The organism is Mycobacterium sp. GA-2829 (assembly GCF_001499965.1).
Lineage (GTDB): Bacteria > Actinomycetota > Actinomycetes > Mycobacteriales > Mycobacteriaceae > Mycobacterium.
The window spans coordinates 114,169-202,024 of sequence record NZ_LQIT01000045.1; the positions used below are offsets into that span (position 1 = coordinate 114,169).

An 87,856-nucleotide genomic window follows, 5' to 3' on the forward strand; every position below is an offset into this window, starting at 1 on the left:
TTCGAACTGCTCGACCACGTCGGCTTCGACGCCATGGAACTGCCGCATCTGCGCTACGTGACCCAGGCCGGCGGCCGGTTGCCGCCCGAGCGGGTGCGCCGCTACGCCGACCTCGGCGCCGCGCGCGGCTGGCAGCTGTTCGTCATGTATGGCGCCACCGAGGCCACCGCCCGCATGGCGTATCTGCCGCCGGAGCTCGCTGCCGAGCACCCCGGCTGCATCGGAATCCCCATCCCCGGCGGGTCGTTCGCGATCGAACCGCTGGACGGCTGGCCGGCCGACGACGCCGCGGGTGAACTCGTCTACCGCGGACCCAACGTGATGATGGGGTACGCGTACGGTCCCGCCGACCTGTCCCGGGGCCCCGAACTCGACGCACTGCACACCGGCGACATCGCCCGCCGCCGACCCGACGGCCTGTACGAGGTGATCGGCCGCAGCAGCCGGTTCGTCAAGATGTACGGCCTGCGCATCGATCTGCAACGGCTCGAGTCCACGCTGCGCGGCCACGGCGTGGACGCACTGTGCACCGACGTCGACGACAAGCTGGTCGTCGCCGCCGCCGAACCGCACCGTCCTGAGGAGGTCGCGCAGTTGGCCGCCGAGGCCGCGGGCGTCCCGACGAGCGCGGTGCAGGCGGTCGCGGTGCCCGCACTGCCGATGCTGCCGACCGGCAAACCCGACTACCCCGCCGTGCGCGCACTGGCCGCCGGCATCGACACCGAACCCCCCGTGCCGGATCTGACGGCGGCGGTCGCCGAGGTGCTGCACCTCGACCGGGACCGCATCGACCCCGACGCCAGTTTCGTCGACCTCGGCGGGAATTCGCTGACCTACGTCGCGATGTCGGTCCGGCTGGAACGCGCCCTGGGCACGCTGCCCGCGGACTGGCAGCGGATCCCGTTGCGCGATCTGCAGGCCCGCGCGGCGCCCAGGCGCAGGCGCTGGACGGCCACGCTGGAGACCAGCGTCGCGCTGCGCGCCATCGCGATCGTGCTGATCGTCGGATCGCATGCGGAACTGTACGAGTTGTGGGGCGGCGCGCACGTGCTGCTCGGGATCGCCGGCTACAACTTCGGCAGGTTCTGCCTGACGCCGGCCGCCCGCACCGACCGAGTGCGCCACCTGCGCACCACGATCGGGTGGATCGCGGTTCCGGCGGTGGTGTGGGTGGCGTTCGCGTTGCTGGTGACCGACGACTATCACCTCTCGAACCTGGTGCTGGGCAACAAGTTCCTCGGTCCGGACGACAGTATGACCGCGGGCCGGTTGTGGTTCGTCGAAGTGCTGGTGTGGACGCTGGTGGCGCTGGCCGCGCTCATCGCCGTCCCCGCGGTCGACCGCGCCGAGCGGCGGCGGCCGTTCGCCTTCGCCGCGCTGTTCCTGGCAATCGGGCTGGCGCTGCGCTACGACGTCCTCGGCCTCGACTTCGGCCGCGACGCCTGGTTCACGATGCTGACGTTCTGGTTCTTCGCGGCGGGGTGGGCCGCGGCGAAGTCCTCCACGACGTGGCAGCGGGTCGCGGTGACGGTCGTGGTCGCGGTGGGCCTGCACGGCTACTTCGCCAACGGCAACCGAGAGGCGTTGGTGCTGGCGGGTTTCCTGCTGCTGATCTGGCTGCCCGCGCTGCGCTGCCCGGCGGGTCTCACGGTGGTGGCGGGGGTGGTCGCCGAGGCGTCGCTCTACACCTACCTGACGCACTTCCAGGTGTACGCGCTCTTCGAGGGGCACCCCGGGGTGGGGGTCGCGGCCTCGCTCGTCGTGGGAGTGGCGCTCACCCAGGCGATGACGCTGCTGCGGCGGCGGTTGCGGGAGCGGGTGTCAGCGCGGTTCCCGCTCCGCGATGAGCCCCTCCTGGACCAGGGTCGCCGCGACGGCCCCGTCGGCACGCACCAGGCTCGCGGTGATGACGCCGCGGCCGCGGGCGGCGGCCGGTGACGAGGACTCCAGCAGATTCCACTCGTCGGCGCGCACGGGCTGGTGGAACCACACCGACGAGTCGGTGGTACCGCTGCGGTGGGTCCGCGCCCGCATCGAGTGTCCGTGCACCTGCAGGGCGGGGTCGATCATGTACAGGTCGGTGACGTAGACCGCGATCAGCGTGTGCACCAGCGCGTCGTCGGGCAGCGCGACGGTGGCGCGCCACCACAGGCGCCGCACGAAGTGCTCCCCCGCGCCGGTGTCGGCGATGCGGATGTCGAGTTCGTCGAGCGGCAACGACGGCGCCGGTCCCGGCGGCCCGGTGCGCTCGAGTCGGTCCGGACCACCGGACGGCGACCGGTGGCCGTGTTCGGGCCCGGGCATCGGCGCAGCGAACGACACCGTCGCGGTGGTCAGCAGCCGCTCTCCCTGGCGCGAGTCGACGCGGCGGGCCGCGGTGGTCCGCCCGTCGTAGACCGCGGTGACGGTGTAGTCGACGGGGTCGCCGGCCTCCCCGCCGCGCAGGAACTGCAGATGCATGTTCGCCGGCGGCCGGTCGGCGCCGACGGTGCGCGCCGCGGCGGCGAGGCTCTGGGCGGCGAACTGGCCACCGTAGGCGCGCTTGCCGTCGGGGCCGCTCGCCCGCCCGACGAAGGTGTCCGCGCGGTCACCCGCGGCCATGTCGAGCAGGTCGAGGAGCCGGCTCACGCGTCGGAACCCGTTGCGACGGCGCCGGCCTGCGTCAGCCGGTCGATGTCGGCGGTGTCCATGCCGAGCCACTCGCCGAGGACGGCGGCGGTGTCGTCGCCGAGCGCCGGCGCGGGGACCGCAGGCGGGTAGACGCCGTCGACGGCGATCGGCAGCCCGGGTGCCAGATACGTGCCGATGCGGGGTTGGTCGAGTTCGGTGAACAGCGGGTTCGCGGTGACCCTGGCGTCGGCGGCGATCTCGGCGAAGCTGCGGTAGCGCTCCCACAGCACGGAGGTTCCCGACAGCGCGGCGCTCACCTCGTCGGCGGTGTGTCCGCTGAACCAGACGGTGAACAGGCCGGTCAAGGCGTCACGGTGCCGGTAGCGCTCCCCCTCGTCGGTGAAGTCGGCGCCGAGCGCCTCGCCGAGTGCGGCGACGGCGTCGGTGGTTCCGGTCATCGCGGCGAGGTCGCGGAAGTGCCGGTTCGTCAGCGCCACCACCATGAACGCCGCGCCGTCGCGGCTGCGGAAGTTCTGCCCATAGGTGCCGTAGAGCGAATTGCCCACGCGCGGACGGGTTTCCCCGGTCACCATCGCCTCGGTGAGGAACGCGAGGTTACCCGCGGTGGCCAGTGCCACGTTCTCCAGCGGGATGCTGATCCTGGCGCCCGCACCGGTGGTGTCGCGCTGCCGCAGCGCGGTGACGACGGCCAGGGCGGCGTAGAGCCCGCAGGAGACGTCCCAGGCGGGCAGCACGTGGTTGACCGGGGTGGCGATCTCGGTGGGCCCGGTCACCAGCGGGAAACCGGTCGCGGCGTTGACGGTGTAGTCCACCCCGGTGCCGCCGTCGGCGCGGCCCGACACCTCGACGTGGATCAGGTCGGGCCGGTGTTCGATCAGCGCGTCATAGGAATGCCATTGCCGCCCCGCCACATTGGTGATCAGGACACCGGCGTCGGCGATCAGCCGGGTCACCAGCTGCTGCCCCTCGGGTGAGCGCATGTCGACCGCGACCGACCGCTTGCCCTTGTTCAACCCGGCCCAGTAGATGCTGTCCCCGGCCTCGGTGACCGGCCAGCGCCGGTAGTCGGCGGCCCCGCCGATGGGGTCGACGCGGATGACCTCGGCGCCGAGCTGCGTCAACGTCATCCCCGCCAGCGGCACCGCGACGAAGCTGGAGATCTCGACGATGCGCACTCCGGCGAGCGGCCGGACCGGACCCGATACAGACATCCGATCAAGTTAGCAAGCGGTCACCCACGGCCCGTGCGGGCCAGCTTGATGGCGGCGGTCTCGACGGTCTCCTCGCTCAGCAGCACCTGCAGCGCCGCGTCGCCGAGCGGGATGAAGCTGTCGCGGCTGGCCACCCGGTCGACCCGGCCGGTATAGCCGTGGGCGATCAGCTCCGCGAGCACACCCTCTCCGACCCCGCCGGTCGCGCGGGTCTCGTCGACGATCAGCACGCGTCCGGTGGCCTGGGCCTCCCGCAGCATGTCCGCCACGGGCAGCGGCGCGAGCCAGCGCAGATCGACCACCCGGGCGGCGATGTGCATACCGGCCAGCCGGGCGGCGACCCGTAGGCTCATCCACAATCCGTTGCCCCACGTGAGGATCGTCAGGTCGGCGCCGTCGCCGTAGGTGCGCGCCCGGCCGATCGGGGCGCCGGCCTGCGGCAGCGGGGCGAGCCACTGCTCGTCGCCGTCGGTGTGCAGATCCTTGGTGTGGTACAACGCGATCGGCTCGAGGTAGAGACACACCGCCCCGGCGTCTTTCGCGGCGGATACGCACGCGTGCATCATCGCCGCGGCGTCGTCGGGCCGGGCCGGGGAGGCGATCACGACGCCAGGGATGTCGCGCATCGCCGCGATCGAGTTGTCGTTGTGGAAGTGTCCGCCGAACCCCTTCTGGTAGCCGTAGCCGGCGACCCGCACCACCATCGGGTTGCGGTACTGGCGGTCGGCGAAGAACTGCAGGGTGGCGGCCTCACCGCGGATCTGGTCCGCGGCGTTGTGGAAGTAGGCCAGGTACTGGATCTCGGGGATCGGCAGCAGACCCGACACGCCGGCGCCGAGCGCGAGCCCCAGGATGGCCTGTTCGTCGAGCAGCGTGTCGAAAACCCGTGCAAGACCGGCCTTCTGCTGCAGGCCGCGGGTGACGCCGTACACCCCGCCCTTGCGGGCGACGTCCTCGCCGAAGATGAGTGCCTCGGGGTGGCGGGCCAGGGTGTCGGCCAGTGCGCGGTTGATCGCCTGCGCGACGGTCATCGGCGTCGACGGCGCCTCGCGAGCGGGATACGGCTCCTGCGATGCGGCCACCGCCTCGGTGAGGCTGTCGCGCAGGGGACGCAGCACCGCGTCGGGGCTGTCGAGCTGGGGCAGGTCGGCGACGTCGCGGGCCATGTCGATGACCCGGCGGCGGGTGTCCTCGTAGCGGTCCAGCACCTCCGCGGGTGTCAGGACGCCCTCGGCGACAAGCATTTTCGCGGTGCACAGCAGCGGGTCGCGGTCGAAGTCGGCGATGATCTCGTCGGGTCGGCGGTAGGCGGGTTCGTAGTCGGAGCCGGCGTGGCCCATCAGCCGCACCGTGGACAGGTGCAGGAAGGCGGGGCGGCGCTGCGCGCGGACCCAGTCCGCGGCCGTGCGCGCCGTCTCGAGGCTGCCGACGAGGTCGGAGCCGTCGGCGGCGAAGTACCGCAGACCCTCGCGCGCGCCGTAGGTGCGGGCCACCCAGCCGCGCGGCGTCTTGGTCGAGATGCCGATGCCGTTGTCCTCGCAGACGAACAGCAGCGGCATGGGCATGCCCTGGTAGGCGGTGTGCATCGCGGTGTTGAGCGCCCCGACCGCGGTGGAGTGGTTGACCGAGGCGTCGCCGAAGCTGCAGACGGTGACCGCGTCGTCGGGCCAGCGGCACGCGACGTCGAGTTTGCGAGCGCGTGCCGTGGAGAACGCGACCCCCACCGCGCGCGGCAGATGTGAGGCGATGGTGCTGGTCTGCGGGATGATGTTGAGGTCCGCGCGGCCGAACACCTTGTGCCTGCCACCGGAGATCGGCTCCTCGGTGGCCGCGACGAGGCCGAGCAGCACATCGCGCAGCGCGGCGGACAGGCCGTCGTGTGTCGGACCATTGTCGACCTGTTGGGCGCGGGCGAGGAAGAACCCGCCCGAACGGTAGTGCAGCAGTGCGGGATCGGTGGGCCGCAGCGCCGCGGCGACCGCGGCGTTGGCCTCGTGGCCCGACGATCCGATCGTGTAGTAGCCGCGGCCGTGGGCGCGCAGCCAGCGCGCGGCGAGGTCGAGGTGTCGGCTGCCGAGCGCGGCGTCGAACAGCGTGAGCGCCTCGCGCACCGTGACCGTCGATCCGTCGCGCACCGGATCGTCGTCACCGCGGCGCGCCGCGGTGGTGCCGGACAGGTCCGAGATCGCCGTGACGAAGTGGTCGTCGACGGCTTCCCGTTTGGTGCTGGCCACCGGTCCTCCTGTACTAGCGCTCAGCGGAACGCGGACATCCCCGTCAACGCCTGGCCGATGATGAGAGTATGCATCTCGCTGGTGCCCTCGTAGGTGAGCACGGATTCGAGGTTGTTGGCATGACGCATCACCGGATACTCGGAGGTGATGCCGCTGGCGCCGAGGATCGTACGACTGGTGCGCGCGATGTCGAGTGCCTCGCGGACACTGTTGAGCTTGCCGAGGCTGACCTGGTGCCCGGCGATGTCGCCGGCATCCTTGCGCCGGCCCAGGTGCAGCGCGAGCAGCAGGCCCTTGCCGTACTCCAGCGTCGAATCGGTGAGTTTCTGTTGGGTGAGCTGGAATTCGGCGATCGCGCGGTCGAACTGCCGCCGTGAGCGCGCGTAGTCCAATGCGGTCTCCAGACAGTCGCGTGCGGCACCGAGCGCGCCGAAGACGATGCCGAAGCGGGCCTCGTTGAGGCAGCTCAGCGGGGCGCGCAGGCTGGTGGCGCCGGGCAGCCGCGCACTGTCGGGCAGCCGGACGTCGGTGAGGACCAGTTCGCTGGTGACCGACGCGCGCAGCGACATCTTCGATTTGATGGTGTGGGCGGTGAAGCCCGGCGTGTCGGTGGGGACGGCGAAGCCGCGGATGCCGTCGTCGCTGCGGGCCCAGACGACCGCGACGTCGGCGACCGAGCCGTTGGTGATCCACATCTTCGCGCCGTTGAGGATCCAGTCGTCACCGTCGCGGGTGGCGCGGGTGCGCATACCCGCCGGGTCCGAGCCGTGGTCGGGTTCGGTGAGGCCGAAGCAGCCGATCGCCTCGCCGGCCGCCATGCGGGGCAGCCACTGCTGCTTCTGGTCCTCGCTGCCGAAGGCGTGGATCGCGTACATCGCCAGCGAGCCCTGCACGCTGACCAGTGACCGGATGCCCGAGTCGCCCGCCTCGAGTTCCAGGCAGGCCAGACCGTACGCGACGGCCGAGGTGCCCGCGCAGCCGTAGCCCTGCAGGTGCATGCCGAGCAGGCCCAGTTCGCCGAGTTCGCGCGCCAGTTCGCGGGCGGGCAGCTCGCCGTTCTCGTACCAGGTGGCGATCTCCGGGCTGATGCGGCGCTTGACGAGTGCGCGCACGGTGTCGCGGATCTGGCGCTCCTCGTCGCTGAGCAGCGCATCGATCCCGACCAGCGCGTCGGGTGACATCGGTTCGGTCACGTTGCGGGACAACGGATCTCCTCAGAGGTCAGCAGCAGCCGGTGCTGCGGGTGGCGGGGGCGGTCAGGGGCGGCTGGTGCGCGGCGGCGCACTTCCAGGTGACCGAGCGACTCGGCGGCGGGGTCTGCTGGCTGCGTGTCTCGACCAGCGCGACACCGTCGACGAGAATGGTGGCGATCCCGGGCAGATCGCCGAGCGCGAAACACTCCAACGCGTCGGTGGCCGTCGACCCGGTGATCGGGCCCAGCACGATCAGGTCGGCCGGCCGTCCGACGTCCAGCACCCCGGTGTCGAGTCCGTGTGCGCGCGCGGTCTGACCGGTGGCGGCGGCCACCGCGGCGACGGGGTCGACCCCGCACACCGACGCCAGATAGCAGATGTTGCGCAGCATCCCGCGGGGGATGACGCCGGTCCCGCCCGGGGTGTCGGTGCCCAGGGTCAGACGGCGCACCTCGTCGCGCTCGAGGAGTCGTTCGGCGACGAATTTGGTGGCGCGGTAGTTGTTCGAGCTGCAGACCTCCACGTACGCCGACGGGAGGTCGGCGATGATCGCGGCGATGTCGGCGTCGGGCGCGGGGATCGGTCCGCCGGAGATGTGGCCGACGATGTCGGGCCGCACCGCGGTGACGACGTCGCTGCCGGCCACCCGGCTGGAACCGGACCGGGACACCCCGCCCGAGTGCATCTTGACGGTCATCGCGCGGTCGTGGGCCCACTGCATGTAGCGCTGGGCTTCGCCGTCCCCCAACCGGTTCCAGTCGTAGAAGATGAACTTGAGCTGATCGATGCCCTCGGCATGGGCGCGGTCGAAGTGCTCTTCGGTCATCCCCGGCACGAGCAGCACCGTGCCCGCGTTGACCTTGACCCCCGACGGCCGCATCCGGCCGGTGGTGTGCTTGCTGGTGATCGCGATCGAGAGCACCAGCTCCGGGGTGAGGGCGTCGAATGCCAGTCCGGGGATGTGCAATTCGCCCGCGGACACCATCGAGGTGGTCCCGCCGTGCAGGTAGTTGCCGATCCACCCGATCGCGTCCTGGGCCGGGGTCCACTCACCGAAGGTGGGATGGACGTGGCCGTCGACCAGACCCGGCATGACGGCGAGTCCACCCGCCGACAGCACCTGATCGGGTGCGGGATGGTCGGTGCCGATCCCGGCGATCACCCCGTCCTCGACGACGAGCGTGGTGTCGCGCACCGGGGCGACGTCGGGGTCGCCGTGGATGAGCAGCCCGATGTCCTCCACGAGCAGTGTCGTCACGGCACCTCCTTGTATTGGATTCTGTATACAGTATCGGATGTGTCTGGTTGACGGAAGACGGTCCACGCCTTGGGCGCCAGGAACATGACGGCCACGACGATCGCGGCGCCCAGTAGGTTCATCGCGAGCCGCACGCCGCCCTCGTACCAGGGGAACCAGTGCGGGTACTCGCTGATGACGAGCAGCACCGGCGGGCCGGTGATCGCCCACCAGGTGTAGTTCACCGGCCGCAGGGCGATCGCCAGCAGGAACAGCACCACCGTCACCGCGACCGCGACCGGTACCGCCGGTTGGGCGCCGAGCAGCGCCGCGGCGATCACGGCGCCCGCCGCGTTGCCGGACAGCCGCTGGACCAGCCGCACCCGGGTGGCGGGCCGGCCGGGCTGGATGGTCAGCAACACACTGGTCACCAGCCAGTGCCCGCCGACGAAACCGTCGGGCAGCCAGTCCGCCAGCGCCACCGCCGCCGCGACCGCAACGGCCACCCGCACCGCATGTGTCCGGTCGATCGTGCGCGCGGGCGCGGTGTCCGGTGGCGGCTTGTGCAGCAGGTTCGCGGCGAGCCGCCACACCGTCCAGGCCACGAACACCGTCGCGGCACCGATCGCGTAGGGCCACAGCGTCGCGGGCGACGCGTCGGATCCGGAGTCGATCGCGATCAACACCACCGAAAGGCCCGCCGTGGCTCCCAGCCGGTCGATCAGCGCACCGCACACCGCCGCACCCACGGTCACCACGGCCAGGCTGACCGGCCGGTCGGCGCAGACGACGACCAGGACGCCGCCGACCAGTACGGCCGCCGCGCGCGTCGCCATGGTCGCCAGCGCCGGACGCCCCGCGGTGGGCAGCGACGGCACCGCGGTCAGCACGAAGCCCAGCGCCAATGCGGAACCCAGCGACGGTCGGCCCTGCATCTGCGGCACGACCAGCAGCACGCCCAGCGTGCCCGCGAGCGCGGCGGCCATCCCCCACCTGCTGCGCCCCACCGGCTGCAGCAGTGCGGGCAGCGCGATGCGGGGTCCGGAGCCCATTACTCCGGCGGGCTCGCCGCGTCGAGCACCGCAGCCACGATGCCCTGATAGCCCGTGCACCGACAGATGTTGCCCGACAACGCCTCCCGCACGGTCTGCTCGGTCAGCGGTTTGTCGGCGTCGGTGTCGCGCAGCAATTCGACGGCCGTGACCAGGAATCCCGGTGTGCAGAATCCGCACTGCAGGCCGCCACGTTCGCAGAACGCCTCGCGCAGGCGGCCGGTCTCCTCGAAGACGTCGAGCCCCTCGACGGTGTCCACCCGCGCACCGTCGACCTGCACCGCCAGCATCAGGCAGGCGCGTGCGCTGCGGCCGTCGACGAACACCGTGCAGGCGCCGCACACCCCGTGTTCGCAGCCCAGATGTGTTCCCGTGAGGTTCAATTCGTCGCGCAGGAAGTCGGCCAGGGTGAGTCGCGGGGGTACCGACCGCGACACCGCCCTACCGTTCACGGTCACCGACACCGCGACGGCTGCGGGAGACTCAGACATGGGCGGACTCCTGTTCTCGCACGGCGCGGCCCGCCGCGGCGGTGAGCGCCTCGACGAGCGCTTCGGCGCACAGCCGCCGCGCGTAGTCGGTGTCCTCGGCTGCAGGTTCGGTGCGGGCGGCCCACGTCTGCGCGAGGTCGCGCCAGAGCGCCGGTGTGGGACGCACGCCGACGGCCTCGTCGCCGACGAACAGCAGCGGCCGGTCGGCGGCGCTCAGCACGGCCGCGCGCAACCCCGCCACGGTCCCGTCCTGGTCCAGCGTGAGCAGGCAACCCGCCCCGGCCAGTCCGTAATCCCCGTGCTGCGGCGCGTATTCCACGAAACCCCAGCCCTGATCGGGCCGGATGGCGGGCAGCGATATCCAGGTCAGCATTTCGTGCGGTTCCAGCCCGTTGGTGTAGAACGACACGAACATGTCCTCGGCGGCCACGGTCCGGCGTCCGGTCACCGCCGATTCGACGTGGAACGTCGCGTCCAGCGCCAGGGTGACCAGCGGCATCTCCGCGGCCGGGTCGGCGTGGGCGATCGACCCGCCGATCGTGCCCCGGTTGCGGATCCCGACGTGTCCGATGTGGCGGGCGGCGTCGGCCAGCAGCGGCGCCCGCGCGGCGATCAGCGGGTCGACCTCGACGGTGCGGTGGGTGACCAGCGCGCCGAGGATGAGATCGTCGGTGTCGTCGAAGATCCGGGTGAGCTCGGTGAGCCTGCCGATGTCGATGATCGCCGACGGCCGCGCCAACCGCAGGTTCATCAGCGTGAGCAGCGATTGTCCGCCGGCCAGCAGCTTGGCGTCCGGGTCGGCGGCCAGCAGCTCGAGCGCCTCGGCCACGGATCCCGGGCGGTGGTAGGCGAATTCGGCGGGCTTCACCGCGACTCCCCGGCCATCGCGCGGCACAGGTCGCCGGGGCGGATCGGGGTGCTGTCCACGTGGACGGCGCCGCCGAGCGCATCGTCGACCGCACCGGCCACCGCGGCGTACACCGCGATCGTGCCGCTCTCCCCCGCCCCGCGCACCCCGATGGGGTTGACCGGGGTGTCGACGTGCAGGTGCTCGATGTCGATGCGGGGCACGTCAGTGGACAGGGGCAGGTGATAGGCGGCGAACGTGGTCGAGAGTGGCTGTCCCGCATCGGAGTACCGCCACTGTTCGAACAGCGCGCCGCCGAGTCCCTGCGCGACACCGCCGATGATCTGACCCTCCACGATGCGCGGGTTGATCTCGCGGCCGCCCTCATGCGACACCGCGTACCGCAGCACGGTCACCAGACCGGTGCGCCGGTGCACGCCGACGATCGCGGCGTGCACACCCATCGTCCACGTGACGGTCTCGACCCGGAACACGGCGGTGACGTCGAGCGCCGCGCCGGTCTCGGCGTCGCCGCCGACGGCCTGGGCGCGGGCGATCTCGGGCCAGCTCATCGCGCGGCGACCGGCGCGGAACACGCCGTGGGCGTAGTCGATCGGGCCGTCGACGCCGAGCAGTCGCCGGACGTGCTCGACCGCGGCGCCGATCAGCTTCTTGGCCGCCTCGTGTACCGCGGAGCCGGCCAGGATCGCCGACCGGCTCGCGAAGGTGCCGACGCCCTCGGGCAGCCGCTCGGTGTCCGACGGCACGTAGCGCACACAGTGCATGGGTACGCCCAGCGCCTCGGCCGCCACCTGCGCGAAGACGGTCTCGTGGCCCTGTCCGGCGGCCGCGGCGCCGGCGGTGACCTCGAAGCCGCCGTCGGCGAGCAACCGGATGCGGGCGGTCTCGTGCGGACCGCGGCCGGTGGCCTCCAGATACGACGACAGTCCGTACCCGATGCGATGGTCCGGGTAGCCGGCGGCATACCGCTCGATCTCGCTGCGCGGCAACAGCTTCGACACCGACTCCAGGCAGGCACGGTAGTCGCCGCCGTCAAAGGAGATGGGGACCCCGTCGCGGTACGGCAGCGGACGCGCGTAGGGCAGGTCGGCGGCGGTGAGCAGGTTGCGCCGACGGATCTCCTCGGTGCTGATGCCCAGGCGGCGGGCCGCGGCGTCGAGGCTGCGTTCCAGCGCGAACGTGGCCTCGGGTCTGCCCGCCCCGCGGTACTGCGCGGTGAGGGTTTTGTTGGTCAGCGCCGCGCGTCCGGTGATGCGGGCGGCGGGCACCCGGTACGGGCCGAGCAGGTGGATCGCGGTGTTGGCGACGATCCCGGCGACCCACAGGCTGCCCGCGCCGATGTCGGCGACGAACGAGTCCTCCCACGCCAGGATGTGGCCGTCGGCGTCGACGGCGAGCCGGGTGTGGTGCACCTGATCGCGGGCCTGCGCGCTGGCGATCAGGTGTTCCTGCCGGTCCTCCACCCATACGACCGGGCCGCCGGTCTTTCGGGCCAGTACGGCGAGCGCGATCTCCTCGGCGTAGACGTTGGCCTTGGTGCCGAACCCTCCGCCGACGTCGGGCACCGCGACGGTGATGTCCTGTTGGCTCCACCCGGTCACCGCGCAGATCGCGTTGCGCACGGTGTGCGGGATCTGCGTGGAGGTCCACACCTCGACCCGCTGCCGCTGGGGGTCGAAGGCGGCGCGGACGCCGCGGCCCTCGAGCGGGATCGCGCCGTGGCGGTTCATCCGATAGGTGCCCTCGACGACGTGCGCGGCGCTGGCGATCGCTTTCTCGGGGTCGCCGAACGAGAACTCCAGTCGCGCCGCCTCATTGGAGCCCAGGTGCCCGAACAGCACCGCACTGTCCCGGCTGAGGGCGGCGACCGGGTCGGTGACCGCGGGCAGTGGGGTGTAGTGCACCTCGACGGCTTCGAGGGCGTCCTCGGCGCGGTAACGGTCCTCGGCGACCAGGACGGCGATCGGCTGGCCGATGTAGTGCACGGTGTCGTCGGCCAGCACTGGCAGGCGCTGGTCGGCCAGGAAGCAGTTCGTCGCTGCGGTGAACTCCGGGTTGGGCACGGTCAGTGCGGGGATCGCCGCACCGGTCAGTCCGAGGTCCGCCGCGGTGTACACCCCGAGGACTCCGGGCATGCGCGTCGCCGCGGTGGTGTCGATGTGGTCGATGCGGGCGTGCGCCTCACTGGAGCGGACGAAGACCGCGTGGTGCGCGCCGGCCGCGCGGTCGGCGAGGAACCGGCCGCGGCCCGCGAGCATCCTCTCGTCCTCGCGGCGCCGCACCGACGTGCCGATGTAGCTCAATGTAGCCGTTTCTCCCACTGCCACAACGCCACCGAGATCGCGAACGAGATGGTGATCAGCAGCATGATGGTCGCCACCATCGACGGGTAGTCGCCGTGGCTGTAGGACTGCAGCACGACCCGGCCGAGGCCGCGGCGGGTGGCGAAGAACTCCGAGAGCACCACGCCGACCACCGAGAGGCTGACCGCGAGCCGGATACCGGTCAGCAGCGGCCGTCGAATCGCCGGGAAGATGATGTGCGTCAACGTCTGCCACGCGTTGGCCCGCACCGAGCGTGCGAGTTTCCAGTACACCCGCGGGATCTCCTGCACACCGGTGGAGACGTTGATCAGCACCGGGAAGAGCGCGAACAGCACGCCCATCACCACTTTGGAGCCCGAGAGGCTGAAAATCGGCAGCAGCACCGGGTACAGCACGATCTTCGGGACCCCGTTGAGGATGATGAGCAGCGGCTCGAACAGTCGGCGCAGCAGCGGCGAGAGCCCCAGCAGCAGGCCGATACCGCCGCCGACGGCGGTTCCGATCACGAAGGCGAGCAGCACGGCCTGGGCGGTCACCCGCAGATCGAACAGATAGCTTGGCGTCGCGAGGTTCTCGACGAGCACGGTGAACGTCTGCACCGGGGAGGGAATCACGAACGTCAGGCTGGACATGATCTCCCAGCCGATCCCCACCAGGACGGCGAGTGCGACCGCGCCGACGAGCTGATTGCCCAGCAGCGTGCGGATGCGGTGCGCGGCGGGTGCGGCGGCACTGGTGCGCGGCAGTGTGGCGGTCATGCCTTCCTCCCCCGCAGCAGCACCCGTTCGACGAGTGCGAGCAGCACGGTCAGGATCATCGACAGCCCGAGCACCACGAGGATGTAGGCGAACATCAGGTCGTTGTCGAAGATCTCGTAGAGATAGCGGATCCGGTATCCGAGCCCGGCCTGGGCGGTGGTGAACTCCATCGCGATCGTGCCGATCAGCGCGTAGACCACTGCGAGGCGCAGCCCGGCGACGATGAACGGGCCCGCGGCGGGGATCGCGATCGCGAACAGGGTCTGGCGCGGTGAGGCCTTCAGTGAGCGAGCCAATTTCATGTACACCGGCGGCATGGTGTTCAGGCCGACCGCGGTGTTGAGCGCCATCGGGATGGCCGCCATGATCGTCGCGAGGATGATCACCGACGTCGCGTTGATGCCGACGAGCACGATCATCACCGGATAGAACAGCACGAGCGGCACCGCGTAGAACGAGACCAGGTAGGGCTCGAACACCCGGCCGACCGCAGGCAGCTTCCAGAACGTCAGCCCCGCCGCGAAACCGAGCAGGCTGCCCGCCACGATCGAGACGGCGACCTCCGTCCCGGTGCGGCGCGCGTCGAGCCAGAACTGCGGGTCGGCGAACAGGGCGGGCAGTTCCCCGAAGATGGTCGACGGTGCGGGCAGCACCCGCTCGGTCCACCACCCGGCCGCCGAACCGATCTCGGCGAACACGAGGAACAGGACGATCAACCCGAGGGTGGACAGGATGCTGACCAGCGCACCACCCGTCCTGCGGGGACGGCGGGCGGGGCTTGGCTCGCTCGGTTGCGGAGGCACGGTCTCGGTGGGTAGATCGTCTTCGGCCAGGTACGACGCCGTCATGTGGCCGCCGCCTCCTGCTGCTTGAACCCGCGCATGGACTCCGCCTGCAGCGATCCCCAGATGCGGTTGTGCAGTTCGTTGAAGCGCGGCGTCGACACCACCCCGGCGTCGCGGTCGGCGGGCAGGTCGATGTCGACGACGTCGATGATCGTCCCCGGCCGGTAGGACATCACCCACACCTGCTGGGACAGCAGGATCGCCTCGCTGATGTCGTGCGTGACGAAGACGATGGTCTGGTGGGTGCGGGCCCAGATCTGCCGGACCTCGGCGCCGAGGAAGAGCCGGGTCTGCTGGTCGAGCGCGGCGAACGGCTCGTCCATCAGCACCACCTCGGGTTGCACCGCCAGGGTGCGCGCGAGGGCGACGCGCTGCCGCATGCCGCCGGAGAGCTGCGACGGGTAGGACTTCTCGAACCCGCTGAGCCCGACGAGGTCGATCGCCTCCTTGGCCCGTTGGCGCCGTTCGGCTTTCGCGGTGCCGATCATCTCCATCGCGAAGCTGACGTTGTCCTCGACGGTGCGCCACGGCAGCGTCGAATCCTCTTGGAAGACAACGCCGATCTTCGGGTCCGGGCCCGTCACCTTCTTGCCGGCGACACTGACGTGACCGGTGGTGGCCTTCTGCAGGCCGGCGATGACGGCCAGCAGCGTCGACTTACCGCAGCCGCTGGGCCCGACGATGGACACGAAGCTGCTGTGCGGCACGTCCTGGTCGACGTCGGTGACGGCGGTGACCTTGCCTGCGGGGGCGTCGAACACCACGGACACGCCGCGCATCTCGATGCCCTGGGATGTCGCGTTCACGGGACTCCGATCGTGGTCAGGGGCGGGTGGACCGGCGCGCTCAGAACTCGGTGCGGGCGTCGTCCGGAAGGTACTGCTGATCGAGCACCGTGGCCCAGTCGACCGGCTCGGGAATCTGACCCGCGGCGACCATGAGTTCGGAGAGGTTCTTCAGACCGTCCGGGTCGACGGTCAGCGAGTAACCCTTCTCGATGTCGGGAGTGTTGCGCAGCGCCGCGGTCATCACCTGCGGGCTCACCTTCACCAGCGGGCCGAGTTCGGCGCCCGCTTCCTCCGGGTTCTCGACGACCCACTTGTTGAGGCGGTCGGCGACACGGAAGAAGGCCTTCAGGTTCTCGGCGTTGGCCTCGGCGTAGTCGGCGTTGACCGCCACCAGGTCGGCGGGCATGTCGCCGATGACCTCGCGCGAGTTCACCAGCACCTGCGCGTTGTCGGTGGCCTCTTTGTCCGCGATGAACGGCTGCATGGCCCAGCCGGCGGTGATCTGACCGGCCTTGGCGGCGGTCCAGTTGTCACCCATCGGCCCGACGGCCTGCGACTTGACGCCGAGCTTCTTCTCGAGCGCCTTGACGATCAGTTCGGTCGAGGAACCGGCCGAGCTGAAGCCGAGCGTGGCGCCCTCGAGCGTGCGTCCGGGCGGTGAGATCCAGGAGAAATCGTTGACCTGGAACCATGGGGCGATGACCTTGAGGTTGGAGTCGGGCTGGCGGGCGGCCAGCAGCACCGAGGTGTTGCCCGCGATCGCCATGTCGGCGTCCCCGCTGGTGACCACGCGCAGGGTGTTGCCGCCGCCGCCACCGGAGAACAGGTCGACCTTGAGACCCTCTTCCTCGAACCAGCCCTTGTTGATGCCGGCCTGCAGGATCGCCATGAACGGCAGACTGTCGACGCCGGTCGCCGAGATGCTCAGCTCGTCGGTGCCCTGCGCGGCGGGTTCGGCCGATTCGTCGGCGCAGGCGGTGGCTCCGAAGAGGAGCGCTCCTGCGGCGAAGAGGGCGGCAAAAGCTTTGGGGGACCAGATCATCGGACAACCTCCGGTAAACTGAATATTGGATACAGCATACGAATAGGTGTGATCTGCGTCAACATTTCACACCCCTGGACCGACGCGCCAACACCCCGGCGAGTTCGAGTCCGGCGGCGATACCGACCATGGCGGCCGCCGCCGTCAACCGCGGCGCACCACGGCCCCCCACACTGCTGCGCGAACCCCCCTGCGGAGGTCGCGACGGACGTCCGGCGTCCGGCGCCGGCGCCGGTGCCGCGGTGTCCACCACCGCCCCGTCGGCCGGCGTCAGCGGCCGCTGCAACGGCGGCGGGGCCCCCGCCACCGCACTCCCCGGCGCCGGGTAGCGCGGCCCCGCCTCGCCGGCCGACGTCACTGCCGAGGTCCGTCGACGATCTCGGCGAAGGTCCGGATGGTCGGCGCGCGGCTCTCGCCCGGCCGGACGAACGGGACGATGGAGACCTGATCGACGCCGAGGGCCTCGATCTCCTTGAGCCGCTGGGCGCATTCGTCGGGCGTGCCCGCCAGCGCGAACAGGTCGACGAGTTCGTCGGGGACCAGATCGGCGTGCGACGCCTCGGTGTTCATGTGCTCGTAGTAGTTGTAGGACTCGCGGATCCGGTCGATCGCCTTCTCGAGGGCTGGCTCCACCTTGGCGGGCAGCGGGCGGATCGCCACCCGCGACACGTGTGCACGCACGAGATCCCGCGCCAGCGTGCGGTCCTCGTCGATCGCGGTCGGCGTCCACAGCACGATGTGCAGATCGTCGAGCGATCGTCCGCTCTCGGCCGCACCGGCCTGGATCGTCTCGAGCGCCGCCTCGATGAAATGCGGTGCGGTGCCGACCAAGACGATGACGCCGTCGGCGATGCGCCCCGACATGCGCAGGATCTTGGGCGCCGACGCGGCGATGTAGACCGGGATGTCGAGCGGTTCGGTCAGGTAGTTGAGGTGGAAGTCGGCACCGCTGGTCGCCTCGACCACCTTCTCGCCACGGACCAGCGCGCGCAGCTGGCGGATCGACTCCTCCAGTTCGGCGAGCTTCTGCGGTTTGAGCCCCATCGTGCGCAGCGACGAGTCACCGGTACCGATGCCCAGCGCCACGCGGCCGCCGGTGAACTCGGCGAGCGTCGCCCACGTCGAGGCCAGCAGCGAGGGATGCCGCGTGACGGCGTTGGTGACGCCGGTGCCGAACACGATGCGCTCGGTGCCGACCGCTGCCGCGCCCATCACCGTCGACGATTCGCGCCAGATGTTCTGCGAGTCCCCGAACCAGACGTTGTCGTAGCCGAGCGATTCGCACAGCCGCACGTAGTCACACATGGCTCCGACGGGCTCGGTCGGGAAAAGACCGACTCCCTTGCTCAACACCTGCTCGACCTCCTACCGTTTGGATATCGTATCCAATCGTAGGGTGGTGTGCCCGGGACCACAACCGGAACGGACGAACTCGTCCGAGAAGAAGGAGATGCACATGCGACTCGTCAACGAGTTCTCGGTCGCCGCCCCGCTCGACACCGCATGGGCGGCGCTCACCGACATTCCGAAGGTGGTCGAATGCATCCCCGGCGCAAGTCTCGACCGCCGAGACGGCGACGACTACCACGCCAGCGTGGCGGTCAAGGTCGGCCCGGTCGGGTTGACGCTGGCCGGGACGGCGACGGTGGTCAGCCGCAGCGACGCCGGCCACGAGATGGTGGTGCGCGGACAGGCCCGCGACCGCAAGAGCAACGGGTCCGCCGAGGCGACGGTGACGATGACCGCTCGCGAATCGCTTGCCGCCACAGGACATTCCGATGTGACCGTGGTGACCGACCTGGAACTGGGCGGGCGTATCGCGCAGTTCGGCAGCGGAGTGATCTCGCAGGTGAGCAACCGGATCCTCGCGCAGTTCGTCAAACGGCTCAACACCGCGATCACCGGAGGCGGTCCGGCACCCGAACCCGTCACCGAGCCGGCGTACCCGTCCCGATATGCGCCGTCGGGCGATGACGTATCGCTGCTGCTGACCATGCTGGCCGGGGTGCTGCTGGGACTGGCGATCGGACGGACGGCACACCGGATGCGGTGACCTCAGCGGTCGATCGCGGCGACCAGTTCGAGCTCCACGCACGCGCCGCCGGGCAGCGAGGCGACGCCGATCGCCGTGCGGGCGTGGGCGCCGCGCTCATCCCCGAACACCTCGTGCAGCAAGCGCGACGCGCCGTCGATGACGGCCGGATGGGTGTCGAATTCCGCTGCGCCCCGGACGTATCCGCGCAGATGCACGAAGCCGCGTACGGCGTCCAGTCCCGCGGCGGCGTCGACCGCGGCGAGCAGGTTCAGCGCCGCGAGCCGCGCCTGCTCGGCGGCCTGCTCGACCGTGACGTCCACGCCGACGACACCGCGCAGGGCGGGCGCGTCGGGCCGTCGCGCAGTCGCGCCGGAGACCCACAGCTGGTCACCGCACCACCGGTACGGCTGGTAGGCGCCCTTCGGAGGTGGCGGCGCCGGTAGGTCCAACCCCAAGCCCGCCAACCGGTTCCGCACTGTCACGACTGGTGTCCGGCCTCTTCCCGCGCGAACACCTCGCGAAGGTGGCCGACCGCCTGGACCCGGTGCTGATGGTTGATCACCACCGCCTTCTCGACGTCGCGGGCCACCAGCGCCTCGACGAACAGCACATGTTCGCTGTTGACCTTGCTCAGGTCCATCAGATGGCCGTACAGCGGTCGGTAGGCGTCGGCGGTGTTCCACAGCTGCGTCACCAGCCGACGGGTGCGGGCCATCCGGCTCGCCTCGAACGGCAGGAAGTGGAACCGGCGGTTGGCCACGCCCACAGCGATGAGATCGTCGGCGGCCGCGGCCCGGTCCATCTCGGCCATCTCCGCGCGCATCGCGTCGATGGTCTCGTCGGTGAGCCGCGGCATCGCGTCGCGGATCAGCTCCTCTTCGAGGATGTCGCGCAGGCGGAAGACCTCCAGCAGGTCCTCGAGTCCGAGTTTGGCCACCCGGTATCCGCTGTGTGGGACATAGGTGACGTACTCCTCGGCCTCCAGGGTCTTGAGCGCCTCGCGGACCGGGATGCGAGACATGCCGAACTGTTCGGCGAGCGCCTCCTGCACGATCCAGCTGCCCGGTGCGAGCTTGCCGGTGGTGATGTCGCGCCGCAGCGCCTCGGCCACGGCCTGCTGCGCGGTCTTGGGCCGCACGAAATCCGCACGCGGCGCCGCATCCGCTTCGGCGCGGACGGCGGTGCGCTTGGTCGCTGCGCGTGGAGGCATAGGGCACCCTTTCGCCAATATTGGATACTCTATGCGAAACGGCCGCGCGGGGGCCAGTTTCGGACCGGTCAGACCAGGTCGATCGCCTCCGCGATGGACGGCAACACCCGGCTGGGCCGGAACGGGTACCTCTCGACGTCCTCGACGCTGGTTGATCCGGTCAGCACCAGGATGGTTTCCAGACCGGCCTCGATGCCGGCCACGACGTCGGTGTCCATGCGGTCGCCGACCATCACGGTGCCCTCCGAATGCGCCTCGATCCGGTTGAGCGCGCTGCGGAACATCATCGGATTCGGTTTGCCCACGAAATAGGGTTCGCGGCCGGTCGCCTTGGTGATCATCGCCGCCACCGATCCGGTGGCGGGTAGCGGTCCCTCCGCCGACGGACCGGTCACGTCGGGGTTGGTGGCGATGAAGCGCGCGCCCCCGAGGATCAACCGGACCGCCTTGGTGATCGCCTCGAACGAGTAGGTCCTGGTCTCGCCGAGGACGACGAAATCGGGTGCCACATCGGTGAGGGTGTAGCCGGCCTCGTGGAGCGCGGTGGTCAGCCCCGCCTCCCCGATGACGTAGGCCGAGCCGCCGGGGAGTTGGTCGCGCAGGAACGTCGCGGTGGCCAGCGCCGAGGTCCAGATCGAATCCTCGGGCACGACCAGCCCGGACCGCGCCAACCGCGCGGCCAGATCCCGTGGCGTGAAGATCGAGTTGTTCGTGAGCACCAGGAACGGCCGCTCGCGTTCGACGAGGCGGGCCAGGAACTCCGCCGCGCCGGGTAGCGCATGCTCCTCCCGCACGAGCACACCATCCATGTCGGTCAACCAGCATCTGGGTTTGTCGGCCACGCGCCCCAGTCTGTCATCGCGGAGCGACCACGCCCGGACATTCGGCGATGCGACGCTAGGGTCGGTCGTTGTGAGCGTCCCGCCCGAACTGACCCTGGCCAACTGGCAGACGGTCCCCCACCTGCACTGGGCTTTCCAGCACCTCGCCGAATTCCTCCCCACCGCGACCATCTCCCGCGGCTCCGGACCGGTCGCGGATCTGCCGCAGCGAGACGCCGATCTGTCGGCCATCGCGATGCCGGGCGGCGACACCGTCGGCCACGTGCTGGATTCCACCGCGACCGACGGCTGGATCGTCACCCGGCGCGGCGAGGTGCTCGAGGAGCGGTACCCGAGCGGGATGACCCCGGACACCCCGCACCTGCTGATGTCGGTGAGCAAGACGCTGGTCGCGACGGTGGCCGGGGCGCTGGTCGGCGAGGGTGCACTCTCCCCCGACGCGCTGCTGAGCCACTACGTGCCCGCACTGGATCAGTGCGGCTACGCCGGCGCCACCGTGCGTCACCTGCTCGACATGCGTTCGGGCATCGCGTTTTCCGAGGAGTACCTGGACCCGCTCGCCGAGGTGCGGTTACTCGAGCAGGCCATCGGCTGGGCCCCGCGCACCGTGGCGGATCTACCCGACACCATGTACGGCTTCCTGCTGACACTGCGTCAGAAGGGTCCGCACGGCGGGCCGTTCGACTACCGCTCGTGCGAGACCGACGTCCTGGGTTGGGTGTGCGAGGCCGCGGGCGGGATGCGGATGCCGGAGTTGATGTCGGCGCTGCTGTGGAGCCGCATCGGCGCGCAGGCCGACGCGGTCATCGGCGTGGACCGGGAAGGCACCGGCATGTTCGACGGTGGCATCAACGCCTGTCTGCGCGACCTCGTGCGGGTGGGCACGTTGTACCTCGACGACGGCGTCTCGCTGACCGGCCACCAGGTGGTGCCGGCCTCGTGGATCGCCGATACGCGGGCAGGCGGACCGGATTCGCGTGCGGCCTTCGCCGCGGGCCGCGACGCCGCCCGATTTCCCGGCGGTATGTACCGCAACAAGTGCTGGCTGCCTTATCCGGGCGACGATGTGTTGTTGTGCCTGGGCATTCACGGGCAGATGATCTACGTCAACCGGTCCGCGGGGATCGTCGCCGCCAAACTGTCGAGTTGGGCGCTGCCCGAGGAGGACGACAAACTTCGGGCCACGATCGCGGCGTTCGACGCGGTCGCCGCCGAATTCCGCTGAGGCAGCAGCGGACTCAGGCGGTGACAACCGGGAGCCGTGACCACCCGCGCACACTCGACGTCCGGGCCCGGATCGCGTTGGCGTGGTCGACGTCCCAGTCCGACCACCGCTTGAACACCTCCTCGAACGCGACACGGGCCTCCAGCCGCGCCAACGCCGAACCGAGGCAGAAGTGCAGACCCTGCCCGAAGCTCAGATGACCACCCTTGCGGTGGATGTCGAAGCGGTCCGGAACCTCGAAACGCGCGTCGTCGCGGTTCGCTGATCCGTTGAGCAACAACATGAACGAACCCTCCGACACCGTGCGCCCGTACAACTCGACGTCGTGCGCGACGTAGCGCGCCTGCACCGGCGACGGCGGCTCGTAACGCAGCGTCTCCTCCACCGCGGACGGGATCAGCGACGGGTCCGCGGCGAGTTCGCGGCGCTGGTCGGGATGCCCACCCAGTAGCTCCCCCATGAACCCGATGAGACGCGCGGTGGTCTCACCGCCCGCACCGGCGATCATCGCGGTGTAGGCCAGCACCTCGGTGCGTTCGAGTCTCCTTGTGCCGCCGTCGGGTTCCTCCACCTCGGCGTTGAGCAGTTCGGTCATCAGATCGTCGGACGGATGCGTCGACCGCCACTCGATGTACTCGGCGAACAGTGCCAGCGATTCCGCGAACACCGTCGCACTCACATCCCCGGCCGCGCCCTCGACGGCGATGCTGGTGTCCGTGCGGTCGCGGATCTGCTGCTGCCCCTCCTCCGGGATGCCGAGCAGGTAACCGATCGTCCGCATCGGCATGATCGCCCCGAGATCGGCGACGAAGTCGAATCCGGCACCGTCCACGAATGGATCCAGTGCGCGCGAACAGAATCCGCGCGCCAAGTCCTCCACCGCGAGCATCCGGCGCGGGGTGAACACCCGCGACAGCAACCGCCGGTGCAGATCGTGCAACGGCGGGTCCTCGAACAGCAGGATGCCCGGTGGCACCTCGATGTCGTTGAACAGGATGTCCGCGGTGGTCCCCTTACCCGACCGGTAGGTCTGCCAGTCCGGCAGCGCCCGTGCCACATCGGCGTAGCGGCTGAGCGCATAGAAACCGTACTTGTCGTTGTAGTACAGCGGCGCCTCCTCCCGCATCCGCCGCCACACCGGATACGGGTCGTCGTCGATCGCGTAATCGTAAGGGTCGTAATACAACTCGACTGCCGCGTTCACCATGGTCACCTACCTTGGCTGATTCTCGATGCCGGGGAACAGTTGCTCGGTCGGGCCGACGGTCACCCAGCCGCCGAGTTTCGTCGCCAGATGCGGCGCGAACACCGCGAGGTACATGGCGTGCCCGACGACCACCACCGCGACGATCGACAGCAGCGCGGAGCCGGCCTTGCCCGAGGCTCGCTTGTCCGACCAGATCTCGATGACGTTGCGGCCCTGTTCATCGGTGCGGCCGAGCAGATAGGTCAGCACCATCATCTGCAAGCCCATCGCGACCGCGTCGTAGACCGGGTACTGGAACCTGCTGCCCTCGAACAGCGCGAGACCATCGATCACGTAGCCGTAGTAGAAGATCCCGAACCGCGGACCGAAGAACCCGTTGAACAGCAGCGCCCAGCAGAAGCCGACCAGGAATCCGACGGCCAGCAGTGTCTGCGGCCTGCGCCAGCCGGACTTCCGGATCACCCGCCGGCCCAGCGCCGCACCGATCACCGCGGGCAGCACGAAGTACGCGATGTAGCCGAGCGGTACCGAGGACGGCAGGCCACCGCCCCAGGTGTAGTTCATCGGCCACCACGAGGGCATCCGCGGCAGCGCGGGCGGGAACTGGGCATAGACCGCCCAGTCGTAGGGCGCCTCGATCCACGAGAACGAGATCGCCGAGATCGACACCAGCAGCAGCGGATGCAACCGACCGCGGCGGATGCTCAGATACACGCCGAACGCCAGAAACAGGACGCCGCCGATGTAGGCGAAGGACAGCCCGACGATCAGCGGTGTGGTCAGTTCGGTGCTCACCGCCTCGACTCCGGGTCGAAGTACAACACCAGACCGACGATGAGGACCGCCAGACCGATGAGTGTGCCGAGCATGATCAGTTGCCCCAAGGTCGCGCTCCCTCCAGAAGGTCCGGCACGGCTTCCCGATCGGCTGTGGCGTCAGCCCCCGGGCCCGTTGGGCCACTTGAGAAGTGAACCCGCGTCCACCCGGATCTGCTGTCCGGTGATGTAACGGCTGTCGTCGCCGGCGAGGAACACCCCGAGCTTGGCCATGTCCTCGGGTTCGATGTACGGGATCGGCATGGCCTGGAAGAGCGAGAACAGCGGTTCGGCGTCCTCGCGGGTCGGCGCCTTCCCGTCGGCCTTCAGGTCCGGCCGGAACACCCCGTACATCCCCTCGTTCTGCAGCAGGTGGGTGTTGCAGTTCGTCGGGTGGATGGCGTTGACCCGGATCCTCCGCGGCGCGAGGTGCAGGCTCATCTCCTCGACGTAGGAGATGACGATCCGCTTGCTCCACCCGTATCCGGCGCCGCCCGGCCCCATGTCCGGGCTCGTGGTGGTACCGCGGATCATGCCCGCGGTCGACCCGGTGACGATGATCGAGGCGCCGTCGGGCAGATGCGGGATCGCGACCGCGACCGTGTTCATCACCCCGAGCAGATCGACGTCGGCGGCGTCGACGAAACCCATCGGGTCGAGGTTGCCCATCGCCATGGGCAGGATGCCCGCGTTGGCGACGACGATGTCGAGCCGCCCCAGATCGGCGACCCCCGCCTCGACCGCCTCGCGGAGTTCGTGCCGTTCCCGCACGTCGGCGATGCGCGCCACCACCCGGCACCCGAGTTCCTTGACCGACCGTTCGGTCTCGGCGAGGTCCTCCGGTGTCGCGAGCGGATACGGGTTGGACGGGATGTCCCGGCAGATGTCGACGGCGATGATGTCGGCACCCTCCTTGGCCATGGCGATCGCATGCGCCCGGCCCTGCCCCCGCGCCGCGCCGGTGATGAATGCGACCTTGCCGTCGAGCTTTCCGGTCACTGCTGCTCCTTCTTCGTGAACGTGATGTGCAGCTCGGAGAGCCCGCGCATGATGAACGTCGGCTCGTAGCTGTACCGGCGGTCGTCCGCGGTGCCGTGGTGCTCCTCGGCGATCGTGATGTCCTCGATCCGGTCGAGGATCCGTTCCAGCGAGATCCGCCCCTCGGCCCGTGCCAGCGGCGCGCCCGGGCAGGAGTGCGCGCCGCGGATGAACGCGATCTGTTCGCGGACATTCGGTCGGTCGTACCGGAACTGGTCGGGGTGCTCGAACTTGCGCGCGTCGCGGTTGCACGCCCCGGGCAGCAGCATCACGGTGGTCCCGGCCGGCACCGGCACGTCGCCGATCGTCGTCGACGTCCTGGCCATCCGGAAGTGCGATTTGACCGGGCTCTCCATCCGCAGCGTCTCCTCCAGGAACGCCGGGATCCTGCTGCGGTCCGCACGCAGCATCGTCTCGAAACCCGGGTTGTCACCGATGAACCGGACCGCCGAACTCACCAGCTTGGTGGTGGTCTCGGTCCCGGCGGCGAACAGGAAGGTCGACAGGTTCATGACGTCCTCTATGTCGGGCGTCGAACCGTCCTCGTGTTTGGCCCGCGCGAGTTCGGTCAGCACATCCTCACGCGGCGTGCGCCTGCGGTCCTCGATGTAGCCGTAGAACTTCTCGTTGAGCCACTGCAGCGGGTTGTGCGTCGTCGGCGCCTCCTTACCGAGTTCGCCGACCGTCTCCCCCGCGAACACCGCCTTGAACTGTTCGTGGTCCTCGGCCGGGACGCCGAGGAGGTCGGCGATCACCAACAGCGAGAACGGCTTCGCGTAATCGGCGAGGAACTCGCACGCCCCGCGGTCGATGAACGTGTCGAGCTGCCGATCGGCCAGCCGCCACATGAAGTCCTCGTTCTCCTTGAGGCGCTTCGGGGTGATCAACCGGCTCAGCAGACCGCGGGTGCGGGTGTGCAGCGGCGGGTCCTGCGAGGTGATGTGCTCGGCCATCGGCACCGCGGCCCGGTGCGTTTCGATCAGGTCGCTCACGTCGTCGCGCACCCCCGGCCCGAACGGCATCCCGGAGAACGGTCCGGCCACCGAGTTACAGGAGGAAAACGCCGGGTTCCGGTACACCGAGAGCGCCTCGGCGTAGCCGGTCACCGCCAGCACGTTGAACGGGGTGGCCTGGGTGACCGGACATCTCGACCGCAGATGGTCGAAGTACGGGTACGGATCCGGCACCAGGTCCGCATCGGTGAAGAAGTCCACCGCGTCGAAATCGGTCATCGGAGGCCTCCCGTCGGGTCGAACAGCACCGGCAGCGAGGTGGGCGACCGGAACACCTGCCCGCGGATGTGCGGATCGTCGCCGGCGGGGTCGAGCCGCAGGTGGGGCAGCCGGTCGAGCAGGAGGTTGACCGCCGTGCGCATCTCGAGGCGCGCCAGATGCATCCCGAGGCACACGTGCACCCCGTACCCCCACCCGAGGTTGGCCTTCGGGGTGCGGAAGATGTCGAAATCATCGGGACGGTCCCAGCGGTCCTCCTGCCGGTTCGTCGAGCCGAGCATCGGCAGCACCGAACACCCGGCGGGGATGGACACGCCACCCAGTTCGGTGTCGCAGGTGGTGGTGCGGGTGATGGTGAGCAGCGGCGGATTCCACCGCACCGCTTCCTCGATCGCCTGCGGGATCAGCGAGCGGTCCGCCCGCACGGCATTCAGTTGCGTTGTGTCGGAGAGCAATCCGAACAGCAGGTTACCCAGGGAGCGGTAGGTCGTCTCGACCCCGGCAGGCAGCAGCAACCGCAGGAACGAGAAGATCTCGTCGTCGGTGAGCTTGTGGCCGTCGATCTCGGCCTCGGCGAGCAGGCTGATCATGTCGTCGCGCGGTTCGGCCCTGCGGGCCTCGAGGATCGGTGCGAAGTAGTCGCACAGCGCCGCGGCGGCTGCCAGCCCCCGCTCGGGGTTGAGGATCCAGCTCAGCAGCGAGATGGACCAGCGCTGGAACTGCGGGTAGTCCTGTTCCGGCAGCCCGAGCAGACCGGCGATGATCCGGCTCGGATAGTCGAAGGTGAATTCCTTGACCAGGTCGGCCTTTCCGTTGGCCGCGAACCGGTCGATGAGCTCGTTGCCGACCCGGCCCACCAGCTCGTCCTGCCGGCGCGCCAACGCCTTCTGCGAGAACGCCTTGGACACCAGCGACCTCAGCCTGCCGTGTACGGGTTCGTCCATACCCAGCATGACCCGGTCACCCAGTACGGGCCCGAACGCGGCGATCACACCCGACGAGGAGAACGTGACGTTGTCGCGCAGCATCTGCTGGGCGTCCTCGTAGCGGTAGACGATGAAGACCGGTAAACCGGCCTGCCCGGGCATCGCGGACATGTCGATCCGCTGGACCGGTTCCTCGCGGCGCAGCCGGGCGAGCTCGGGATAGGGGTCACGGACGTCTCCGGACACGGCGTCGTCGAACGACCCGAAATCCTCGAGATCGTCGAATAGTTGGGGCAAGGCTTCCTCCTCGAGCGCTATTGGGCCGGGTAGGCGACGGATTTGATCTCGGTGTACTGGCGCAGACCCTCGACGCCGTTCTGCCGTCCCACACCGCTGGCCTTGTAGCCGCCGAACGGGGTGTCCGCGCCGTAGCCCGCGGTGCCGTTGAGTCCGATGAACCCGGCACGCAGCCGTCGGGCCACCCGCAGGGAGTTCTCCAGCGAGCTCGACATGACGTTGCCGGCCAGTCCGTAGGGGCTGTCGTTGGCGATGCGCACCGCGTCTTCCTCGTCCTCGTAAGGGATGACGGTGAGGACCGGACCGAAGATCTCCTCCTGCGCGATGGTCATGGAGTTGTCGACGTCGGTGAAAAGCGTTGGGTTGACCCAGAATCCCTTGTCGAACCGCTTCGGTGGCTCCGTGCTGCCGACCAGCAGCGTGGCGCCCTCGGCCACACCCTTGTCGATGTAGCCGAGGATCCGCGCCTGCTGTCTGGCGGAGATGACCGGTCCGCAGATGGTGCCCGGATCCTGCGGATCGCCGGCGGCGATGTTCTCGTAGAGGCCCTTGAGGATCGCCACACCCTCGTCGTAGCGGGATCGCGGGAGCAGCATCCGCGTCGGCGCCGCGCAACCCTGACCGGCATGCATGAGCGGTCCGATACCGAGCATGCACGCGAACCCGAAGTCGGCGTCCTCCAGGACGATCGTCGCCGACTTGCCGCCCAGTTCGAGGAACAGCCGCTTCATCGTCGCGGCGCCCTTCTCCATGATCCGCCTGCCGACGGAGGTGGAACCGGTGAACGAGATCATGTCGACCTTGGGCGACAGCGTGAGCTCCTCGCCGACGAAATGGTCCGATGCGGGAACGACATTGACGGCCCCGGCGGGGATGTCGGTCTGTTCCGCGATGAGCCGGCCGAGCCGGGTCGCGTTGAACGGGGTGTCGGGCGCCGGTTTGAGCACCACGGTGTTACCCGCGGCCAGCGCCTGCCCGAGTTTGTTGATCACGACCTCGAACGGAAAGTTCCACGGGGTGATGGCCCCGACCACGCCGACCGGTTCGTGCCACACCTTCCTGGTGGTGTTGACACCGGTGACCGAGACGACGGTGTCACCGAGATCGGTTTCCCACGGGAAGGTGTCGATCAGCCGGGCGGGATACCGCAGCGCGTCGGCGAACGGGGCGTCGAGCTGCGGGCCGTGGGTGACCGCACGCGGCGCGCCGACCTCGCGGATCAGCTCCTCGCGCAGGCCCTCCAGTTCGCCCGCGATGGCCTCGTGCAACTGTTCCAGGCACCGCTTGCGCAGCGCGCGATTCGTCGACCAGTCGGTCTCGTCGAACGAGCGCCTGGCCGCGTCGATGGCCCGGTGCATATCGGCCTTCGACGCGTCGGAGACCTCGCCGAGCACCTCCTCGGTGGCCGGGTTGATGTTGACGAACGTGCCGGCCTCACCGTCGACGAGCTTGCCGTCGATGAGCATCCGCGACTCGAACATGGGTGTTGTCGCCATCAGCCATCCCGATTCTCGGTCGCACACCGGTCACTGGTGGCGCCCAGCTCGACGTCGATGTCGCGGGCCGGCCCCTGCTGCCAGGTCGCCCACTTGCCCACGGAGTAGGGCCCCTCGGCTCCGTTCGCTCGGTAGAACCCTTGTGGGTCATAGACCTTGGCTTCCGGGTATGGCCACGGACAGGCGACCGAGGTGGCCAGCCCGCTGGCCTTGATCGCCCAGAACCAGGACCCGTAGGCGAAATACGACACGTTGATGATCGCGAACATCACCAGGAAGGTGCCGAGCACCGGCTTCTTGGGGAAGAGCCTCGCCTTGGCGGCGAGCTTCTCCGCCACCGACTTCCCGGTGTCATCGCGGTAGACGAGGATGGCGGCCGGGATCATCACGAACGTCACCGACAGCGATTCCCACAGCAGCGGGAACTGGAAAGTCGTGCCGGGGAACAGGGTTCCGAACGGGATGGCCTGCGAGTAGATGTAGAGCCCGGTGCGCACCAGGCTGATCTCCAGCATGGCGTCGAAGAGGAACCCGATGACCAGGACGAGCCCGCCCAGGGTCAGTAGCGGGTGCCTGCTGACGAACGCCTCCGGGCCGTGTTTGGCCTGCCACTTCCGCAGGATCCAGATCGCCGGAAAGTAGGGGCCGAAGTAGAAAGTCACGTAGCCGAAGACGATGAACGGTTCGACGGTGGGCGACATCATGATCAGCGGCCAGGACTCCGGCCAGTGCAGCAGCGCCGGGTTGTACACCGCGTACGGCGCCCAGTTCATGATCGGGTCCTGCCAGACGATCAGCGTCGTACACAGCATCATCAGCAGCACGGGGCTGCCCGGGTTGCGGCGCCAGCCGCGGATGAACACCACGGTCAGCACCACGACCATGGTGAGCGCGCCGAGCTGCGGGATGATCTGCCAGTGGTCGAACCCGGTCAAAAACCCGACCGGACGGGGCCGTCCCTCCACGTTGGGGTTCGCGACGCGCGGGTCGACGTCGGTGCGCATCACGGCCAGGAAGCAGCCGAGGAACCCCAGCCAGGCGAACAGCGATATCCACCGCCACCAGTTGGGCCCGGTGCGCGGTGTGGGTTCGACGAACGAGGAGTCCAACCTGTCCTGCGTCGTCATCCCCTCAGACCGCCCCGAACCGGTCGACCAGATGGGAGTTCACCCCGTCGGCATCCAACCGGCGGGCCACCAGGTAACCGGCGCCCATCCACGCGCGGCGGGTCCATTTGCCGAGGGAGACACGGGTTCCCGGCGCTCCGGACGCCGCGGGCATCATCTTGACCCGCTCCAATGCCTCCTTGACACCGCGCGGGCTCAGCGGGTGGGCGTCGGCGAAGGCCCGCACCAGGGTCGCGGCGACGTCGTGGTTGACCACCGACACGCAGTACTCCGGGCGGCTGCCGTCGTAGCGGGCGGCGTACCGATCCAGGAAGTCCTGACCGATCGGGTTGCCCTCGTCGTACTGGTCGACCCCGATCCAGCCCAGGAACGCCTGCCACATGATCGGATTGACCCAGGCGTTCTGGAATGCGGTGGTGGTGAACCGGGGCGGGTCCCAGTCGACGGCGTCGAGGGCCGGGTTGATGAACACGATGCCGAAGCCGAAACCCAGGTGCACGATCGCCTCGGCCTTGGCGTCGTGCAGGACGGCCACCGCGGCGTTGATGTCCTGGGCCGTCTGCGCGATCGACGCCTCGGCAACGATCCGGATGCCCTGGCGCGCACAGGCATTGCGCAGGTTGCGCAGGTAACTGTCCCCGATCAGGCTCTGCTCGACGAGCACCCCCACCTCGGTGAGGCCGCGTTTGGCGAGCAGGTCGGCCAGGAAGATCGGCTCGTCGGTCATCGAGCCCTGCGGGAACGCGAACGTCCACTCACCCAGCCAGTCGTCGGTGCCGGTGACGCTGACCGCGGGCACCTTGAAGCGCTCTTCGATCGCCTCCCGCATCGGTACGCAGTTGTCGGTGATGTTCGGTCCGAAGACCACGAGGCAACCCTCGTCGACGAGTTCACCGTAGGCGTCGATCACCGCCTTCACCGAACCCTTGGGCAGCCCTTCGACTTCCCGGTAGATCATCTGCACGGGCCGGTCCATCACCCCCTGCTCGACCGCCTCGGCGAAGACGAGGTCGAAGGTCTGGGTGAACGACGCCCGCAGATCGTCGGGAAAACCCGGCGGCAGCGTGAAGTCCATGAGATAGCCCACCTTGATGGGCTCCGCGGTGCTCTCGTACGACATCGGACCTCCTCGGCACCCCGCCGCGGCAGACAAAAACCTAATATTTGTTCAGACCCTAGCGGGCGCCCTCGAGTGGCGTCAATAACCCGACGGCGCAGCGAGGTACACGTCGATCATCTCGGCGAGCCCGCGGCCCACCGCGGCGTCGTCGCTGAGCGGGCCCGCGATCGCCGCGAGCGCCGCATCCCGCAGCGGCAACCCCTCGGCGGTCAGCCGGCCCGCCGCGATCAGCACGCGGGTGGACGCGACCTCGCGCAGTCCCCCGGTCTCCAACCGGCGGATCGCCTGGCCGAACCGCACCAGCGCGGCCGCCGTCACGGCGTCGACCCCCGCTTCGTGGGCGACGATCGACTCCTCGAGTTCTGGTGCCGGGAAACCGAATTCGATCGCCACCATGCGCTGGCGGGTCGAGTCCTTGAGATCCTTGAGCACGCTCTGGTAGCCGGGGTTGTAGGACACCACCAGCCCGAACCCGGGTGCGGCGTCGAGCGTGACGCCCAGCCGCTCGATCGGCAACTGGCGCCGGTAGTCGGCGAGGGGGTGCAACACCACGGTGGTGTCCTGCCGGGCCTCGACCACCTCGTCGAGGTAGCAGATCGCGCCCTCGCGGACGGCGCGGGTCAACGGTCCGTCGACCCAGACCGTCTCGTCTCCCTGCAGCAGGAACCTGCCGACCAGATCCGCGGTGGTCAGATCGTCGTGACAGGCGACCGTGATCAGCGGCCGACCGAGTTCGTGGGCCATCGCCTCGACGAACCGCGTCTTACCGCATCCGGTCGGGCCCTTGAGGACGATCGAGAGCCCCTGGCGGTAGGCGGCCTTGAACACTGCCACCTCGTTGCTCACCGGGGCGTAGTACGGGCGCGACACGTCGACCCGGCCGTTCACATTGACGAGTCCGGCTTCGCCGGTCATCACGCCCTCCTCGTCCGCTCCGTTGCGTTCTATGTGAGCCTAACCGGAACAGATGTTTGGTATCAAGAGCACGAGCACATCAATCCTGTTGTGTGGCAATGAATCAGAACCGTCATGCAATGCGCCGCCGAACCTCCGCGACACGCAGTGCCGACCGGAACAGCGGACCGACGACGCCTGCGAGCTGATCGGGGCGGCCTATCATCGCGTGCGCCGCGCTACCGAACACCCGGCGCAGCGACTCGACGTCGGTGCTGGCGCCCACCGTCAGGCAGACGCACCCGGTCCCGCGGCGGCGCGCCTCCGTCAGCGCCCGGCGCGCGTCGGCGGCACCGTAGGCGCGTTCGTACCCGTGGTCGTACGCCAGACCGTCCGACAGCACCACCAGGAGTCGCCGCGCCGTGCCCCCGCGCGCCTCCAGCACGGCCGAACCGTGCCGGATCGCCGCACCCAATCTCGAGTACGCGCCGGGCTCGAGGCTGTTCAGCCGCCGGATCACCCGCGCGTCGAGGTGGTCGTCGAAGCGTTTGACGGGCACCATCGTGACGTCTTTGCGCCCCTGCGAGTAGTACCCGTACAGCGCGACCCGGTCGCCGAGATCGTGCAGTGCGACAGTGAGGTCGGCGACAGCCTCGCGTTGTTGCTGGTGCACGGTGCGGCCGACGGTCCCCGCCTCCGCCGTCGACCCTGACACGTCGAGCAGCAGCAGCACCGACAGATCGCGCCGGCGCCGCAGACTGTCGAGGTAGACCGCCTCGTCGGGCACCGATCCGGCCCGCGCCTCGACCCGTGCCTCGATGACCGCGTCGATGTCCACGTCGTCGCCCTGGGACTGACGATGGCGCCGGTGCAGCCCCATCCCCAGCCGGGCCAACGGCCGCCGCACCGAGATGCTGCCTTCCAGATCCTGCCTCGCCGACGCCTTGATCGGCGGGGTCACCTCGCGCACCGTGCACCACTCCGGCCGATAGGCCCGACGCCCGACGTCCCACTCGGGATAGACGAAGTCCCCCACCGCGAACGCGTCGGTCTCCTCGCCCGGTGCCGCCGCAAGGGAGGACACCGCATGTCCACCGCGCCGGCCCGAGCTCACCCGGTGCGTAGGCGAATCCGCGCCCGGCGGTCCGCTCCCGTCGCCGGTCTTGCGCACTGACGACAACATCTTCTTCAACCACTTGCCGATCGGCCCTTCACCGCCCACCGGACTGCTGAACAGGTCCGGATCGTCGGTGTCGTCGACCTCACCGTCGTCGAGTTCCTCGAGCGCCTGCACGCTGTCCCGCCGGCGCGGGACATGGCCCGCGGCCTCGTGGTCGTCCTGGAAACCCCCGGCGCGGCGGGCGGCGAGCACCTGCTTCGGCCGCAGCACACCGAATGCGGCGGGCGCATCGCCGATCGGATCCCGGCCCGCCGCAAGCGCGAGTGAGGTGGCCGGGGAATCGCTGCGGGCGGCCAGCCGCGGGTCGGCGACCGCCCCCAGCGCCACCGGGAGCAACTCCGCGTTGGCCGCCAGCGCCCGGTGGCCCTCCACGGCGAGGTACCGCTGGGTCAGGCGGGAGTGGCGGACCAGCTTCTGCGCCACGTCCGGCGCCAGACTTTCCGCCGCTATCAACGACGCCTGCACCGCGATGGCTTCGAGTGTGGCGCGTTGCCCCGCAACCGGATCGACGAAGACGGTGACGCCGTCGGTCCACGGCGGCTCACCCGGTGGCACCGCGGCCACCGCGACCGCGCGTCCCGCCAACGCCGATGCCAGCATCCCGAGCGCGGTGAAACGCTCGTGACCGGTGTCGGCAGCCATCAGGACCCTTCCGCCATGTTGACCAAATATCTGTTCCACCGTAGGGTCGGCGGACGTTCGGAGTCAACGATGGCCGATCCGAGCCGGTGATCACCCGTGAAGCGCTCGACGGTCGGTAGGATCTGCGCAAAAGGCCGACAGTTGCGAAGCCGACGACGAAGGAGCACCGTGCGGGAACCGGCGAAGTTGCGTGGCTCGATCCGGCGGCCGAACCGGCCGACCGCGCGCGGCTGACGATGGCCCCCGCCGGCGCCGCTGGGCGCGACCCCCGCCGTGGCCGTCCCGCAAGCGCGAAGAAGACGGCCGCGCGGCTGACCGCGGTCCCCAAACCGTCCGCGGACGCGCCCCGGCGGACCGAGATCCTCAAGACGGCCAACTCCGTCTTCGCCACCTCCGGCCTGCGCAGTTCGCTGCAGCAGATCGCCGAGGCGGCGGGCATCCTCCCGGGCAGCCTGTACCACCACTTCGAGTCCAAAGAGGCCATCCTCGTCGAGCTGATCCGCCTCTACCACCGGGATCTCGACCGCATCGGTGAAGAGGCGCTGGCCCGGATCGACGACGATGATCCGCGCTCGGCCTCCGAACGGATCACCGCACTCGGGCGCGCCATCGCCCGCTGCGCCGTCGAACACCGTGCGGCCCTGCAGATGTCGTTCTTCGAAGGGCCCAGCAGCGATCCCGAACTGCGCGAACTGACCGCGCGCACCCCGTCCGCGATCCAGACCGCGATGCTGCAGATGCTGCGCGCAGGCCGGTGGAGTGGTGAGATCCGTTCCGACGTCGACCTTCCGACCCTCGCCGACCGGTTGTGCCAGAGCCTGCTGCACGTCGGTCTCGACGTGATCCGGCACAACGCCGCGACCGACGCCGTCGCCGCGCTGAAGTGCCGGATCGCCCTCAACGGCCTGGCCACCGTCGCTCCGTCGGACGCGGATCTCGATCGTTCGGAGGCGTTCAAGGCCGCTGCAGCAGTGATCGCCAGCTGGGACGAGACCGAGGACGACACGGATCTCAAGGCCGCGCACCTGCGCGCGGTGGCGCGGGCGGAGTTCGGCCGCCGCGGGTACGAGATGACCACGATCCGCGACATCGCGTCCGCGGCGGGCCTGGGGACCGGAACGGTGTACCGCATCATCGGGTCCAAGGACGAACTCCTGATGTCGATCATGCTCGACTTCGGCCGCAAGGTCGGCGGCGCATGGACCGACATCGTGCGGACGGACTCCGCGACGGTCGAGAAACTCGACGCGTTGAGTTGGTTGAACATCAACGCGCTCGACCAGTTCCCCGACGAGTTTCGCATCCAGCTCGCCTGGCTGCGCCACTCCCCTCCGGACTCGGCGAATCCGGCGTGGTCGTTCAGCACCCGTATCCGGCAGATGAAAAGGCTGCTGTCCGAAGGCATCCGCGCCGGGGAGATCCACATCGACAGTCCCACCGCGGACATGCTGGCCCGCTGCATCATCGGCGAGCAGTGGATACCGGAGAACATCCTTGCCGAGGTGGGTCCGCGCAACGCGCTGATCCTCGGCCGGGACACGGTGCTGCGGGGAATCACCGTCCGCGGCCGTTAGCGGACCTGCGCGACCGTCCGCATCGCACCGAACCGCGGGATGCCCATCATCAGCCTGATCATGTGGTGCAGCGCCGACGGCGGCAGGAACCGGCCGGCCACCATCAGCATCCGGGCATCCGGTCCCACCGCACGCCGATCGAAGGGTTTGGTGGACTGTAGCGCCGCGGCCAGCCCCACCGCGAACGCCTCCGGCGACCGTGCGGCCAGCCGCATCGCGGCGCGGCCCCGCCGGTCCATCGTCTGGTGGTGCCTGCCGTACGGTCCGTCGAGGACCCGGCAGTCCGACGTCCCCGCGTCGGTGATGATCTCGGTGTCATAGGTGCCGGTGATGAGCACACTGACCCCGATCCCGAACGGCGCCACCTCACCGGCCATCGACTCGCCCCAGCGCTCGAGTGCGCCCTTCACCGACGAGTACGGCGCCGTCGCGGGCATCCCGCGCACCCCACCCTGACTGGACACCAGCACGATCCGCCCACATCCGGCGTCGCGCATCGACGGCAACAGCGCCTTGGTGAGGGCGACCGGTCCGAGCAGGTTGGTGGTGAACATCCGCTCCCACAACGCAATCGGCGTCTCCTCGACCATACCGGCGGCCGAGATGCCGGCGTTGTGCACGAGCCCGAACGGCGCGCCGACCGACCCCTCGATCACCGTCGCCGCAGCCTCGATCGACTCCGGATCGGTCAGGTCCAGGCGCACGCCGATCAGCCGGGGGTCGTCCACCCCCGCGCCCGTCACCTGGCGCAGCCGTGCCATCCCGTCGTCGACCGAGCGCATGGCGGCCACGACCGTCCAGCCGGAACGGTAGAGGTGGGCGGCCGACGCCAGGCCGAGTCCCCGTGACGCGCCGGTGATCACCACGCTGCGCGAGACCATCGGCCACTCCTCGTCGAATCCGGGCGGTGCACTGCGCACTCTAACCTAATGTTTGTTCACGCCGACCGGAAGTTGGCCGAGGGCGTGGCGGGGCAACGTGTTCGGCAGATCGAGGGAACTGAGCAGCCCCGCCGGTGCGCGGACGACGTACGGGATCGCGTTCACCACCCGCATCGCGGTGGCCGCCATCGCCGCCCGCCCGGCGCCGTGGCCCTCGGCGTCGCCCAGGGTCATCTCGCAGTGGACGTCCGGATCGCCGTCGATGTCCACCCGGTAGGTCGCGTCGCAATCCGAGTTCCACCAGTCCGGCGCGACGTCGCGGGCCATCCGGATGATGTGTTCGACGACGATCGCCTCCCGCCCGTGCACCACCGCGGCCGCCCTGGTGCGGACCGCCCCGCAGGTGCCCGCCGGAATGGTGCCGAACGCCACCTCGATGTCGCGGTCGGTCAACTGCCGGTCCAGCGTTCCGGTCACCTCGGTGATCCGAACACCCAGGGCGTCGGCCATCAACTGAAGCGGAGCCCGCCAGGCCATCTCGATGAAACCCGGTGTCTGGAGCAGGGGTACGAAGTCCAATGGCCGCCCGAAACCCATCCCGTCCATCATGACGTCGGCGACCGGGTAGTGGTCGTTGAGGCTCACTTCGGTGACTGTGAGGACGTCGATCCGCTTGGACTGCGTCGCCAGCACCAGGGCCAGCTGGTCTGACCCGAACCCCGGGAACACACCCGGGGCGTAGAACGACGCACCGCCGGCGATCGCGGTCTCGTGCAAAGCGTCGCGCCACTGCGCCGAGTGGTAGGCGGGCGGATACACCAGACCGGTCGACGTGGTCGTGACGACGTTGATGCCCGCGCTCAACAGCCGCAGGTAGTCCGGGACCGCACCCGCATCGCGTTGCGGTCCGGACGCCGCGTACACCACGCAGTCCGGGCGCAGCGCGATCAGCGCCTCGGCGTCGGCGGTCGCGGCCAATCCGAGCGGCTCCCGGCCCGCCAGTTCCCCGGCATCGCGTCCGACCTTGTCCACGGAGTGCACCCACACCCCGACCAGTTCCAGGTCGGGCCGGCCTGCCACCGCGTCGATCGCGACCGAACGCACTCCGCCCGTCGACCAGACGACGGTTCGCAGCGTCCGTGCCTCCTCGTCCATCGCAATCCCTTTCGTGGCGTCATCCCACCGCGGCGGCGCATTCGAGATACGGCCACGCCACGTCCGGCGGGATGCCCCCGCACAGCGGTAGCAGCGGAAGCAGGCCGCCGGCTCGGGTGTGTTCGGCGGCCTCGGCCGGGGTGAGGATGCGATAGGGCCCGGCCTCGGCGCGCAACTCCGCCACGGTGCGGGCCCGGGAGATGCTGGCCACCCCGTCGTCGCCGTGCCGGTATGACGCGGCGGTGACGGCGTCGTGCAGCAGGTACGGGCCGAGCTCCGACCACGCCCGGTCCACGTCCTCGGCGACGAACACGGCGGTGGGCGCCCCGGGGACCGGGAACTGCGCGAATCCGGGCGGATGGCCGTGCCGACGGCATTCGGCGTCGAACAGGTCGCGCAGTTCGGGTGAGGCGGTCTGGCAGATCAGCCCGAGACCGTGGCGGGCGGCCCGCCGCACCGCGGGGGCGCTGCCGCCGGCGACCAGGATGCGAGGTCCGCCCGGCGTAGTGCACGGCGGGGTGACACGGACGGTGCGCCCATCGATGTCCGTGGCCTCACCCCGGACCAGACGCAACACCAGGTCCAGCCGCTGGTCGGCGAGCTGGCCGCGACGCGCTCGGTCGACACCGAAGTGGACGTATTCCTCGTCGCGGTGGCCGATTCCGAACGCGAACGACACCCTGCCGCGGCTGAGGATGTCCAGCGCGCAGATCTCCTCGGCCAACCGGACCGGATCCCAGAACGGCAGCGGCACGGCGGCGGCCAGGATCTGCAGCGTGCGGGTGCGGGCGGCGATCGCCGCCGCGAGCAGATGGGGTGCCGCGAGATGGCCGTCGTCGGTGCCGTGGTGTTCGGAGAGCACCGCGACCACCGCGCCGCGGGTCTCGGCCCACGCGCACATCTCCACCGCCGCGGCGTAGAGGTCGGGCTGCGGGGCACCACCGGTCGCCGAGCGCAGGTCGAACCGCAACGTGAACATCAACGCCGCCGGCTCCGGGTCACGGCCACGAACTCTAACCTAATATTTGTTCACACACCCGGGCTTCGTCTGCTCCGGCCACGACCCGACGATCCGGGGGCAGAGGTCAGGGTGGGGTGAGGCCGGACCTCACTCCGGCAGCCGCAGCTCCGGCTTCTCGACCTCTTCGATGTTGACGTCCTTGAACGTGATGACCCGGACCTGTTTGACGAACCGGGCGGGCCGGTACATGTCCCACACCCACGCGTCGGCCAACCGCAGCTCGAAGTACACCTCGCCGTTGGAGTTGCGGGGCACCATCTCGACGCTGTTGGCCAGGTAGAACCGGCGCTCGGTCTCCACCACGTAGCTGAACTGCCCGACGATGTCCTTGTACTCGCGGTAGAGCGAGAGTTCCATCTCGGTTTCGTACTTCTCGAGATCCTCGGCGCTCATCAGTACTGCTGTCCTTCGTGTCGGTGTGGCCTGGCCGTTCGCTCCGCACAGATGCGGCCCATCGCAATCCTCCCCCTAGCCGAGTTCACAGTGCTGCCCGGGTTCGGCGTCCAGCGACCCGCCGCTGATCTGCGGGGTACCCGCGGTGACCAGCCGACGCACGTTGATGAACGAATACCGGTGCGCGGGGCTGGGTCCCAATTCGGCGAGCGCGGCGGTGTGGGCCGGTGTGCTGTACCCCTTGTGCTCGGCGAAACCGTACCCGGGATGCTCACGCTCCATCGCCACCATCAGCCGGTCGCGGCTCACCTTCGCCAGCACGCTGGCCGCGGCGATACAGGCCGCCGCGGCGTCCCCGCCCACCACCGGCAGCGACGGCATCGGCAGCCCGGGCACCTGGAAACCGTCGGACAGCACGTATCCCGGCCGCACGGACAGCCCGGCCACCGCCCGCCGCATGCCCTCGATGTTCGCGACGTGCACCCCGCGCCGGTCCACCTCCTCGGACGGGATGAACACCACGTGGTAGGCCAGCGCGTAGCGGCGGATCAGCGGGAACAGCCGCTCACGTTCCTTCTCGCCCAGCTTCTTGGAGTCGTCGAGCGCGGCGAGGCTTTCCAGCCGGTTGGGCCCGAGCACACACGCCGCGACCACCAGCGGACCCGCGCAGGCCCCACGACCCACCTCGTCGACACCGGCCACCGGCCCGAGGCCGTTGCGGTACAGGGCGGATTCGAGGGTGCGCAGACCGGAGGCCTTGCGGATCACCGTGCGGGGCGGCCAGGATGCCGGCACGCTCAGGCCCTCGGCTCTTCCATCGCTGACACTCCTACGGGGCTGGTCGTCCTACTGCGACGCGTCGGCGGTCTGCGGGTTCACCGAGCTCACCCCACCCCAGCGTGACGGGGGCCAGGCGATGAACCGCGCCTTACCGATCACATTGTCCACCGGAATGGTGCCCGCTTCAGGGTCACCGGTGCACAGCAGCCCCCGCTGCGCGTCGCCGGGCAGGTTGGTGCAATGGGCGCGCGAGTCGGCCGAGTGGGTGCGGTTGTCGCCCATCACCCAGAGCTTGCCCTCCGGGACGGTGACGGGGCCGAACTCGTTACCCAGGCACGGATAGACGGCAGGATCGGCCATCATCGTCTGCGGATCCAGGTATGGCTCCTCGAGCCGTTTCCCGTCGACGGTCAGCCCGGTGGCCGCACGGCACTCGACGGTCTGCCCACCCACCGCGATGACGCGTTTCACCAGATCGTTCTCGTCGGGCGGGACGAAGCCCACGACCGACAGCGCGTTCTGTACGAACCGGATGGCGGGGTTGTCCGACCGGATCGACTTGTAGCCGATGTTCCAGTTCGGCGGGCCCTTGAACACGATCACGTCGCCGGGCCGGGGTTCGGTGAACCGGTAGCTGACCTTGTCGACCATGATCCGGTCGCCGACGCAGCCCGGGCAGCCGTGCAGCGTCGGCTCCATCGATTCCGACGGAATCAGGTACGGACGCGCGACGAACGTCAGCATCACGTAGTACAGGACGATCGCGATGGTGACCAGGATGGCCAGCTCGCGCAGCGCCGAGTGTTTGCGCTCGGGTTTCTCGTCCGGATCGGCGGCTTCGCTGTCGGCGGCGTCCCGATCGGCACGGCCGATGGTGTCCTCGGGCGACGGCTCGGGGCTCTCGGTCACGGCTTCAGACTAGTCAGCACACGGACCGACGCCGCGTCAGCGCCGTCGCGCGTCAGCGCTTCTCCTTGATCTTCGCCTTCTTGCCGCGCAGCTCGCGCAGGTAGTACAGCTTGGCGCGACGGACGTCACCGCGGGTGACGACGTCGATGTGGTCGATGTTGGGCGAATGCACGGGGAAGGTGCGCTCGACGCCGACGCCGTAGCTCTCCTTGCGGACCGTGAAGGTCTCCCGGATGCCCCCGCCCTGACGGCGGATGACGACACCCTTGAAGACCTGGATGCGTTCCTTGGAGCCCTCGATGACCTTCACGTGGACGTTGACGGTGTCGCCCGGGCCGAAGGCCGGGACATCGTCACGCAGCGACGACTGGTCGACGAAATCCAGCGTGTTCATCGGTGACACTTCCTTGTTGCTTGCGGCATGGGCATGCTGTGCAGGACAGCGTGCTCCTGGCCGGTGGGTACGGACGCTTTCGGGGCGTATCTCGCAGCGGACCGGGGATCTACCCCACGTCCTGCGCGGACAACTGCTCAATTGTGCCAGACGGGCACCCCTGCGGTGAAATCGCCACCGTCTCGCGCCCGATTCGCGACGGCCGCTGATCAGCGACGCTACCGGGTACCCGTTAGGCTTGGATCACCGATCCGACGCCCATCAGTTGCGCATCGATTCCGCCAAGAGGCGCCCACCGGATGCGAGAAGGAGACCTATGCAACGGCCGTCGGTGCTGGTGAAAGCCGCCGCCGTGAGCGTGGTCGCAGCGGTCGCCGTCTCCGGCTGTGAGGCGCAGGTGTACAGCACGCCGCCCGCGCCGGACGGCCCGCACCTGACGGTCGTCGTCCCTCAGGGTGACATGGCGCCGATCCCCGAGGCGGCGCCCGACGTTCCCGCCGCCTCCTGGCCGGGTCTCGACGAGCGGACGCGGCTGGCCACCGAGCAGGCCGCCGAGGCCGGCGCCGACCTCACCGTGCTCGTCAAGGACCGCAACACCGGCCAGCTCGTGTCCAACGGCAACGGCCGTGGCATCGCGATCGCGTCGGTGGTGAAGTTGTTCATCGCCGACGATCTGTTGTTCAGCGGTGCGCCGCTGTCCCCCGACGACGTCGAGTCGTTCCAGTCGATGCTGCGGTCCTCCGACGACAGCGCCGCCGAGGTGTTCTGGAACCGCCGCGGCGGTAGGGAGCTCGTCACCCGCGTCGCGGAGCGCTACGGGCTCACCGGCACCCGGCCACCCAACGACGGGCGGTGGTGGAACACGATCAGCACCGCCGAGGATCTGGTGCGCTACTACGACATGCTGCTCTCGGGTGCGGGCGGGCTGCCGCACGACAAGGCCGAGATGATCGTGACCAATCTCGCCGCCTCGACGCCGAACGGCATCGACGGCATGATGCCCGGCGGGATCTACCCGCAGCGCTTCGGAATCCCCGAGGGTCTGTACGCGGTGCCCGTGGCGGTCAAACAGGGCTGGATGTGCTGCGTCGGATCGGACTGGATGCACCTGTCGACCGGCATCATCGGCGCCGACCACCGCTACATCATGGTGATCGGGTCCGACCAGCCCGCCAGTGCCACCGCGGCCCGCGCCACCATCACCCAGGCCGTCAAGACGATGTTCCCGGACGGCCGGATCTAGCTGTCGGACAACAAATCCGGGCGTCTGTCCCGGGTCCGTTCCAGCGCCTGCTCGTGCCGCCAGGCCGCCACCTTGGCGTGGTCCCCGGACAGCAGCACCGGCGGTACGTCCAGACCGCGCCAGCTCGGGGGGCGGGTGTAACTCGGACCTTCGAGCAGACCAGCGGAATGCGAATCGTCGGCGTGTGACGCAGGGTTGCCGAGCACCTCGGGCAGCAGTCGCACGACGGCCTCGACCATCACCAGCGTGGCCGATTCGCCGCCGTTGAGGACGTAGTCGCCGATCGAGACCTCGGCCACCCGCATCCGGCGGGCGGCGTCGTCGACGACACGCTGATCGATGCCCTCGTAGCGTCCGCACGCGAACACCAGGTGTTTCTCGGTGCTCCACTGCCGCGCCGTGGCCTGATCGAACAGCCGCCCCGCCGGGGTGGGGACGACGAGCAGGGTGTCCTCGGTGCAGACATCGTCGAGCGCGGCACCCCACACCGGCGCCTTCATGACCATGCCCGGCCCCCCGCCGTAGGGCGAGTCGTCGACCGAACGGTGCACGTCGTGGGTCCACTCCCGCAGGTCGTGCACCCCGAGTTGGATCCGGCCGGCGTCGATCGCCTTGCCGGGCAACGACTCTCGCAGGGGGTCGAGGTAGCGCGGGAAGATCGTGATGACGTCTATGCGCATACCGGCTAGTCCAGGTCCAACAGACCCTCGGGTGGATCGATCTCCACCAGGGCGTCGGCGAGGGACACCCGCGGGACGATCTCGGTGACGAACGGCACGAGCACCTCCGCCCCCTCGGGTGTCTTCACCGACAGCAGTTCACCCGCCGCCGTGTGCAGCACCTCCGCGACGGTCCCGACGTCGACTCCCTCGACCGTCCGGACGCGCAGACCTTCGAGTTGATGGTCGTAGAACTCGTCGGGATCCTCGATCGGCGGGAGTTCGGAGGTGTCGACGATGAACAGGGTGCCGCGCAACGCGTCGGCGGCGTTGCGATCGGAGACACCGTCGAGACGCACGAGCAGCCGACCACCGTGCGGCCGAACGGATTCGACGACATAGCGACGCTCGGCGCCCCCCTTGGGGGCGCGCCCGCGCAGCTGGGCACCGGGCACGAACCGGGCGTCGGGGTCATCGGTGCGTACGTCGACCACCAGTTCGCCGGTGACCCCGTGCGCCTTGGCGACCCGTCCGACTACGAGGTCCATGACCGGTGTTCGCTACTGGTCGGTGTCCACCACGTCGACGCGGATGCCCCGGCCGCCGATCCCGGCGACCAGGGTGCGCAGCGCCGTCGCGGTGCGACCGCCGCGGCCGATCACCTTGCCGAGGTCGTCGGGGTGCACATGCACCTCGACCGTGCGACCGCGGCGATTGGTCACCATGTCCACCCGCACGTCGTCGGGGTTGTCGACGATTCCGCGGACGAGATGCTCGACAGCGTCGACGACGACTGAACTCACCGGGCTCAGCTCTCAGTGGCGCCGGCGACGGTGGCGTCCTCGCCCTCAGCGGCGGGCTCGGACTTGTCGGCCGAACCGGACGGATCCGCGGTGGCCTCGACGTCGGAAGCGGCCTTCTTGGCGGGCGCCTTCTTCTTCTTGAGCTGGGTGGCCTCGTTGCTCGGGCCGCCGTCGGCCTCGGCCAGCGCGGCGTTGAACAGGTCGAGCTTGCTGGGCCTGGGCTCCTTGACCTTCAGCGTGCCCTCCGCGCCCGGCAGACCCTTGAACTTCTGCCAGTCGCCGGTGATCTTGAGGAGCTGCAGGACGGGTTCGGTGGGCTGGGCGCCGACGCCGAGCCAGTACTGGGCGCGCTCGGAGTCCACCTCGATCAGGCTCGGCTCTTCCTTCGGGTGGTAGCGGCCGATGACCTCGATGGAACGGCCGTCGCGGCGGGTGCGCGCGTCGGCGACGACGATGCGGTACTGGGGGTTGCGGATCTTGCCCAGACGGGTCAGCTTGATCTTGACAGCCATGGGTGTTGCGTCTCCTCGAGAGTTGCCACGCTGCAATTCGGCGATGCGGGCGGAATTGCCCGATCCGGTTTTGCCTCACGTGTGTGACCACCGCGCAGCCGTAGTCGCGGGCGGACAGCCGACCATTGTGCCAGACCGGCACGTCGGGCCGGAAATCGTCGCACCGGGCACACTGGTGGCCATGTCCCTACGTCAGCGACTCCTCACCACTGTGGCAGGACAACTCGGCCGCCCGCACGGCCGACTCGGCGGAGTGGTCGCGGGTGCCCTCAACCGCGGCAACGGCCAGGCGATCGCGACGGCGGTGGCCGCCGCGCAGGTCCCCGCCGGTGGCGTGGCCGCCGACATCGGGTTCGGTGGCGGAGCGGGACTGCGCCTGCTCGTCGACGCGGTGGGCACCGGCGGCACCGTGCACGGAGTGGAAGTCTCCGGTGACATGCTCGAGCGGGCGCGGCGGCAGTTCCAGCGGGACCTCGAAAGCGGCAGGCTGCGGTTGGCCGAGGGGTCGCTGACGGCGCTGCCGGTGGACGACGCCACGCTCGACGCCGCGATCACGGTCAACACGGTGTACTTCGTCGACGACCTCGATGCCGTGTGCGCGGAGTTGGCCCGCACGCTGCGGCCCGGCGGCCGCGCGGTCATCGGCATCGGTGACCCGGAGGCCATGCGGAATCTGCCCGTCACCCCCTACGGGTTCCGGTTGCGCCCGGTGGCCGAGATCGTGGCGGCGTTGGAGCGTGCCGGGTTGACGGTGGACGTGCAGAGCCGCGCCGACGGCCGGCTGCCGCGGCACACCATCACCGCACAGCGCCCGGCCTGATGCCTCACACCAGCTTGTCGAAGCACTTCTCCTCGACGCGGCGGGTCATGCGCCACCCGTCGGCGGTGCGCAGGTAGGCGTCGACGTACCAGAGGCCGACGAAGTAGACCTGCTCCCCCATCACCATCGGGTTGAAGCAGATGGTCCGCGACGTCGCGGTGTCACCGTCGACGCGGACGTCGAAGTTGCCGAGCATGTGCGAATAGGCCGGAAAGTTGGGCAAGACCTCGGCCAGCCACTTCTTCACCTCGGGATACCTGCCGTCGACCCCGCCGGTCGCGCGGTAGTCGATGTAGGCGTCCGGGGTGAACACCCGGTCGAGGTCGTCGAACCGGCGCTGGTCGATCGCCGAGGAGTAGTCGACCATCAGCTGCTGGATCTCCAGCCGGTCCGAGATTTCCGCCAGGCTCAACATGGGACGATTGAACACGATTAGGCTCCACCGCCATGGGGAGGATCGCCACCGCGTTCGCCGTCGTGTTCACCGCGCTCGGGGTCGTCGCCGCGCCGGTCGCGGCCGCCGACATCGACATCCAGCCCGTCGGCTCGGTGCCGGTCCCGGCCGGTCCGGCCGAGGCGTGGATCGTCGCGGACATGGACACCGGCCAGGTACTGGCCGGGCACAACGACAACACCCGCTACGCGCCGGCGAGCACGATCAAGACGCTCTTGGCGCAGGTGGTGCTCGACGAGGTGCCGCTGGAGACCACGATCGTCGCCGACGAGGCCGACACCCGGGTGGAGTGCAACTGCGCCGGGGTGGCGCCGGGCCGCACGTACACCGCCCGCCAGCTGCTCGAGGCGCTGCTGCTGGCGTCGGGTAACGACGCCGCCAACACCCTGGCGCGGATGCTCGGCGGTATGGACGTCGCCGTGGCGAAGATGAACGGCAAGGCCGCCCGACTGGGCGCCCACGGCACCAACGTGGTGACGCCGTCCGGCCTGGACGGGCCCGGCATGCCGTTCTGGTCCACCCCCCACGATCTGGCGGTGATCTTCCGCGCGGGCATGGCCAACCCGGTGTTCGCGCAGATCGTGGCCATGCCGTCGACGGTCTTCCCGACCAAGACCGGCGACGCCGTGCTGGTCAATCAGAACGAACTGCTGTACCGCTACCCGGGGGCGCTCGGCGGCAAGACGGGGTTCACCGACATCGCCCGCAAGACCTACGTCGGAGCCGCCCAGCGCGACGGCAGGCGGCTGGTCGTGGTGTTGATGCACGGGCTGGTCACCGCGGGCGGCCCCACCTACTGGGACCAGGCCGCTGGGCTGCTCGACTGGGGGTTCGGACTGGACCGCGGTGCGAGCGTCGGCGTGCTGTAACGCGATGTCATTGAGCTGCAACGTCTTCGAGACCGAATCGAGGCGTAACCGCCCTTAGGCTCTGGCGCCGTGGCCGGTTCGCGTTCTTGGTGGTCGCGGACGTTCATCGCCGGATGCGCGCTCGCGCTGACGATGTCGTCGGCCGGCGTGGTCGCCGGGCGCACCCCGGCGCTCGCCCAACCCCAACCGGCCGGTGCGGTCACGCTGCCCGAGGGGCCGGCGCAGGCGTGGCTGGTCGCCGATCTGGACTCGGGGCGCGTCCTGGCCAGCCGCAACCCCTATGAGCCCCACGCCCCGGCCAGCACGATCAAGGTGCTGCTGGCCATGGTGGTGCTCGACCACCTGAATCCCGACAACTTCGCCAGGGCCAACGCATCGCACACCAAGGTCGAGTGCTCCTGCGTCGGCCTCGAACCCGGTCAGCCCTACACGGTTCGCGAACTGCTCTCGGCGCTGCTGATGGTGTCGGGCAACGATGCGGCCAACATGCTCGCCGACATGCTGGGCGGGCAGCGCGCCGAGGTCGCCGCGATGAACCGCAAGGCAGCACTCGTGGGCGCGAAGTCGACGAGGGCGTCGTCACCGTCGGGTCTCGACGGGCCGGGCTGGGAGTCGATCACCACACCGCACGATCTGGCCGTGATGCTGCGGGCCGCGCTGGGATATCCGTTGATCGCCCAGATCATGCGCTCACCCTCGGCGCCGTTCCCCGGTAAGACGCTGACCAACCAGAACGAGCTGCTGAGCCGCTATCCCGGTGACATCGCGGGCAAGACCGGATACACCAACCTCGCCCGCAAGACGTATGTCGGTGCGGCGCAACGCGGTAACCGCCGGCTGGTGGTGGTGCAGATGTACGGCACCGGCGACCTCTACAGCCAGGCGATCGGATTGTTCGACTACGGATTCAGCCAATAGCACCGACGGATTCGTAGCCGGCGTCGTCGACGCTCAGCGCGCGCACCGGCACCCCCGACAGCAAGTGGGTCAGGACATGGCCCGGCGGCATCTCGACGGCGGTGCGAACCCCGAACTCCGGCAGCACCGTCGCGATGTCGTACCACTGCACCGGCCGAGCCACCGACACCGCCAGATCGCGCAGGACGGCGTCCGGGTCGTCGATGATGCGCCGACCCCCGGCATTGGTCAGGTAGGCGGCCGTCTGCCTGCGCCGCGGGATGCCGGCGAGGTGAGCGGCCAGCCGCGTCGCGGTGTTCTCCTGCAGCGGACCGTGTGAGGCGACGGCGATGTCGAGCATCTCGAATCGCCTGGCACCGCAGCGTCGGGCGGCCTCGCGGGCGCGCTCGAGTGCGTCGCGCGTGCCCGCGAACACGATCTGGTCCGCGGCGTTGATGTTCGCGACCCACAGCGTGCCTGCCGGTACGGCCGCCGCGGTGATCACCTCATCGGCCCGTCGCCGCCCGATCCCCGTCGTCGGGGCCATCCCCCACACGTCGCCGGCGGACGCCGCCGACATCGCCTCGGCACGCTTTGCGACCGCCGCAACCGCCTCGGCCACCGTGAGCACCCCCGCGGTCACCGCGGCCGCGAACGCGCCGACCGAGTGGCCGGCCACCACGCCCGGGACGACACCGTGCTCCTCGGCGAGGTGACGTGCCGCGGCCACCCCGCAGATCAGCAGCGCCAGTTGGCAGTTGCGCGTCGCGGTGAGCGCCTCGGCGGTGTCGAGTCCGGTCAGACCGCCCAGGACGGCGGACGCCTCCTCCGTGACGGTCCGGGTGGCACAACTCGCCGGAAGGTCACCGAGCATGCCCGGGCGTTGCGAACCCTGACCCGGGAACAGAAACGCCACAGACGGATCGTGCACTTTCACAACGACTTTCGATCGATGAGGACCGGTCCGTCGACGGTGCGGAGCAACACCCGCTCGGCCTGCACCACGTCGGCCAGTGCCACCGCGCCCGCGGGTAGGTCGAGCTGACAGTCGACGCGAGCGGGGAACCGAGCGAATGCGCGGTGCCATGCGGTCAGGATCTGGTACGGCGGCAGCCGGTGCACCCGCACCACCAGGTCCAGGTCGCTGGTGTCGGTCACGGCGCGGACGCCGGTGGCCAGGGTGAACCCGGTGCTGCCGGCGGGCCCCCACCACAAACCCGTCGGCCCCAACAGGTTCCGCGCCGCGTCGAGCGCCGACGCGGCGGGTACGTCGGGCAGCCTGACCTCAGACTCCAGAAGGTCTGCCGGTGTGCGGGTTTCGAGGACCGACCTGGCGTCGATCTCGGTGGCGTACCGTTGCCCGCGACCGGCCCCGCGGACCCCGACCGGGATCCGTCCGGGCGCGTTGCTGCCCCGCGAGGCTGAAGCTACGCAGCAGTTGTGCGAGTGAGGCCCTGCGTGGCTTCCGTCTCGCGGATTTGTCTGGCCGGGCGCGCACCGCGCCCGGCGCACCACCACCCACGGCGCAGTCGCCAGCTCGGGTGCCACCCACGCCGGGGCATCTCGGGTGAGCTCCGGTGCGACGGCGATGCGCAGCAGATCGTGCGCCCGGAACGTCGTCACCGCCGCCACTGCGCCGTCATCGCCTCTCGCACCTGTCGCGACGCTGTCCGGACCCGGGTGGCATCCGGGGAGTCGAGCCGGGTGGACAGATCGCGCGGGCCGGTGCGGGCGGCGTGGATCTGCGCGTCGACCGCGCCGCGGACTACCTCGACGTCGTCCGCGGTCGGATCCTGCGCATCCGTCACGGGGAGCAGACCGTCGCAGAATCCGAGCCGGGCCCAGTCGCGAACGTCGAAACTCAACGGCAGCACCGTCTTCGCGAGCTCCTCGAGTTCCGCGACGGTCCGCAGCGTGATCCGGGCTGCCGCCGACTCGTGCATGGCGTGGATGCGGACGCCCGGATCGTCGAGGGCGAGAATCCGTTGTGCCTGCAGCCCGTGGGCGAGGAATCCACCGGAAAGCGCCGCCCCCACCACGAGTGCGACGATCGGATGGCCCGCGGTGCGGGCGCGGTGGTAGGCGTCGACGGTGACCGCGATGGCCTGGTGCAACCCGGCCATCTCCTCGAGTCGCCCGTAGGCCTGACTCGGCAGGTCCACCACGGCGACCACTGCACGTTTGACGGCCGCGTCGGCATCCGCCCGGATCACGTCGTCGAGCGCGTCGGCCAGTGCCCAGCATTCGACGAGCCCGACCTCGCCGTGGCGCGCCCGGGGATAGTGGCTGTCCGGATCGGGCACCACGGCCAGGTAGGTGCGATCGGTGGTGTCCGCGCGCAGCACGGAGGCCACCACGGGTTCCGGTGCCGTCGCGGCCAGTGCGGTCAGCCACGTGCGGCCGCGGCTGGGCGCGGTGGAGGACTCACCCCGCGGCAGCCGCATCGTCGGGGCCGCACCCCACAGGGTGCGCAGCTCCTCGGGTGTCGGCGGATGCCCGGGATCGATTGCCGCCACGCGGGTTTCGTAGTCGTCGACACGCTCGCTGCGGTGTTCGCCCCGGCGCAGCGGACCCGCGGCCAGCGCGGCGGAGACCGCGGCGCGCAACCGGTCGGCGTCGTCGGGCACGAGCACGTCGGCGAGTCCGGTCGCGCAGCGTTGTTCACCGCCGTCGATCCGCCAGATCAGCGCACGGTCGCCGGCGTCGAACTCCTCGACCCCGGCCTCCTGTTCGATGACCGCCGGCCCGTTCAACCCGATCCGGCCCTGCGGCGTGACGATCAGCGTGGTGCACAGCCCCGCGGCGATGCTCACCCCGCCGTAGGACCCCACTTCACCGGCCACCACACCGACGACCGGGGCCAGCGGGCGCAGATCCAGTATCGCCGAACAGATCTCGGCGACGGCGTTGAGACCGAGGTTGGCCTCCTGCAACCGGACGCCGCCGGTCTCCAACAGCAGCACCGCGGCCGTCGGCGTGCCGGCCCGGCAGTCCTCGGCGGCCAGCCGCAGCGCCTGGGTGATCTTCGCGCCCGACACCTCGCCGATGGCGCCGCCCTGGAAGCGCTGCTCGATCGACGCGACCACGACGGGGTTGCCGCCGATCGTGCCGCGGGCGATCACCACACCGTCGTCGGATTGGGGAACGATGCCCTGTACGGCGAGCCACGGGGATTCGATGCGGTCGAACGGTCCGCACAACACCCGCGCACTGTCGGGGTCGAGCAGGGCGGTGGCCCGGCCGAACGCATCGCCTTCGAGGAAGCTGCGGCGGTGCAGGATCGTCTGCCAGTCACCGGCGGTGGTGGTCATGACGTCGCCTCCGTCGCGGACTCGGCGGTCTGGCGAAGCCGCAGGGTCACCACGGCGGGGGTGGCGCCGAAGTCGTTGAGTTCCCACTGTCCGCCGAGCGGGGTGTGGGCGAAGAACCGGGCGAGCGTGTCGTGCCAGACGGTGTCGAACCCGTCGACGCTGGTGCGCACCCGCACCTCCGCAACTCCTGCGTCGGCGCCGCGATGGTCGAGCAGCACCTCGAGGTCACCGGAGGCGACGACACCGACGTGCACGGCGGTGCTCGGTGCGGTGGTGGCCGGGAAGCGGTACGTCAACGTCTGCACGGTCATGCTCCGTTCGTCAGCAGGTCGCAGAAGAGGGTGGCGGCGAGCAGGTCCGCGCTGCCGCCCATCGACAGATCCTGTAGTTCGGCGTCGCGGCAGAACCGCTCGAGACGCCGTCGGCCGACGGCGGTGGCGGCGCCTCCGGCGGCGAGAACCAGTGCGGCACTGCGGTGGACGAAATCGAGCGCGGAGGGACCGCCGCGGTGCAGGACGCAGGTGTCGTCGAGGCGCGACATGATCGCCAGCAGCGCGTTGAGCGCCGCATCGCGCGGATCGTCGCCGCGGCGCCTGCTCGCCACCAGTTCCGGCAGGCCGATGCGCACGACGTGCGGGAAGCCGGCCGCGGCCTCGGCACGCGCGCCGCCGGTGCCGTACCGCAGGTGGGCCCGTTGGCCATTCGAGACCGGGCGGTCGGGCGCGGCGACGTCGGGCAGCGCGGCCAGTCGCCCGGCGTACGCGGCGCCACCGGCGACGGTGTCGCAGACGGCTATCCCGGCCGCCAGCAGTCCGAGGGCCCACAGCGCGCCGCGGTGGGTGTTGACCCCGCCGGTGACGGCCAGCATGCGTTCTTCGCCGGCCCGGCCGACGGCCCCGAGCCGCGCCCGCAGGTCGAGCCCCACGGGCAGCTCACTGGCCGCAACGACGCAGTCCCGCAACGGTAGGGCCAACGCATCGGCCGACGCCAGCAACAGCGGGACCGTCATGTCCGGGTGGGAGGCGCTGCCGCGCAGGTCGACCAGACCGGGTTTCGGGGTCAGGACCGCCTCGATGCGCAGGGCCCGTACCGCGGCGGCGGCGATCCGCGCAGCGGACAGTCCGGTGTCGATGTCGAGAACCGTCATGGGATCACCAGTCCCGGAACCGCGCGGGCGGGTCGTAGAGGCCGCCCGACCAGGCCACCAGATCGGAGATGCTGCGGGCGGCGAGCAGCGACCGGTCGGCGTCGCGGGCGCTCACCTCGAGGTCCTCCGGATAGGCGACCAGTCCGTCGGCGCGCAGCTGTTCCACGCGGCGGGCATCGGCGGCGCGGCCGAGTTCGGTGACCCCGGCGACCGCGGCCAGGGCGTCGCGCCGGTCGGCCAGTGTCGGCGCCTTGTACAGGTAGGCGACGCCTTCCTCGGTCACCACGTGCGTGACGTCGTCGCCGTAGATCATCACCGGCGACACCGGCATCCCGGCGTGCCTCCCGACGTCGACGGCGTCGAGGGTCTCGACGAACGTCGGGATCCCGCCGTTGCGGAACGTCTGCGCGATCTGGACGACCAGTTTGCGTCCCCGCAGCGCCGCCCCCTCGCCGTGCACCATGCTGAGCCACGACGGTGTGGCGTGTCTGCGACCGTGCGGATCGTGCCCCATGTTGGGGGCGCCGCCGAACCCGGGCAGCCTGCCGTCGGTGACGGTGGACGAATTGGCGTCCCGGTCGATCTGCAGCGACGACCCGATGAACATGTCCACCGCGTACTGGCCGGCCAACTGGCACAGCACCCGGTTGGAGCGCAGGGAACCGTCACGGCCGGTGAAGAACACGTCGGGGCGGGCGGCGGTGTAGCGCTCCATCCCGGCCTCACCGCCGAAGCTGTGCACCGACTCCACCCAGCCGGACTCGATCGCCGGGATCAGCGTGGGGTGTGGGTTCAGCGTCCAGTGCCGGGCGATCCGACCCTTGAGCCCCAGCCGTTCACCGTACGTGGGGAGGATGAGTTCTATTGCGGCGGTGTCGAATCCGATGCCGTGGTTCAGCGAGACGACTTCGTGGCGTTCGTACACGCCGCGGATCGCGATCATCGCCTTGAGGATCTCGACGGGCCCGATCAGCCGCGGATCGCGGGTGAACAACGGTTCCAGCGCGTACGGCCGGTCGGCGGCGACCACCAGGTCGACCCAGTCGCCGGGGATGTCGACGCGCGGCAGGGCACCGGTCTCCACGATCCGGTCGGCCTGCACGATCACCACCCCGTCGTGGAAGGCCGCCGCCTCGGCGATGGTCGGCGTGTCCTCGGTGTTCGGTCCGGTGAACAGGTTGCCGTCGGCGTCGGCGGCGTTGGCGCACAACAGCACGACGTCGGGGGTGAGGTCGGTGAACATCCGCGCGTACAACTCGACGTAGGTGTGGATCGCCCCGATCCGCACGGTCCCGTCCTCCACCAGCTGCGCGATCCGCACACTCTGGGGTCCCGCATACGCCAGGTCGAGGCGGCTCGCCAGCCCGCGTTCGAACAGGTCGAGGTGTTCGGGGCGCGACACCGAGGAGATCAGCATGTGCAGATCGTTGATGCGGGCGGGATCGCAGCCGGCGAGGGCGCGGGACAGGAAGTCCGCCTGCTTCTGGTTGTCGCCCTCCAACGCCACCCGGTCCCCCGGGTGGATCACCGCGTGCAGCACCTCGGTCAACTGCGCCGGGTCGATCACCTTGCCGGTGCGGAACTCGGCGGCGGCCTCGAGCCTGCGGTGTTTGGCCTGTCGGCGTCGGTCCCAGGTGGTCATGCGACGGCGTTGAGTGCAGAGTCGATGACCGCGGTCACCGCGTCGGGGTGGCTGATCAGAGTCAGGTGCGAGCCGCCGGGATATTCGGTGACATGGCTGCCGGCCCGCTGCGCCATGGCGTGTTCGGCCTTCGGGGTGATGATCCGGTCGCCGCTGCTGATGAAGTACCAGGAGGGGATGGTGCGCCACGCCGCCTTGGTGGCCGGGGTGTCGAAGGCTGCGGTGGCGGCGGTCCGCTGCGTCGCCCACAACTCGGTGGCCTGATCGGCGGGGAGGTCGTTGGCGAAGTCGCGGACGAAGACGTCCTGGCGCAGGTAGAGGTCGGTCGCCCCGCCGGGGGCGGGCACCTTGTCGAACAACTGGTCCTCCGGCAGTCGGTTGAGCACCGAATCGTCCCCGGACAGCGAACCGTTGGTCTCCCCCACATCCGGCGCGGCGGCATCGACGTAGACCAGCGCGCGTACGTTCGGGCTGTCCGCGGCCGCCTCGGTGATGACCGCACCGCCGTAGGAGTGACCGACCAGCACCACAGGTCCGTCGACGGTCCGCAGGAAGGCGGCCACCTCGGCGGCGTCTGCCGTCAGCCCGCGCAACGGGTTTGAAATCGCCCGAACCGGATAGCCCTGGGCCCGAAGCGCTTTCACCTCGCCGTCCCAGCTGGACGTGTCTGCCCATGCTCCGTGCACGAGGACGACGGTGGGCCGTTCCCCCGCGGGTTGGGCCTCGGAGGTGGCGCCGTCGCCGAACAGGGTGATGGTGGCGATGAGCGCGGCTCCCGCCATCACGCTGAGCGCGGCCAGAAGCGGTTTGAACGTCGCGTACATGTGGGGCCTCCCTGGGAATCGCCTGGGCGCGATCACGGGAATGACATTGCTGCACCGGCCCGGTGAAGTCATTGCCGATGACGAGAAACCGGTATACCGGTTAACCGGTACTAGGGATAGACCCGGCCCCGCAGGATGACCAGGGCCGGCTCGTGGACGACGGCCGAACCGCCCCGGGGGTCGTCGGCGTAACAGACCAGATCGGCGGGCGCGCCGTCCTCCAGAGCGGGCCTGCCGAGCCACTTGCGGGCCGACCAGCACGCCGCGCCGAGCGCCTCGGTGGCGCTCATCCCGATGCCGCGCAGTGCGTCGATCTCGTCGCCGATGCGGCCGTGGGCGATCGAGCCGCCCGCGTCGGTGCCGGCGTAGATCGGCACCCCGGCCTCCCGTGCGGCCGCCACCCGCGCATAGCTGCGCTGGTAGAGGTCGCGCATGTGGGCGGCGTAGCTCGGGTACTTGGCCGCCTGGTCGGCGATGCCGGGGAAGTTCTCGATGTTGATCAGGGTCGGCACCAGCGCGGTGCCGTGGTCGACCATCTGCGCGATCGTGTCGTCGGTCAGCCCGGTGCCGTGTTCGATGCAGTCGATTCCCGCGCCGATCAGGCCGGGCAGCGCGTCCTCGCCGAAGACGTGCGCGGTGACCCGGGCCCCCTCGGCGTGCGCGGCCGCGATGGCTCGCGCGAGGATCGCGTCGTCCCACAGCGGGGCGAGATCGCCGACCGACCGGTCGATCCAGTCGCCGACCAGCTTCACCCAGCCGTCACCGCGGCGGGCCTGTTCGGCGACGATGGCGGGCAGCTGCGACTCGTCCTCGACGTCGACGGCGTACCCGGCGATGTAGCGCTTGGGTCTGGCCACGTGGCGCCCGGCCCGGATGATGCGGGGCAGGTCCTCGCGGTCGTCGAGGCTGCGGGTGTCGGTGGGCGACCCGCAGTCGCGCAGCAGCAGCGCGCCGACGTCGCGTTCGGTCTCGGCCTGCGCGGCGGCCTCCTCGATGCCGACCGTCCCGCCGGGCACCGGGCCGATACCGACGTGACAGTGCGCGTCGACCAGACCCGGCAGGATCCAGCCGCCGTCCCACACCGTCTCCGCGCCCGCGACGGGTTCGGCATGCAGCAGACCGTTGACGATCCACCACTCGACCTGTTCCTCGTCGGGTAGCCCGCGGCCCCGCACGTGCAGGGCGGACATCAGTTCTTGGGGAACTTCAGCTTGCTCAGATCGATGTCGGCCAGGCCCGGGGGCAGCTCGTCGAGGCCCTTGGGCATGTTCGAAAGGTCGGGGAAGCCCGCGGGCATCCCGCCCGGGAAACCGGCGCCCAGCGGGTTGCGGTTCTTCGGCGGCGTCGGGCCCCGGCCTTTCTTGCCTTTTTGCTTGTTCTTGCCCTTGGCGGCCTTACGAGTGTTCTTGCGCCCGAACGGCATTCCCATCTGGCCTGCCATCTGGGACATCATCTTGCGGGCCTCGAAGAACCGGTCGACGAGCTGGTTGACCTCGGCCACCGTGACGCCGGAGCCGTTGGCGATGCGCAGCCGCCGCGAGGCGTTGATGATCTTCGGATCGGCGCGTTCCTGCGGCGTCATACCGCGGATGATCGCCTGCACCCGGTCGAGCTGGCTGTCGTCGACGGCGGCCAGCGCATCCTTCATCTGGCCGGCGCCGGGCAGCATGCCCAGCAGGTTGCCGATCGGCCCCATCTTGCGGATCGCCAGCATCTGCTCGAGGAAGTCCTCGAGGGTCAATTCACCGCTGCCGATCTTGGCCGCGGTGGCCTCGGCCTGCGCGGCGTCGAAGTGCTGTTCGGCCTGTTCGATCAGGGTGAGCACATCGCCCATGCCCAGGATCCGGCTGGCCATCCGGTCGGGGTGGAAGACGTCGAAGTCCTCGAGCTTCTCACCGGCCGACGCGAACAGGATCGGCACGCCGGTGACCTCGCGCACCGACAGCGCGGCGCCACCGCGGGCGTCGCCGTCGAGCTTGGTCAGCACGACACCGGTGAACCCGACGCCCTCGCGGAACGCCTCGGCGGTGGTGACCGCGTCCTGACCGATCATCGCGTCGAGGACGAACAGCACCTCGTCGGGGTCGACGGCGGTGCGGATGGCGGCGGCCTGGGCCATCAGCTCCTCGTCGATGCCGAGCCGGCCCGCGGTGTCGACGATGACGACGTCGAACAGTTTGGCCCTGGCCTCGGCGAGGCCCGCCGCGGCGACCGCGACCGGGTCGGCGGTGCCCTTGACCTCGGGCGCGCCGGGCGCCGTGCCCGGATGCGGTGCGAACACCGACACCCCGGCGCGTTCGCCGACGATCTGGAGCTGGTTCACCGCACCGGGGCGCTGCAGGTCACAGGCCACGAGCAGCGGGGTGTGGCCCTTGCCCTTGAGCCATCGGGCGAGCTTGCCCGCCAGCGTCGTCTTACCGGAACCCTGCAGGCCGGCGAGCATGATGACCGTCGGCGGGGTCTTGGCGAACGCCAGTGGGCGGGTTTCCCCGCCGAGGATGCCGATGAGCTCCTCGTTGACGATCTTGACGACCTGCTGGGCCGGGTTGAGCGCGGCCGACACCTCCGCGCCCTTGGCGCGTTCCTTGATGCGGGCGACGAACGCGCGCACCACCGGCAGCGAGACGTCGGCCTCCAGCAGCGCCAACCGGATCTCCCGGGCGGTCGCGTCGATGTCGGCGTCGGTCAACCGGCCTTTGTTGCGCAGCCCCTGCAGGGCACCGGTCAACCGGTCGGACAAGGATTCGAACACGGTGTCCACCTTAACGGTCTGGCTCGACTCCCCCGTCGGGCGGCGCGGACCGCCCGGCCGGGGCTCAGCTGGCCTGTTCGGCAGGCTTGGGCGGCGGTGGCGGGGTCGGCAGCACCGCGTACAGGTCACGTTCGAGTTCGGCGCGGATCTCCTGGCGGTCGGCGTCGCCGCCGCCGGCCAGTGCGGGTACCGAGATCCCGAACACGTCGACCACCGACGAGCCCAGCGTGGTGACCTTCGCCCACGCGATGTCCACCCCGTCGCGCTCGAACACCGCGGTCAGCCGGGCCAGCAGGCCGGCGCGGTCGACGGTACGGATCTGCACCACGAACTCTCCGTCGGCGGCGCCTGTCGACCACAGCACCCGCGGCGGCGCGGGGACGTGGTTGGCGGGTACCGCGGCGAGAATCTCCCCGGCGCGTGCGGTGCCGTACTGGGCGGCCTCGCGCTCGCGGCGCTCCAGCGCGGTCAGGACGTCGAGTTCGCCGTCGAGGGCGAGGATGAACTGCTGGCGCAGCAGCCCCGCGGCGGGCGGTGCCCCGAAGTGCGGGGACACCACGAAGGTGTTGATCGCCGAGCCCTCGTGGCTGTTGACCGAGGCGGAGTGCACGCGCAGCGAGTTCAGCGCGAGCACCCCCGCGGCCCGGGACAGCAGGCCCCGCCGGTCGGGGGCGATCATCGTCACCCGGTGGATGTGCGGGCCGTCGCCGGGGGTGAGTTCGACGTGCACCCCCACCTGGGCGGCCATCTCGAGGTGCCGGGTCTCGATCGGATCGGGGGTGGGCAGCGGTTCGCCCGCCATCACCAGCCGGCAGCGGCGCACCAGATCGCCGATCAGCGAGGCCTTCCAGTCGCCCCACACCCCGGGCCCGGTGGCCAGCGAATCCGCCTCGGCCAGCGCGTGGAGCAGTTCCAGCAGCACCGGGTCGCCGCCCAGTTTCTGCACCACGCCGTCGATGGTCTTGGGGTCTTGGAGATCGCGGCGGGTCGCGGTCTCGGGGAGGAGCAGGTGGTAGCGCACCATCTTCGACAGCAGGCCGATGTCCGACGGCCACATCCCCAGCCGGCTGCCGATCTGGTCAGCGAGTTCGGCGCCGATGACACTGTGGTCCCCGCCCCGGCCCTTGCCGATGTCGTGGCAGAGCGCGCCGAGCACCAGCAGATCCGGGCGGGAGACGCGAGTGGTGAAAGCCGCTGCGCGCGAGACGGTTTCGACAGAGTGCCGGTCTACGGTCCAGATGTGCACGACGTCGCGCGGCGGCAGGTCGCGCACCGCACCCCATTCGGGGAACAGCCGCCCCCACAACCCGGTGCGGTCCAACGCCTCGATCGTGCTCACCACCGCCGGGCCGACGCCGAGCATCACGAGCAGATCCTTGAGCGCCTCCCGCGGCCACGGGGTGCGCAGTTCGGGGGCGGTCTCGGCGAGCCGGCTGAGCGTCGAGACCGCCATCGGCAGACCCGTGGTCGCCGACGCCGCGGCGACCCGCAGGATCAGGCCGGGGTCGCGTTCGGGCCGCGCGTCGCGGGCGAGGATGACCTCGCCCGCGTATTCGACGACACCCTCGTCCAGGGGGCGGCGCACCGGCCGCCGCAGCGCGGCGAAACCGCGCCGCGGCAACGCGTTCGCGGCGGTGCGCACTCCGGCGTCGACGTAATAGCTGATGGTGCGCGCCGCGTCGGAGAGCATGCGCGCCAGATCGAAACGGTCACCGATGCGCAGCGCGGCGCCGATCTCGTCGGCATACTGCGCCAGCAGCAGATCGCGGCCGCGGCCCGAGACGCGGTGCAGTTCGGTGCGCACGTTGAGCAGTGCCAGGTGCGCCCCGCCGAGGGTGCCCGTCGGGGACGCGAGCGCATGGCTGGGGTAGACGTCGGCCAGCTGGGCGATGGCAAGAGCGTTGAGCAGCTGGACGTCGCGCAGCCCGCCGCGGCCGGATTTCAGGTCCGGTTCGGCGCGGTGGGCGATCTCGCCGCTGCGCTGCCACCGCGCCCTGGTGTGCTCGACGAGGTCGCCGAACCGCGGCGCGATCCCCGTACGCCACTGCCTGCGGGCACCGCCGACGAGCAGATTCGACAGATCCGCGTCCCCGGCGATGTGGCGCACCTCCAGCATCGCCAGCCCCGCGGAGACGTCCTCACCGGCGACCTTCAGCGCCTCGGGCACGGTGCGCACACTGTGGTCGAGCCGAATGTTGGCGTCCCACAACGGATACCACAACAGTTCGGCGACCTGGCTGACCACGTCGGCAGGCATGTTGTCGTGCAACAGCATCAGATCGAGATCGGAGTACGGCAACAGTTCACCGCGCCCGAGTCCACCGGTGGCGACGATCGCGAAGCCACTGGTCTCGGTGATGCCGATCTCGTTCGCCTTTGTGGTGAGCCAGAATTCGTGCAGATCCAGCAGTGCGTCCCGCAGCGCGGCGGTGTCCAGCGGACGCGATCCGCCGTCGAGCAGCTGCTGGGTGGCCTTGACCAGATCGGTGGCCGGCCGCGACGATGCCGCCGCCGGCGCGCTCCAGCGGGGCGCGCCGGCGGCGGGATCTGGTCGGTGCTCTGTCATCTTCGGAAGTCCTCCCCCGGACCAGTGGACGCTGACGTGTTGACCCGGGAGACGACCCCCTCGTAGATCAGAGGGCGTCAGCCCCCCGCTCGCCGGTGCGCACGCGCACCACGGTCTCGACCGGGCTCACCCAGACCTTGCCGTCGCCGATCTTGCCGGTGCGGGCCGCCTGCACGATGACGTCGACGACCTTGTCGACCGCCGAGTCGTCGACGATCACCTCCACCCGTACCTTCGGCACGAAATCCACGGAGTACTCGGCGCCGCGGTAGACCTCGGTGTGGCCCTTCTGGCGTCCGTAGCCCTGGACCTCGCTGACGGTCATCCCGAGGATGCCCGTCTGCTCGAGCCCGGTCTTGACGTCTTCGAGCGTGAACGGCTTGACGATCGCAGTGATCAGCTTCATTTCGTCGGTCCCTTCCCAGAAAATTGTTGCCGATCAGACGAGTTCATAAGCCGTTTCCGCATGCTCGGTCTCATCGATGCCGGTGTCCTCGTCTTCCTTTGTCACACGCCAGCCCAGCGGCTTGACGATGAAGGCGATGATGGCTGTCATCACGCCAGTAAAGACCACTGCTACCAGAGCGATGACGATCTGCACCACCAGCTGCTGGATCCCGCCGCCGTAGAACAGGCCGGTCTCGGTCGCCAGGAAGCCGATGCCGACGGTGCCCCACAGGCCCGCGACCAGGTGCACGCCGACCACGTCGAGCGAATCGTCGTAGCCGAACTTGTACTTCAGGCCGATGGCCAGCGCCGAGAGCACACCGGCGATGGCGCCGAGGATGAGCGAACCGATCGGCGAGAGCGAACCGCAGGCCGGGGTGATCGCGACCAGGCCGGCCACGATGCCCGAGGCGGCGCCGACACTGGTGGCGTGGCCGTCCCGCAGCCGTTCGACCGCGAGCCAGCCGAGCATCGCGGCGGCGGTGGCGGCGGTGGTGTTCACCCAGACCAGACCGGCGAGCGCATCCGCGGCACCCTCGGAGCCCACGTTGAACCCGAACCAGCCGAACCACAGCAGCGCGGCGCCGAGCATGACGAACGGAATGTTGTGCGGACGGTAGGGGGTCCGGCCGAATCCGGCGCGCTTACCGATCAGCAGCGCGAGTACGAGCGCGGCCATACCGGCGTTGATGTGCACGACGGTGCCGCCCGCGAAGTCGATCGGCGGGACGTTGGCCGCACCTTCGTCGGCGTTGTAGCCGAAGATCCACGACGCGAAGCCGTTCTCGGCACCCGAGAGCAGACCGCCGCCCCAAACCATATGGGCCAGAGGGAAGTACACCAGCGTCACCCAGATACCGCCGAACACCAGCCACGTGCCGAACTTCATCCGCTCGGCAACCGCGCCGCTGATCAGCGCGACGGTGATGACGGCGAAGGTCAGCTGGAAGGCCACCCACACGATCGCGGGCACCGAACCGAATCCGCCGATTGGGTAGAGCTCTTCGCCGCCGATCTCACGCGCCTCCAGCAGCGGGCTCAACCCGAACAGTGAGAAGGGGTTGTCGAAGATGCCCAGGATGTCGCTGTCGCCGGTGTGGGCCGACGCGAACGACATCGAGTAACCCCAGAGCACGTAGATCACGCTCACGACGCCCAGCGCCCCGAAGGACATCATCATCATGTTGAGCACGGACTTCTGACGGGACAGACCGCCGTAGAAGAACGCGAGGGCGGGCGTCATCAACAGCACCAATGCGGCACTGGCGAGCACCCAGGCGGTGTCGCCGCTGTTGAAGGCGGCGAACGCTTCGTCCGGTAAGGCTAAGACCACTTTGTGTGAACCTCCTTGGGAAATGCGCCGACGGATCGGCCTCCCGCAAAGACTCTTTTGCCCGCGTTTCGCTGGTGATGCGTGTGCGTTTCCGCAATGTGAACGCAGCGGCCCACCCGGTTACGCTCATGTTTCTCCAGCGCCGACGCGGCCTCAGCCGAGCAGCGCGTCGACGAACGCGCCGGGTTCGAACGGCGCCAGATCGTCGGGGCCCTCGCCGAGTCCGACGAGTTTGACCGGCACCCCGAGTTCCTCTTGGACGCGGAACACGATGCCGCCCTTGGCGGTGCCGTCGAGTTTGGTCAGCACGACGCCGGTGATCTTGACCACCTCGGCGAACACCCGGGCCTGCGGCAGGCTGTTCTGGCCGATCGTCGCGTCGAGGACGAGCAGCACCTCGTCGACGGCGGCGCGCTTCTCCACCACGCGTTTGACCTTGCCCAGCTCGTCCATCAGCCCGGTCTTGGTGTGCAACCGGCCCGCGGTGTCGATCGCGACCACGTCGGCGCCGTTGTCGATGCCCTTGGACACCGCGTCGAACGCCACCGACGCGGGGTCGGCACCCTCGGGTCCGCGCACCACCTCCGCGCCGACGCGCGACGCCCAGGTCTGCAGCTGATCGGCCGCCGCCGCGCGGAACGTGTCGGCCGCACCCAGCACGACGCGGCGGCCGTCGGCGACCAGCACGCGCGCCAGCTTGCCGACGGTGGTGGTCTTCCCGGTGCCGTTGACGCCGACGATGAGCAGCACCGACGGTTTGTCGGCGTGCGGCAGCGCGCGGATCGACCGGTCCATCTCGGGGTGCAGGTTCGAGATCAGCACGTCGCGCAGCACCGCGCGGGCGTCAGCCTCGGTGCGCACCGCATCGCTGGCCATCCGGGTGCGCAGCGCGCCGACCACCTTCTCCGTGACGGTCGGCCCCAGATCGGCGATGAGCAGGGTGTCCTCGATCTCCTCCCACGACTCCTCGTCGAGGTCGCCGCCGCCGAGCAGGCCCAGCATGCTGCGCCCGAGCGCGTTCTGCGATTTGGCCAGCCGGCCGCGCAACCGGTCGAGACGACCGTGGGTCGGGGCGATGACTTCTTCGGGTTCCGGCGCGGGCTCCGGTTCGGGTTCCGGCTCCGGAGTGGGCTCGGGCTCGGGTTCCGGGACGGGTTCGGGTTCGGGCGCCGGTTCCGGTTCGGCGACCGGCTCGGGGGCCCGCGGCGGCGCCGTGTCGACGGGGGGTTCGGGGAGCCGCACATCGGCGATCGGCCGTTTCGGGGCGTCGCGCGGGATCGTCGCGTCGTCGCCGACGGCGGGCAGACCGCTGGTGTCGATTCGGTCCTTGGGCTGCACCGGAGGGGCTGCCGGTGGTGCTGACGATTGTGTGAACGAGATGCCCGAACTGGCGGTGTATCCGCCGGACCGGTCGATCGGTGTGGCAGTGTCGGGTTTCGAGAGCTTGATCCGGCTGCGCCGGTATCGGACCAGGCCGACGACGAGCGCAACGACGAGAAGAACGGCGATGACCGCGATTGCGATCCACACAGCCAGCGAGAGATCCAGGGTCACCCGGCCATTGTTTCAGGGTGGGCCTGCGGGTGGGTAACCGGTGACGGTGCGGCCGCACAGCAGTCTCGGTGGCAGCGGGCTCGGGATGGAGACCCGCAAGCGCCGCCACATCGACGTGTGCCTGGACGGTCCGGTGGAGTATCAGACGCTGACCACCGGGTTCGAGCGCTACCGGCTGCCGTACAACGCGCTGACCCAGACCTCGCTGCACCGGGTGCGGCTGGACACCACTTTTCTCGGCAGACCGTTGGCCGCCCCGGTGTTGATCGGCGCGATGACCGGGGGCGCGGAACTGTCCGGCACCATCAACCGCAACCTCGCGACCGCCGCACAACGCCTGGGTGTGGGGATGATGCTGGGTTCGCAGCGGATCATGTTCGACGACGACGACGCGGTGGCCTCGAGTTTCGCGGTGCGCGACCTCGCGCCGGAGGTGCTGCTGATCGGCAACGTCGGCCTCGCGCAGCTGGCGGAACCGGTGCTGCCCGCCCTGGAGCGGGCGCTCGACCGTGTCGGTGCCGACGCGCTGGCCGTGCACACCAACCCGCTGCAGGAGGCGATGCAGCGCGACGGGGACACCGACTTCACCGGGTCCATCGACCGGTTGCGGGAACTCGCCGCGACCCTGCCGCTGCCGGTCATGCTCAAGGAGGTCGGCCACGGGATCGGCGCCACCGCCGCCGCCGAGCTCGCGGGCAGCGCGCTGGCCGCCGTCGACGTGGCCGGAGCGGGAGGCACGTCGTGGGCGCGGGTCGAACAGCTGGTCCGTTACGGCGAGATCCCCTCCCCCGCGCTGGCCGAATGGGGCATCCCGACCGCGCAGGCGCTGCTCGAGGTGCGCGAGACGCTGCCCGGGGTGGCGCTCGTCGCCTCCGGCGGCATCCGGACCGGGATGGACGCCGCCAAGGCCCTGGCGATGGGGGCCGACGTGGTGGCCGTGGCCCGGCCGCTGCTGGCACCCGCGATCGAATCCGCCGACGCCGCGGTGGGGTGGCTTCAGCGCTTCATCGACGAACTGCGGGTGTGCCTGCACGGCTGCGGGGCGGCCGACCTGCCGACGCTGCGCCGCGTCGGCGTCGAACCCGCCTAGCCCCCGCGTCGAGCGTGCGCTCAGCGCGGAAAATCAGCGCAGAAGTCGCACTGTGTGCACGTTCGGCGCCTAGGACTGGGCGCTGACCAGCTCCTGGCCGCGCAGGCGCTGGGAGATCACCTGGGTGATGCCGTCGCCCTGCATCGTCACGCCGTAGAGCGCGTCGGCGACCTCCATCGTCGCCTTCTGGTGGGTGATGACGATGAGCTGGGAGCGTTCCCGCAGCTGCTCGAACAGGCTGATCAACCGACGCAGGTTGACGTCGTCGAGTGCGGCCTCCACCTCGTCCATCACGTAGAACGGCGACGGGCGGGCGCGGAAGATCGCGACCAGCATCGCCACCGCGGTCAACGACTTCTCCCCACCCGACAGCAGCGAGAGCCGTTTGATCTTCTTGCCCGGCGGTCGCGCCTCCACCTCGATGCCGGTGGTCAGCATGTCGTCGGGATTCGTGAGCAACAGCCGGCCCTCGCCGCCGGGAAACAGCGTCTCGAACACCTGGGTGAACTCCCGCTCGACGTCGGCGTACGCCTCGCTGAAGACCTGCAGGATGCGGTCGTCGACGTCGGCGATCACGTCGAGCAGGTCCTTGCGGGCGGCCTTGACGTCCTCGAGCTGGGTGGACAGGAAGTTGTAGCGCTCCTCGAGTGCGGCGAACTCCTCGAGCGCCAGCGGGTTGACCCGGCCGAGTTCCCGGAGTTCCTTCTCGGCGAGTTTGGCGCGGCGCTCCTGGGTGGGCCGGTCGAACGGCATCGGCGCCGGGGCCACCACCTGTTCGCCGCGTTCCTTGGCCTGCTCGTATTCCGCCATCTCCAGGTCGGTCGGCGGCAGCGTGACGTGCGGACCGTACTCGGCGATCAGGTCGGCGGGCGCCATGCCGAACTGTTCGAGCACGGTGGCCTCGAGCTGTTCGATCCGCAGCGCGGCCTGCGCCTTGGCCACCTCGTCGCGGTGCAGGGAATCGGTCAACGCGGTGAGCCGAGCGTTGAGTTCGTTGACCTCGTCGCGGGCCTTGGTCAGCGCGGCTGCGCGCTGCTGGCGTTCGGCGGCCAGGGCGTCGCGGTTGCGCGACGCGGCGGCCACGACCGCGCTGAGCCGGGCGGCGACCTGCCTGCCGGACTCGGCGACCGCGCCCGCGATGGCCGCGGCGTTCTCGCGCGCTTGCTTGGCACGCTGGGCCCGCAGCCGGGCCTCGCGTTCGGCGGCGGCCGCGCGGCGCAGCGAATCCGCCCGTCCGCGAACGGCATTGGCGCGTTCTTCGGCGGTACGCACCGCCAGCCGTGCCTCCACCTCGGCCGCGCGGGCGGCCTCGGCCGCGGCCACCGATTCGTGCCGGTCGACGGTCTCGACCTCGAACATCGGCGCCTGCTGGGCGTTGTGCAGCCGGGACTCGAGTTCGGTGAGTTCCTCGACGGTGCGGGTGCGGCCCGCCTCGAGTTCGTCGCGCTGCCGGACCAGCCGTTCGTATTCGGCGGTCGCCGCGCGGGCGTCCTGGCCGAGCCGGCCGAGTTGTTCGTAGATCGCCGAGATTGCGGCGTCGGATTCGTTCAGCGCGGCCAGTGCGTGTTCGGCGGCGTCCTGCCGCGCCCGCTGTTCGGTGAGCGCACCGGACAGTGCGGCGGCGAGCTCGCCGACCTGCTTCTCGGACGCCTCGAGGTCGGCGCGGGCCTTGTCGATCTCCGAGGCGATCTCGAGCGTGCTGGGTTTGCGGTCCGAACCGCCGCTGATCCAGCCCGCACCGACCAGATCGCCGTCGGCGGTGACGGCCCGCAGCCGTGGCCGGTCGGCCACCACGTCCAGGGCGGCGGCCAGGTCGTCCACGATCGCGACGCCGGACAGCATCGCGATCACCGCTCCGCGTAGCCGCGCGGGGATGTCCACCACGTCGACGGCCCACACCGCGCCCGCGGGCAGCGCCGGCACCTCGGCCGTCGGGGTCTCGGGCCAGTCGCCCAGCACGATCGCCGCACGGCCGCCATCGGATTCCTTGAGTGCGGCCACCGCGGCGCGCGCGGCGCCGGAATCCTCGGCGGCCAGCGCGTCGGCGGCGGCGCCAAGCACGGCCGCGACCGCGACCTCATGGCCCGGACGCACCTTGACCAGTTCGGCGACCGACCCGAAAAGCCCTGCGCCACCGTGGTTCTGCTGCAGCCACGCCGCGCCGTCGCGGCGGTCGAGCCCGACGGCGAGCGCATCGATGCGCGCCCGCAGTGAGGCGACCTGCCGCTCGGCGGCGCGTTCGGCGGTCTGCAGTTCGGCGACCCGCTCATCGGCCTGGCGCAGCGCCGCCACGGTGCGGTCGTGGTGCTCGTCGAGCCCGACCTCTCCTTCGTCGAGCTCTCCGACGCGGGCCTGCACGGTCTCGAACTCGGCCTGGGTGCGTTCGGCCTTGGCGGCGGCCTCCTCGATGCCGACGGTCAGCCGGCCGACGGTCTCGTCGATCGACTCGACGCGGGTGCGCATGGTGTCGACCTGGCCCGAGAGCCGCGCCAAGCCTTCGCGCCGGTCGGCCTCGGCGCGGGCGGCGGCCATGTGTGCACGCTCGGCCTCGGCAGCCACCCGTTCGCGTTCGGCGAGCTCTTCGCGGGTGGCTTCCAGGACCGCGCGGGATTCGGCCAGTTCGGCCAGCAGTTCGGCCTCGTGGGCCGCCATGTGCTCGGCCTCGGCCTCGAGTTCGTCGGGGTCGCGGCCGGTCGACGGTTCCGGTTCGGCGTCGAGCAGCTGCGTGCGCTCGTCGGCGATGCGGACCGTCGCGTTGACCCGTTCGGCCAGCGCCGAGAGCCGGAACCAGGTGCGTTGCGCGGCCTCGGCGCGTTCGGTCAGTTCGGCGACGGCGGTCTCGTGACCGTCGAGTTCGGCGGCCGCCGACTCCAGACGGGTGGTGGTCTCGTCGTGCTCGCGCCGCAGAATGGTCTCGGTCTGGTTGGTGCTCTCGAACTCCGAGCGCCGGGTCACCAGATCGTCGGCGGCCAGCCGCAGCCGGGCGTCGCGCAGGTCGGCCTGGATGGTCTGCGCGCGCCGCGCCATCTCGGCCTGGCGGCCCAGCGGTTTGAGCTGACGCCGCAGTTCAGTGGTCAGATCCGTCAGCCGGGCCAAGTTGGCCTGCATCGAATCGAGTTTGCGGACCGCCTTCTCTTTGCGTTTGCGGTGCTTGAGCACACCGGCGGCCTCTTCGATGAACGCGCGGCGGTCCTCCGGACGGGACTCCAGGATCTCCGAGAGCTTGCCCTGCCCGACGATGACGTGCATCTCGCGGCCGATGCCCGAATCCGACAGCAGTTCCTGCACGTCCATCAGCCGGCAGCCGCTGCCGTTGATCTCGTACTCGCTGCCGCCGTCACGGAACATCCGGCGGGTGATCGACACCTCGGAGTATTCGATCGGCAGCGCGTTGTCGGAGTTGTCGATCGTGACCGTCACCTCGGCGCGGCCCAGCGGCGCCCGCGAGGACGTGCCGGCGAAGATGACGTCCTCCATCTTGCCGCCGCGCAGCGTCTTGGCGCTGTGCTCACCCATCACCCAGGTGAGCGCGTCGACGACGTTGGACTTCCCCGACCCGTTGGGACCGACGACGCAGGTGATCCCCGGTTCGAACCGCAGAGTCGTCGGCGCCGCGAAGGACTTGAAGCCCTTGAGCGTCAGACTCTTCAGATGCATGACGTGCCAGAGTACCTAGCGCTCGTCGAATCCGGTGATGCGCTCGCGGGCGTCGGACCAGTCGGTGAGGACCTTGTCGACGCGGCCGGGCGTGTCCCCGCCCTCGAGCAGCGCGAGCAGCCGTTCACAGGTCTCGCGCGGACCCTGCGCGACGACCTGCACCCGGCCGTCGGGTTTGTTGGCGGCGAAGCCGCTCAGCCCCAGCTCCAGCGCCCGTGACCGGGTCCACCAGCGGAAACCGACACCCTGGACGTGGCCGTGCACCCACGCGGTGAGCCGGACGTCAGGACTTTCCGACATGCCTGTCCCCGGCGTGGACCTCGAAGTGAACCTTCGTGCCCGACTTGAGCGTCCGCCCGACCGTGCAGACCTGGTCGATGGCGCGTTCGACGACGGTCAGCAGGCGGGCCACCTCGTCGTCGGACAGCCCGGTCAGGTCGACCTCGAGCGATTCCTCGAGCAGCGGGTAGCGCTCCTGCTCGCGGTCGGCGGGCCCCGACACGCGGATCGTCGCGGGATAGTCGTCGCCGAGGCGGCGGCGCAGCGGTTGATCGCTGCTCATCCCGCTGCAGGCGGCCAGCGCGATCTTCATCAGCTCGCCGGGGGTGAACACACCCTCGACGTCCTCCGACCCGACCAGCACCTCGGCGCCGCGTGAGCTGCGCCCGGTATAGCGGCGCACACCGGTGCGCTCCACCCACAGTTCCGTCATGGCTCCATCTTCACATCGGGCCGCGAAACCGCATTCCCTGTCGTCAAGCGGGCGGCTTGACCGCAGGGAATGCGGTTTCGCGGGCAACTTCTCAGGTGCGGCGCACCCGCGGGCGGGGTTGGCACCGCGGACAGTAGAACGACGACCGGTTCATGAACTTCTCCCGGCGCATGATCGCCCCGCACCGCCGGCACGGCTCCCCCTCGCGGCCGTAGGCGTCCAGCGACCGGTCGAAGTAGCCGGACTCCCCGTTGACGTTGACGTAGAGCGAGTCGAACGATGTCCCACCCTGGCCGAGCGCCTCGGTCATCACCTCGGCCGCGGCGTCGAGCAGTTCAGCGAGCTGGCGACGGGTCAGCGTCGACGCGATCCTGGCGCCGTTGACCTTCGCCCGCCACAGCGCCTCATCGGCGTAGATGTTGCCGATACCCGACACGACGGTCTGGTCGAGCAGCTGACGTTTGATCTCGGAATGCTTGCCGCGCAACACCTTCACGACGGCGTCGCGGTCGAAGATCGGGTCGAGCGGATCACGCGCCAGGTGCGCGACGGGCAGCGGCACCTCGGTGCCGTCGACGGTGACCATGTCGGCGAGGAGCCACCCGCCGAACGTGCGCTGGTCGACAAAGCTCAGCGCGGTGCCGTCGTCGAGCAGCGCCGCGATGCGCAGGTGGTTCTCCTTCTGGATGGGCCCGAGCAGCATCTGCCCGCTCATCCCGAGGTGCACGACCAGCGCGGCGCCGCCGTCGTCCAGCGTCAGCCACAGGTACTTACCGCGCCGGCCGGTCCCGGTGATGCGCGCGCCGAGCAGCCGTGCGGTCAGGTCGGCCGGACCCGCTTCGTGGCGGCGCACCGCGCGGGGATGGTGCACCCGCACCGCGTCGATGGTCTTCCCGGTGACGTGGGCGTCGAGCCCGCGCCGGACGACCTCGACCTCGGGGAGTTCGGGCATCCGCGGTCAGGACTCGTCGGGCGCGGACTCGTCCAACGCGTGCCACGCCGCCGCGGCGGCCTTGAGTTCGGCCTCCTTCTTGGTGCGGCCGACACCCCTGCCGTACTCGATGTCGGTGACGAGCACCGAGGCGGTGAACTCCTTGTCGTGGTCGGGTCCGGTGGAGGTCACGACGTACGCCGGGGCGCCCAGGCCGCGGGCGGCAGTGAGCTCCTGCAGGCTGCTCTTCCAGTCGAGTCCGGCTCCGAGTGTCGGCGCGGTCTCGAGCAGTTCGGCGAACAGCCGCAGGATCACCTCGCGCGCGGTGGCCTGGCCGTGCTCGACATAGATTGCGCCGAGCAGACTTTCGACACCGTCGGCCAGGATGCTCGACTTGTCGGCGCCACCGGAGTTCTCCTCACCCTTGCCCAGCAGCAGGTAGGCGCCCAGCCCCTTGTCCGAAAGGTTGCGTCCGACGTCGGCGAGCGCGTGGGTGTTGACGATGCTGGCCCGCAGTTTGGCCAGATCCCCTTCGGAGCGCTCGGGGTGGCGGTGGAACAGCTCTTCGGTGATGGTCAGACCGAGGACGGCGTCGCCGAGGAATTCGAGCCGCTCGTTGGTGGGCAGGCCGCCGTGCTCGTAGGAATAGCTGCGGTGGGTGAGCGCGATGGTGAGCAGTTCGTCGGGCAGGGTGACCCCGAGCGCCGCCAGCAGCGGCGAGCGGTCGTCGGTCACTTGTCGTCTCGATCCAGGAGCCCCGCGAGCTTGGCCCACCGCGGATCGATGGTGTCGTGATGGTGGCCCGGCTCCGCAGTGGCCAGCGCCACACCGCATTCCGGGCACAGCCCCGCACAGTCCGGTCCGCACAGCGGGGCGAACGGCAGCGCCAGGCCGACCGCGTCGATGATCGGCTGTTCGAGGTCGACGGTGTCCGGTACGCCGGTCGCGCCGACGCGCGCCACCTCGTCCTCCTCGGTGGTGGCGTCGGTGGTGCTGTCGGGATAGGCGTACAGCTCGGTCAGCTCGATCTCGACCTCACCGGTCAGGGGCGTCAGGCAGCGAGCGCACTCCCCGGTCGTCGGCGCCGCGACCGTGCCGGTGACCAGGGCGCCCTCGGACACCGCCTGGATCTGCAGATCCATCGTCAGCGGCGCCCCTTCGGCGATGCCGATCAGGTCGAGGCCGATCCGCGAGGGACTGGGAATCGTCTCGTGGAACGTCATCATCGAGCCAGGTCGACGGCCCAGACGCGAGATATCGAGCACGAGCGGCGATCGTGCGGCTCTGTGCGTGGACATGCCTCGATCCTACGGCGCGGGCGTTGCCGGCCCGCGCGCCACCGGGGTGTTTCCGGTCAGCGTGCCGCGTAGTCGTGCGTACCGGCGGCGGTGCGCAACTGGTGGCGGCCGCGACCCACCGACCGCAGTGTGCCGTTGAGGAAGTCCTCGAATTCGGCCAGTTTGCTGTCGACGTAGATGTCGCATTCGCCGCGCAACCGGTCCGCCTCGGCGTGTGCGGAGTCGATCAACCGGGTGGCCTCGGCGGTCGCGGTGTTGACGATCTCGGTCTGCGACACCAGTCGCTGCTGTTCCTTGATGCCCTCCTGCACGGCCTTCTCATAAGCGAGGTTGCCGCTCTCGATGAGGCGGTCGGCCTCGGACTTGGCGCGGCCGGTGCTGGCGTCGTACTCGCGTTTGGCGGTGGCCATGATCCGGGAGGCCTCTTCGCGGGCCTCGCCGACCATGCGCTCGCTGTGCTGCCGGGCCTCGGCGACCATGCGGTCGGCCTGGGCCTTGGCGTCGGCGAGCAGGCGGTCGGCTTCGGCGCGGGCGTGGTTGACCATGGACTCCGCCTCGGCCCGGGCGTTGGTCACCATCGACTCCGAGTGCTCCTTGGCGTCGTGGAGCATCGAGTCGCGGGCGTCGAGCACGTCCTGGGCGTCGTCGAGTTCACCGGGGATGGCGTCCTTGATGTCGTCGATCAACTCCAGGACGTCGCCACGAGGGACGACGCAGCCGGCCGTCATCGGCACGCCGCGGGCTTCTTCGACGATCGCGCCCAGTTCGTCGAGCGCTTCAAAAACTCGGTACACGGCAACACCCTCCAGGCGTAGTTGTTGGTACCAGTGTGCCTGGTGTTACGCCTGTGACTGGGTTTTCCTGCCCCGGTGTGTCGCTTCGGCCAGGCACGACCGGTGACGCTTGCCCCGAGGTTATGTCAAGTGCCGATTATCACCGCAGGGCGGCTCCGATGACGTCGCGGGCCCGGTCGAGCATCGAGGCGAACGGGCCGACCGCGAAGTTGAGCTTCGCCGACTCCACACCTGGATGCGGCCGGGTCGGGGCGATCGCCTCCGCCGCGCGCACCGCTGACGCCAGCCGTTTCAGATCGTCGGCGGACAGTTCGCGCTGCAGGGTGTCGAACTCCTCGAGCTCCTCGGCCTCGGCGTGTTGCACGACGGCATCCCGGAACTTCTCGAGTTCGGTCAGGAACTCCGCCGACCCGAAGTCCATCCCCTCGAGCGCGGAGAGCTGTTCCTTGGCGTGGTGCTCCTCGGTCAGCCGGGCGTCGACCACCTCGTCTCCCCCGTCGATGGCCTGACGCGCCCGCGGGTGCACGACCATCTCCTCGGCCGTCTCGTGCACTGCGAGGAGTTGGCGCAGTTCGGTGAAGGCCTTCTCACGCGCTTCGTCCGAGGACGCCGAGAACACCTCCTCGAACAGATCCTTGATGAGGTTGTGCTGGTCCTTGAGGAACCTGACGACGTCATCGCCGGACTGGACGAACGTTTCAACCATGGCGGGAACCTCCGTGGTGGGGTGAGTGGCGCGATGGGCTGTGCGCCACCGCAGACCTACCCCGCCCGAACCGACTCAACCGCGCAGTTTGGCCTGTAACCGAACGTTCACCGCGTCGGGCAGCAGCGCGGAGACGTCGCCGCCGAGCGTCGCGACCTCCTTGGCCAACGACGACGACACGAACGAGTACTGCGGGGTCGACGCGATGAAGAACGTGTCGACGCCGGCGACGTGCTTGTTCATCTGCGCCATCTGCAGTTCGTATTCGAAATCGGTGCTGCTGCGCAGCCCCTTGACGATCGCGCTGAACCCGCGTGCCCGGACGAAGTCGACCACCAGCCCCTGTCCGGATTCGACGCGCAGGTTCGGCAGGTGCGCGCACGACTCCGCGATCATCTCCATGCGCTCGTCGAGGCTGAACATGCCCTTCTTGTTCGGGTTGACCAGCACCGCGACGACGACCTCGTCGAATTGGGCGGCGGCCCGTTCGAAGACGTCGACGTGTCCGCGGGTCACCGGGTCGAACGATCCAGGACACACCGCGCCGCTCATGGGTGACGACCGTACCTGATCATCGTCAGGGCTGGTCACCTCGATGACGGCGCCCACTCGGCCATGTCCAGCCGGGTGTCCCCGTAGCGCCGCGCCGGCCACGGCACCCAAGTTGACGCCCAGGACACCCCGGCACCGGATGCGCGCCGCTCGATCACCGCGACGGCGCCGGCGCGTAGCCACCCGCGTTCCTCAAGTGCCGCCAGCATCGCCTCGACCTCCCGGTCGGGAACGTCGTAGGGCGGATCGGCGAGCACCAGGTCGACGGGCCGGTCGGTGCCGCCCGCCAGCACGGTGGCCACCGGGGCCCGCCGCACGTCGGCGGCCGCGCCGACGCCGAGTTCGGCGATGTTGCGGCTGACCGTCGCGGCGGCGCGGTGGTCCTGTTCGACGAACACCGCGCGGGAGGCGCCCCGCGAAAGCGCCTCCAGCCCAAGCGCTCCCGAGCCGGCATACAGATCGAGCACGACCGCGCCGTCGAAGTCCAGCCGCGCCTCGAGCACGTTGAACAACGCTTCGCGCACGCGGTCGGACGTGGGGCGGGTTCCCTTGGGCGGCACCGAGATCCGGCGACCGCCCAGCGAGCCCGCGATGATCCGGGTCAGCTGACGACCACCAGCAGATCGCCGCCCTCGACCTGGGCGGTGGCCGAGACCGCGACTCGTTCGACGGTGCCTGCCTTGGGCGCGGTGATCGCGGCCTCCATCTTCATCGCCTCGATGGTCGCGATGGTCTGCCCGGCGCTGACGGTGTCGCCCACCTCCACGCCGACGGTCACCACACCCGCGAACGGGGCCGCGATGTGGTCGGGGTTGCCGCGGTCGGCCTTCTCCGCGGCCGGGACGTCGCTGGCGACGCTGTGGTCGCGGACCAGTACCGGGCGCAGCTGCCCGTTGAGGATGCACATCACCGTGCGCATCCCGCGTTCGTCGGGATCCGATACGGCCTCGAGCCCGATGAGCAGTTGCACCCCGCGTTCGAGTTCGACGCGGTGTTCGTCGCCCTGGCGCAGCCCGTAGAAGAACTGGTTGGCGCTCAATCGTGAAGTGTCACCGTAGGTTTCGCGGTGTGCCTCGAACTCCTTGGTGGGCCCGGGGAACAGCAGCCGGTTCAGCGCGGCCTGGCGTTTGACGCCGGGCTGAGCGAGCACCGCCTCGTCCTCGGACGACAGCTCCGCGACCGGTTTGGCCGGGGCGCGGCCCGCCAACGCCTTGCTGCGCAACGGTTCCGGCCAGCCCCCGGGCGGGTCGCCGAGTTCGCCGCGCAGGAAACCGATCACGCTGTCGGGGATGTCGAACCGTGACGGGTCCTCGGCGAACTCCTCGGCGGATGCGCCGGCGCCGACGAGCGCCAGCGCGAGGTCACCGACCACCTTGCTCGACGGGGTGACCTTGACCAGCCGGCCCAGGATGCGGTCGGCCGCGGCGTAGGCCTCCTCGATCTCCTCGAACCGGTCCCCCAGTCCGAGCGCGATCGCCTGCTGGCGCAGATTGCTCAGCTGTCCGCCCGGGATCTCGTGCCGGTAGACCCGGCCGGTCGGCGCGGGTAGCCCACTCTCGAACGGCGCGTACACCTTTCGCAGCGCCTCCCAGTACGGCTCGAGATCACACACTGCTGACAGTGACAGTCCGGTGTCGTACTCGGTGTGCGCGGCCGCGGCGACGATCGAGCTGAGCGCGGGCTGGCTGGTGGTGCCTGCCAGCGGGGCCGCCGCCCCGTCGACCGCCGACGCCCCGGCCTGCCACGCCGAGAGGTAGGTCGCGAGCTGACCGCCCGGGGTGTCGTGGGTGTGCACGTGCACCGGCAGGTCGAACCGCGCGCGCAGCGCCGAGACCAGCTGGGCGGCGGCCTGTGGGCGCAGCAGCCCGGCCATGTCCTTGATCGCGAGCACGTGGGCGCCCGCCTCGACGATCTGCTCTGCCAGCCGCAGGTAGTAGTCGAGCGTGTACAGGTCCTCGGCCGGATCGGACAGGTCGCCGGTGTAGGACATCGCGACTTCGGCCACGGCAGTACCGGTTTCGCGCACCGCGTCGATTGCCGGGCGCATCGAGTCGACGTTGTTGAGCGCGTCGAAGATCCGGTAGATATCGATTCCGGTTGCCGTCGCCTCAGCCACGAACGCCGTGGTGACCGTCTCCGGATACGGCGTGTAGCCCACGGTGTTCCGGCCGCGCAGCAGCATCTGCAGGCAGATGTTGGGCACCGCCTCCCGCAGGGCGGCCAGCCGCTCCCACGGGTCCTCCTTCAGGAAGCGCAGCGCCACATCGTAAGTCGCGCCGCCCCAGCACTCCAGCGACAGCAGCTGCGGCGTCAACCGCGCGATGTGCGGCGCGACCATCAGGAGTCCGTTGGTGCGCACACGGGTGGCCAGCAGGGACTGGTGGGCGTCCCGGAACGTGGTGTCGGTGACCCCCACGGCCGGTGAATCCCGCAGCCAGCGGGCGAAACCCTCGGGGCCCAGTTCGACGAGCCGCTGCTTGCTGCCCGAGGGCGGCGGCGCGTCGGCGTCGATGTGCGGCAGTTTGTCGTGCGGATACACCGTCGACGGGCGCGGGCCGTGCGGTTGGTTGACCGTCACGTCGGCCAGGTAGTTGAGGATCTTGGTGCCGCGGTCGGCCGGGGTGCGGGCGGTCAGCAGGTAGGGCCGCTCGTCGATGAACGAGGTGGTGACCCGGCCCGCGCGGAAGTCCGGATCGTTGACCACGGCCTGCAGGAACGGGATGTTCGTCGACACCCCGCGCACCCGGAACTCCGCGAGCGCGCGCCGAGCCCGTGACACCGCGGTGGAGAAGTCACGGCCCCGCGAGGTCAGCTTCACCAGCATGGAGTCGAAGTGGGCGCTGATCTCCGCGCCCAGCACCGTGCCGCCGTCGAGCCGGATCCCGGCGCCGCCGGGTGAGCGGTAGCCGGTGACGCGCCCGGTGTCGGGACGGAACCCGTTGGCGGGGTCCTCGGTGGTGATCCGGCACTGCATGGCCGCACCACGGATCTGCAGCGTGTCCTGGCTCAGGCCGAGGTCGGCCAGCGTCTCGCCGTCGGCGATGCGCATCTGCGCGGCCACCAGGTCGACGTCGGTGATCTCCTCGGTCACGGTGTGCTCGACCTGGATGCGCGGGTTCATCTCGATGAACACGTGCCTGCCGCGTTCGTCGAGCAGGAACTCCACCGTGCCGGCGTAGCTGTAGCCGATCTGCCGCGCGAAGGCCACCGCGTCGGCGCAGATCCGCTCGCGCAGTTCGGGATCGAGGTTCGGGGCCGGTGCCAACTCGATGACCTTCTGGTGGCGCCGCTGCACACTGCAGTCACGTTCGAACAGGTGCATGACGTTGCCCTGCTGGTCGGCGAGGATCTGCACCTCGATGTGGCGGGGATTGACCACCGCCTGTTCGAGATAGACCATCGGGTCGCCGAAGGCCGACTCGGCCTCGCGGCTGGCCGCCTCGATCGCCTCGCGCAGCGCGTCGGGTTCGGTGACCCGCCGCATCCCGCGGCCGCCGCCGCCGGAGACCGCCTTGACGAACACCGGGAACTCCATGTCGCCGGCCGCGGCCATCAGTTCGTCGACCGACGACGACGGCGCCGAGGAGCGCAGCACCGGCAGCCCGGCCGCGCGGGCGGCCTCGATGGCCCGCGCCTTGTTGCCGGTCAGCTCGAGGATGTCGGCGCGCGGCCCGATGAACGTGATGCCCGCCGCGGCGCAGGCCGCGGACAGTTCGGGGTTCTCGGAGAGGAAACCGTAACCGGGATACACGGCGTCGGCGCCGGCGTGCCGGGCGACGCGGATGATCTCGTCGACGGACAGATACGCGCGGACGGGGTGACCGACGTCGCCGATCTGATACGACTCGTCGGCCTTGAGCCGGTGCAGGGAGTTGCGGTCTTCGTACGGGTACACCGCGACGGTGGCGATGCCCATCTCGTACGCGGCGCGGAACGCCCGGATCGCGATCTCGCCGCGGTTGGCGACGAGGACTTTGGAGATCACGCGCTACCTTATCCCGTCGCTGCGACCCGGCTCACAAAAGGGTGGACCAGTAGTCCCAGAACCGCACGAGGATCAGCAGGATCAGCGCGGTGAACCACAGCGCCGTCAGCGACCAGCGCCACTGGTACACCGCGCGCCCGACCGCGTTTCCCGCGAGTGCGGGCCGCAACGCGATCGCCGCGGACACGACCAGCAGCGGGACCGTCACCGCCCAGACCACCATGCAGTACGGGCACAGCGCGCCGATGCGGTACAGGCTCTGGAAGATCAGCCAGTGCACGAACACCGTGCCGAGCAGCGTGCCGATCGCCAGCCCGGACCAGTACCAGCGCGGCAGCCGCACCCCGGTCACGGCCAGCACACCGGTGACCGTGACGACGCTGAAGGCGGCGATGCCGATCAGTGGATTGGGGAATCCGAACAGTGCGGCCTGCGGTGTGACCATGACCGATCCGCAGGACAGCACCGGGTTCAGCGAGCAGGACGGGGTGTAAGAGGGGTCGAGCAGCAGCTCGATCTTCTCGATGGTCAGCGTGGCCGCGGCGGCGAGGCCGACCACGCCGGCGATGAGGATCCAGACCGCGCTCGGCTTCGGCACCGCGAGCCCGACCGTCCGGTCGTCTGCCGGGGCAGGCGACGTGGTGTCGGGTGCGGTCGCGGTCATGACGCGGGTGCCGGCGCCGCCGGGCCGTCGAGACCGGGCACGTCGCCGACGATCTCCTTGATCTTGGCGACGAGCGCATCGGGGGTGGACGGGTCGTAGTCCTCGCCGTTGATGCGGATGGTCGGGGTGGCGCGGATCGCGGTCTCCTTGGCCATGCCCTTGACCATGTCGACGTAGCGGCCCTTCTTGATGCAGTCGGGCACGGTGCCGCCCGCCCCGGCCTGGCGCGCCAGTTCGATCAGCTGGTCGTCGCCGGGGTAGACGCCGCCGCCCTCCTTGGGCTGGATGCCGGGGGTGAACAGGGCGGCGTGGAACCGGCGGAACGCGGCCTTGTCCTCGTCGGCGACGCAGTAGGCGGCGTTGCCGGCCCGCGACGAGTAACCGTCGCCCTGGGCGTCGAGGATCGAGACCATGTAGTAGTCACCGGCCACGGCCCCGGTGTCGATCAGCTTGTTGATCGTCGGGCCGAACTGGCGCTCGAAGTTGCCGCAGGCCGGGCACAGGAAGTCCTCGTAGAGCGACACCACGGCCTTGGGCTCGTCGGTGCCCTCCTGGGTGATCAGCTTCTCCGTGGAGACCCGGACCGCGGTCGCGTCACCGGAGCCCGGCTTGTCCTCCGCCGACATCACGATGTAGAGGACGAGCGCGACGGCGAACACCACGACGACGGCCGTCAGGCCGATCTGGACGAACAGATTGCGCTTGCGATCCGCCGCCTTCAGGTCGTACCGGGGGTTCTTCTTCGGTTTCGTGGCCACGCGGACAAGAGTACCGGCGGCCCTGTGGTCCTCAGCCAGCGCGCCTAGGCGCGGCTGAGGTGGGCCCGCAGCGCGGAGATCATCGCATCGACCGCGGTGGCGCTGTCCCCGCCGAGCGGGAAGAAGTTCGCGAACGCGTGGATCAGCGAGCCCTCTTCGCGGTGATCGACCGGGACACCGGCGGCCCGCAGCGCCTCGGCGTAGCGGTTGCCCTCGTCGCGCAGCGGGTCGAATCCGCCGGTGAGCACCAGCGCAGGGGGCAGCCCGGACAGGTCGTCGGCCAGGAGCGGGGAGACGTCCGGGTCGGTGCTGTCGACCGTCGCACCGTCCAGATAGAGGTCCATGAACCAGGACATGTCGCGGGCGGTGAGGAAGTAGCCGTCGGCGAACAGGGTCTTGGAGCGGGTCTCACTGCACACGTCGACGACGGGGTAGATGAGCAGCTGCAGCGCGGGCTGCGTCGCACGCGCGTTGCGGGCCCGCTGACAGACGACCGCGGCGAGGTTACCGCCGGCGCTGTCGCCGCCCACGGCGATGCGGTCCTGGTCGACGCCCAGGTCGGCGGCGTGTTCGGCGGCCCAGCGGAAGGCCGCGTAGGCGTCGTCGGCGGCGGCGGGCGCCTGGTGTTCGGGCGCCAGCCGGTAGTCGACAGACAGCACGGTGAGCCCGCCGTCGCGGCTGATGATCCGGCACAGGTCGTCGTGGGTGTCGAGGTCGCCGATCACGAAGCCGCCACCGTGGTAGAAGACCAGCAGGGGCGGTTCGCTCTCCGGGTTCGGGGTGGCGGGCCGGTACAGCCGGGCGGGGATGTCGCCGGCCGGTCCGGGGATCGTGAGCTCGGTGACGTCGGCGACGATGCCGGCGGGGAACATCGCGGCGGTGATGCGCAGCTGACGGCGGGCGACGGCGACGTCCCTGCTGGCCACGAGTCCGTTGATCCCGGCGGCGCGCTGGGCGGCGAGCATCAGCTGCAGCGTGGTGTCGAGGGTGTTGCCGTCGACGGTCACCGACCGGAAGCCCAGCAGCGCGCGTTTGACCGGCTCCGGCAGCACCGGCAGCGCCCGCAGCGTGGCCCGGGTCGCCGCGTTGACGGCGGCGTCGCGGATCCGGCTCTTACCGCGTGGTGCCGGATCGCCGGTGCTGGCGGTGGGTCCGACGGCCGGTGCGGTGGCTGGCAGACTCGGCGGCATGGAGGCTCCTTCGGTCGCGTTGAACGACGGCAATTCGATACCCCAGGTCGGTCTGGGTGTCTGGAAGACGCCGCCCGAGGACACCGAACGCGCGGTTGCGGCGGCGATGGCCGCCGGCTATCGACACGTCGATACGGCCGCAGCGTACGGCAACGAGGAACAGACGGGCACGGCGATCGCACGGTCGGGGCTCGACCGCACGCAGGTCTTCCTGGTGACCAAGCTGTGGAACTCCGAGCAGGGCTACGACTCGACGCTGACCGCCTTCGACGCGAGCGTCGCGCGGTTGGGTGTGGATTACCTCGACCTCTACCTCATCCACTGGCCGGTCCCCGAGAAGAACCGCTTCGTCGACACCTTCAAGGCCTTCGCGAAGCTGCGCGAGGACGGGCGCGTCCGGTCGATCGGTGTGAGCAACTTCGAACCCGAGCATCTGCGGATCCTCGTCGACGCGACGGGCATCGTGCCCGCGGTCAACCAGATCGAGCTGCACCCGCTGCTGCCCCAGCACGAACTACGAGAAGTCCACGCGGAGTTGGGCATTGCGACCGAGGCCTGGAGCCCGCTCGGTCAGGGATCGCTGCTGACCCATCCGGCCGTGACCGGGATCGCCGAGGCACATGGGAAAACCCCAGCGCAGGTGCTGATCAGGTGGCATATCCACCTCGGTAATATCGTCATCCCCAAGTCGGTCAACCCACAACGGATCGAGAGCAACTTCGACGTGTTCGACTTCGAACTGAGCGAGCAGGACATGGCGTCCATCGCGGCACTCGAGGACGGCACCCGTATGGGCCCCGACCCCCGAACCTTCAACTTCACAGGGTAGGTGACATGTCCCCCGCGGCAGCGATTCCCACGGTTTCCCTCAATGACGGAAACACGATCCCGGTCATCGGACTCGGAGTCGGTGAGCTCTCCGAGTCCGAGGCCGAGCGGTCGGTGGCCGCTGGGCTCGAAGCCGGTTACCGGCTGATCGACACCGCCGCGGTGTACGGCAACGAGGCGGCCGTTGGCCGGGCGATCAACGCGTCGGGCATCGCGCGCGAGGAGATCTACGTCACCACCAAACTCGCCGTTGCCGATCAGGGTTTCGGTTCCTCCCAGGACGCGGGCCGCGCCAGCCTCGAGCGCCTCGGCCTCGACTACGTCGACCTCTACCTCATCCACTGGCCGGCCGGCGGTCAGGGCAAGTTCGTCGACAGCTGGGGTGGGCTGATGAAGCTCAAGCAGGACGGCGTCACCCGCTCGATCGGTGTGTGCAACTTCAACGCCGATCACCTGTCGGACATCATCGACCTGTCGTTCTTCACCCCCGCGATCAACCAGATCGAACTGCACCCGCTGCTCAACCAGGCCGCGCTGCGTGAGGTCAACGCCGGCTACGGCATCGTCACCGAGGCGTACAGCCCGCTGGGTGTGGGCCGGCTGCTGGACCACGCCGCGGTGACCGCGGTCGCCGGGGCCCACGGCAAGACGCCGGCCCAGGTGCTGCTGCGCTGGAACATCCAGCTCGGCAACGTGGTGATCTCGCGGTCGGCCAATCCCGAGCGCCTCACGTCCAACCTCGAGGTGTTCGACTTCGAGCTCAGCGACGACGAGATGGCCAGCCTCAACGGACTCGACGAGGGGACCCGGTTCCGTCCGGATCCGGAGACCTACACCGGCCCCTAAGGGCACCCTCGATATACCGCACAACGGCCGGCGCATCCGCGCCGGCCGTTGTCGTTGTGCGCTCAGTCCAACGCGTTCGCCGATCGGTGGCGAAGCAGGATCGCAGTCTGTGTTCACCACGACGCCCCTTCCAACCCGATGCGGCTGGACGAAAATGGCAATTGGTCCGAACATGCCCCGAAGGGATCAGGAAGCGGTTGCGGCCGTTATCGATTCCTCAAGACCATCGCACCCTGCGGTGCCGGTTCAAGCGACCGTCTATGAGCCACCGCCGTGAATTGCTGCAACCGACAAGCTCAACACGTGAGTATTCTGAACCGGAAACAAAGTTTGCTCGGGGGGTGACGTGCCGGGGCCGGCTCGGGTGAAACTGAGGAGATGCCAGTCCCCGCCGTGTGCGCCCTCTGGCAAGACGGGCGCGGCCAAATCTCCCCACGCTGACTCGCATACCCGGGACCGCCGCGGGGCCGCCTCCCTTCCCACAAATGTCCCTATCGAAGCGCGACAGTCCTCAGACGGCGGCTTCGCACCCTTAGTTTCACGACGAGAAGAAAGTGCGGCAAAGCAGGTCCGAGCTCGGCTCGAGCCACCATCGGCTACCCAGGCAGGAGGGCGGCTCAATGACTAATCGGCAATTGTTTGACGACCTTGCAGAAGGCGAAGGCGAACGCTCGCTACGTGGTGACGGAACGACGGGAGGCTTGCTGTCGCACTATCGCGACGCAGGTAAGGCAAGGCCGTTGGCGGATTAGCAGAAGACGTGTGGGATGCAATTTTCTGAGACTTCGGACTTGCCCAGCGGCTGGAATGGCACGCAGAGGAATGCGCGGCATCGCCTGGCGACCATCTTCCTGCTCGTACTCGCCGGGGCGTCATGCCTGTCGGGCTTTGTCTTCTCAGCAGCAGGGACCCCTGCAGCGCTCAAGTACTGTCTGCTCTTCGCGCTGATCCTCACGCTGACAGCCGGCTTCGGGGTGGCCGCTCGGATTGACCGTGCGAACCTAGCCTCGAACGTCAAGACGGTCGAACGCCACGGTGTTTCGAGAACACAGATCTCGTACTCTTCCGCGCAGATTCATTCGCTCATCGGCCTGACATCGAGTTGCAGCGCCTTCTGCGTACTCGCAGCCACCGATATCTTCATCAACCAACGTGGCGGCAGCTTCCCGGCCGCTGCAGTCGTTCTCGGCGTCCTCGGCTTGTTCTTCCTGTCGTTCGTGCTGTCCGCCGCGGTAGGGCGTATTCGTCGCGGCGAAGTGACGCTGTCGAATCAGGGTGTTGAGCAACGCGGTTCGAGCTTCGAGTCTCGTTTGGACTGGGCGAGTATCGCGGGAATCAAACCGGCTTTCAACGGGCATCCCGTCATCCTGCTGATCGGATACACGAACGCCACTTGGCACCACCGATATACGACACGAATCTGGCGGATCGATCGCCTTCCGCCAGTCCCCATGATCGAACTCGACTGCCGCAAGTTCGACGTCGACTGCCGGGAGCTGTACGGCTACCTGCGTCAATACGTCGAAACGCCGGCTGCGCGTGCGGAGCTGGGCACCGAAGCGGCGATCGAACGGGCGCGACACACGGATTCAGCGCGCTGACGCAGGGTCCCTGCATGACCGATATGGCAGCGGACGGCCATGCTCAGCCCTTGGGACAGCTCTCGGCGGCCTGCCGCAACGCGGGCACCGATGGGGCGTCGACCGGCAGCCCGTAACCGCGCATGACCGCGATGAACTGCATCGCGTACTGGCAATGAAACGCCCCGTTGGGCGGCATCCAGCGCGCTGGCTCCTGATCGCCCTTGTCCTGGTTCGCCTCCCCTTGTACGGCAAGCAGATTGGCCGGATCGTTGGCGAACCGCACCCGCATGTCGTCGGTCCAGCCGCGGGCGCCCTGGTCCCATGCGTACGCCAGCGGGACGATGTGGTCGATCTGCACGGCCGCACCGACCTGGGCGCCGCGCTGGAACGGAACGGCCGCACTGGTGTAGGGATCACGCAGCACCCCGGTGGCGACCGCCGTCGGGCACCGGCTGATCGACACGTAGGTCTTGTCCACCAGATCGCGGTCGAGGATGTCGTTGCGGGTGTCGCATCCGTTGTGGCCGCCGGGTGCGCCGTTGTCGTCGGTCCACGCCTCACCGAACGCCGCGCGGCGGTAGTCGTGGCCCCGGGTTCTGGCCGGGACCACCGCGACACCCGCGAGTGGGTCGACACCGGGCGCCAGCGTCGGCACATCGGCGTCGGCGACGAACTGCCCCGAGCGCTGCGCGGTCGAATCGACGGTCTGATACGCCACCAGCACGGCGAGCACCGCGGCCAACACCAGCCACAGCGTCTGTTTCCGGCTCACGTCTTGTCCAGGTAGTCGACGCGGTCCTCCTGCACGAAAGGCGCTGCCAGCAAAGACATTCCGGCATTGCCGGGGTCGGCCGGGTAGAGGTTCTCGCAGAATCCCCTGGCCTCCTTGATGAGGTCGAGGTGTTCGGTGAGCGACAGGAAGTGCAGCGATTTGAGGCTGCCGGACTGGTTGAGCCCGAGCACGTCGCCCTCCTGGCGGACCTGCAGATCCAGGTCCGCCAGCGCGAATCCGTCGAGGGTGCTCGCGACCGCCTTGAGCCGCTCCCCCGCCTTGGACGTCTCGGGTAACCGGGTCGCCAGTAGGCACAGGCTCGGATGACTGCCGCGGCCGATGCGGCCGCGCAACTGGTGCAGCTGACTGATGCCGAACCGGTCGGCGTCCATCACCACCATGACCGTGGCGTTGGGCACGTCCACGCCGACCTCGATCACGGTGGTACACACCAGGACGTCGATCTCGCCGGCCCGGAACGCGGCCATCACCGCGTCCTTCTCGTCGCCGGACAACCGGCCGTGCATCAAGCCCAGCCGCAGCCCGGACAGCGGCCCGGTGCGCAGCCGCTCGTACAGCGCGAGCACGGTCACCGGCGGCGGGCCCTGCTCGTTGCCTGCCGGTTTGTCGCTCTCATCGATCCGGGAGGCCACCACGTAGGCTTGCCTGCCCGCGGCGACCTCCTCGACGATGCGCGCCCACGCCCGGTCCAGCCACGTCGGGTGCTTGCTGAGGAAGATCGTGTTGCTGGTGATGGGTTGGCGTCCCCGCGGGAGTTCGCGCAGCGTGGAGGTCTCCAGATCGCCGTAGACGGTCAGCGCCACGGTGCGCGGGATCGGCGTCGCGGTCATCACCAGCAGATGCGGGGTGACACCCGCACGGGCCTTGGCGCGCAAGCGGTCCCGCTGTTCGACGCCGAACCGGTGCTGTTCGTCGACCACCACCATGCCGAGGTTGTCGAACTCGACCGCGTCCTGCAGCAGCGCGTGGGTGCCGATCACGATGCCTGCCTGACCGGTGGCGACCTCGTCGCGCACCTGCCGCTTCTGATGCGGGGTCATCGAACCGGTCAGCAGCGCGATGCGGGTCGCGTTCTCCGCGCCGCCGAGTTCCCCGGCGGCCGCCAGCGGGCCGAGGATCTGCCGCATCGACCTCTCATGTTGGGCGGCAAGCACTTCCGTCGGTGCGAGCATCGCGCACTGGTATCCGGCGTCGACCATCTGCAGCATCGCCAGCACCGAGATCACGGTCTTACCCGAACCGACCTCACCTTGCAGCATGCGGTTCATCGGACGCGTAGCGGCCAGCTCCTCCGACAGCACGGCGAGCACCTCATGCTGTCCGGCGGTCAGCTCGAACGGCAACCGCTCCCGCATCGCGGCGACCACACCGTCGGACCGCAGCGGGGCGGGCGGCCCGGATTCGGTGAGCTCGCCGTAGCGCCGGGCCACCAGACCCCACTGCAGGCCGACGGCCTCGTCGTAGGTCAGCCGTTCGCGCGCCTCCTCGCGGGCGGCGTCGGTCTCGGCGAGGTGGATTCCGCGTAGTGCGGCGTCCTCGGAGACCAGATCGTGTTCGCGGACAAAGGATTCGGGCAACGGATCCGGAACCGGGTCGAGCACGTCGAGCACCTGGCGCACACAGGCGTAGATGTCCCAGCTCTGCACTTTCGCGCTGGCTGGGTAGATCGGGAAGAACTGACGCTCGAACTGGGCGAGCAGCGCATCACCGCTGGCACCCGATGCATCGGCGATCGTCTTGAGCGACTTGGTCGCGATCTTGCGCTCCGCCGTCGTCTCGAGGACGAAGAACGCCGGATGGTTCAGCTGCAGCGTGTTGCGGAAGTACTTCACCTCACCGGAGAGCATCAGCCGGGTACCGACGGGCAGCTTGTCGACCATCCAGCCAGCGTTGAAGAACGTCGCGGTGACCGTCGGATTGCGTCGCCCGAGAGTGACGCGGAGGTATTTCGGCTGCCGTTTACCGGGTTGCGGACGCATGTCCCCGATCTTGGTGTCGGTGATGACGTCGACGAACGTGACGTGCTCACCTTCTTCGAGATCGAGGCTCTCCCCCTCCCCGCGCACCGACATCCCGTCGCTGTACTTGCGCGGGTAGTGGCGCAGCAGATCGTTGACGGTGCGGATCCCGAAATGCTCCTCGAGCGGCGCCGCGGACTTGCGGCCGATGACGAAGTCGAGCCGGTCGCTCAACGTGGCCATGTCACTCGACTCCGATCAGTAGGGCGTCGCCGCGGTGGCCGGTGCGATAGGTCACCAACTCCGCGCCGAGTTGGCGTCGGTGGACATGGTCGCGCAGGGCGTCCCCGACGGCTTCGTCCACGCCGTCGCCGGTGAGCACGGTGACCAGTTCTCCGCCGGACAGCAGCAGCAGGTCGATCAGCCCGATGGCCGCGGCGGTCACATCCGGCCCGACGATCAGCACCTCGTCCCCGGAGATCCCGAGGCCGTCGCCCGGATTGCAGGCGCCGGCCCAGGTGAGCGCCTCCTCGGTGGCGACCCGCACCGATCCGTGGCGCGCCGACGCCGCGGCCCGCGCCATCGTGTAGCCGTCGTCGACGGCCTGGCGGCCGGGGTCGTGCACGGCCAGCGCGGCCAGGCCCTGCACCATCGATCCGGCGGGGACCGGCACCACGTCGATACCCCACCCGATCGCGGCGGTGCACCCGGCGACGAGTTCCTCGGCGGCGACATAACCGTTCGGCAGCACCATGACCTGGCCCGCGCCGGTGTCGACCAGACCACGCAGCAGCTGTTTGGCGGTCACCGGCGACTCGGGTTCGGGACGCAGCACGTGGGCGCCCTCACCGGCGAACAGTTCGGCCGCCCCCGGCCCGTCGACGACGGCGAGCACCGCGCGTTCGCGGCTCCAGCTGCCCTGCGGGCGGGCGGTGTCCGTCCCGGCCAGCGCGGTGATCTGGATCCGGCTGGGTGCCCCCACCGCCAGACCCGCCTCGACGGCCGCGCCTGCGTCGTCACAGTGCACGTGCACCGAGTACCGCCCCGATGCGCCTGAGGCGGCGATGACCACGGAGTCGCCGAGACTCTCCAGCCGTCGCCGCACCTTCTCCACCGCGTCGGGGCCGCAGCCGCCGAGCAGGTACATCACCTCGAACTGCGGGGTGGCGCGCTCGGGTGGCGGTGCCTGGGTGGTCGCGGGCCGGTAGGCGGGGCGGCGGGGCGCACGACCGGCCAGCACCCGGACCATGGCGTCGAGCAGGACGAGCAGGCCACGCCCGCCCGCGTCGACGACGCCGGCCTCGGCCAGCACGGGCAGCTGCGCGGTCGTGGCGTCCAGAGCGGACGCGGCGGCGTCGGCCACGGTGGTGACGGTCTCGGACAGGGCGCCGGTCGCGGCCTCGGCGGCGTCGGCGGCGGCGGCCAGCACCGAGACGATCGTGCCCGGCTGGGTGTCGAGTGCGGCGTCGACGAGGTCGACGGCGTGCCGCAGGGCGGCGGCGAACAGCGCACGGTCGACCTCGGTCACCGCTCCGCCGGGCTCGCGGGCGGCCGCGGCGGCCTCGGCGATCCCCCGCAGGATCTGCGACAGGATCGCCCCGGAATTGCCGCGCGCGCCGTGCAGTGCGCCCGCGGCCAGCGCCGCGGCGACGTCGGCGACGTCCCCGTCACAGCCCTGGGCCTCTGACCAGGCCGTCCGCATGGTGAACAGCATGTTGGTGCCGGTGTCGGCATCGGCCACGGGGAAGACGTTGAGCCCGTTGATCTCGTCGGTGTGCGCGATGAGATCCTCGACCGCGGCGTGGGCCCAGCCGCGCAGCCCCGCTGCGTCGAGTCGCCCAGCCGCCATCGCACCTCCTGTCCACACCGTCGGTCGTGCGCGCCAGCCTATCGACCGGGCCGGACATCGCTGCGGCATCGGACGGGCTTGGGGATGGCGGTGGCGGGCGGTTTTGGCGATCACCCGTACCGTCGGTATTCTGATCAGGTTGTCGGGTCATCCCGCGCTCGCCGCGGCCCAGCGACCCGGACCCACGTACTGATTTCAAGGAGTTCTAGATATGGCTGCCGTGTGCGATGTCTGCGGAAAGGGCCCCGGCTTCGGCAAGTCGGTGTCGCACTCCCATCGCCGGACCAGCCGTCGGTGGAATCCGAACATCCAGTCGGTGCGCGCCGTGAGCCACCCCGGCGGTAACAAGAAGCGCGTCAACGTGTGCACCTCCTGCCTGAAGGCCGGCAAGGTCGCGCGCGGCTGACACCGCGTTTCACACCCCGGCCGGTTGAGTTCGGTGTCGGCCGGGTAGTTCCGCGGTATGTTCCCGCGCGAGAAGAGTAGGTCAGTCCTGTTCGTCGCCGCCGCGGCGCTGGCCGTCGGTGCCTCAGCCGCCGCATGCGGTGGTGATTCCGGCGACGGCGAGACCACCAGTCCGACGTCGACGACCACCAGCGAGGCGACGACCACCGAGACGACGAGTCCGACCTCGGTGAGCGTCAGCGTCCCCGTCCCGTCTTCGGACGCCCCCTCCGGAGCCCCGGAATCCCCGGCCCCGGGTGACGGCACCGTCGTGATCCCGCCGCCTCCGGACGTCCCGTCGCCGCCGGCCATTCCACA

Annotated in this window: 83 protein-coding genes and 1 pseudogene (1 of these 84 cut by a window edge); 14 read left to right on the top strand and 70 right to left on the bottom strand. The window is 69.8% G+C overall.

Annotated features, from left to right (window positions below; translation table 11 throughout):
- On the top strand, nucleotides 1-1,938 hold the 3' portion of the coding sequence (locus tag AU194_RS23700) for an AMP-binding protein (protein WP_059091706.1). Its footprint begins 624 nt before the window's first position; the window shows 1,938 of its 2,562 coding nt (coding positions 625-2,562); its start codon lies beyond the left edge, outside the window; it ends in the stop codon at nucleotides 1,936-1,938.
- On the opposite strand, the gene AU194_RS31450 is transcribed toward AU194_RS23700, so the two are convergent.
- The 15 genes from AU194_RS31450 to AU194_RS23770 form a co-directional block, all read right to left on the bottom strand.
- Nucleotides 1,822-2,628: an acyl-CoA thioesterase II gene (locus AU194_RS31450; protein ID WP_082698817.1), complete on the bottom strand. Its 807-nt coding sequence runs from the start codon at nucleotides 2,626-2,628 to the stop codon at nucleotides 1,822-1,824. The two genes, AU194_RS23700 and AU194_RS31450, sit on opposite strands and share 117 nt — an antisense overlap.
- The gene (locus AU194_RS23705) at nucleotides 2,625-3,842 is read right to left on the bottom strand and encodes a CoA transferase (protein WP_059091707.1); all 1,218 of its coding nucleotides are present in this window, start codon (nucleotides 3,840-3,842) and stop codon (nucleotides 2,625-2,627) included. Before AU194_RS23705 ends, AU194_RS31450 begins: the two co-directional genes overlap by 4 nt.
- A gap of 20 nt (nucleotides 3,843-3,862) precedes the next feature.
- Nucleotides 3,863-6,076 carry a thiamine pyrophosphate-dependent enzyme gene (locus AU194_RS23710; RefSeq protein ID WP_059091708.1) on the bottom strand — a complete coding sequence of 738 codons (2,214 nt, stop codon included), beginning with the start codon at nucleotides 6,074-6,076 and terminating at the stop codon, nucleotides 3,863-3,865.
- Between the two features lie 20 nt (nucleotides 6,077-6,096).
- Nucleotides 6,097-7,257, bottom strand: a complete 1,161-nt coding sequence (locus AU194_RS23715) for an acyl-CoA dehydrogenase family protein (RefSeq protein ID WP_059091784.1) — start codon at nucleotides 7,255-7,257, stop codon at nucleotides 6,097-6,099.
- Between the two features lie 40 nt (nucleotides 7,258-7,297).
- Nucleotides 7,298-8,527: an amidohydrolase family protein gene (locus tag AU194_RS23720; RefSeq protein WP_059091709.1), complete on the bottom strand. Its 1,230-nt coding sequence runs from the start codon at nucleotides 8,525-8,527 to the stop codon at nucleotides 7,298-7,300.
- Nucleotides 8,524-9,558: an FUSC family protein gene (locus AU194_RS23725; RefSeq protein ID WP_059091710.1), complete on the bottom strand. Its 1,035-nt coding sequence runs from the start codon at nucleotides 9,556-9,558 to the stop codon at nucleotides 8,524-8,526. Before AU194_RS23725 ends, AU194_RS23720 begins: the two co-directional genes overlap by 4 nt.
- On the bottom strand, nucleotides 9,558-10,049 hold the full coding sequence (locus AU194_RS23730) for a (2Fe-2S)-binding protein (protein ID WP_059091711.1): 492 nt from the start codon (nucleotides 10,047-10,049) through the stop codon (nucleotides 9,558-9,560). Before AU194_RS23730 ends, AU194_RS23725 begins: the two co-directional genes overlap by 1 nt.
- The gene (locus tag AU194_RS23735) at nucleotides 10,042-10,917 is read right to left on the bottom strand and encodes a xanthine dehydrogenase family protein subunit M (protein WP_059091785.1); all 876 of its coding nucleotides are present in this window, start codon (nucleotides 10,915-10,917) and stop codon (nucleotides 10,042-10,044) included. The genes AU194_RS23730 and AU194_RS23735 overlap by 8 nt, the downstream gene beginning before the upstream one ends.
- The gene (locus AU194_RS23740) at nucleotides 10,914-13,238 is read right to left on the bottom strand and encodes a xanthine dehydrogenase family protein molybdopterin-binding subunit (RefSeq protein WP_231743559.1); all 2,325 of its coding nucleotides are present in this window, start codon (nucleotides 13,236-13,238) and stop codon (nucleotides 10,914-10,916) included. Before AU194_RS23740 ends, AU194_RS23735 begins: the two co-directional genes overlap by 4 nt.
- Nucleotides 13,217-13,999 carry an ABC transporter permease gene (locus AU194_RS23745; RefSeq protein WP_059091712.1) on the bottom strand — a complete coding sequence of 261 codons (783 nt, stop codon included), beginning with the start codon at nucleotides 13,997-13,999 and terminating at the stop codon, nucleotides 13,217-13,219. The genes AU194_RS23740 and AU194_RS23745 overlap by 22 nt, the downstream gene beginning before the upstream one ends.
- Complete coding sequence (locus AU194_RS23750) at nucleotides 13,996-14,847, bottom strand: ABC transporter permease (RefSeq protein WP_059091713.1); 852 nt, start codon at nucleotides 14,845-14,847, stop codon at nucleotides 13,996-13,998. The genes AU194_RS23745 and AU194_RS23750 overlap by 4 nt, the downstream gene beginning before the upstream one ends.
- Nucleotides 14,844-15,623, bottom strand: a complete 780-nt coding sequence (locus tag AU194_RS23755; protein WP_059091787.1) for an ABC transporter ATP-binding protein — start codon at nucleotides 15,621-15,623, stop codon at nucleotides 14,844-14,846. Before AU194_RS23755 ends, AU194_RS23750 begins: the two co-directional genes overlap by 4 nt.
- Nucleotides 15,624-15,690: 67 nt before the next feature.
- Nucleotides 15,691-16,674: an ABC transporter substrate-binding protein gene (locus tag AU194_RS23760; protein WP_059091714.1), complete on the bottom strand. Its 984-nt coding sequence runs from the start codon at nucleotides 16,672-16,674 to the stop codon at nucleotides 15,691-15,693.
- A 58-nt stretch (nucleotides 16,675-16,732) separates the two neighbouring features.
- Entirely contained in the window at nucleotides 16,733-17,032 is a 300-nt protein-coding gene (locus AU194_RS31455; RefSeq protein WP_082698818.1) for a hypothetical protein, read from the bottom strand.
- A complete protein-coding gene (locus tag AU194_RS23770) occupies nucleotides 17,029-17,979 on the bottom strand; it encodes an LLM class flavin-dependent oxidoreductase (RefSeq protein WP_059091716.1) in 951 nt (316 codons plus the stop codon). The genes AU194_RS31455 and AU194_RS23770 overlap by 4 nt, the downstream gene beginning before the upstream one ends.
- A gap of 151 nt (nucleotides 17,980-18,130) precedes the next feature.
- Here AU194_RS23770 and AU194_RS23775 point away from each other — a divergent pair, with 151 nt between their 5' ends.
- The gene (locus AU194_RS23775; RefSeq protein WP_059091788.1) at nucleotides 18,131-18,727 is read left to right on the top strand and encodes an SRPBCC family protein; all 597 of its coding nucleotides are present in this window, start codon (nucleotides 18,131-18,133) and stop codon (nucleotides 18,725-18,727) included.
- A 2-nt stretch (nucleotides 18,728-18,729) separates the two neighbouring features.
- Here AU194_RS23775 and AU194_RS23780 read toward each other — a convergent pair whose 3' ends face one another.
- The 3 genes from AU194_RS23780 to AU194_RS23790 all read right to left on the bottom strand — a co-directional run bounded on the left by AU194_RS23780 (nucleotide 18,730) and on the right by AU194_RS23790 (nucleotide 20,728).
- Nucleotides 18,730-19,191 carry a RidA family protein gene (locus AU194_RS23780; RefSeq protein WP_059091717.1) on the bottom strand — a complete coding sequence of 154 codons (462 nt, stop codon included), beginning with the start codon at nucleotides 19,189-19,191 and terminating at the stop codon, nucleotides 18,730-18,732.
- Nucleotides 19,188-19,919 carry a GntR family transcriptional regulator gene (locus tag AU194_RS23785; RefSeq protein ID WP_059091718.1) on the bottom strand — a complete coding sequence of 244 codons (732 nt, stop codon included), beginning with the start codon at nucleotides 19,917-19,919 and terminating at the stop codon, nucleotides 19,188-19,190. The genes AU194_RS23780 and AU194_RS23785 overlap by 4 nt, the downstream gene beginning before the upstream one ends.
- Before the next feature lie 68 nt (nucleotides 19,920-19,987).
- Nucleotides 19,988-20,728: an HAD-IIA family hydrolase gene (locus tag AU194_RS23790; protein ID WP_059091719.1), complete on the bottom strand. Its 741-nt coding sequence runs from the start codon at nucleotides 20,726-20,728 to the stop codon at nucleotides 19,988-19,990.
- Nucleotides 20,729-20,831: 103 nt separating this feature from the next.
- On the opposite strand from AU194_RS23790, the gene AU194_RS23795 reads away from it, so the two are divergent.
- Entirely contained in the window at nucleotides 20,832-21,986 is a 1,155-nt protein-coding gene (locus tag AU194_RS23795) for a serine hydrolase (RefSeq protein WP_059091720.1), read from the top strand.
- 13 nt (nucleotides 21,987-21,999) lie between these two features.
- Here the strand turns inward: AU194_RS23795 and AU194_RS23800 are convergent, their stop codons facing one another.
- The 10 genes from AU194_RS23800 to AU194_RS23845 form a co-directional block, all read right to left on the bottom strand.
- Nucleotides 22,000-23,193 carry a cytochrome P450 gene (locus tag AU194_RS23800; RefSeq protein ID WP_059091789.1) on the bottom strand — a complete coding sequence of 398 codons (1,194 nt, stop codon included), beginning with the start codon at nucleotides 23,191-23,193 and terminating at the stop codon, nucleotides 22,000-22,002.
- Nucleotides 23,194-23,199: 6 nt separating this feature from the next.
- Nucleotides 23,200-23,988 (bottom strand): spirocyclase AveC family protein, encoded by a 789-nt coding sequence (locus tag AU194_RS23805; protein ID WP_059091721.1) that lies wholly within the window; start codon nucleotides 23,986-23,988, stop codon nucleotides 23,200-23,202.
- Nucleotides 23,989-24,128: 140 nt separating this feature from the next.
- Complete coding sequence (locus tag AU194_RS23810; RefSeq protein WP_059091722.1) at nucleotides 24,129-25,007, bottom strand: mycofactocin-coupled SDR family oxidoreductase; 879 nt, start codon at nucleotides 25,005-25,007, stop codon at nucleotides 24,129-24,131.
- Nucleotides 25,004-26,278, bottom strand: coding sequence for a cytochrome P450 (locus tag AU194_RS23815; RefSeq protein ID WP_059091723.1), 1,275 nt, complete (start codon nucleotides 26,276-26,278; stop codon nucleotides 25,004-25,006). Before AU194_RS23815 ends, AU194_RS23810 begins: the two co-directional genes overlap by 4 nt.
- Nucleotides 26,275-27,501 (bottom strand): cytochrome P450, encoded by a 1,227-nt coding sequence (locus AU194_RS23820; protein WP_059091724.1) that lies wholly within the window; start codon nucleotides 27,499-27,501, stop codon nucleotides 26,275-26,277. Before AU194_RS23820 ends, AU194_RS23815 begins: the two co-directional genes overlap by 4 nt.
- Nucleotides 27,502-27,518: 17 nt before the next feature.
- Complete coding sequence (locus AU194_RS23825) at nucleotides 27,519-28,997, bottom strand: aldehyde dehydrogenase family protein (RefSeq protein ID WP_059091790.1); 1,479 nt, start codon at nucleotides 28,995-28,997, stop codon at nucleotides 27,519-27,521.
- Nucleotides 28,997-30,124 (bottom strand): spirocyclase AveC family protein, encoded by a 1,128-nt coding sequence (locus AU194_RS23830; RefSeq protein WP_059091725.1) that lies wholly within the window; start codon nucleotides 30,122-30,124, stop codon nucleotides 28,997-28,999. The genes AU194_RS23825 and AU194_RS23830 overlap by 1 nt, the downstream gene beginning before the upstream one ends.
- Before the next feature lie 4 nt (nucleotides 30,125-30,128).
- Nucleotides 30,129-31,244: an ABC transporter substrate-binding protein gene (locus AU194_RS23835; protein ID WP_059091726.1), complete on the bottom strand. Its 1,116-nt coding sequence runs from the start codon at nucleotides 31,242-31,244 to the stop codon at nucleotides 30,129-30,131.
- 78 nt (nucleotides 31,245-31,322) lie between these two features.
- The gene (locus tag AU194_RS23840; RefSeq protein ID WP_059091727.1) at nucleotides 31,323-32,159 is read right to left on the bottom strand and encodes an AAA family ATPase; all 837 of its coding nucleotides are present in this window, start codon (nucleotides 32,157-32,159) and stop codon (nucleotides 31,323-31,325) included.
- Between the two features lie 112 nt (nucleotides 32,160-32,271).
- On the bottom strand, nucleotides 32,272-33,960 hold the full coding sequence (locus AU194_RS23845) for a nitric oxide reductase activation protein NorD (RefSeq protein WP_059091728.1): 1,689 nt from the start codon (nucleotides 33,958-33,960) through the stop codon (nucleotides 32,272-32,274).
- A 236-nt stretch (nucleotides 33,961-34,196) separates the two neighbouring features.
- Between AU194_RS23845 and AU194_RS23850 the strand changes: the two genes are divergently transcribed.
- Nucleotides 34,197-35,534, top strand: a complete 1,338-nt coding sequence (locus AU194_RS23850) for a TetR/AcrR family transcriptional regulator (protein ID WP_082698819.1) — start codon at nucleotides 34,197-34,199, stop codon at nucleotides 35,532-35,534.
- Here the strand turns inward: AU194_RS23850 and AU194_RS23855 are convergent.
- The 7 genes from AU194_RS23855 to rplS all read right to left on the bottom strand — a co-directional run bounded on the left by AU194_RS23855 (nucleotide 35,531) and on the right by rplS (nucleotide 41,067).
- Nucleotides 35,531-36,415: an SDR family oxidoreductase gene (locus AU194_RS23855; protein ID WP_059091792.1), complete on the bottom strand. Its 885-nt coding sequence runs from the start codon at nucleotides 36,413-36,415 to the stop codon at nucleotides 35,531-35,533. The genes AU194_RS23850 and AU194_RS23855 overlap by 4 nt on opposite strands.
- Before the next feature lie 45 nt (nucleotides 36,416-36,460).
- Nucleotides 36,461-37,570, bottom strand: coding sequence for a dihydrodipicolinate reductase (locus AU194_RS23860; protein WP_059091729.1), 1,110 nt, complete (start codon nucleotides 37,568-37,570; stop codon nucleotides 36,461-36,463).
- 19 nt (nucleotides 37,571-37,589) lie between these two features.
- Nucleotides 37,590-38,549 carry an LLM class flavin-dependent oxidoreductase gene (locus tag AU194_RS23865; RefSeq protein WP_059091730.1) on the bottom strand — a complete coding sequence of 320 codons (960 nt, stop codon included), beginning with the start codon at nucleotides 38,547-38,549 and terminating at the stop codon, nucleotides 37,590-37,592.
- Nucleotides 38,550-38,678: 129 nt separating this feature from the next.
- Nucleotides 38,679-38,984, bottom strand: a complete 306-nt coding sequence (locus AU194_RS23870) for a DUF2469 domain-containing protein (protein WP_059091731.1) — start codon at nucleotides 38,982-38,984, stop codon at nucleotides 38,679-38,681.
- 75 nt (nucleotides 38,985-39,059) lie between these two features.
- Complete coding sequence (locus AU194_RS23875; protein WP_059091732.1) at nucleotides 39,060-39,779, bottom strand: ribonuclease HII; 720 nt, start codon at nucleotides 39,777-39,779, stop codon at nucleotides 39,060-39,062.
- A 51-nt stretch (nucleotides 39,780-39,830) separates the two neighbouring features.
- A complete protein-coding gene (gene lepB, locus AU194_RS23880) occupies nucleotides 39,831-40,673 on the bottom strand; it encodes a signal peptidase I (protein WP_059091733.1) in 843 nt (280 codons plus the stop codon).
- Nucleotides 40,674-40,725: 52 nt separating this feature from the next.
- Complete coding sequence (gene rplS, locus AU194_RS23885) at nucleotides 40,726-41,067, bottom strand: 50S ribosomal protein L19 (RefSeq protein WP_059091734.1); 342 nt, start codon at nucleotides 41,065-41,067, stop codon at nucleotides 40,726-40,728.
- A 316-nt stretch (nucleotides 41,068-41,383) separates the two neighbouring features.
- Here rplS and AU194_RS23890 point away from each other — a divergent pair, with 316 nt between their 5' ends.
- Nucleotides 41,384-42,310, top strand: a complete 927-nt coding sequence (locus tag AU194_RS23890) for a serine hydrolase (protein WP_059091735.1) — start codon at nucleotides 41,384-41,386, stop codon at nucleotides 42,308-42,310.
- Here AU194_RS23890 and trmD read toward each other — a convergent pair.
- The 4 genes from trmD to rpsP are packed head-to-tail and all read right to left on the bottom strand — an operon-like array spanning nucleotide 42,307 to nucleotide 44,284.
- Nucleotides 42,307-42,990, bottom strand: a complete 684-nt coding sequence (gene trmD, locus AU194_RS23895) for a tRNA (guanosine(37)-N1)-methyltransferase TrmD (protein ID WP_059091736.1) — start codon at nucleotides 42,988-42,990, stop codon at nucleotides 42,307-42,309. The genes AU194_RS23890 and trmD overlap by 4 nt on opposite strands.
- A gap of 5 nt (nucleotides 42,991-42,995) precedes the next feature.
- Nucleotides 42,996-43,517, bottom strand: a complete 522-nt coding sequence (gene rimM, locus AU194_RS23900; protein ID WP_059091737.1) for a ribosome maturation factor RimM — start codon at nucleotides 43,515-43,517, stop codon at nucleotides 42,996-42,998.
- 12 nt (nucleotides 43,518-43,529) lie between these two features.
- Nucleotides 43,530-43,772 carry an RNA-binding protein gene (locus AU194_RS23905; RefSeq protein ID WP_003928628.1) on the bottom strand — a complete coding sequence of 81 codons (243 nt, stop codon included), beginning with the start codon at nucleotides 43,770-43,772 and terminating at the stop codon, nucleotides 43,530-43,532.
- Between the two features lie 5 nt (nucleotides 43,773-43,777).
- The gene (gene rpsP / locus AU194_RS23910; RefSeq protein WP_059091738.1) at nucleotides 43,778-44,284 is read right to left on the bottom strand and encodes a 30S ribosomal protein S16; all 507 of its coding nucleotides are present in this window, start codon (nucleotides 44,282-44,284) and stop codon (nucleotides 43,778-43,780) included.
- Between the two features lie 181 nt (nucleotides 44,285-44,465).
- Between rpsP and AU194_RS23915 the strand changes: the two genes are divergently transcribed.
- A complete protein-coding gene (locus AU194_RS23915) occupies nucleotides 44,466-45,104 on the top strand; it encodes a class I SAM-dependent methyltransferase (protein ID WP_059091739.1) in 639 nt (212 codons plus the stop codon).
- Between the two features lie 4 nt (nucleotides 45,105-45,108).
- On the opposite strand, the gene AU194_RS23920 is transcribed toward AU194_RS23915, so the two are convergent.
- A complete protein-coding gene (locus AU194_RS23920) occupies nucleotides 45,109-45,519 on the bottom strand; it encodes a nuclear transport factor 2 family protein (protein WP_157576487.1) in 411 nt (136 codons plus the stop codon).
- A gap of 32 nt (nucleotides 45,520-45,551) precedes the next feature.
- Between AU194_RS23920 and AU194_RS23925 the strand changes: the two genes are divergently transcribed.
- Together AU194_RS23925 and AU194_RS23930 are read left to right on the top strand one after the other, a co-directional pair.
- Nucleotides 45,552-46,427, top strand: a complete 876-nt coding sequence (locus AU194_RS23925; RefSeq protein ID WP_059091741.1) for a D-alanyl-D-alanine carboxypeptidase family protein — start codon at nucleotides 45,552-45,554, stop codon at nucleotides 46,425-46,427.
- 132 nt (nucleotides 46,428-46,559) lie between these two features.
- The gene (locus AU194_RS23930) at nucleotides 46,560-47,345 is read left to right on the top strand and encodes a D-alanyl-D-alanine carboxypeptidase family protein (protein ID WP_059091793.1); all 786 of its coding nucleotides are present in this window, start codon (nucleotides 46,560-46,562) and stop codon (nucleotides 47,343-47,345) included.
- Here AU194_RS23930 and AU194_RS23935 read toward each other — a convergent pair.
- The 13 genes from AU194_RS23935 to ftsY all read right to left on the bottom strand — a co-directional run bounded on the left by AU194_RS23935 (nucleotide 47,335) and on the right by ftsY (nucleotide 62,900).
- Nucleotides 47,335-48,240 carry an acyltransferase domain-containing protein gene (locus AU194_RS23935; protein WP_231743561.1) on the bottom strand — a complete coding sequence of 302 codons (906 nt, stop codon included), beginning with the start codon at nucleotides 48,238-48,240 and terminating at the stop codon, nucleotides 47,335-47,337. The genes AU194_RS23930 and AU194_RS23935 overlap by 11 nt on opposite strands.
- 17 nt (nucleotides 48,241-48,257) lie before the next feature.
- On the bottom strand, nucleotides 48,258-48,947 hold the full coding sequence (locus AU194_RS23940) for a malonate decarboxylase holo-ACP synthase (protein ID WP_059091794.1): 690 nt from the start codon (nucleotides 48,945-48,947) through the stop codon (nucleotides 48,258-48,260).
- A complete protein-coding gene (mdcD, locus tag AU194_RS23945) occupies nucleotides 48,944-50,635 on the bottom strand; it encodes a biotin-independent malonate decarboxylase subunit beta (RefSeq protein WP_059091743.1) in 1,692 nt (563 codons plus the stop codon). Before mdcD ends, AU194_RS23940 begins: the two co-directional genes overlap by 4 nt.
- On the bottom strand, nucleotides 50,632-50,946 hold the full coding sequence (mdcC, locus tag AU194_RS23950; protein WP_231743562.1) for a malonate decarboxylase acyl carrier protein: 315 nt from the start codon (nucleotides 50,944-50,946) through the stop codon (nucleotides 50,632-50,634). Before mdcC ends, mdcD begins: the two co-directional genes overlap by 4 nt.
- A complete protein-coding gene (mdcB, locus tag AU194_RS23955; protein ID WP_059091744.1) occupies nucleotides 50,943-51,782 on the bottom strand; it encodes a triphosphoribosyl-dephospho-CoA synthase MdcB in 840 nt (279 codons plus the stop codon). Before mdcB ends, mdcC begins: the two co-directional genes overlap by 4 nt.
- A gap of 4 nt (nucleotides 51,783-51,786) precedes the next feature.
- On the bottom strand, nucleotides 51,787-53,424 hold the full coding sequence (gene mdcA, locus AU194_RS23960; RefSeq protein ID WP_059091745.1) for a malonate decarboxylase subunit alpha: 1,638 nt from the start codon (nucleotides 53,422-53,424) through the stop codon (nucleotides 51,787-51,789).
- The gene (locus AU194_RS23965) at nucleotides 53,421-54,248 is read right to left on the bottom strand and encodes an alpha/beta fold hydrolase (RefSeq protein ID WP_059091746.1); all 828 of its coding nucleotides are present in this window, start codon (nucleotides 54,246-54,248) and stop codon (nucleotides 53,421-53,423) included. Before AU194_RS23965 ends, mdcA begins: the two co-directional genes overlap by 4 nt.
- Before the next feature lie 110 nt (nucleotides 54,249-54,358).
- Nucleotides 54,359-55,438 (bottom strand): amidohydrolase family protein, encoded by a 1,080-nt coding sequence (locus tag AU194_RS23970; protein WP_059091747.1) that lies wholly within the window; start codon nucleotides 55,436-55,438, stop codon nucleotides 54,359-54,361.
- On the bottom strand, nucleotides 55,438-57,000 hold the full coding sequence (ffh, locus tag AU194_RS23975; RefSeq protein ID WP_059091796.1) for a signal recognition particle protein: 1,563 nt from the start codon (nucleotides 56,998-57,000) through the stop codon (nucleotides 55,438-55,440). The genes AU194_RS23970 and ffh overlap by 1 nt, the downstream gene beginning before the upstream one ends.
- 64 nt (nucleotides 57,001-57,064) lie before the next feature.
- A complete protein-coding gene (locus tag AU194_RS23980; RefSeq protein ID WP_059091748.1) occupies nucleotides 57,065-59,566 on the bottom strand; it encodes a [protein-PII] uridylyltransferase in 2,502 nt (833 codons plus the stop codon).
- A 67-nt stretch (nucleotides 59,567-59,633) separates the two neighbouring features.
- Nucleotides 59,634-59,972 (bottom strand): P-II family nitrogen regulator, encoded by a 339-nt coding sequence (locus AU194_RS23985; protein WP_059091749.1) that lies wholly within the window; start codon nucleotides 59,970-59,972, stop codon nucleotides 59,634-59,636.
- Nucleotides 59,973-60,005: 33 nt separating this feature from the next.
- Entirely contained in the window at nucleotides 60,006-61,346 is a 1,341-nt protein-coding gene (locus AU194_RS23990) for an ammonium transporter (protein ID WP_059091750.1), read from the bottom strand.
- A gap of 153 nt (nucleotides 61,347-61,499) precedes the next feature.
- Nucleotides 61,500-62,900, bottom strand: a complete 1,401-nt coding sequence (ftsY, locus tag AU194_RS23995) for a signal recognition particle-docking protein FtsY (RefSeq protein WP_059091751.1) — start codon at nucleotides 62,898-62,900, stop codon at nucleotides 61,500-61,502.
- 85 nt (nucleotides 62,901-62,985) lie between these two features.
- Here ftsY and fni point away from each other — a divergent pair, with 85 nt between their 5' ends.
- Nucleotides 62,986-63,990: a type 2 isopentenyl-diphosphate Delta-isomerase gene (fni, locus tag AU194_RS24000; protein ID WP_197417727.1), complete on the top strand. Its 1,005-nt coding sequence runs from the start codon at nucleotides 62,986-62,988 to the stop codon at nucleotides 63,988-63,990.
- A gap of 69 nt (nucleotides 63,991-64,059) precedes the next feature.
- On the opposite strand, the gene smc is transcribed toward fni, so the two are convergent.
- The 14 genes from smc to AU194_RS24070 all read right to left on the bottom strand — a co-directional run bounded on the left by smc (nucleotide 64,060) and on the right by AU194_RS24070 (nucleotide 79,237).
- Entirely contained in the window at nucleotides 64,060-67,647 is a 3,588-nt protein-coding gene (gene smc / locus AU194_RS24005; protein ID WP_059091753.1) for a chromosome segregation protein SMC, read from the bottom strand.
- A gap of 15 nt (nucleotides 67,648-67,662) precedes the next feature.
- The gene (locus tag AU194_RS24010) at nucleotides 67,663-67,947 is read right to left on the bottom strand and encodes an acylphosphatase (protein ID WP_059091754.1); all 285 of its coding nucleotides are present in this window, start codon (nucleotides 67,945-67,947) and stop codon (nucleotides 67,663-67,665) included.
- The gene (locus tag AU194_RS24015; protein ID WP_059091755.1) at nucleotides 67,931-68,359 is read right to left on the bottom strand and encodes an OsmC family protein; all 429 of its coding nucleotides are present in this window, start codon (nucleotides 68,357-68,359) and stop codon (nucleotides 67,931-67,933) included. Before AU194_RS24015 ends, AU194_RS24010 begins: the two co-directional genes overlap by 17 nt.
- A gap of 91 nt (nucleotides 68,360-68,450) precedes the next feature.
- Entirely contained in the window at nucleotides 68,451-69,311 is an 861-nt protein-coding gene (gene mutM / locus AU194_RS24020) for a DNA-formamidopyrimidine glycosylase (RefSeq protein ID WP_059091756.1), read from the bottom strand.
- Nucleotides 69,312-69,317: 6 nt separating this feature from the next.
- Nucleotides 69,318-70,025: a ribonuclease III gene (gene rnc / locus AU194_RS24025; protein ID WP_059091757.1), complete on the bottom strand. Its 708-nt coding sequence runs from the start codon at nucleotides 70,023-70,025 to the stop codon at nucleotides 69,318-69,320.
- Nucleotides 70,022-70,588: a DUF177 domain-containing protein gene (locus AU194_RS24030; protein WP_059091758.1), complete on the bottom strand. Its 567-nt coding sequence runs from the start codon at nucleotides 70,586-70,588 to the stop codon at nucleotides 70,022-70,024. Before AU194_RS24030 ends, rnc begins: the two co-directional genes overlap by 4 nt.
- Nucleotides 70,589-70,644: 56 nt before the next feature.
- A complete protein-coding gene (gene sepIVA / locus AU194_RS24035; protein ID WP_059091759.1) occupies nucleotides 70,645-71,382 on the bottom strand; it encodes a cell division protein SepIVA in 738 nt (245 codons plus the stop codon).
- Between the two features lie 139 nt (nucleotides 71,383-71,521).
- Nucleotides 71,522-72,088 carry a hemerythrin domain-containing protein gene (locus tag AU194_RS24040; protein WP_059091760.1) on the bottom strand — a complete coding sequence of 189 codons (567 nt, stop codon included), beginning with the start codon at nucleotides 72,086-72,088 and terminating at the stop codon, nucleotides 71,522-71,524.
- Between the two features lie 75 nt (nucleotides 72,089-72,163).
- On the bottom strand, nucleotides 72,164-72,640 hold the full coding sequence (coaD, locus tag AU194_RS24045; protein WP_059091797.1) for a pantetheine-phosphate adenylyltransferase: 477 nt from the start codon (nucleotides 72,638-72,640) through the stop codon (nucleotides 72,164-72,166).
- 35 nt (nucleotides 72,641-72,675) lie between these two features.
- Entirely contained in the window at nucleotides 72,676-73,245 is a 570-nt protein-coding gene (gene rsmD, locus AU194_RS24050) for a 16S rRNA (guanine(966)-N(2))-methyltransferase RsmD (protein WP_082698824.1), read from the bottom strand.
- Complete coding sequence (locus AU194_RS24055) at nucleotides 73,242-76,625, bottom strand: pyruvate carboxylase (protein ID WP_059091762.1); 3,384 nt, start codon at nucleotides 76,623-76,625, stop codon at nucleotides 73,242-73,244. Before AU194_RS24055 ends, rsmD begins: the two co-directional genes overlap by 4 nt.
- Nucleotides 76,626-76,656: 31 nt before the next feature.
- On the bottom strand, nucleotides 76,657-77,289 hold the full coding sequence (locus AU194_RS24060) for a vitamin K epoxide reductase family protein (RefSeq protein ID WP_059091763.1): 633 nt from the start codon (nucleotides 77,287-77,289) through the stop codon (nucleotides 76,657-76,659).
- Nucleotides 77,286-78,047: a DsbA family protein gene (locus tag AU194_RS24065; protein WP_059091764.1), complete on the bottom strand. Its 762-nt coding sequence runs from the start codon at nucleotides 78,045-78,047 to the stop codon at nucleotides 77,286-77,288. Before AU194_RS24065 ends, AU194_RS24060 begins: the two co-directional genes overlap by 4 nt.
- A gap of 44 nt (nucleotides 78,048-78,091) precedes the next feature.
- Complete coding sequence (locus tag AU194_RS24070; protein ID WP_059091765.1) at nucleotides 78,092-79,237, bottom strand: alpha/beta hydrolase; 1,146 nt, start codon at nucleotides 79,235-79,237, stop codon at nucleotides 78,092-78,094.
- Here AU194_RS24070 and AU194_RS24075 point away from each other — a divergent pair.
- From AU194_RS24075 to AU194_RS24085, 3 genes are all read left to right on the top strand, one after another.
- A complete protein-coding gene (locus tag AU194_RS24075) occupies nucleotides 79,236-80,066 on the top strand; it encodes an aldo/keto reductase (RefSeq protein WP_059091798.1) in 831 nt (276 codons plus the stop codon). The genes AU194_RS24070 and AU194_RS24075 overlap by 2 nt on opposite strands.
- A gap of 5 nt (nucleotides 80,067-80,071) precedes the next feature.
- The gene (locus AU194_RS24080; RefSeq protein WP_059091766.1) at nucleotides 80,072-80,911 is read left to right on the top strand and encodes an aldo/keto reductase; all 840 of its coding nucleotides are present in this window, start codon (nucleotides 80,072-80,074) and stop codon (nucleotides 80,909-80,911) included.
- A 767-nt stretch (nucleotides 80,912-81,678) separates the two neighbouring features.
- Nucleotides 81,679-82,512, top strand: coding sequence for a hypothetical protein (locus tag AU194_RS24085; protein ID WP_059091767.1), 834 nt, complete (start codon nucleotides 81,679-81,681; stop codon nucleotides 82,510-82,512).
- Nucleotides 82,513-82,555: 43 nt separating this feature from the next.
- Here AU194_RS24085 and AU194_RS24090 read toward each other — a convergent pair whose 3' ends face one another.
- From AU194_RS24090 to AU194_RS24100, 3 genes are read right to left on the bottom strand one after another with little or no spacing between them, the layout of a single operon-like run.
- Nucleotides 82,556-83,266 (bottom strand): HNH endonuclease family protein, encoded by a 711-nt coding sequence (locus AU194_RS24090; RefSeq protein WP_059091768.1) that lies wholly within the window; start codon nucleotides 83,264-83,266, stop codon nucleotides 82,556-82,558.
- Nucleotides 83,263-85,488 (bottom strand): ATP-dependent DNA helicase RecG, encoded by a 2,226-nt coding sequence (gene recG / locus AU194_RS24095; protein WP_059091769.1) that lies wholly within the window; start codon nucleotides 85,486-85,488, stop codon nucleotides 83,263-83,265. The genes AU194_RS24090 and recG overlap by 4 nt, the downstream gene beginning before the upstream one ends.
- Nucleotide 85,489: 1 nt before the next feature.
- Nucleotides 85,490-87,094, bottom strand: a complete 1,605-nt coding sequence (locus AU194_RS24100; protein ID WP_059091770.1) for a DAK2 domain-containing protein — start codon at nucleotides 87,092-87,094, stop codon at nucleotides 85,490-85,492.
- A 211-nt stretch (nucleotides 87,095-87,305) separates the two neighbouring features.
- On the opposite strand from AU194_RS24100, the gene rpmB reads away from it, so the two are divergent.
- Together rpmB and AU194_RS32735 are read left to right on the top strand one after the other, a co-directional pair.
- Complete coding sequence (gene rpmB, locus AU194_RS24105; RefSeq protein WP_059091771.1) at nucleotides 87,306-87,500, top strand: 50S ribosomal protein L28; 195 nt, start codon at nucleotides 87,306-87,308, stop codon at nucleotides 87,498-87,500.
- 57 nt (nucleotides 87,501-87,557) lie between these two features.
- Nucleotides 87,558-87,856 (top strand): annotated as a pseudogene (locus AU194_RS32735) (hypothetical protein); the annotation flags it as partial.

Coding starts and splice junctions, on each gene's coding strand:
- AU194_RS23925 (WP_059091741.1), top strand. CDS start 45,552: ATGGGGAGGATCGCCACCGCGTTCGCCGTCGTGTTCACCGCGCTCGGG.
- fni (WP_197417727.1), top strand. CDS start 62,986: ATGGAGACCCGCAAGCGCCGCCACATCGACGTGTGCCTGGACGGTCCG.
- AU194_RS23870 (WP_059091731.1), bottom strand. CDS start 38,984: ATGAGCGCCGAGGATCTCGAGAAGTACGAAACCGAGATGGAACTCTCG.
- AU194_RS24030 (WP_059091758.1), bottom strand. CDS start 70,588: ATGTCCACGCACAGAGCCGCACGATCGCCGCTCGTGCTCGATATCTCG.
- AU194_RS23845 (WP_059091728.1), bottom strand. CDS start 33,960: ATGGCTGCCGACACCGGTCACGAGCGTTTCACCGCGCTCGGGATGCTG.
- recG (WP_059091769.1), bottom strand. CDS start 85,488: ATGGCCACGTTGAGCGACCGGCTCGACTTCGTCATCGGCCGCAAGTCC.
- AU194_RS24085 (WP_059091767.1), top strand. CDS start 81,679: ATGCAATTTTCTGAGACTTCGGACTTGCCCAGCGGCTGGAATGGCACG.
- smc (WP_059091753.1), bottom strand. CDS start 67,647: ATGCATCTGAAGAGTCTGACGCTCAAGGGCTTCAAGTCCTTCGCGGCG.
- coaD (WP_059091797.1), bottom strand. CDS start 72,640: ATGAGCGGCGCGGTGTGTCCTGGATCGTTCGACCCGGTGACCCGCGGA.
- AU194_RS23725 (WP_059091710.1), bottom strand. CDS start 9,558: ATGGGCTCCGGACCCCGCATCGCGCTGCCCGCACTGCTGCAGCCGGTG.
- AU194_RS23980 (WP_059091748.1), bottom strand. CDS start 59,566: ATGACAGAGCACCGACCAGATCCCGCCGCCGGCGCGCCCCGCTGGAGC.
- AU194_RS24075 (WP_059091798.1), top strand. CDS start 79,236: ATGGAGGCTCCTTCGGTCGCGTTGAACGACGGCAATTCGATACCCCAG.
- AU194_RS23705 (WP_059091707.1), bottom strand. CDS start 3,842: ATGTCTGTATCGGGTCCGGTCCGGCCGCTCGCCGGAGTGCGCATCGTC.
- AU194_RS23790 (WP_059091719.1), bottom strand. CDS start 20,728: ATGGATGGTGTGCTCGTGCGGGAGGAGCATGCGCTACCCGGCGCGGCG.
- AU194_RS23800 (WP_059091789.1), bottom strand. CDS start 23,193: ATGGTGAACGCGGCAGTCGAGTTGTATTACGACCCTTACGATTACGCG.
- AU194_RS23920 (WP_157576487.1), bottom strand. CDS start 45,519: ATGTTGAGCCTGGCGGAAATCTCGGACCGGCTGGAGATCCAGCAGCTG.
- AU194_RS23860 (WP_059091729.1), bottom strand. CDS start 37,570: ATGGACGAGGAGGCACGGACGCTGCGAACCGTCGTCTGGTCGACGGGC.
- AU194_RS23830 (WP_059091725.1), bottom strand. CDS start 30,124: ATGACGACGCAGGACAGGTTGGACTCCTCGTTCGTCGAACCCACACCG.
- rimM (WP_059091737.1), bottom strand. CDS start 43,517: ATGGACCTCGTAGTCGGACGGGTCGCCAAGGCGCACGGGGTCACCGGC.
- AU194_RS23715 (WP_059091784.1), bottom strand. CDS start 7,257: ATGTCACCCGACGCGCTGGTCGGGATCGATGCGCTGCTCAGCGACGAG.
- AU194_RS23850 (WP_082698819.1), top strand. CDS start 34,197: ATGGCCCCCGCCGGCGCCGCTGGGCGCGACCCCCGCCGTGGCCGTCCC.
- AU194_RS23915 (WP_059091739.1), top strand. CDS start 44,466: ATGTCCCTACGTCAGCGACTCCTCACCACTGTGGCAGGACAACTCGGC.
- AU194_RS23840 (WP_059091727.1), bottom strand. CDS start 32,159: ATGACCGGCGAAGCCGGACTCGTCAATGTGAACGGCCGGGTCGACGTG.
- AU194_RS23760 (WP_059091714.1), bottom strand. CDS start 16,674: ATGATCTGGTCCCCCAAAGCTTTTGCCGCCCTCTTCGCCGCAGGAGCG.
- AU194_RS23985 (WP_059091749.1), bottom strand. CDS start 59,972: ATGAAGCTGATCACTGCGATCGTCAAGCCGTTCACGCTCGAAGACGTC.
- mdcC (WP_231743562.1), bottom strand. CDS start 50,946: ATGACCGTGCAGACGTTGACGTACCGCTTCCCGGCCACCACCGCACCG.
- mdcA (WP_059091745.1), bottom strand. CDS start 53,424: ATGACCACCTGGGACCGACGCCGACAGGCCAAACACCGCAGGCTCGAG.
- AU194_RS23770 (WP_059091716.1), bottom strand. CDS start 17,979: ATGTGTGACTACGTGCGGCTGTGCGAATCGCTCGGCTACGACAACGTC.
- AU194_RS23965 (WP_059091746.1), bottom strand. CDS start 54,248: ATGTACGCGACGTTCAAACCGCTTCTGGCCGCGCTCAGCGTGATGGCG.
- AU194_RS24040 (WP_059091760.1), bottom strand. CDS start 72,088: ATGGTTGAAACGTTCGTCCAGTCCGGCGATGACGTCGTCAGGTTCCTC.
- mdcB (WP_059091744.1), bottom strand. CDS start 51,782: ATGACGGTTCTCGACATCGACACCGGACTGTCCGCTGCGCGGATCGCC.
- rpsP (WP_059091738.1), bottom strand. CDS start 44,284: ATGGCTGTCAAGATCAAGCTGACCCGTCTGGGCAAGATCCGCAACCCC.
- AU194_RS23825 (WP_059091790.1), bottom strand. CDS start 28,997: ATGGCGACAACACCCATGTTCGAGTCGCGGATGCTCATCGACGGCAAG.
- AU194_RS23775 (WP_059091788.1), top strand. CDS start 18,131: ATGCGACTCGTCAACGAGTTCTCGGTCGCCGCCCCGCTCGACACCGCA.
- AU194_RS23750 (WP_059091713.1), bottom strand. CDS start 14,847: ATGACGGCGTCGTACCTGGCCGAAGACGATCTACCCACCGAGACCGTG.
- AU194_RS24070 (WP_059091765.1), bottom strand. CDS start 79,237: ATGCCGCCGAGTCTGCCAGCCACCGCACCGGCCGTCGGACCCACCGCC.
- AU194_RS23755 (WP_059091787.1), bottom strand. CDS start 15,623: ATGCGCGGCGTGTCCGTGGTGTTCGACGCCCCCGCAGGCAAGGTCACC.
- AU194_RS24015 (WP_059091755.1), bottom strand. CDS start 68,359: ATGACGGAACTGTGGGTGGAGCGCACCGGTGTGCGCCGCTATACCGGG.
- AU194_RS24010 (WP_059091754.1), bottom strand. CDS start 67,947: ATGTCGGAAAGTCCTGACGTCCGGCTCACCGCGTGGGTGCACGGCCAC.
- AU194_RS23835 (WP_059091726.1), bottom strand. CDS start 31,244: ATGTCGTACGAGAGCACCGCGGAGCCCATCAAGGTGGGCTATCTCATG.
- AU194_RS23930 (WP_059091793.1), top strand. CDS start 46,560: ATGTCGTCGGCCGGCGTGGTCGCCGGGCGCACCCCGGCGCTCGCCCAA.
- AU194_RS23855 (WP_059091792.1), bottom strand. CDS start 36,415: ATGGTCTCGCGCAGCGTGGTGATCACCGGCGCGTCACGGGGACTCGGC.
- trmD (WP_059091736.1), bottom strand. CDS start 42,990: ATGCGCATAGACGTCATCACGATCTTCCCGCGCTACCTCGACCCCCTG.
- AU194_RS24080 (WP_059091766.1), top strand. CDS start 80,072: ATGTCCCCCGCGGCAGCGATTCCCACGGTTTCCCTCAATGACGGAAAC.
- AU194_RS23745 (WP_059091712.1), bottom strand. CDS start 13,999: ATGACCGCCACACTGCCGCGCACCAGTGCCGCCGCACCCGCCGCGCAC.
- mdcD (WP_059091743.1), bottom strand. CDS start 50,635: ATGACCACCACCGCCGGTGACTGGCAGACGATCCTGCACCGCCGCAGC.
- AU194_RS23815 (WP_059091723.1), bottom strand. CDS start 26,278: ATGACCGATTTCGACGCGGTGGACTTCTTCACCGATGCGGACCTGGTG.
- mutM (WP_059091756.1), bottom strand. CDS start 69,311: ATGCCCGAACTCCCCGAGGTCGAGGTCGTCCGGCGCGGGCTCGACGCC.
- AU194_RS23865 (WP_059091730.1), bottom strand. CDS start 38,549: ATGTTCACGTTGCGGTTCGACCTGCGCTCGGCGACCGGTGGTGCCCCG.
- AU194_RS23890 (WP_059091735.1), top strand. CDS start 41,384: ATGCAACGGCCGTCGGTGCTGGTGAAAGCCGCCGCCGTGAGCGTGGTC.
- AU194_RS24100 (WP_059091770.1), bottom strand. CDS start 87,094: ATGGCGGCTGGGCGACTCGACGCAGCGGGGCTGCGCGGCTGGGCCCAC.
- AU194_RS24060 (WP_059091763.1), bottom strand. CDS start 77,289: ATGACCGCGACCGCACCCGACACCACGTCGCCTGCCCCGGCAGACGAC.
- AU194_RS23730 (WP_059091711.1), bottom strand. CDS start 10,049: ATGTCTGAGTCTCCCGCAGCCGTCGCGGTGTCGGTGACCGTGAACGGT.
- rplS (WP_059091734.1), bottom strand. CDS start 41,067: ATGAACACGCTGGATTTCGTCGACCAGTCGTCGCTGCGTGACGATGTC.
- AU194_RS23970 (WP_059091747.1), bottom strand. CDS start 55,438: ATGTCCGCCCTGCACGTGCGGGGCCGCGGGCTACCCGACGAGGAACAG.
- AU194_RS23785 (WP_059091718.1), bottom strand. CDS start 19,919: ATGCCTCCACGCGCAGCGACCAAGCGCACCGCCGTCCGCGCCGAAGCG.
- rpmB (WP_059091771.1), top strand. CDS start 87,306: ATGGCTGCCGTGTGCGATGTCTGCGGAAAGGGCCCCGGCTTCGGCAAG.